This window comes from Marinomonas sp. FW-1 (genome assembly GCF_005222245.1).
GTDB lineage: Bacteria > Pseudomonadota > Gammaproteobacteria > Pseudomonadales > Marinomonadaceae > Marinomonas > Marinomonas alcarazii.
In genome coordinates this window covers 3280343-3395685 of record NZ_CP025987.1, presented here as the reverse complement: position 1 = coordinate 3395685, position 115343 = coordinate 3280343, and the positions used below count along the sequence as shown (strand labels likewise).

Sequence of the window (115343 nt, the reverse complement as noted above, 5' to 3'; positions counted from 1 at the left end):
AAAGCATCATTGATTGATTACCTAGACTTCTATTTATCTGCGCAAGATGTCGACCTTCCAAAACCAAACCCAGATATATATATTAAAGCAATTCAAAAATTAGGCCTTGAGCCCTCAGAATGCCTAATAGTCGAAGATAACGAAAATGGTATAAGAGCAGCAAGAGAAAGTGGTGCTCATGTAATGGAAGTTAGAGAGATAGAGGAAGTTAACTATCTCAACATAAAGAAACATATCGATATAGTTGAAGGGAAAGATAAATGATTAATGTAGTTGTGCCTTTAGCTGGGCCGAACTTGTTCTTTGATGATTCTCGATACCCTTATCCTAAGCCTTTGATTGAAATCGGAGGTGACACTATGATTGAGCTGTTTTTAAAGAATATAAGATCGATCGAACAGCCTCTTAATTTTATTTTCATAGTGAATGAGGAAGACTGTAAAAAATATCATCTTGATTTTGCCTTGAATATACTTACGGACAATGAATGTAAGCTAGTGAAGTTAAAGAAAGAAACGAAAGGGGCTGCCTGTAGCGTTCTTATGGGGATTGAATATATCAATAATGAAGATCCTCTAATAATTGCTAACGCAGATCAACTATTGGACGTAGACTTCAATGAAATATTACTTAAATTTTCTGAATGCGATGCGGGAGTAATTACTTTCGAGTCAATTCATCCTCGTTGGTCTTATGTGAAAATAGATAATAATAAGATTATCGAAACAGCTGAAAAAAGACCTTTAAGTAATCAAGCGATTGCTGGTTTCTATTACTTCTCTAAAGGTAAGAGTTTTATTGAGGGGGCAATGGATATGATTAGAAAAGATGCCTCAGTTGAGGGTAAATTCTATGTGGCACCTGTATTTAATGAGCTTGTGTTGAAGAATATGAACTTGCTTGCTTTCCGGATAGACAATAAGAGGTTTCACACTTTTTACACACCACAAAAAATTGAAGAATACGAAAGAGGTTTATCATGCTAAGAGAAATGACAGCTAATTACATTGACGCCTTTAATAGTAAGGATATAGATAGAATATCGTCGATGCTATGCGAAGAATTTGTTTTAGAAGACCCAGTAGTTAAGCGAGTTGAGGGGAAGATGAATGCACTCATGGCAATAGAAGATATTTTTACATCTTGCTCTAAATTAAGCTTTAATGCCAAAAATATTTATGTAATGGACTCTGCTACAACACTGATAGAGTTTAGTTTAAATCTTGATGAAGTTTGTCTCAAGGGAGTTGATATCATTGAATGGAATAATGGAAAAATCAAAGAACTAAGAGCTTACCTGGATGTGCCAAAATGAAGACATCGCATTTAGATAATATGATTAAAGGCTGGTTTATTGGTAGTTTTGAGCCAACTCTAATAAATACTGATCAAGTGGAAGTGGCTGTAAAGAAATATAAAAAAGGTGAGTATGAAGATCGACATTATCATAAAATAGCAACTGAAATAACTGTAGTGGTATCAGGACGTATATTGATGAATGGTGTGGAGTATGGTGCTGGCGACATCGTCGTAATTGAACCCTGTGAATCAACAGACTTTGAAGCATTAGAAGATACTGTTAATACTGTTGTTAAGTTTCCTGGTGCAACTCAGGATAAGTATTTAGGAGAGTATAATAATGATTAATATTTTGATACCGATGGCGGGGTTAGGTAGTCGCTTTGCAAAAGAAGGTTATGATAAGCCAAAGCCTTTTATAGATGTTAATGGAAAGCCCATGATTGTTAGAGTTTTAGAGAATCTAAGCTATCCTGATGCGAAATATATTTTGGTTGCTAGAAAAGAGCATTTAGAGAAAGAGATAGACTTAGTCAATGAAATTAAAGAAAATTTTAATGTCGAGTTTGTTGAAATTGAAAAGTTGACCGAGGGGACGGCTTGCACAGTACTCTTTGCAAGAAAACTAATTGATAATAAAACACCATTATTAATAGCAAACTCAGACCAAATAGTAGACATTAATATAGCAGATTTTATTGATGACTGTTTAGAGAGAAAACTTGATGGAAGTATTCTTACCTTCGTAGACCAAGACCGGAACCCCAAATGGTCGTTTGCAAAAACTAATGAGAATGGATTGGTCGTTGAGGTGAAAGAGAAAGAGGCTATATCTGATATTGCAACTGTTGGAATATATCTTTTTAGCTCTGGAAAAGATTTCGTAGCCGGAGCAATCGATATGATTATTAACAATGATCGAGTGAATAACGAATTTTACACTTGCCCTGTTTATAATTATCTTTTAAAAGATGGAAAATCTATAGGTATACATAACATAAGTGTTAAAAATATGCATGGAATTGGTACCCCTGAAGATTTAATTTTCTATTTAAATAATTTATAGGGTGAGGACGTTTATATGTTTAAATTATATTTAATCTTTCTGTTGAATTTTTACAAGGCTAGGAAAGAAAATTCGAGTTTTAACACTATAGGCAGTAAAAATATAATCTTATCTAGGACTGCGTGTCTAGGTAATGAGATATTTGAAAGGGGGTTCTCAAAAAAATATAAGAGAATAAATTTTCCAAAATCTAGGGTGGATCATATCTTAGATGGCTCTGGTTCTAAAAATAATATACTTAAACTAATTAAATATTTTAATAGATTAGATATATTGTCAAATTCAATATATATGCAAAATAACAAATTTCTTTCTAAGCGGAATAATATTAAATACATTATGATTGACAGCTTCAGTGAGCTAACTGATCAAAGGTTCTATATAGAATCAATTGATTCGACATTTTACTGCAATTATGGTGACCTTAAAAAAGAGTGTTTAGAGAATAATGAAATTAAATGCTTTGGTAATATTGACTTAGATGATTTGCATTATGGGTATCTTAATTTTTTAAATAAAGTCAAAGAGACTTATCCTGGGGTTAAGGTTATTTTTATACATTTCCCCACTGCGCTTGAAACAAGAAAAGAGTATATTGAAAGAGCTGAAAAAATTTTTCATATAATTGAAAGCTTAAAGAAAGATTTTCCATTTCTAATTAGTTTGTCTGTTTCTCCAGAAAAAGTGCTTTCTGCTAGTAAAGGTAGTGAAGAATATAAAAAGCTACCATATCATTATGATGAATCAGTTTATGAGGAATTTATTGCTTTATTAAGGAGCTCTGGGGTGATTGACTACAATGAGTAAATCAATTACTAAAGGTATATATTCTGATTTTTTTGTTTTTTTATTAAGCACTTTGATTGGTTTTGCAGCGCTTCCTCTGTACTTAAATTATCTCTCAATTAAAGAAATAGGCATATTTTTTTCTGTTCAAGCTATTGTTTCAGTTTTTTCACTTGCTGATATAGGGCTTTCAATGTTTTTAACAAAGAAGTTATCGAGTGATTCAAGTTTCTATTCAGAAAAAATTAATATTTTATTAAGTTCATCTCAAATATATCAATATGCTTTGGGCGCTGTTTTATTAATAATTGGTATCGTTTTATCTCCTCATGTGGCTTCTATTTTAGATGTTGGTGATGAGTTTTCCCGTAAAGTAGAGATTCTTTTTTTGTTTTCTTGGTGCTCTGTAGTATGTAGTGTTATATTCGGGCTAAATCATGCTATTATGAGAAGTCGGCAACACTTGATGTTTATGAATTACTGTATCTTCATTATTTTACTTTTTACAACAATTTTAAATGTTCTGATTCTTAATTTTAATTTTAGCTTTGAGTGGATGGGCTTGTCTTTATTGTTGTCTACTCTAATTGTAAATATTTTTATAACGACTAAAGTTTATTCAATTTATAAAAAGTTTATTTTTAAGACATCGGCTTTTGACTGGGAAATAGTTAGAGAAGGATGGAGTTATGTCAAAAAATTTCAAATATTAAGGATTGCTCAAGTATCTAAGACTTCAATGTTTACTGTCCTGTTAAGCAACTATTCTGGGCAGACAGTAGTTGCGCAATATAACTCAAGCAACAAGCTTCTTGGGTTGGTTCCAGGTTTTGTTTCTAAGTTAGTTATGAATTTTTTTCCTAGGTTTTCATCATACTTAGAATCGAATAATCTAGAGCAACTTAGAGAGCAATTTGAACCCGTATTTAAATATGGTGTCTTTTTGACAGTCTTTTCTAGTTTTTTTATATGGTTCGTAAATCCAAGCTTTATTATTTTATGGGTTGGTGAAAACTTGATGATAGATAGGCGTGTATTTATATTGATGGTTCTTATAATGGCTGTTTTGTTGGTGGGAAGTTTTACAGGGCTTATTATTCAAGCTTCGGGAAAGTTCAAGCTAATGCCACATATAGCGATCGCCGAAGTCGGCTTATTCTATGTTTTATCATATATTTGTTATCAATTTTTTGGTCTATTTGGTTTCTTTTTAGGATTCCTGGTTTCAATACTTTTGAGCGTAATTTACTCTCTTTTTCTTATTGGTGAAATATTAGAATTTAATGTATTTGTATGGATAAAGGATAGTTTTGATAAGTTAGTTTTAACGACACTATTCTTATTAGGTTTAGGGGAAGCTCTCGAGATATTAATTGATAGCAATTTCCTTTATATTTCGACTTTTTCTTTAGTTTCATTGCCATTTTTTATCTATATATCCAATCAGTATATCCCATTTAAAAAATTAATTAAAAGCAAGGGGGCTTGATGAAGTCTGGATGGAGTTTTTGCATTGTTACAGCAAAAGGTAATGAGCTGTTGTTATCTAAAGCTATTGATAAAATAAGAGAAGCACTTAAAGAAGAAGCGTATGAAATAGTCATAGTAGGCAATCCTGATTTAAATTTTGACGATGTTGAAAAAATAAAAGTTATTCCATTTAAAGAGGACTTTTTTCAACTTTCTTTTAGTAAAAACTCTATTGTGCGTGCAATCAAAACAAGATCGATAAAGCCATTCTTTTATCGTCATGGTGCGATCTGCCATAAAAAAAATTTAGCAGCAAAACATGCCAAGTACGATAAGTTATGTATGATGCATGACTATGTGGGATTAGAAACAGGCTGGTATGAGGGGTTTAGAGACTTCGGTGAAAACTGGGACGTTGCCATGAACATTATTCTTAACAAGGATGGATCTCGACATAGAGACTGGATGGCTTGGGATCACCCCACTATTACAGATAATAGTAATGGCGAAGGAGCATGTTTAATCCCTTATAATAAATATACAAAATATATGTATATATCGGGTACATACTTTTGTGTAAAGAGAGAGTTTTTTATAAATAATCCGCTGAATGAGAAACTATTCTGGGGGGATGCTGAAGACGTTGAGTGGTCTTTACGAGTAAGAGAAAAGACGAAGTTCAAAATGAATATAAACTCATCGGTTAAGTATTTGAAATTAAAAGATGTTAATGGTGCTCCTAATTGTGAAAGCTGGGTACGCAATAGAGTTAAAATGGAGAGCATATTAAAGTGAATAAAATTTCTTTAATCACTCAATTTGGGCTTGATAATACTCTATTCAATATAGAGGGAAATATTCATAACAGAGACAATTTTTTATATTTCTACTATAGGTTGAGAGAAAGGTTCCTTGAAGAAGGATATGATCTTTCTACGTGTGATCTTAACTCACCAGATGAATCAGATATGATACTTTATATGGGGTTAAATCAAGAAATAAGTACTCATAAACAAGAAGAAGTATTTCTATTGACTCTTGAAAGTCCGCATGTCGATTCGGCAATTTATCGAAGTGAAGAGCATGATAAATTCAAAAAAATATTTACCTGGAATGATCAATTAGTTGACGGAGCTAAATACATTAAGGTTAATTACTCTTATCTTTTTCCGGAGAATATTGCCAATTATCCTTTTGATAAAAGAAAGCTATGCTGCACAATAGCAGGTAACAAGTCTTCAAAACACCCTGAAGAACTATATTCTGAAAGAGTAAAAGCTATTAGATGGTTCGAAAAATATCATCCAGATGAGTTTGACCTGTATGGTACTCAATGGAATGAATATTTATTTGGACATTCTCTATTAGGCAGAGCTTTAAATAAAATAAAGTTTTTACAGATAAGTAAATTTCCATCTTATCGAGGGAAGGTTGATTCCAAAAAATCGGTTATGCAAAAATATAAGTTTTCAATTTGCTATGAAAACATAAAGAATCAACCTGGCTATATTACTGAAAAGATTTTTGATAGCTTCTTTGCTGGATGCGTGCCGATATATTGGGGCGCTAATAATATTAGTGATCATGTTCCTAAAACATGCTTTATTGATAAAAGAGATTTTAAAGACTTTGAAAGCTTATATCGTTATATATCTGAAATGAGCAAAGATACTTTTGATCGTTATTTAGATTCAATTGATAGTTTTTTAAAGTCAGAAAAGTCTGATCAGTTTCGAGCAGATTATTTTGCAAATACTATTGTTAATGAAATGATTGAAGGTGTAAGTAGGTGATTGTTTTAAAAATTTCTGGTGGTCTGGGCAATCAAATGTTCCAGTACGCTACTGCACGAGCTCTCGCCTCAGAATATGATTGTAAACTTTATATAGATTTGTCATTTTATGATAAGCAGGATCTAAGATCTTTCTCTTTAGATCAGTTTAATTGTGAATATGAACTAGCATCTGATGACATAATAAATTTACTTAAAGGGAGAGAAGGTTTATACCAAAAAATTAGAAGGCGGTTAGGGTTTCCTATTTCAAGGCCTAAGACTTATGTAACTGATTCTTTAATGGTTAATACAGCTACACACACAAAAGACACATTTCAGCCAATTAGTTTAAATAGAGATGTCGGTATATACTTAGATGGGTATTGGCAAAATGAGAAGTATTTCAATACTTATAGAAGTCGTATAGTTAATGAATTTCAATTAAAGTCTAATTTTACTGATGCTGAACTAAAATATATTGACGATATGAAAAGAACAGAGAGTGTTTCGTTGCATGTCCGTCGTGGAGATTATGTTGATAATAATATGTTTAAAAATTCTAGCTTATCAATAACTGGATTAGATTATTATTATAGGTCAATAGAGTTTTTCAAAAAGAAACTCATAGATCCTGTTTATTATATATTTTCAGACGACTTAGAGTGGTGTAAAAAAGAGTTCAGTTTCCTAGATAACAAGGTATTCATTGATACCGCTAGCAGGGACACACATGAATTACTTTTAATTTCACAATGTAAACATAACATTATAGCAAACAGTACGTTTAGTTGGTGGGGGGCATGGCTTAATCAGAATGAACTCAAAACTATTATTGCTCCTAAAATATGGTTTAAAACTAATTTGGAACTAAGTGTTGCTCCTGACAACTGGGTGAAAATATGACTATTTATTCCTTTACTGGAGATCTGATCCTTCAGGGTTTAGATAACTCTGATGTCACTTCTTTTTTTGATGATATACGCGAAGAAATTGATTCATCTTTACTGGTTGTTAATTTAGAATCTCCATTCGTAGATCAATCTTGTGATATCCCTCTTAAGAATAAGGTTACTCTCTCTCAACCGCTTTGTAATATTTCAATCCTAGAAAAACTTAATCCATATTTAGTAACACTGTCTAACAATCACATTAATGATTATGGTAATAATAGCGTTGAATTGACCAAAAAAACTTTACTTTCCTCTGGCTTTAATGCGTCTGGCGTGGGTAAAAAAAATGATTTGGATCATGTTTTCATTGATCGTGACAGTAAAGTTATTATTGTCAGTTACACTACTCGTGAGACGGATTTAACAGGTTCTTTCCTTCATGCTGAAGAGGAAGTATTAGGCCCTAAAGATATTTCATTTAGTGAAATATCTGAGTTAAGAAATAGTCACAAAGATTTTAAATTGATTGTGAATTTGCACTGGGGAGTAGAATATATCCCTTATCCTCTCCCTACACAAAGGTCTCTTGCTTATAGAATGATCGATGCTGGTGTAGATCTTATTATTGGACATCATTCCCATATCATACAACCTTATGAAGTTTATAAAGGGAAATATATTTTTTATTCTTTGGGGAACTTCCTCTTTCCTGATGTTGAATTTTATTTAAATGGAAAAAAGGAGTTTATGTTCCAATCTGATCAGCAATGTACAGGCTTGCTTTGTAAATTCGATATTGAAAAAAATGAGATTATTTCACTAAAGAAAGTAAAGAGAGAGCTTGATAATTCTATCTCCATTCTTGGGGATTATAATAGAAAGCTTACTTCTAAAAATGATCTTATCTATAGCTTTAAGTACGCCATTTTTAAATATAAACAAAAATATCATGAATTACGCCCTTTAATACCCAAAGTTAAGCGAAAATTAATTAAAGAGATAAGTAAAAATCTAAGCGATTACTGGTACTTCATGTTTAAGTTTATACGTCACCATAAGTATGTACCAAATTTCAAAAAGCCTCGTACATTTAGTGAGAAAATTAATCACATAAAGCTTTATAAAATTGATGAACTAAGAGAGAAGGTAGTAGATAGAATTTGGGTGAGGAATTATGTGAAAGAACTTGCCTCAGAATGCTCATTAATACCAATTTTATGGAAAGGAAAGAGCATAGATAGAAGTATTTGGGATTCGCTACCTAATGAGTTTGTAATCAAAGGTAATCATGGATCTGGTATGGTCAAAGTAGTTGATAAATCAACTGATTCCTTTCATGAAGTGCTGGATTTAACTAGAACTTGGATGAAAACTGACTATGCCTCTATTGGCCGGGAGTGGTTTTATAATAAAGTAGACAAGTTACTTATAGTTGAGGAGAAATTAGTCTTTGATGATAATATACCACCAGACTTCAAATTCTTTTGCTTCAATGGTCGTGTAGAGGTTGTGCAAGTCGACTCTGATAGATTCTCCTCTCATAAGCGCAATATGTATGATGCTAATTTTGAAAACATGGGCTTTGAGCTATGTTTTCCTGAAGGTGTAAATATTAAAAAACCTGCCTCTTATGATCAGGCTGTGAGAATAGCTTCTAATTTGTCAAAAGATTTTGATTTTATTCGTGTAGATCTTTATATAATTGAAGACAAAGTCTTTTTTGGAGAACTTACGAATATCCCTGGCAATGGTCTAGAGGCATTTAAACCACGTAAGTTCGACTATTTACTTGGCAAAAGGTTAAATTTAAATGAGTGATAGACCTTTAATTTCAGTGGTTATGTCTGTTTATAACAGCCAAAAGTATCTTGCTGATTCCATTGAGAGTATTTTAAAGCAAACGTATGAAAACTTTGAGTTTATCATCGTTGATGATGGCTCAAGTGATCAAAGTCTTTCTATTATTCAGTCTTATATGAAAAAAGACTCTCGTATTGTTTTAATTAGCCGTGAAAATAAAGGGCTTCCTTACTCATTAAATGAGGCTATATCCGTTTCAAAAGGACAGTACATAGCCAGAATGGATGCCGATGATATTTCTCTGCCTGAGCGGTTTCAAAAACAAATTATGGTTTTACAGGGTGATCGAGCTATTGGTGTGTGTGGCTCATCTGCTTTTTATTTTAAAGACGATGATCAAAATAACTCTAGACTTTTTGTACCTAAAAAGAAACATGATGAGTTAAAAATATCATTACTCTATTCTTCTTGCTTTGTTCATCCAACAGTAATGATTCGTAAATCAGAGCTTATTAAACTTGATTACATTTATAATGAAAGTTTTTTTAATTCACAAGACTATGAATTATGGGGTAGGTTAGTAGATAATACAGAGTTTTTCAATATTCAGGAGCCTTTATTATATTATAGAGTCAATGAGGATGGGATTTCATCCACTACTAATTCTGATAGCTTATCATTGCGTTTTCCTTTGTTGAAAAATATCTATAAGCCTCTTTTAGAGGAGTTGGGGATTTCTCCATCAGAGGATTTTTTGAAATTGCACTTTCAATTAGGTTTAAATTCAGAGCTAAGGAACACAAAATTAGATTCAGTTGCAGTTCTGGATTATATAGATGAAGTTTTGAATGCTAATAGTGCCTTTAAAAAATACAATCAATCTTACCTACGTTCTTTTCTATATGGGCGTTACATCATTTTTCTAATATACTCTTGGAAAAAAGGGCGTGAAATCAAAATAAGCCATTTTTTAAAGACTTGTTTTTTTAAAGGTGTTTTTTCAATATTACATCAGAGGGTTAGAAATTTTAAAGCTCTTTTGTTCTCTTTTTTTCAAAGATTACTAGCTAAACTAAAGGTAGTGATATGATTTATGCTCTCGTGCTTTCTGTTGTTAATCTTGCAGCATTTTTCAGTCTTGTTAAGGTAAATCGTTTTTTATTATTATTTTTAAGTTTACTTGTGATTTTAACACTTGTCTTGTTTTCGGGGGCAAGATATCAAACAGGGAACGATTGGGGGAACTATACTTTATTTTTTGAGCGCCTTAGAGTAAACAGTTATTCAGATTTATTTGATCAGAAATTTGAGTTTGGTTACACTTTAATAAATTATTTTGTCAAACTTGCTGGGTTAGATGTGGGATATGTTTTTCTTCTTTCATCATTTATCTCAGTTTTTATATTAGTTGCAGGGTTGCGTAGGTATAATATTGTTATAGTTTTTGCATTGCTTTTTTATATGAGATATTCGTTTCTTCAAACTAACTTTATGTTTGTTAGGCAAGGTATTTCACTTAGCATTTTCTTTTATGCAATCCAGTTTATAGTTGATAAAAAAGCATATAAATACTTTTTTCTTATTGCTGTTGCTTGTTTTTTTCATATTAGCTCATTGGTTTTGTTGCCTCTTTATTTTTTTGTAAATTATAGATTTAATCGTTTTCATTATCTGTTTTTTTTGTTTTTTTCACTAATTTTAATGAAACTTAAATTTTATGGGCTTCTAATTCAATTGCTTCCTTTTGAAGCTTTGCGTGGAGTTGCTATCGCATATATGGAGTCCGATGCTTGGGGTAGACCATCTGCTTTTGGGTTTTCTTCTATAGAACGTTTAGTTATTGTTTCTTTTGGCTATTATATTATCTTTTTTTCAAAATATAAAGATAGGGTTAATCAAGAGTTTGTTGTTTTTTTTAATATTTATTTTTTTGGTTTTTTAGTATATATTGTTTTCTTTGATGTCTATGTTTTTGCTGAAAGGTTTTCTATTTTTTTTAATGTTTGTGCTATCTATTTGCTGGCTTTTTACGTTAGGTTTTTTAGAGGTTTTTTTTCTAAGCTTATATTTTTTATATTGGGTTCTCTTTTAGTTTGGGGTTTTTATTTGAAAACAGTTTTTTCTGGTGGTTCTGACTCCGTTTTCTTGCCATATCAAAATTTTTTATTCTAGGTTTTTATGAGTTTAGTTTCTGTATTGATACCAACGTACAAACCTGGTAGTTATTTAATTAACTGCTTAAAATCGTTGGACAGACAAAGTTTAAAATATAGTGATTTTTGCGTATATATTTGTGTTAATGGCTCTGGTCTTGACAGTCGAGATTTTGTGTTGTCACTCCTGAAGCGTTCAAGTTTTAATTATAAACTTTTCTATACTGAACAAGCAGGTGTTTCTAATGCAAGGAACTTGTTGATAAAGAGCTCGACTGAGCCTTTTCTAGTTTTTTTGGATGATGATGACTACGTATCAGACGACTATTTGTTAAGCTTGCTTGAAGTTACTAACGATAAAGTTATGGGAGTTTCTGATATCAGAAATTTTGACAGTAATGGTGCTTTTTTAGGTAAAAATTACATTAGTAAATGTTTTGATGCGATATCAGAGATTGAGTTTTCAAAGTTCAAATCTAGAAAGTTTTATTCTTCTCCTGTAGCGAAAATGTTGAGTAGGAGTATGGTGGACGAAATTTTTTTTGATACAAAGGTTCTTAAAGGTGAGGATTCACTATTTATGGCTCTCTTGTCAAAAAATATTCTAGCTGTTCGAAAGGTTGAAATGGAATCTTATTACTTTGTATATGAGAGGGCTGGATCTGTAACTCGATCAAAATACAATTTAAGAAAAGACTTAAAAGAACTTCTATATCTTTTTTTAAATTATTTTAAATTGCTTCTCAGTCGCGACTACAATAAAGTTTTTATTATGACTAGGCTTGCTGCTACTATATTCAAAATTTTTAAGCTGATTAAGAGGTGGGTTTTGTGTCATTAGTGTCTATAATTACTCCATCTTATAACTCTGCCCATTTTATATCTGAAACTATAATTTCTGTGTTAAACCAAAGTTATACAGATTGGGAAATGATTGTAGTAGATGATTTTTCAAATGATACCTCAGTTTCGGTTATTCAATCCTTTATCAATAAAGACGGGCGAATAAAGCTAATTCAGCTTTCCGAGAATTCTGGTGCTGCTATTGCCCGTAATACTGCCATTAAAGTTGCAAGCGGAAGGTATATTGCTTTTTTAGACTCTGATGATCTATGGATGCCAGATAAGCTTGAAAAGCAGGTGTCGTTTATGAAAGCTAATGAATATCCATTTTGTTATGCTGCGTACGACAAGATTGATGAAAACGGACAATTTTTTGGACATGTTGGTGTGCCGGATAAGGTCTCCTATTCTGATCTATTGAAGACCTGTTCGATTGGTTGTCTAACAGCTATGTACGATACGGATTATTTTAGCAAGGTTTATATGCCCACGAGCACCAAGCGTGAAGACTTTGCGACTTGGTTGAAGCTGTTAAAAAAAACTGGCTATGCTTATGGTTTAAATGAATCTTTAGCACGGTATCGTGTGTATCAAAATCAGACTTCTGCAAAGAAAGTAAAAATGGCTAAAGAAAACTGGCGTTTGTATCGTGATATAGAAGGGTTTGGATTTATCAAGGCTAGTTATTATTTTAGTCATTATGCAGTCCGTGGCTTATTCAGGACTAGATATCCAAGATTGGCAAGAATATTAGGTTTACTAAGGTGATTTTTATCTTTAAATCATCTGGTGTAGCTTTTGTACATATATAATATAGAGAACTAAATGCTTAAGACCGTACTAGTTTACTTAAAGTGTTGAAAGGCAATATTTCAATATACAAATACTTTGTCAATGCAAGCTGAATTTTGTTTTGTGGCCACATAGTGTACACCAACAGCTTATTAGACAATCGTCAGAAAAAGGTTTGCTCGTTAGAACAGTTGGAGACAATCTAAAGCTTAGGGAGATAGTCAGAGGAAAAACATATGCTTGGGCTTTGAATTTTCGAATGTCTGCCATGTTACTTTGATGTTAATATCACCTTTACTGCATTGTCGCTTAATTTAATGGATTTAAAGTAGGTTCCTTGTGACAGAAAAAGACATTCCTCGTTACCAATCTTCGCATGCGTTGTGGACATACCGCCTTGTGGACCTATGTGTTCCATTTCTGATGCTGGTGTTTATACATCTTTTGCTTAGCAATCAACCATGGCGCGAACCCTATACATGGCTAGGCGGCATGGCGGGTTTACTGTTTATGTTGTTTACCCAGTTGTTAGGAGGGTACAGCCGTTTTGTTGACAGATCTATTGCAAAAAAAATTGAGATAGTTTTTAAAACCTGGGCTTTCAATGTTTTGCTGTTGATGTTTATTGCGTACCTGAACCTCGCCGTGCTTGGCCTTGCTCGTTCCGTAATACTAGTTTGGGTTATCTTAACGCCTGTTGCCATATTCTTTGTAAAAATTGCAATCAATCGTACTGTTGACAAAAACTCTACGACCGTCGTTGTATTGGGAAAGGGCTACGAATTTACTGACTTCGAGATAGCTAGGTTGGAGAGACAGAAAATTAATTTAATCATGTTGGATTCTATAGAACCAACCGAGTTGAAAGAGCAGGTAGCCGTTTTTTCTGCTGACTATCTGTTAATGAATTTATCCAAAACGGCAGGCAACAAACTTATCCAGGAGTTGACCAACCTTGATTTGAAAGGTGTCAGGCTAATCTCTTTAAATCGCTTCATGGAGACTTTTCTCCGTAAATGCTTCATTCCCTATGACTCCACTGATTTGGATTATTTAGAGCGAATTAGCTCTTATAATCGATTAAATTATTTTTTGAAGAGAGTATTTGACCTGATTGCGGCTCTGTCATTGGGTTTAATCACCTTTCCTGTGATGCTGTATGCAACAGTAAAAATTCGTCGTGAGTCGCCTGGTCCCATAATTTTTTCTCAGGAAAGGGTTGGTCGATCTGGACGAGAACATGTTATTTATAAATTTCGCTCCATGCATGTTGATGCTGAAAAGGAAGGGGCACAATTTGCTCAAGCGGATGACCCTCGGGCATATGATTTTGGTGCCTTCATGCGTAAAACCCGCATTGATGAATTGCCTCAGCTTTGGAACGTGATTAAAGGTGATTTGCATTTTGTTGGTCCAAGGCCTGAGCGTAAAGTGTTCACAGATCAGCTTGAAGAAGAAATACCTTATTACAATGAACGACACCTGGTTAGCCCTGGTATTACGGGCTGGGCACAAGTCTTGTATCCGTATGGGGCGAATACAGAAGATGCTCGTCAAAAGCTCATGTACGATTTGTACTACATAAAGCATTGGAGTATTTGGTTGGAAATTGAAACCCTTATTCGTACTGTTTTGGTTGTATTGGGTCGAAAGGGGTTGTAAGGTCATTTTTAACCCCACCCTAGCCCTCCCCTTGATAGAGGGAGGGAGCAGAGCTGTAATCGTGCCTCGGCTCATCTGACCTATGGGTGAGGTGGATGTTTGTGTTTCCAGAGTACGGCGGGTGTTGGGCAGTGTGCGATAGGAAAGTAGCCAATGTTGCTGCGGATACGCTGAGCAACGCTTGGGTGCCAGTTGGGTGATAGGACACGGTTGGGTTGGTCGTTTTCCAATACGCAGCAGTGTCGTGGTGCAAGGGTGAGTTCTCGCCATGTTTTTAAGCGACGATGTTGGTAGTGTATTTTGCCTAGGTGCTTTGGTTCTATGGTGAGTAATGTCTGCCAGTGCAGTGGCTGATTCTTTGCTAGGCGTGCTGTTTGGTAGCTGCGTTGTTTGGTCTGTTTCTCTATCCAGTCTATTAAGAGGCGCAGCACTATGTCTCCTATCCCATCTTTGCGGTAACCACCGCCAATATCCGAATGCACACCCGCTAGCCAAATTTCAATGGCTCTGTCGTCATGGTTAATTAATGTAGGGCGAAAGGCGAGGCGTTGTTCATCTAGTGCAACAAAATGTAAGGCTCGGTGAACTCCTTCTGGCAGTGTGTTTCCATGTTCGAATACCACTTCTGTGCTGGGGCGTTGTGCTTTATCTAGGTTAGGCATTCCGACGGAAGCCACGGTATCGATAACGGCTTCTATGATAATAGGGCGTTCGATTAGTGGTGTGATAAGTGCGGCAAAGCGTCTTGCGAGTGCTGCGCCTCGGCTAAAGCCGATTAAGACAATGTGGCGAATGGATGGCGTGTAATGTGTTTTGAAGTCGTTTATGGCGCGATTTAAAATATTGGCAACGTGACCGGATTCGATGGCAAAGGCTGCATTGAGTTTTTGCTCTAACCAACTGCCATAGGTTCCAATGCCTGCATAGTAAAAACTGCGATGAGGCGAATGAGTTGGCGCACTGTTTGTATGAGGTTGTAACTGGCCACCAAGTAACAAATGGGATTTTAGTACATTGGTGATGCTAGATACGCTGTGTGCTGGTGTGAAGGCGTCATTTGGGCTATTGTCCGTGCCATCGAAATGAAAAAATAACGTCGACATACTTGTCTCCTTGTTGTGTTGAATACCATCTTCCTGATGGTTGTCGTTAGAATAGCATGGTTTTATCATATTTTTGTCGGCCTAAAAGGCTAACCTATAGTTTTTGTTTTTCTGTGGTCCATTCTTATATTTCTTATCCCTTAGTTTTGTTAGACTAGCCGAATTATTTTGTCATATACGAAGGATCTGTTTTGAAAATTATTCCTGTTATTTTGTCTGGTGGTGTGGGCAGTCGTCTGTGGCCTTTATCGCGTGAGCATTTTCCAAAGCAATGCCTGCCGCTGACAGATAAGGCTTACAGTCTTCTTCAACAGACCATGCAACGTACTTTGGCGTTGGATGTGGCCGACCCGATTGTGGTTTGTAACGAAGATCATCGTTTCTTGATTGCTCAGCAGTTACAAGCTCTTGGCGTAGAAAAATCGAGTATTGTATTGGAGCCAAAAGGTCGTAATACGGCACCTGCTATAGCCTTGGCGGCGCTTGAGTCTATACGAAGCCAAGGCGATGACGCCGTAATGTTAGTATTGCCTGCTGACCATGTTATCCGTGATATTGTGGCTTTTGAAAATACGATAAAACAAGCGGTGGAATTGGCTAAAGAAGATGGTTTGGTGACCTTTGGTGTTCAACCGACACGCCCTGAAACTGGTTATGGCTACATCCGCTCTGGTGACAATTTTGCCGTTGCTGAGTTTGTGGAAAAACCTAATTTAGAAAAAGCTCAAGCTTACTTGGACTCAGGCGACTACCTCTGGAACAGCGGCATGTTTTTGTTCCGCGCGAAAGCCTTCCTGGATGAGTTGTCTGTTCACCGTGATGATATTTTCCAAGCCGTTAACCGTGCTTATCAACAGCGCTCAGAAGATATGGATTTTATCCGTATCGATGCTGAGTTGTTTGTTCAGTGTCCCGAAGAGTCTATCGACTTCGCTGTGATGGAGCCTACCAAGAAAGCGAAAGTGGTACCTTATGTGGGGGATTGGAGTGACATTGGGGCATGGGATGCTTTGTATGATTACTCTGATAAAGACGCGGATAATAATGTCCTGTTAGGGGATGTTATGTCTGAAGGTTCGTCTAATTGCTTTATCCGTTCGGAATCTCGTTTGATTGCGGCGGTGGGGGTTCAGAACCTTGTTATTGTTGAAACGGCCGATGCCATTCTCGTTATGGACAAGAACAATGCCCAAGACGTGAAGAAAATTGTGAAGCGCATTCAGACCGAAGGCCGTGAAGAACACATGTATCATACGACGGTACATCGTCCTTGGGGCACTTACCAAACAGTAGATCTTGGGGATCGTCATCAGGTGAAACGCATTATGGTTAAGCCAGGTGAGAAGCTGAGTGTACAGATGCATCATCATCGTGCTGAACATTGGGTGGTAGTATCTGGTACGGCAAAAGTACAAAACGGTGATCGTGAGATTTTGCTGACAGAAAATGAGTCAACTTACATTCCTGTGGGTGTTGTTCATGCTTTAGAAAACCCAGGTAAGATTCCTCTAGAATTGGTAGAGGTTCAATCTGGTAGTTACTTAGGTGAAGACGACATTGTGCGTTTTAGTGATAGGTATGGTCGTTAAAAAACGGGCGCTAGGTCGGAGTAGGTAATATGTCAGCACAGATGGTTCATGTTAAGCAATTGAGTGATGAATTAGGAGTGGCTTTTGGTACGAGTGGCGTGCGGGGCTTAGTGAGTGATTTAACGCCTGCGCTATGTTTTGCCTTTGTTCGCTCGTTTATGCAGACGGTTTGCGCATCAAGTAATCGTGTGGCGATTGGTGTCGATTTGCGCCCTAGTAGTCCTGACATTGCTAAGGCATGCATTTTAGCGGTTGAATCATCTGGTGCTGAGGTCATTTATTGTGGTGACTTACCAACGCCTGCACTGGCGTTTTATGCGATGCAAAACTCGATGCCTGCGGTGATGATTACAGGGAGTCATATTCCTTTTGATCGTAATGGCATTAAGTTCTATCGCCCTGATGGTGAAATTAGTAAGGCCGATGAAGCGGCTATCTTAGATGGCCGTGTTGAAATCCCAGATGCTATTGCAGATCAAGTGGCAGCGTTTACTCTTCCTGCAATGAATCCCTCCGCTATTGACGTATTCAAGCACAGATACGCGTCTTTATTTCCTAAAACCATGCTTCAAGGTAAACGCATTGGTGTGTATGAACACTCCAGTGTGGCGCGTGATGTCATTAAAGATCTGTTGTCTCATTTTGGGGCCGAAGTTATTTCGTTAGAGCGTACCGAGACATTTGTGCCGATTGATACGGAAGCGGTGTCTGAAGAGGATGTGCAAAAAGGTTTGGATTGGTTCAAAGAGTATAAACTGGATGCCATTATCTCCACGGATGGTGACGGAGATCGTCCGTTAATTGCCAATGAAAAAGGCGAGTGGTTGCGCGGTGATATTGTTGGCGTGTTATGTGCAGATTATCTAAAAGCGAGCCATGTTGCCGCGCCAGTGAATGTAAATACTGTGTTAGAGCTGCAGGGTGAAAAGCAAAATCCGCCACGAGTTGTTTTACGAACGCGAATTGGCTCGCCTTATGTAATTGCGGGTATGGAAGAGCTGCTGCAAGCAACGCCAGATGCCAGAGTGGTGGGTTACGAGGCAAATGGTGGCTTTTTAGTCGGGTCTGACTTTAGTGTGAATAATGACGTGCTGCACGCGTTGCCTACGCGTGACTCGGTTTTACCTGCTTTAATTGTATTGGCGATGTCGTTTGAACAAGATCGCCCAATTAGCCAATTGACGGCCGAGTTTCCTGAGCGCTATACAGCCAGTGATCGGATTAAAGATATTCCTACGGACGTAAGTCGACAGTTGATTGCTGATTTAAAAATCAACAAAGAAAAACAAGCTGAGTTGTTATCTGTCATTGCACAAGACGATGAAGTGCTAGAGGTTGTTTCCACTGATGAAACGGATGGGCTTCGCATGACGCTGAACAATGGTGATATTGTGCATCTAAGGCCATCTGGTAATGCGCCAGAACTTAGGTGTTATGCAGAATCTTGTGATACGGCATTGGCGAATAACTATATCAAAGGTATTCTTATGAAAATATCTCAAATAAGTTGTCATTAGATGAGGTCGTTTTTGTTGTTAACAGAGTATATATTTGCAGAATTTTTATTTTGCTAAGAAATAAGCTAGCTGAATTAGTTCGTTATAAAGGTATATAGCGATATGCTGCCAACGCTTCATGACTGTCGGCTAAAAAGTGCTTTGCATGACTATGCGTCATTTTTTAATTTTTTATTTACTGCTATTAGCGATGCGTGATGTGTGGTTGGTAGTTTCATCAGGTTATTTTCAACTGTCGTTGGCTTTTTTAGGTAAGCGTCTCGTGCCTCGACTCTTCTGACCTACGGGTGATTTAGTTGAATAGTTTGTTGGATTTTTAGGGGGAAGGATGCTTGTTTTGGTGACGGGCGGTGCGGGCTATATTGGTTCGCATACGTGTATTGAGTTGATTAAGGCGGGTTTTGAACCGGTTATTATTGATAATCTCTCGAATAGCAAAGAGGTCGTGTTAGATCGTATTGAGACGATTACAGGTAAACGCCCTGTGTTTATGGAAGGTGATATACGTGATTCCGCTTTTTTAAATAGTGTGTTCCAGAAATATACCTTTGCGGCGGTTATTCATTTTGCTGGCCTGAAAGCGGTTGGTGAATCTGTTCAAAAGCCTTTTTTGTATTATGAAAACAATGTCGCTGGAACCTTGAACCTTATCAAGGCGATGGAGATAGCAGGTCTACGTAATCTAATTTTTAGTTCGTCTGCGACTGTCTACGGTATGCCTGAATCTGTACCGATTCGTGAAAACTTCCCTACCTCAACACAAAACCCTTATGGTGCGAGCAAGTTGATGGTAGAGGGCATGTTGACCGATTTGGCGAAGTCTAATGACGAGTGGAATATTGCAACGCTGCGTTATTTTAATCCAATTGGTGCTCATGAGTCGGGTTTGATTGGCGAAGATCCAAAAGGCATCCCTAACAACTTATTGCCCTATATCAGTCAAGTGGCTGTAGGTAAATTGGCTTGTTTAAGTGTGTTTGGCGATGATTATGATACACCGGACGGAACAGGTGTCCGTGATTATATCCATGTGGTGGATTTGGCGCGTGGGCATGTGTGTGCCTTAGAAAAAGTGCTCGGTCAATCAGGTCATTTTGTGGTGAACCTAGGGACTGGTAATGGCTATTCTGTTCTTGAGATGGTCAAAGCTTTTGAGCAGGCTTCTGGCAAGCCGATTGAGTATCGGGTAGTCGAGCGACGTCCGGGTGATATTGCAACTTGTTATGCTGATCCTGAGTTCGCGAAAATGTTTTTGGGTTGGCAGTCAGAGTATGACTTAGCTCGTATGTGTGAGGACTCTTGGCGTTGGCAATCGAATAATCCGAATGGATTTGATTCGTAATGTTTTTTGTCGGTCGGTGTTTTTACCGACCGACAAATGTTTATTCTCCTTTATTTGTCCTTCTTTAATCCATTCTTATATTTCTTATTTCCTACTTTTGCTAGAATGTCGGGATTAGTTTGCTATTGGCGATGTTTTTTTGTGAAGATTGTTCCTGTAATTTTGTCGGGTGGTGTGGGTAGCCGTCTTTGGCCTTTATCGCGTGAGCATTTTCCAAAGCAATGTCTGCCTTTGACGGATAAAGAATACAGTCTTTTACAGCAGACTATGCTGCGCACGTTGGCCTTGGATGTGGCGGCCCCGATTGTGGTTTGTAACGAAGATCATCGTTTTTTGATTGCTCAGCAGCTGCATTCAATTGGTGTTAAAAAATCCACCATTCTGCTAGAGCCTAACGGACGTAATACGGTGTCAGCGATTGCCTTGTACACTTGCTCTGATAAAGACGCTTTCAATAATGTTTTGTTGGGATATGTTATGTAATTGCTTTATTCGATCTGAAAAACGTATTGTTCAATGCATCAAAGCTAGGTGAGAAGTTAAGTGTGCAAATGCATCATCGTGCCGAGCATTGGGTGGTGGTATCTGGTACGGCGAAAGTGCAAATGGGTGATCGTGAAATTTTGCTTACTGAAAATGAGTCAACTTATATTCCAGTGGGTGTTGTTCATGCTTTAGAAAACCCAGGTAAGGTTCTGCTTGAACTGATTGAAGTGCAATCGGGTAGCTATTTGGGTGAAGATGATATTGTGCGTTTTAGTGATTATTATGGACGTTAGCCTATATTTTATGATTATGCTCTCTTTGAGTTAAAGTTTATGTATGGATTTTGATAAGCCGATCATATTGCCTGATTGGTTTTTTAGGAAGTTTGCTTTTATGAAAGATAAATGAAAATGTTTGCTATAACCCCTGAGAATCGAAGCTTTTTGGTTAATGCCTTTTTTTTAGCGTTAATGCAGGCTGCTAACACTTTTCTGCCTCTCTTGACGCTTCCTTTTTTGATTCGAGTGTTGGGAGTAGAGCTATTCGGTCAGTTAGCTTTTGTTACCGCATTTATGTACTACTTTGTCGTACTTGCTGATTATGGATTTAATCTTACTGCTACTCGTGATATTTCCATTCACCGAGAAAATTTAGATAGAATAAACTGTATTTATAGTAATGTGATGGTTATTAAATCCGCGTTGCTTGTCGTTAGTTTCTTTTGTTCTTTAGCTTTGGTGCTGCTGATTCCCTCTTTTTTTGAGTATTGGCCTTTATATCTTGCTTCATTTTTTGTCGTAGTTTGCCAATCTTTTTTTCCTGTCTGGTTTTTTCAGGGCATGGAAGCCATGAAGTATGTCTCATATCTAAGTGTCTTCGCTAAGGTGGTTCTAACAGCTGGCATTTTTATCTTCATCTCTGGTCCAGAAGATTATCTTTGGGTACCTCTTTTGACCGCTTTGGGATTTTTCTTATCGGTATTGTTTGCGCTTTATTTAATTCATGTCAAATACAAGGTGTCATTCACGTGGCCATCCTTTGTGGAAGTTCGACAATGTTTGGCTGAAGGGTGGTTCGTTTTTTTATCTCAGATGAAAGTTACTCTATTCAGCTCGAGTAATATTGTTATATTAGGGGTTATATCAGGTCCAGTAGCGGTAGGCTATTATGTGGCAGCAGAAAAAATTATGCGTGCCCTAGCTCTTGCGCAAACCCCTATCACTAATGCCTTGTTTCCTTTGATAGCAAAGAAGATGGTGACGGATAAAGCTGGTGCAATCGCGAAATTAAAAAAAATTGCCTATCTAGGTGGAGCCTTATACCTCGCTATTTTAGGTGCAGTCTACTTATTATCCGATGAGCTTATTGATCTTTTGTATGGGGATAAGATGCAAGCCAGTGCATGGGTTTTAAAAGTGATGTTGATTATTCCTTTATTAATTTTTCTGAATAATATTTTTGGGACTCAGGTTCTTCTAAACACTGGACGGCAAAAAACTTTTTTCTATGTTCTGCTTGTTTCTGCAGTTTTAAGTTTAGTGTTATGTGTTAGTTTGACCTACTTCTTTTCTTATCAAGGTACGACGATAGCCTTATTGATTACTGAGATCTTTATTGTGTTAGCTTTTTTCTGTGTAGCTTATCGGGAACTTTTTTATGTTAGAGGGTAGTTTTTGTTTTGTTTGTGATGAAAAGGTCTTATATGGAAGTGAACATGCTTAGAATAAAAGAATACATTTCTCTAATGCCAATTTTAATTTTTGTTTTTTTGGTTTTTCTTGCCACTGTTTTATCCGCATATTTATCGTTGGATTCATTGGCTTACCAGGAAATATTCAAAAAATATAGTGCGACAGGTTGGTCGAAAATTTGGCTAGAAATTAGAGACTATGAATTTTTTTTCTTGGCTCTGGCAAAGGTTTTTAATGGTTGGCCAAGTATTATATGGTTTGCCGTAATTGCTTTATGCTCTGTATCTTTAAAGTTAAAGCTGATACATAAGGGCAGTCGAGATTTTTATTTGTCGGTATTGTTGTATGTAGCGTATTTTTTCGTGTTACAGGATGGAACTGGTATTCGTGTATCTCTAGCCATTGCTATTGCTTTCTTTGGGGCATTCTTTTTTAGTAAAGGTCGGAGTTTTCTTGCCCTATTTATGATTGCCTCTGCTGCATTTTTATTTCATTATTCTCTTGCCCTGTTTATTTTGATATTTGCTTTTCGTGATAAAAAAATAACGTATTGCCTTATACTGACCTGGCCTTGTTTGATCTTACTTTGGTGGTTAGGTTTTAGTGGTATTTCTGTCATTAAAATGTTGGTAGTGCATATAGATTCAGATTGGATTGGCTTTAATCAGCTGAGGTCATATGCCTTAGTATATAATGAAACATCTGCTCCTTATTCAGTCCAATTTGTTTTTTTATACATTGCATCCGTTATAGTTTTTTTTCGATTTAAAGATGACTTAACCTCTTTTGAGGTGATTTGTTTTAATTGTGTATTTGTATCTCTGGTTTTTTTGGCTGTATTCGCAGGTGCTGAAAGTCTACAAAATAGAGTTAGTGAAATCTTTAGATTTGGCTTAGTTTTTGTATTTCCTCTCTATTACCGGTTTTGCTTAGAAGTGACTAAAAAGCCTGTTATAGCTAATGTTTTAATCGGTATTGGCCTCGCTGGTTATTTTTATTATTATGTATTGCACGCAGGTCTTATCATGTGGCCTGACAGTTGGGATGTTTTTTTATGAGTCGGCTTTTTTGTGTTGTTGTTAGTTTTAATCCCAATATGGAGTATTTTAAAAAAGTATTACTTGGGATATTAGAGAACGAAGTGTCAGTTGTAGTTGTTGACAATGGTTCTGAGAATATTTCTGAAATTATTGAGTTTTTGCCCACCTCTGTGGATTTGCTTAGTTTAGGAGCGAATGTTGGTATTGCTAAAGCTCAGAATTTAGGAATTAAAAACGCCTTTGATGCCGGTGCTGATTATATATGGTTAAGTGATCAGGATACTTTATACCCACCTAATTTTGCGTTTGAAATGATGAAGGTTTTCTCTTCCGCCGAGGAGGACGGGCTTAATATTGGGGCAATTGGCCCAAGTTTTTTTGAGATAAACCGGAAACGTATAGAGGCTTTTGTAAGGTTTTCCCCGTGGGGGAAGCGATTTCAACCTGAAAAAGGGCTAAACAAGGTAGCTCATTTAATTGCATCGGGAATGATTTTTTCAAAAAAAGCGTTTCAGGCCATCGGTCCAAAACGTGAAGATTTATTTATTGATTGGGTTGATTTGGAGTGGTGCTGGCGAGCTAATGCTAAAGGCTATCAAGTTTATGGTACTGGTGATGTGATGATAGAGCATAATCTTGGTGATTTAATGGTAAAAGTCGCGAATAAACAAATTTCTATTCGCAGTCCTTTTAGGCACTATTTTATTATACGTAATGGCTTGTATTTATGTTTGTATGATAAACAGCTTCCCTTGGGTGCTCGACTGCATTACCTATTACTTACCTTTGCTACCAGTGTTGCTTATCCAATTTTAGCTCCTTCTATGAAGTGGCAACATTTAAAAGTTAATACTTTAGCATTGTGGCATGGTTTGATAGGCCGACTTGGCCCTAAACCTTAACTTATTTATAGAGATATTGTATGAAAATTTTAGTCACCGGTGGTGCCGGTTTTATTGGTAGTGCCGTCGTTCGTTATTTACTGAGCAGTACTCAGTATCTTGTTGTTAATCTGGATAAGCTGACGTATGCAGGAAATTTAGAATCCATTCCTGAGTCATTGCAGAATGATAGGTATGCTTTTGAACGAGTGGATATTTGTGACGCCATTGAGTTGGATAGAGTATTCCAAACTCATCAGCCAGATGTAGTAATGCATTTGGCGGCTGAAAGCCATGTAGACCGTTCTATTGATGGGCCTGGTGATTTCATTCAAACGAATGTGGTTGGTACTTATACCTTGCTGGAAGCGAGCCGTAAGTATTGGATGGGGTTAACGGACGATAAAAAAGCCGCGTTTCGCTTTCATCATATTTCGACTGACGAGGTATATGGGGATTTGCCGCATCCAGATGAGGTGGAGGGTGAGTTGCCTATGTTTACCGAAACCACGCCTTATGCGCCTAGTTCGCCTTATTCTGCAAGCAAGGCCAGCTCGGACCATTTAGTTCGTGCTTGGTTACGTACTTACGGTTTGCCTACCATTGTAACGAATTGCTCTAACAATTATGGGCCTTACCATTTCCCCGAAAAATTAATTCCTCATGTGATCTTGAATGCCTTGTCTGGTAAAGCCTTGCCTGTGTACGGTGATGGTTCGCAAATTCGTGATTGGCTGTATGTAGAAGACCATGCTCGCGCTTTGGTGAAAGTTGCGACAGAAGGAAAAGTAGGTGAAACCTATAACATTGGCGGCCACAATGAGAAACGTAATATCGATGTGGTGAAAACGATCTGTGCTTTATTGGAAGAGCTTGTTCCAACCAAACCAAATGGCGTTATTGCTTATCAAGATTTGATCACTTATGTAAAAGACCGCCCTGGCCATGATGTTCGTTATGCGATTGATGCTAGCAAAATTGCCAATGATCTAGGTTGGAAGCCTGAGGAAACCTTTGAGACAGGTATGCGTAAGACTGTACAATGGTACTTAGACAATCAAGATTGGTGGCAGCGCGTGTTAAGTGGTGACTATCAATTACATCGTATTGGTGAAAACGCGTAAGGGCAGGGTTATGACAAAACGTAAAGGGATTATTCTTGCCGGAGGCAGTGGTACTCGTTTGCATCCGTTAACTTTAGCAACATCGAAGCAGTTGATGCCCATCTATGATAAGCCGATGATTTATTATCCTTTGTCTGTCTTGATGTTGGCAGGGATCAACGAAGTGTTGATTATTACGACACCGGAAGATCAGACGAGCTTTCAGCATTTATTGGGCGACGGTAGTCAGTTCGGTGTTGAGCTGACCTATGCGGTACAGCCAACGCCTGATGGATTAGCGCAAGCATTTTTGATAGGTGAAGACTTTATTGGTGATGACAATGTCGCGCTGGTATTAGGTGACAATATTTTCTTTGGTCAGCATTTTTCTGAAAAGTTAAAGCAAGCCTCGTCTCTTGATAAAGGCGCAACGGTATTTGGTTATCACGTTTCTGATCCTGAGCGCTTTGGGGTTGTGGCCTTTGATGATGCAGGAAAGGCCATTAGTATCGAGGAAAAACCCACTAACCCTAAATCTTCTTATGCGGTGACGGGGCTGTATTTTTACGATAACGATGTGGTTGAAATAGCTAAACAAATTAAGCCTTCAGTACGTGGTGAGTTAGAGATTACTGATGTGAACCTTGCCTATCTTAACCGTGGTGATTTGCATGTTTCCTTACTTGGGCGTGGCTTTGCTTGGCTAGATACGGGGACTCATGATTCCCTGTTAGAAGCGGGACAGTTCGTACAGACTGTTGAGCATCGTCAAGGTCTGAAGGTCGCTTGTTTAGAAGAGATTGCTTATCGCCAGCAGTGGATTAGTTCAGATCAATTGCGAGCTTCTGGTGAATCATTGAAAAAAACAGGTTATGGCCAATATTTGCTTAAAGTCGCTGATGGTTATCAATAAAAGACCATTAAAAGAAGGTAATAGTGATGAATGTTATTAAAACCATTATTGACGGTGTGGTGATTATTGAACCTAAGGTGTTTGGTGATGAACGAGGCTTTTTTTTAGAGACGTTTCAGGCCGAGCGCTATAAAGAACTGGCTGGTATTGATTTGCCATTTGTTCAAGATAACCACTCCAGGTCAGGGAAAAACGTTTTACGCGGTTTGCATTTCCAAAAAACGAATCCGCAAGGCAAGTTAGTTCGTGTTGTGCGTGGCGAAGTCTTTGATGTGGCGGTTGATATCCGTAAAGATTCGCCTACTTATGGTTTGTGGGCTGGGGTTATTTTATCAGAAGAAAATAAACGTCAGTTTTGGGTGCCGCCAGGCTTAGCCCATGGCTTTGTTGTGTTATCGGATGTGGCTGATTTTGAGTATAAGTGCACAGATTACTATGACCCGACCGATGAAGGTTGTCTGATGTGGAATGATCCGACCGTTGGTATAGAATGGCCTGAAGGCATTGAACCGATTTTGTCGGCAAAAGATCAAAACGGCCTGACATTAGGTGAGTTGATTTAAATGCGTATTTTACTCACGGGTAAGAATGGCCAGCTTGGTCGTTGTTTTCAAGATGCCTTAAAGGGCACAAATCATGAATTGTTTGCTTATGGTTCTGCCGAGCTGAATATTGCGGATGCTGATCTTGTGGCGGCAGTTGTTGAGCAAGTGAAGCCTGATATCATTGTAAATGCTGCCGCTTATACGGCGGTGGACAAGGCGGAAACCGATTCCGAAAATGCCTACCTAGTGAATGCTACTGGCCCAGAACTTTTGGCGAAACAAGCGGGTATTTTAGGTATTCCTTTTATTCATGTTTCCACCGATTATGTTTTTGATGGTGAAGCCGTTGAACCGTATCTACCCACTGACCAAACTAACCCGAAAGGTGTTTATGGCGCCTCTAAGCTCGCTGGCGAACGCGCAGTGTCGGCGGCATGTGATAAACATATTATTTTACGCACGGCTTGGGTATTTAGCGAATACGGCAATAATTTTGTTAAGACCATGGTGCGTTTGGCAAAAGAGCGTGATGCGCTGAGTGTGGTGGCCGATCAATACGGCTGCCCAACGTATGCTGGCGATTTAGCTAAGGCGATATTGCACATTTGTGAACAGCATAAGCAGGGCAAGCTCATAGCTTGGGGGACATACCATTATTGTGGTGATACACCGACCAGCTGGCATGGTTTTGCTCGTGCTATTTTTGCGAAAGCAGAGTCGCTTGGTGTTATCGCTAAACGCCCACAGCTTAAAGCGATTAGCTCCGACCAATATCCTACCCCGGCTAAGCGACCTGAGTATTCGGTAATGTCGACGCAAGCGCTTGCTTCTTTTGGTATACAGGCATCTTCGTGGAGTACTAGCCTTGCTCTCGTTTTGAGTAAGTTAAAATGATGAACTTCACTGTTGTTATTCCTACCTATAATGGCGGTGAGTTGTGGAAAGAGTCAGCTAGGCGCTTAGCCGGTCAAGCTCTGATGCCATTCAGAGTTAAGGTAATTGATTCATCTTCTAAGGACGATACTCAAGCAACGGCTCAAGAGTTTAATTTTGAAATTGAGCAAATTGAGCAAAAAGATTTTGATCATGGTGGCACAAGGTCTTATGCATTGGCTGACATTGAAACTGAGCTTGTTGTATTTTTGACTCAGGATGCTCTTTTAGAAGACGAGAAAGCGCTTTCGAATTTAGTCTCAATTTTTGATAAGGATCCGGAGGTGGTTTGTGCCTATGGTCGTCAGTTGCCGCACTTAGATGCTAATCCTCTTGCGCAACACGCTAGGTATAACAGTTATAAATCCGATAGTTACGTAACCAGTTTAAAGGAAGATTTCCCTGCTGGGTTTAGGAAGGCTTTTTTGTCTAACTCTTTTGCTGCGTATCGTGTAGATTTCTTACGTTCGATTGGTGGTTTTCCAGAGCATCTAATCTTGGGTGAAGATGCCTATGTAGCGGCAAAAGCCTTGGTTGCTAATAAAAAAGTCGCTTATGTCTCTGGGGCAAAAGTACGACATTCTCATAACTACTCTGTTGTTCAAGAGTTCCAACGCTATTTTGATATTGGTGTTTTCCACTCTACACAGTCTTGGATGATTGATGAGTTAGGCTCGGTCGAGGGAGAGGGTGTGAAATTTGCTTTAGATCAGCTGAGATATGTCTGTAAAAGCAAAAAATACACTTGGCTTATTTCGTCTACTTTTGCATCAATGGCTAAGTTTATTGGTTATAAACTTGGAAAAAAACATTCTCAGTTTGGCGTAGGGTTATCTAGAAAGTTGTCAATGTATAAAAGCTATTGGAACAGAGTGTAGTAAGAGAACGAACGCCGCTTTATGCGGCGTTTTTATGTATGAAGCCTTTCCAGAATGTCAAAAAGATAATTCTAAGGTCAAACCAAATCGACCAATGTTCTATATAGTATAGATCGCATTCAATACGTTTTTTAAGGTCTGTGTCGCCACGCCAGCCATTAATTTGCGCCCAGCCTGTAATGCCAGCTTTCACCATATGCTTTTGCATGTAGCCGGGGATTTCATGCTTAAACTGATCGACAAAGACGGTTCTTTCTGGGCGTGGTCCAACGATAGACATGTCGCCTTTCAGAACATTTATAAACTGTGGCAGTTCGTCTAAACTGGTTTTGCGAATAAAGGCGCCAAACTTGGTGACAGACATGCTTGTTGCTCCACCCCATTTTACGCCGTCCTTTTCACTGTCTACGGACATAGAGCGAAATTTTAGCATGTTGAATGATCGACCATTCCAGCTTACACGCTCTTGTCGATAGAAAACAGGTCCTGAAGAAGACAGTTTTACGCCTATGGCTAGGGCAATCATGATTGGGCTAATGCAGAGTAAAATGATGCCGGATAAAAGCTTGTCTTCTAACGATTTCAAAAAGCGGTTTTTACCTTCTAGCATGTGCGACGTGGACAAATTGATGACGGGTAAACCAGCCACTTCTGTCATTGAGTGGTTTAGTAGCTGAAAACCAAAAATGTCTGGTACCATGCGTATAGTGACAGCGCTGGTCGCTAGCGTTGTTTGTACTTGCTCCATTTGTTCCGCTTCGCTCATGGGAAGAGCTATCCATACCTGATCTATATGTAAGTCACGGACTAGTTGGTCTATATCTTTTAACCCCCCAAGAATTGGAATACCTTCTACAGAAGTTTCATTGTTTGCTGAGGTTTGATCTGTAATAAAGCCTTTAACTACCAACCCCATAGATGGATTCTGAATCAGTTTATGGGCAACATTTTGGCCTAGTTCACCATTCCCTATAATGAGCACTCGGCGTATGTTATAGCCTTTTGCTCTTAGTGCGCCAAGAGTTTGTCTTAACACAAGCCGATAACCAATGATAAAAAATGTTGAAGATGCCAGCCAGGTAGCCACCCAGATCCGAGAATAAAGTTCGGATGTTTGTGTCGCGAAGGCGCTTAGTACAAGCAATAAAAAAGTGCCAAAAGTGGCGCTGACAACGCATTGTATTTCGCTGGTGAAAGAAGAGCCTCGCCATGCGCGGTAGCCTCCAAATATGGATAATAGCGTCGCGCCAATAATGACACCTAATAACAAAACATTCTTATAGGCGATGTTTAGATCTAGGTGTGAAAAGCGTAACCAGTAACTAAGTAAACCAGTAGCGAATAAGCATAAAATATCGAGAACTCTGTGGCTTATACCGACAGATGCACTGTGTTCTTTTAATGTTAGTCCTTTTTTCACTTCTTTCTCATCTCGTATATTAGGTATAATCAATGACTTATATCCGCTGTATGATAGCAGTAAACGGATAAAAATTAATTGAATAGTCGCTCGTTAATCTGAGCGTTGTGCATTTTAACGGTATGCTTGGTATATCTGCCAGTCATGAGACCTAATAAAGGATTTTTTTTTGTATGTTGAACACTGTTTTGAGTGCTTTAGCGTGGTTTTTCGCTGCTCTGACTTTCGCGTTATCGATTACTGTGCCTAACGGCTACAACATTGGTACGACTTTTATTTTTCTTTTGTCACTTATTTTTTTGCTAAAGCCTAAATGGTCTGTGTTGAACAAAGACGACAAGTTACTTTTTTTTGGATTTGCGTTCTATGCTGTCGCTATGTTTGGTTTTGTGTATCTAGACGGATGGCATACTCGGGAGCTTGATAGACCCTCTCGATTTATTTTAGTCCTTCCAGTGCTGTTGTTATTGCTGAAATCGGCAGGGCGAGAAAAATGGCTTTGGTTTGGAACCATTATTGGGGCTATTGGAGCATTTTCTTTGGCCGTTTATGAGCGAAAGGTGCTTGGTTATGGCCGCGCTCATGGTAGTGAACATCCTATAATGTTCGGTAATACAGGGATGTTGCTTGGATTGATGAGCTTTGTGTCTGCAACCTATTTTTACGCTAATAAACGTCGTATATGGATGATGTTGGCTGTTCTGGGTGGTTTGTGTGGTATTGGAGCTTCAGTCTTGTCTGCTTCTCGTGGTGGCTGGGTTGCTCTTCCTCTGATTGGTTTTTTCCTGCTGTGGCAAAGTCGTTTTTTATTAGGGAAAAAGCTTGTGTGGGGTGTTTGTATCACGTCTATGCTCTTAGTCACTGCGGCAGTAGTTGTTCCTCAGACGGGAATAAAAGATCGAATTGGTCAGGCGATTAACGATGTTGTTAGGTATGATAAGGGGGTTGATAAAGATTCCTCTGTTGGACTTAGGTTCGAAATGTGGAAAGCGGCCTTGATTATGTTTGAAGAGTCTCCTTTAGTCGGGGTTGGCGAATACGGTAGCGTCGCAGTAAAGGAACGTCTTATTGGTGAAGGGACAGTATCTGAAAAAGTATTAACTCATAGTCATGCACATAATGAATTTATTAATGCATTGGGTTTAACTGGTATTATTGGTTTTGCATTTCTCATAGCTGTGTATTTGATTCCTCTACGGCTCTTTCTTAAGAAAATGCGTCAGTACCCTGACAATTGGAATATTCGGTCCTTTGCTATGGCAGGGGCTTTGGTCCCTATGTGTTATATGGATTTTGGTCTATCGCAGGTGATGTTTAGTCACAATATTGGTGTGATGATGTACGTCTTTTCGATAGTGTATTTTTGGGCTGCGGTTCGTTGGGCTGAACGAAAAGAATTGTCGAAATGAAAGCGTATTTCAAAAAGGCATTAATTCACCAAGAAGGGTAATGTTCCATAAAAATGGCCATCAAGTGATGGCCATTGTTTTAAGTGTTTGGCTATTTTTTAAAAAAGCTTATTTCGCTTCTTTTGTTTCTTCCGCTTTTTCTATGTTGTGTAGTTCTACAACAAATTTAAGCGCGGCATTTGGTGGAATTGGGCCTGTGCCGCCAGGGCCGTAAGCAAGATCCGCTGGGATGTATAGCTCGTATTTAGAGCCAACAGGCATAAGCTGGAGACCTTCTGTCCAGCCAGGGATAACGCCATTCAATGGGAAAGTAATGGACTCGCCACGTTTGTATGAGCTATCGAATACGGTGCCGTCTGCTAGGCTACCTTCGTAATCCACTTCCACTGTGTCTGTTGCGCTTGGCTTATCGCCTTTACCTTCGGTGATAACTTTGTAAAGCAAACCCGATTCGGTTTTTTTCACGCCATCTTCTGCTTCTTTCTCTTTTAACCATGCAGCGGAAGCGGCTTTGGCTTCTTCAGCGGCTTTTTCTTGCTCAAGTTGCGCTTTTTCCATTTGCTCTTGCTGATAAGCTTGGATGGTTTGAGTAACTTCTTCCATGCTCATTTTGCCTTCTTTGCCAGCAAATGCATCTTGGAAACCCGCCATGAAAGTTTTCATGTCTAGTTCAGAGAAATCTTGTGACATGCGTGTGCCAAACATGGTGCCAATGCTGTAGCCAAGGCGCTGTTCTTTCGAATCTAGTTTAATTGCACTGTCGTCTGCGTACGCAAAAGAAACAGAGGACATAACCAGCGCCGCAATAAGTGTTTTTTTCATAAGAAAGTGTTCCATTATTTATTAATTTATCACCGGGTGATGTGAAGCGTAAGACGGAGTTCGATTCGCATACAGTATTTAATAAAGCATTTATGGGGCGTTAACAAAGCAGGAACAATGGTATACGCCTTGTGCTTTGCAAAATCAGATCCGCTGACCTTTTGTAACATAAGTGTTTAACATAAGGTAGGCTGTTTTATGCCAATTTATATGCTAGTACGTTAGTTACCAAAGTGACCCCTTCACCTGCACACTTTGCTTTAGTTCCAATAGATCTCTCTTTTATTTCGAGAACGGTTCCACAAAGCACAAGACGTGTTGAGAGATTAATCCGCTATTCTTTGGTCAGACAATCGCTTTTACAAAAGCATGACGGTGTTTGCGAAAGACGCTTTTTTTGTCTGGCTGTCTTTACGGTTTATTGACATTTTTCGTAGGGCAGATGAACGAGGTACGAGTGTGATCTGCCGTTGGGGTTGTTGGAATGTCACTTTTTTTCAGGTAAGCGCCTCGTTCCTCGTCTCATCCGAGCTACGAGGTGGTGGGTGATGGGATGTGGTTGGTGGTTTCGTGGACTTGGTTGGGGATGTCGGATCACGCCTCGTGCCTCGTCTCATCCGACCTACGGGTTGGTGTGTGTTGGGATGTGGTTGGTGGTTTCGTGGACTTGGTTGGGAATGTCGGATCACGCCTCGTTCCTCGTCTCATCCGACCTACGGGGTGGTGGGTGTTGTTCTAAACTCTCATGAACAATGGGATCAAAATGGGCACTAGAATGCTCATAATAAAACCGCTGGCGATGCAGACTGGGATGATTTGCGCACCGTGAAATTTGCCCAGCATGGGCAAGGTAAAGTCCATGGCCGTGGCGCCAGAATAGCCAACAGACATGTGGCTGTTGAGCCTCGCTAAGAATGGTATCAGCATGAGCGCCAAGATCTCGCGACCAAGGTCAAGCAAGAAAGCGGTGGTGCCAAGCACAGGATCGCCTAGGCCTGTGATAAGAATGCCTGACAAACTGTACCAGCCGAAGCCTGAGACGACGGCTAGGCCTTGGTTCCAGCTTAGTCCTAATACAACACTGCCAATCCAACCAGCCAGTAAGGTGGTGACGATGGTAACAAGCGCAATGATGACGCCTTGTGAATTCAAGAAGAGCTTACGTAGGCGATGGTTGCCTTGACGAAGTTGGCAGCCGATCAAAAACAGTAGAACATACAGCAAGCCTGTAACCAGCTCGTCTACACCCGTTAGCCAATCTTTGGCAAAAATCCCGACAATCAAACCACCGATCACCCAAGCGAGGGTTTTTGCTGCGTCCATTAGAGCATGGCTTTTGCTGTCTGAGGGGCCTTGCGCAAGGCTGTCAGCATGAGTGCCACCAAAGCGCAGACCGCTTAGATATAAGCCTCCTAGGCTTAATACGCTGATCAGCACAAAGAAAATCGTGGCTTGGTAACCCGCGATAAATAACTTCTGCGCTAAGTTATCCAGTGCGCCTAAGCTAAAGCCGATTAAGCCCAAAATAAGGTAAACCAGCTGTTCTAATCCTTTTGCCACTCGAGCCGGTGTGAATAGCTTGATGTCGACCCAGTAACCAAAGAGAAGGGCGATTAATAAGGGGCCGAGGGTAGTGAGGATGGTCATGTAAAATAGTCTTCCTAGACGTGTTTAATAAATGCTGGAGCGGCATTTTCTCGGTATTGAGTTGTAAATACAAGTTTGGATTGTGTGTTTCGGGTAAATGTCGGATCACGCCTCGTTCCTTGTTTCATCCGATTTACGGGGGGGGTGGGTGATGTTTGGGTTGAAATGTCACTTTTTTCAGGTAAGCGCCTCGTTCCTCGTCTCATCCGACCTACGGGTTGGTGTGTGTTGGGATGTGGTTGGTGGTTTCGTGGACTTGGTTGGGGATGTCGGATCACGCCTCGTTCCTCGTCTCATCCGACCTACGGGTTGGTGTGTGTTGGGATGTGGTTGGTGGTTTCGTGGACTTGGTTGGGGATGTCGGATCACGCCTCGTTCCTCGTCTCATCCGACCTACGGGGTGTGGTGTTGTTTTGGTTTGAAATGTCACTTTTTTCAGGTAAGCGCCTCGTGCCTCGTCTCATCCGACCTACGGGGTGTGGTGTTGTTTTGGTTTGAAATGTCACTTTTTTCAGGTAAGCGCCTCGTTCCTCGCCTCATCCGACCTACGGGGTGTGGTGTTGTGATGTTTGGGTTGGAATGTCACTTTTTCAGGTAAGCGCCTCGTTCCTCGCCTCATCCGATCTACGGGGTGGTGGGGAAGTGAAATAAACCTGACCAACGGTGCAATGTTGGGGGATCAGTGGTAAATTGCTCGGCTGTTTTTCTAGTGTTTTCTATGGATAGTCGGTGGTGCCTGTGGTTAAGCGTTTTCCAGTGTTAAAAGAAGTTCTGCATTTGTTGTTTCCTATGATTCTGACGATGACATTGGAGCTGTCGATCAGTGTGGTCGATACTATTATGCTTGGGCATTACAGTGCCTTGCATTTGGCGGCGGTTGGTTTGGCGTCGAGTTTATGGCTACCGGTTGGTTGTTTCTTGATTGGTGTGACTTTCGGTCTGACGCCGCTGGTAACACGTCACTTGCATGGTAGGCAGCCGAAGCTGGTTAACCTTTATATGTCGCAAGCGGTAGGTTTGTCTGTAGGGCTTGGTTTGTTGGCCAGTTTGGTGGCCATTTTCTTGTTGCCTTATTTCGCGCAGTTGATGGCGACAGAGGAGGAAACAAGACAAGTAACGGTTTCTTATTTGTATATTTTTGCCCCAGCGCTTCCTATGCTTGCGTTGATGACCGCCTACAAAAATCTCTTTGAAGCGGCAGGTCGTCCTGGCTTTCCTTTGTTCGTCGCCAGCTTTGGTTTAGTACTAAACATCTTGTTCAATTATGTGCTGATTTTTGGCAAGTTTGGTTTTCCAGAAATGGGCGCAAAAGGCGCGGCATTAGCGTCTGCTTTGTCTTTGTATTTAGCTGTGTCGATGTTTTTTGTTTACGACCGCTTTATCAATAAAACGCCTTTGTTTACCCGCTTAGTGTGGCGCTACACGCGCAAGTTTGGGATCTTATTGAATGTCGGTGCGCCAGCGGGGTTTGCTTTTGCCTTTGAAGTGGGCTTGTTTTCTTCGATGACGTGGCTGATTTCGTCCTTTGGTGATTTGGCATTGGGCGGTGGTCAGATTGTTATGTCTTATACGTCTTTCTTGTTTACGCCAATGATGGCCATGAGTGCCGTGACGGCGATTGTGGTCGCTAAAGCTATGTCGAAAGAGGGCGTTAGCGGTGTTAGAAAGCGTATTCGAGTGATTGTCTGGCTAGGGCTTTCTTATGTGAGTACCTGCTTTGTTATCACTCAGGTCTTTCATGAACAGATACCTTACATTTATAGCAGTAATGCTGAAGTGGTTGCCTTGGCAGCGAGCATCTTGCTGATCTCTTCTTGTTATCAGTTTCCTGATATGTTGCAAACCGTGTTCACTGGTGCCTTACGTGGTTTTCGTGAAACGCGTTCAACTATGATTGCCTTCGCCGTGTCTTTGTTTGGCTTGAGTATTCCATTTGGCTTTTGGCTGTCTCATTACAGCCCTTGGGCGGAAACCTTGTCTCTGCGCGGTTTTTATATTGGCTTGGGCGCGGGTTTAACCCTATTAGCGACGATCCTTATTGTGCGTTTTCGAATTGTGCTACGTCGCTATGAAGGCAAACGCATTGCCTCGCCTAGGGAAGTGGCGTAGCGAAAGCATTTTGTCCCTATTCGTTTCGTAGGGCAGATGAACGAGGTACGAGTGTGATCTGCCGTTGGGGGGATTGGAATGTCGGATCACGCCTCGTTCCTCGTTTCATCCGACCTACGGGTTGGGTGGGGGATGTTTGGATTGAAATGTCACTTTTTTTAGGTAAGCGCCTCGTTCCTCGCCTCATCCGACCTACGGGTTGGGTGGGTGATGTTTGGATTGAAATGTCACTTTTTTCAGGTAAGCGCCTCGTGCCTCGTCTCATCCGACCTATGGGTTGGGTGGGTGATGTTTGGATTGAAATGTCACTTTTTTCAGGTAAGCGCCTCGTGCCTCGTCTCATCCGACCTACGGGTTGGTGGGTGCGATGTCTTTGTTGGAATGTCGGATTACGCCTCGTGCCTCGTCTCATCCGACCTATGGGTTGGGTGGGTGATGTTTGGATTGAAATGTCACTTTTTTCAGGTAAGCGCCTCGTGCCTCGTCTTATCCGACCTACGGGTTGGTGGGTGCGATGTCTTTGTTGGAATGTCGGATCACGCCTCGTGCCTCGTCTCATCCGACCTACGGGGTGGTGGGGTGTTGAAATGCTCGGCATTGCTCTATTAATGCGTCTATGTCCATGTGCTGTTCTGCGCTGTCGGCGAGGCGGTTGATTTCGCTGTCACGGTATTGGTCGTAGTCGAAGGCGGCGGCTTGGTCGACGCCTGCCCAGTTAAGCAAGGCTTGTAGGGCTTCTGGGTGGTCAAATACGCCGTGCAGATAGGTTCCGATGATTTGGTTGTCGTCGGAAACATAGCCTTCTTTCTCGCCATTTTCTAATTCTGCAAAGTGTTTGTAGGCGGTTGCATTGGAAAACTGTGATACGCCAGAGTGAATTTCGTAGCCTGTGACTTTTGAATCTGCCACGAATATGAGCTTGCCGTGTCGTTGTTTAAGTTGTTTTTCTTCTTTCAGTTCCGTTTGCATGGGAATCCAACCAAAGCCAGGCGCGTTCGTGTTGGGCTCATGGTTTTCGAGTCCGAGTGGGTCAAGCAGTTGTTCGCCGAGCATTTGGTAGCCGCCACAAATCCCTATGACTTTTCCGCCGTATCTAAGGTGTTTATTCAGGTAATCTTCCCAGCCTTCTTGGCGTAAGAAGGCGAGGTCGCTTTGCACGCTTTTGCTGCCTGGTAAGATGACGAGATCCGCTGGTGGAATGGTTTCATTCGCGCCAACAAGGGTCACTTGGACATCGGGATGAAGGCGTAGCGCGTCCCAATCTGTGTGGTTGCTGGTGCGTGGCATGATAGGAATGACGATGTTTAATTTGGCGTTGCTGTCGTTTTTTATTGGGCTTTTGGCAACGGCGTCTTCGGATTCTAGGTGAAACCCTTTTAAGAAAGGCAGTACGCCTAAAACGGGTTTTCCAGTGCGTTCTTCTAACCAATCTAAACCCGATTGCAGCAAGCTGATGTCGCCACGAAAACGATTAATCACAAAGCCAATCACTCTGTCTTGTTCGCTTTGGCTGAGTAAATCCAGCGTCCCAACGAGGTGAGCAAACACGCCGCCTTTGTCGATATCGGCGATGATGATAACAGGGCAGTTTATGCTCTCTGCGAATCCCATGTTGGCGATATCGCGGGCACGTAGGTTGATCTCGGCGGGGCTGCCTGCGCCTTCAATTAATACAGCTTGGTATTGTTCGGCTAAGCGATGATAGGAATCCAGTGCGGCGGTTTTGGCGATGCTTTTGTATTCGTGGTAACCCACCGCGTTCATGTTGCCCACGGCTTTGCCTTGGATGATGACTTGCGCGCCTGTGTCTGTGTTGGGTTTGAGTAGAATGGGGTTCATATCTACATGAGGTTCAAGCCCTGCGGCATAGGCTTGCACAGCTTGGGCGCGGCCTATTTCGTTGCCATCTTTTGTGACGGCGCTGTTGAGTGCCATGTTTTGTGGTTTAAACGGCGCGACTTGAATGCCTCGGCGGGTGAACAAACGGCATAATGCCGTGACTAAGGTGCTTTTTCCGGCGTCCGAGGTGGTTCCTTGGATCATTAAACTAAAGGCTGGCATTCAGTATCATCACGCTTCAAATCAATAAGGTGATAGAATTCTACCTTACCTGTTCACCTTGTTAAGTGAAAATACGACCTATATTTATGATCCTTGCTAATTTAAACAGTAGTTTTGATGGTTTTCTTGGTGTGTTCTCTATGACCAGTTTCATTTTGGTGGCGGCTTTGGTGCTGGATCGCTTATTAGGCGAGCCAAAAACTTGGCATCCTTTGATTTGGTTTGGCCGCTGGGTAGACCTTTGTCGCACGCATATTCAGTTACCTTTAGAGGCTTCTCAATCACGTCAACGCTTGGTGGGGGTGTTGGCTTGGCTGGTGGCGGTTTTGCCTTGGATGCTGATTTTAGTGGCTCTGCTGTGGTTATTGCCGAATTGGCTGGATACCTTGTTGTCCGTGTTGGTGCTGTATTTTGCGATTGGTTGGCAGAGTTTGCGCGAGCATGCGTTGGCGATTTATCAGCCTTTGTCGACTGAGCCTCTTTCTAGCGAAAAGTTAGATGAAGCCCGTCTTGCCGTGAGTTATATCGTCAGCCGTGATACGCAGAATTTAGATGAATCCGCGGTGGCAAAAGCCGGGATCGAGTCGGTATTAGAAAATGGCAGTGATGCGATATTCGCACCGATATTCTGGTTTATTCTCTTCGGTGCGCCGGGCGTGCTCTTGTATCGTCTTGCCAACACGCTGGATGCCATGTGGGGCTATAAAACCGAGTCCTTGAGGTATTTTGGTTGGTGCGCAGCACGTTTGGATGATGTATTAAATTATGTTCCCGCTCGTCTGGTGGTTTATACCTATGGGGCTTGTGGTAAATGGCGTTCTGCTATTCGTAGTGCACGACGACCTTCGGCCCGTTGGAAAAGCCCCAATGCTGGCCCGGTAATGGCGGCTGGAGCGGGCGCTTTGGGGATTCAGTTAGGTGGCGAAGCACCGTATTTTGGTAAAGTCGAAACGCGACCCATTCTAGGCGAGGGTGACTTACCGACGCCTCAACATTTAAAAGAAGCCATTTGGCTGGTGGATAAAAGCGTATATTTATGGGGATTGGTAATATGTCTGTTGGTTTAGGTTTTTCTAAGTTAGAAAACCTTCCTAACTTGGAAAGCTTGCCGCCAAAGCACGGCGGTGATTTGGCTTATTGGCAGCGCAGGGTGGGGAATGAGGCGTTGAATTGGTTGGATTTATCCTCCGCCTGTAACCGTGAGCCTTGGCCTATTCCGGAAATAGCGCCTGAGCTATGGATGGATTTACCTGATCAAGCGAATTTATTAGAAGAGGCCGAGCGTTATTTTGGTCGTCGTCCCAATGCCATTGGTGCAGGCTCTCAACATATTATCGAAGCTTTGCCGCCCATGTTGATCGCCACAAACGCGTTAACCCCAAATTTAACCAAGCACACTGTTTTTGTGCCACGTATTGGTTATCAAGAACACGCTTTTGCTTGGAAGAAATGGGGCTTTGAGATTACGTATTACGATGCCTTGGAAGACTTGCTCGACCAAAAATGGGCGGTGGCGGTGGTCATTCAACCGAATAATCCCACAGGAGAAGTGGCCTCAGCGGAGGTTTTGTCTCTGCTGATTGCTCATGCTGAACAGCTAGGCGCGAATATTGTTGTGGACGAAGCTTTTGTGGATGCTTGTCCTGAACTGAGTCTATTGGATACTTTGAAAGGTGAATTGCTGAGCGAATCGCTTTTCGTTTTGCGCTCTGTCGGGAAATTTTTTGGCTTGGCTGGCGCTCGGGTTGGTTTTGCTTTTTGTGCGGATAAATGGCAAACCCCTTTGAAAAATTTGCTAGGGCCTTGGCCCGTTGCCACGCCAAGCTTACATCTGGTGGCGCTCGCTTTTGCTGATAAAGACTGGCAATCATCCGCTTTGCAGCGTTTAAAAGTACGCCAAGCGGCCTTTGAAGAAAGGGTGATGCCAAAATTCAACACCATTTTTGATTCCCAAGACAGGGCATCGAATCCTTTGTTTGTGACTTGGTTTCTTGAAAGCGAAGCACACGCCAAGCAAGTTTTTGACATGTTGCATCAAGTTGGTGTTCACACCCGTTTGGGGGAAGGTTGGATTCGTGTCGCCTTGCCCGCGCTTAATGAAATGGACGCTTTGAACAGCGCCTTGATTCGCTTATTAAAAACCGCAGGGGGCAGGGAGTTAGCATGAAGCATCTTGTATTGGGTGGCGTTCGTAGTGGCAAAAGTGCTTACGCTGAAGAGCAAGTCGCTTCGTTTAATAAAGCGGTCTGTTATGTAGCGACCTCCCAAATTTGGGACGAAGAGATGGCGGAGCGCGTGCGTTTGCATCAAGTCCGCCGCCCCAAAGAATGGCGGGTGATTGAAGAGCCGTTAGCATTAGCGGACTTGTTGACTGAGGTAAACTCGTCTGAACAAGCGGTGATCGTAGAATGTTTTAGTTTGTGGGTGACAAACCTTCTGTGTCTGGAAGACGAAGCCCGCTTAGAAAATGAGAAGCGAGCGCTTTTTCAAGCCGTTGCCGAGTTCAAAGGCGACTTGGTGCTGGTGTCTAGTGAAGTGGGATTGGGCGTGATGCCGATGAATGCCCTTGCTAGGCGTTTTGGTGATGAGCTAGGAAGTATTAATCAAAAATTGGCTAAATTGACCGATCGGGTAACTTTTGTTGCGGCAGGACTGCCTATGCAGCTAAAATCCTAATCTTCCATTTATACTCTGTGTTTTCTTGAGCTATTATTGCTCTTGGCAGCACTCTTATATTCAATAATTGCAATTGATAGCGAAAAGCGTAGGAGCTTTGATGACCCCTTATTCAAAAGATTTTCCAGTGTCTTGGGAAGAGCTACATAGAAATGCTCGTGCTTTGTCTTGGCGTTTGCTGGAGCAGGGTCCTTGGAAAGGGATTATTGCGATTACCCGTGGTGGTTTGGTGCCAGCGGCTATTCTGTGTCGTGAAATGGATATCCGCTTAATCGACACGATTTGTATCGTCAGCTACGGCGAAGATGAAAGTGGCAATGGAGCCATGAAGCAGGGCGACCTAAATGTGCTTAAAGGCGTTGAAGGTGATGGTGAAGGCTTTATCCTGATTGACGACTTGGTCGATACGGGGCGTACCGCTGCGAAAGTTCGTGAAATGCTACCAAAGGCGCATTTTGCCACTATTTACGCCAAGCCAGCTGGTAAGCCGTTAGTTGATACTTTTATCACAGAGGTTAGCCAAGACACTTGGATTCGCTTCCCTTGGGATATGGAATATACTTTTTCTACCCCGCTTGCTAATCGTCAACCAAAGTAAGCATTCACTTCTATTTCTGCGTATTAGTTTCTTCATAGAAAATGAGTCGTTTTTTGACACAAAAGTAACGAGAGTATTTGCAAATTTACACAAAACTCTCGCTACTTTTACACAGTATTCAGCTACTTTTATGATTAGATTCCATTCTCAATTTAGAGCCAAAGCAGACTAAGAAATTAGCTGTTTTTATGCATTTTAAATGCGCTTACTTTTATGAAAAATATAATAGGATTTTAATATGTGGAAAATGCTAATTCGAGTTGCTTTGGCGAGCGTTTTATCGCTATCGATGGCGGTTCCTGCGTTTGCACAAGGTACGGTAGCCCGTGCTCAATTTACCTCAGACGTAATTGACCGTGAGCCAATAGACGATATCGGCCCGAGTGTACAAGTAGAATATGGCGGCATTCAGCGAGTGTATTTCTTTAGTGACTTACGCGACATGGAAGGCAGTCATGTTATTCACCGTTGGAAATTAGACGGGGAAGAGCAAGCTGATGTTGATTTTGACATTGGTGGTGACCGTTGGAGAGTTTGGTCTAGCAAGCGCCTTATGCCTGGTTTCGATGGCAAATGGAGTGTTGAAGTGGTTCAGGATGATGTTGTGATCGACACTTATTCATTTGACTATGTAGATGAAAATTAAAAAATCAGGCATTCTCTGTCGTAACTTGTAATCTATGATTAAGGATTTTTTATGCCTCATCTACGTGTCCGAGGATTGGCTTTCGACGAACTGGAATCCATTGCTGATATCCTAATAGAAAACTTGGCGGAAGTGACCGATACGCCGAACTCACACTTCACTCTAGAGTACCAAGCAACGACCTATCTGGCCGTTGGCGGTGCTTCTCCGGCTTACCCGTTTTTTGATGTCTTGTGGTTCGACCGAGGTGACGAAGTAAAGCGCAAAGTGGCCTTAATCATCGAAGAATTGGTTCGACCTCTGGTGGACAGTGGGCAAGACATAACGGTTTTGTTCCATGATCTGCAAGGCAAGGACTACTATGAGAATGGCGAGCATTTTTGATCGATCTTTTCTCGACTACTGCGCTTGCTAACACTTTGTTAAAAATAGACTCGGAATGCTCATTTATAATTATAACTCGGCTTTGGCTCCCTGCGTCGCTCTAACACCTACATCCATGTAGGTGTCCGCTTCCTCGTCTATTTTTGCCTCGTTTTAGCTTCGCTCGTCACCTCGAGTAAAGATCTATCTCATGCCATAAAAAATAGGTTTGTAGGCCTGATGAGGGAGGTACGACCGTGATCAGGCGTGTGACCCTCAATTAATTCTGCCTTCAACCGTTATGTATACCGTTAAAAGTCAGATCACACCTTCGTTCCTCGGTTCATCTGACCTACAAAATCGACGGAATCATGTATATACATAAATTAGTGTTAATCCAATGAAACACTGATACCTCGCCCCTTGGGGCGGGAAGGTTTATCCCTACCGCTGAAATTCGTAGACACTTCCTAAGTTCATTATCTGAGTCAGTTCGTCTAATGCATTTCGGCTTTCGATTAGCAGTTGAGGATCAGCCAGGTCTTTTTCATGGAGCTGGTCGCGGTAGTGTTTGTCGACCCAGTGGTTTAAGCGTGCAAACAAGCTGTCGTTCATGAGGGTTGATGGGTTTATAGCTTGTTGCTCGGCTTGGGTTAGGGCGACGCGAAGTCGGAGGCAAGCTGGGCCGCCGCCGTTGCTCATGCTTTGTTTTAGGTCGAAGACTTTAATTTCATTGATTGGTGAGGGACCCGCAATTAGGCTGTTTAAATACGCCCAAACGGCTGGGTTGTTCTCGCATTCACCTGGTACAACCAACACCATGTCATCGTCGCTACGGCTTAGTAGTTGGCTGTTAAACAAGTAAGACTGGATGCAGTCTTGTACCGATACGGCATCGCTTGGGACTTCTATAAGGTGGAATTGAGATGTTCTTTCTCCCCAGGCGGTGAGCAAGTCTTGTTTCATTTTGGCTGTGTCTAAAAAGGCTTCTTGGTGATAGAAGTGCGCGTTGCGATTACCTACGGCGATGACGTCGTTGTGGAATACGCCAGCGTCTATCACATCTGGGTTTTGTTGCGCGTAAACCACTTGATTGGCTTTTAAACCATGACGGCGAGCCACGGCTTGGGAGGCTTCTAAGGTATGGCGAGCCGGGAATTTAGCCGGTTTAGGGGCGTTGCTGTTGAAGGCTTCCATTCCGTAAACAAAGAATTCGATGCCTTGTTCGCCATAACCATGACAAAAACGCGTATGGTTCGCTGCACCTTCGTCACCAAAGTGGTCTACGCTGGGCAAAGCGGGGTGGTGGGCGAAGTGTTTATCGTCTTTGAAGGTCGCTTGCAAAATCGCGCCTGTGGTTTCGTGTTCAATGGAGCGATGGAATTTGTTGACCAAGTTGGCTGGGGTGAAATGCACGCGTTTGTCGCTGGTGTCTCCACTTGGTGAGACGGTTGCGGCGTTGGCGGTCCACATACAAGAGGCAGAACTAACCGCTGCCAGTAGCTTTGGAGCTTGTTTGGCAGCTTGCTCTAATATACTGGCGTCCGTCCCTGAAAAGCCTAAACGACGCAGCGTCGGAATATGTGGTCGTTCGTGTGGGGCGAGTACGCCTTGTACAAAACCCATGTCTGCCAAGGCTTTCATTTTGACCAAACCTTGTTTGGCTGCTGCTTTTGGATTGGACGGGCGTGCAGAGTTATTCAATGAAGCGACGTTACCAAAAGATAGGCCGCTGTAGTTGTGGGTTGGGCCCACTAAGCCGTCAAAATTGGCTTCTGTCGCTGTGTTCATAATTGCCTCTTGTTATACCTGAATGTGCGTTGTCTATTGGGTTTTAAATAAAGCTTTACAGCGTAATACCGTGCCCCAGTTTTTCTGGCATGGTTAAGCTATCGGCTTCGATGCTGGCAACGGGGTAAGCGCAATAATCCGCTGCATAATAGGCGCTGGCTCTGTGGTTACCGCTTGCTCCTGTCCCTCCGAATGGTGCGTTACTGGATGCGCCTGTGGTCTGGCGGTTCCAGTTGATAATGCCAGCACGGCTGTGTTGTAAGAACCATTCATATTCTGCAGCGTCGTCTGACAAAATACCTGCCGATAAACCAAACTTCGTATTGTTGGCGATCTTCATTGCCTGATCCAAAGAGTCATATCGAATCACGGTAAGCAGTGGGCCGAAGTACTCTTGGTCGGGAAGTTTATCTAGCATGTTGGTCGCATCAATAATGCCTGGTGTCACAAAGCCGGTTTGGCTGTCGCCACGGGTCATTTCTAAGAGAGGATCAGCACCTAGCTTAATCAGTTTTTGGTAGGCTTGTAGTAAACCGTCGGCGGCTTGTGCTGACACCACTGGCCCCATGAAAGGTTGTTCGATGGCATCGAAACGGTCGATTTTTAGCGCTTTGGTGGCTGTTACTAGGGATTGCAGAATCGCATCGCCCAGCTCGCCTTTGGGCAACAATAAACGACGGGCGCAGGTACAGCGTTGTCCTGCTGAGATAAACGCCGATTGAATGATTTCGTGCACCGCTGCGCGTTGGTCTGCGACTTTGTCTGACACCAATAATGGGTTGTTGCCGCCCATTTCTAACGCTAGGATTTTCCCAGGGTGACCGGCAAAGTCGTTATGCAAAATATGACCGACTTGTGGGCTTCCGGTGAAGAACAATCCGTCTATGCCTTGGTGATTTGCTAGAGCAACGCCTGTTTCACGTTCCCCTTGAATCAAGTTAAGTACGCCTGCTGGCAAGCCGGCTTTTTCCCATAATTGAATGATCAAATCAGACGTGGCAGGTGCTTGTTCACTTGGTTTGAAAACCACTGTATTACCCGCAATCAGTGCAGGAACAATATGACCGTTTGGCAAATGCCCAGGGAAGTTATAGGGACCAAATACGGCGACCACGCCATGTGGACGATGGCGCAGTCGCGCTGTTGCGCCTGGCATAGGGGTGGTTTTTTCGCCGGTTCTTTCATGATAAGCCTGTTGGGAAATGGCGACTTTGCCCACCATGGCCGCGGCTTCGGTACGCGTTTCCCAGATTGGCTTGCCTGTTTCACGGCTGATAACGGTCGCTATGTCTTCACTGTGTTCTTTAACTAGGGCTGCGAAGGCTTCAATAATACTTATACGCTCTTCTAGAGGACGGTTTGCCCAAGTAGGAAAGGCAGCACGAGCGGCTTCGATCGCTAAGTCGACTTGGCCTTGTGTGGCTGTGTTGGCTTGCCAAACTAAACTGGCGTCCGCAGGGTCGATAGAGCGCAGAGGTTGGCCTTCGCCTGCTAACCATTGACCATTGATGTAGTGTGCTTGTTTCATGGTGACTCCTGTTTATTCGTGCGTGTTTATCTTGAGTAGGGGGATAATTCCACGATTCGAACGGGCTCTTTGTTGGTAATACAAAGATTATCGGCTTCTTCCTGTGTTAGGGTCATGGCGCTACCTGGTGGAATGCTGCGCTGGACGAGGATGCAGCGGAAGTCTGCGACTTTGGCATTGGAGACTAGGTAGTAATTGCCTTCACTTTTGTTTTCAGTAACTCCTTCGCCCTTGCTTTCAGAGATGCCTTTTGGTTGGCCTATGTTGGCAAGGCAAAGACGGCTTTCGCGCACGGCCCGAATGTCTTGAACGCGAGCTTCTAAGCTTGGCCCACCATCAAAAATGTCGACATAGTTTTCATAACGGAAGCCTTCTTGCTCTAATAGGCGACGAGCCGGCACAGTGTTTTTGTGAACTTGGCCTAAAACTTCACGGGCTTCCGGTGGAAGTAAGTTTACGTACACTGGGTTGTTTGGCATCAGTTCAGCAATAAACTGTTTATTGCCTTGTGCGGTCAGTTCATCGGCTTCTTTGAAGTCGATGGAGAAAAAATGGCGGCCAAGACTTTCCCAAAGTGGTGAAACGCCATCTTCGTTGCTTATTCCTCGCATTTCGGCAAAGACTTTTTCGGTGAAGCGTTCAGGAAATTGCGCCATAAACATGAAGCGGGCTTTTGACAGCAGCTGGCCGTTTTTTGAGTGGCGGTAATCTTCTTCTAGGAACAGCGTGCAAATTTCGCTGCAGCCGGTGAAGTCGTTGTTTAGCACCAGTGTGGGAATGACATTGTGTACTTTCAGTTCACGGGACGCATGAGTGATGCTGCCTAGGTGATAGCTGTAAAAGGGTTCGTCTAATCCGACTGTGGCTAAGATGCCGCAGGTGCCGACGATATCGCCTGTGCTGGTGTCTTCTAACACCATTAAGTAATCTTCATTATGAGGTTCTGTGACGTCTTCTTTGTTAAAAGAGCGCACCGCTCCGTCGATTTTTTTTTGTAAAATAGCTTCGTCTGATACCAAAGAGGTAAAACCAATTCCGGTTTTTTCCGCAAGTCGATATAGTGACTTTAGGTCATTTTGACAAATAGGGCGTATGACCATCATGATGGCTTTCCTCTGCTAATGTTATTTACAGTGCGACCCATTGGATGCGGTGTCCTGATGAGATACCTAATCGTTCTTGTGTCGCTTTTTCTAAGGCGAGTCCTGCAACTTGCGGTTCTGCTGGTGCGGCAGTGACTCTAAAGTGTTCTAAATGTCCGGCAGAAATAAGGTGCATTGGGCCTTTAGCAGCATCGGTTAAACTCAGTGCTTTGTCCATTTTCTGCTGGGTAATTGTGTGTAGGCTTTCTGTTCTTGCTTCGATGCTTGGGCCTGCGTCAAAAATATCGACATAGCCACGGAATTCGAACCCTTCATTGAGCAGAATTTCGGCGCTCTGGTCTGAGTTTTCATGGATTACGCCGATAGCCTCTTGCGCAGCTTCAGGCAAGGTTGGAACATATATCGGATAACGTGGCATTAGCTCTGCGATAAAGTTTTTGTTGCTGACACCTGAAAGATAGTCGGCTTTTTTGAAGTCCATGGTAAAGAAGTGTTTCCCTAGCGCATCCCAAAATGCGGAATAGCCTTTTTTATCACTCTCGCCACGTAATTCTGCAAACAGTCGCTTAGTAAAGCGTTCAGGATAACGAGCAATAAAAAGTAGGCGAGCTCTGGACAGCAATGACATAGCGACATTGTTTTGATGGGCTTTATCGACGACCAGCGCTATTAGTCGGCTGGTGCCACTGTAGTCATGACAGAGAAAGAGAGCGGGTATGCGGTTGTGGATTTGCAGCTGTGGGGAGGCATGCACGACTTCGTCTATTCGATAACTGTAAAAAGGGGTATCGACACCCACCATTGCATCTATTCCGCAACAGCCAACAATCTGGTCCTTGCTGGTATCTACTAATACAAACAAGTAGGATTCATCGCCCGGTTGGACTACGTCAGTTTGTAATGAGCGACGAGAAGAGGCGATTTTGTCGTTTAAGCGCTCTCTGTTGGCGGGAAAATTGGTAATGCCTATACCTGCCTGTTGGGCAAGACGTTCCAGTGCGGGGAGATCTGCAAAATCGGCTGGGCGTACTAGATACATAGCGCATTCCTGAAAAATGAGTAATCAACGATAGTATGAGAAGTATTATCACCAAGTTATGTTTGTTGCGTAAGATAGAAACTTTCTAATTGGCGACACGTTTTTGTGGTTATTGGCTTTTTATGGTCGATTTTTAAAAAGTATGAAGAGGTTTTGTATGAAAAAGGGCGTGTATCAACATTATAAAGGCGCACTTTATTGGGTTGAGAGAGTGGCGAAACACAGTGAAACAGAAGAGGAGTTAGTAATTTATCAAGCTTTATATGGCGACTTTGGCTGGTGGGCAAGACCACTTGATATGTTTCAAGAAACTGTGGAAATAAACGGTGAACGTATCCCACGCTTTGATTGGCTTAGAGCCGAGCGCGACGCGGGATAATATTTCAACCAGCTATTATTGTTTGGCAGGTTAAATCAATTGGCTAATCGGGCAGGTGCATCCACGGCGATTCACGCATAAAGTCGATAATCTGTTCTCTTAGCCAGCGATGAGCAAGGTCATTATTGAATCTTTCATGCCAGAAAATATGAATAGGGTGTCGGCCTTTGAAATCATCAAGCTCTAATACTTCTTTTGGAATCGGTAATAACTTCACTGGATAGAAGTGGGCTTTTTCACACATGACTTGCAAAAATAAGTCGCCAATAGAGCGCGAGGTGACCAGCGCCATACCGCGTTTTACCGCCTGCATAGCCACCATCAAACTGTCTGTTTCTAAGTCTGGTTGGATGACGTGGCCTCTTTGTTTGAGCTTTTGTTCTGTTTTCGAAAATGAACTGTTTCGATTGCTACGCAAATGATGGGTGACCACCTTGTGAGACAGTAAGTCCGTGACGGATATTTCATCTTGATGAAACAGTGGGTGAGCTTCACTCAACACGATACAAGCTTCCATGTAACCAATTAACTTGCTACGAATATTGCTTGGTGTATCGCTAATTCGCATGATGCCAAGGTCAACATTGCCTGTAATAAGTTCATCTAGCTGTGAGTCACCCCATGAGGCAATGGATAATCTGAGCTTTGGGGCTTGGTACTGTATTGAAGCTAATAAAGGTTCAATGAAGTTTTCTAAATCCCCTTCGTCTGCCCGCAGCTTGAAGCGTCTATCTAAGTTTATCAAATCCAATGAGTTTGGGCTCATTAGCTCAGAAAGAGAGCTTAAAATAGGCTGTATTAGGTCATGAAGCTCTGATGCGCGCGCGGTTGGGCTTAACCCATACGCTTGGCGGGTGAAAAGAGAATCTTTAAAGAGCTCTCTTAGTCTTTGCAGGCTTTTGCTCAGTGCAGGTTGCGTGACTCCTAGTCTTTCAGCGGCACGAGAAACACTGCCTTCTTCCATAATGGTGACGAAGGCGACGAGTAGCTTAATGTCTAATTTTAAGATGTCGTCTAGATGCATGTTTTTCTCAACACAATAAATAGAGGCGTTTACACGATGACTGCCATCACCAATATTTGGTGTAAAGGTCTCTAATAGTTTAAAAACAGGAGCCTTATCAAAACTTGATAAGGCTCCATTCTTTGGATACAAGGTGTCGTTAGTATTCGGTCGTATTATTCAAAGTCTTCGTGATGACGATATTTGACTCGGAATAACACAGCGTAAAAGACAGGTACAGCGATCAGTGTTAGCAAGGTCGCAAAACCTAGACCGAACGAAATTACCACGGCCATGCCTTCAAAGAACCCGTCATACAGTAGTGGCACCATGCCCAGAATGGTCGTGATCGCTGCCATACAGACAGGTCGAACACGACTTACAGCAGACATAAAGATCGCTTGGTATTTTTCTGTACCTTGTTCTAGTTCGTAGTTTATTTGATCGGCTAAAACGATACCATTTTTTATCGTCATACCCGATAAACTTAAGAACCCAAGCAATGCCATGAAGCTGAACGCGGTATTCATCACGATCAATCCAGTAGAAACACCGATCAACGCTAAAGGTACGCAGAACCAAATCGTTAACGGCACTCGAATCGAGTTGAATAACAAAACGGTAATGATGAACATAAATAAGTAGCCCATTGGAAGCGCTTTAAATATGTTGCTTTGAGCATCTGTACTGCTTTCGTATTCGCCACCCCATTCCATTGCATAACCTGGAGGCATAGGAATCGCTTCGATCGCTGCACGGGTGCGTCCAAAAATGGTCATTGCGTTTTCATCACCCAAAATCTTAGGGTCAGCCATAACAGTGATAGTACGTTTACGGTCACGACGTTCAATGATCGGATCTTCCCACACGGTTTCAAAGCCAGAGACCAGTGTAGAAAGGGTCACGTAAGACCCTGACGCAGGGCTGTAAATTTGCAAATCACGAATTTGATCAATAGAAACGCGCTCGTTTTTTGGTGCAGTGCGTACGATTGGTAGCAAATCTGTGCCTTCACGGTACAAACCGATTTGAGATCCCGTGAAGTTGGTTAATAGCACGTCGTCCAATTCTTTTTTGCTGATCCCTAAGCGTCGAGCTTGGGCATCATTAAAGATAGGGCGAAGCACTTTAACTGGTTGGCGCCAGTTATCCTTAATGTTCTCCAAACCACCATCAGCACGATAAATTTCTTTGATTTGAGCACTGATTTGGCGAAGTTTTTCGGGATCCGGACCACTTACTCGGGTTTCCAGTTTAGCGCCACTAGCAGGCCCTAATTGTAGTCGTTGCAACTTCACATCCAGTCCTGGGTATTCTTCCTGCATTTTGTAATACAGGTCTTGCAGTAGGTCTGGAATAACGTCTGCATTTTTGGTGCGGATAATAAATTGAGCGTAACTGGAATTAGTTTGCTCCGCATTGTATGTCAGCATGAAACGCAAAGCGCCTTGCCCTGTGGTTGAGGTGACAAACTCAATACGATCATCTTTTAACAAGTCTTTTTCGATTTGTGTGACCGTATTATAAGTGCTGTCTATGTGCGTACCTTCAGGCATCTGAATGTCCATATAGAACATAGGCGTTGTGGACGGTGGGAAAAACTCATGTTTAACATACGTCCCAAATGCCCAGCCTGAAGTAATAAGGCAACCAACCAAAGTGATGATTGTTAGCCAGCGATAATGCATGGCTTTATCTAGCATAAATTTGTAGCCAGTGAAGATGAAGCCTTTGTATGGGTCCGCTAGTTCTGCGGCAGAGCCATCTTCGCTGTTGTTTTTTGCAACCGTTTCTTTGAAGAATAAATCACAAAAGAAAGGTGTTAGGGTAATGGCGGTGATCCAGCTTAGTAGCAAAGAAATCAACAGTACATAAAACAATGAGCCTACGAATTCACCAGCAGAGTCTGGCGATAATCCAATCGGGGCGAACGCTGTAACGGCAATAACGGTTGCGCCGAGTAATGGCCATTTAGTTTGTTTTACTACTGCACTGGCGGCTTGCAGTTTGCTCATGCCGCGTTGCATACCAATAAGTACGCCTTCCGTCACGACAATGGCGTTATCGACGAGCATCCCCAGCGCTATGATTAACCCACCAAGGGAAATACGCTGTAGGTTGATCTCGAAATAATCCATCACGATAAAGGTGCCAAGAATGGTCAGCAGTAGAATGAGACCAATCAAAATGCCTGAGCGAATGCCCATGAACACCAATAGCACTAGAATAACGATAGCAACAGCGGCAACAAGGTTCAGTAAGAAATCGGATACGGAACGTTCAACTTCTTTTGACTGGAAGTAGATAGGTTCCATGTTTAGACCAACAGGCTGTTGGTATTCTAATTCTTCGATTCTTTTTTCTAGGTCAGCACCAACTTTTACTACGTTGACATGGGATGAGAAGGACACGCCAAGTAAAAGTGATTTCTGACCATTAAAATCCACAATATGCGTTTGCGGCTCAACATACTCTCGTTTGACCGTGGCGATATCGCGTAGACGAATTAGATTGCCGTCAGTTGGCGTACCAACAATGAGGTTTTCAAGTTCTGAGATGTCTTGAAACTCACCAGTAGGGCTAATACGAATATACTCACTGCCGACTTTTACACGGCCAGCGTTAGACACACTGTTTTGGTTTGAAAGTAAGCTTTCTAGCTGGCTTGGCGCGATGCCCATATTGGCCATTTTAGAACGAGAAATTTCAATAGTGACTTGCTCGTTCTGTTCAGCAGCAACGGTTACTTTCGCTACGCCATCGACCAATACTAATTCACGTTTGATGTAATCAACGTAATTTTTAAGGTCTTTGTACGGATAGCCTTCACCATTGATCGCCAGCATAACGCCGTATACATCACCAAAGTCGTCTAGCACCATAGGGGACGCGACACCGCTTGGGAATTGGCCTTGAATATCACGAATCTTTTTACGTACTTCGTCCCAAATTTGCTTAAGCTCTTTGGCGCGATACGTGTCTTTGATCGTCAATTGAACTTTTGAGTAGCCCGCTTTTGACGTTGAGGTGATTTTATCAACGTATGGCAGGTTTTGTAGTTCCGCTTCAATCGGGTAGGTGACTTCCTCTTCCACTTGTTCTGGAGAAGCACCCGGGTATTGCGTGATAATCAGCGTATCTTTGATTGTGAATTCTGGGTCTTCTAACTGACCAAGACTGTTAAATGCGATGATACCACCGATCAATAGGATCAGTGTGATCATCCAGCTTGTTACTTTGCGTTGAATAAAATAAGCCGCAATATCCATTATAGGCCTCGCTCACGTGTCCAAGGGCGAACTTGCATGTCTTCAGTAAGGCTGCTTACTCCAGCGGCAACCACTTGGTCACCGGCATTTAAGCCTGAAGTAATTTCAATGTTGTTGCCTTGTAATGAACCTACTGTGACCACACGTGGGCTGACTTTCTGAGTCTCTTTGTTGTACACCCAAACTGTGCTGTTAGACTCGCCTGTCTTGGTATTTTCATGGCGAATGACGGCTTCAACAGGAATAACAACGTATTTGTTCTGTCCTACTAGGCGACTCAAATCAATGTCTACGTTTGCTGTCATGCCAGGCAATAGGGTGTGCTTTGAATCTTTATTACGAATCAGACTAAGTGATACATCATAAGCCATGGTGGTTTGGTCTGGGGTCGTATTATGTTCTTTGTAAGTGCCTGACAGCTTTTCATCTGGTGCGACATCAACAACGACATTTGGTTGGTAATCTGATTGCGTTGATTTAATGCTGACGACCAAGCTTTCTGGAACCTGAAATTCTACGTCCAAGTCGTCTATGTTTTGAATGTGCATAATAGGCGCGGCAGCACTAATGTACTGGAAGTTTTCTGTCGCTACAGAGGCAATAACACCTTTAAACGGTGCGTAAACTTTGGTGTATTGCAGTTTGTTTTTCGCCGATTGAAGTGCGTTGTTGGCTTGATCCAAGGTCGCTTTTGTCGAATCGTATTGAGATTGAGTCGTTGCGCCTTGACGTAATAGATTTTGAATACGTTTGAATTGCGCTTCGGCAAGGCTTTGATTTGCTTGCGCAAGTTCGACTTCCAGTTTGAAATCTGTTGGGTCAAGTACAGCAAGAAGCTCGCCTTTTTCAACACGTTGTCCGGCAACAACATTTAGCTGCATTAACTGACCACCGACACGGAAGGCAATGTCTGCTTCTTCACTGGCTTTTAATTCTGCAGGAAAGCGACGAATATTGATGGCATTGCTTTCGGCAATAGAGATCAATTTGACTGGACGAATAATGTCTTTTTCGACAACCACTTCATCTTCGCTTGATGAGCAGCCCGCAAGCAGAAGTGAAGCTGCTAGCGTCATACCAATAATCGTATTTAAACGTTTTTGGGAATTCATTCATTGCTCCGTAAATATATTGGAAATAGTTAGATGAAAGTATTTTATATCTCTTGTCTCGGGATATGAACATTTAAATATATATTAGAGATATTACTGATAAAGAATATCTTGCTGTAATCGCCTGCATTCGCCTATTGCGTTTTTTCGAGTTCCGCTAAAAAAGTTTCTAAAATTAGGTTTGCACGTGCCCCTTTGCGCGTTATGGCCGAGAATTGTGTTATGTAGTGACACTCTTTTGGCAAGATGGCGCGCATGCGACCGTCTCTAATCCAATGCTCTGCAACGTGGTCAGGTAAAAAACCTATGTAACGCCCAGTTAGAATAAGAAAGGCAATGCCTTCACGGTCGGTCGCTGTCGCACTGGCGGTGAGAGGCTGATGTTGTGCTTTGATATCTGGAGTTTGTGCATAAGCTGGCAAGACGGCATCATATTCTTTTAATGTGCTTTTCGAAATTGAGCTGTCATCCATATTGTACAAGGGGTGCGTGTCGCTGCAGTAAAGCTTAGATTCCTCTTCATACAAATGATGGTAATCCAAGCCACTGAGGATTTTTAAATCTGGCACTATCCCCACGTGTAAGCGGCCATCTAATACGCCACGCTCTACATCTGTAGGTGGAATCATCCGAATATTAATGGCGACTTGTGGGCCTTTGTCTTTTAGCCCTGCTAATGCTTGTGTAATGCGTGTGTGGGGCAGGGTGACTAGGTTGTCTGTAATGCCAATATTAAGCTCGCCTTTTAGGTGTTGATGAAGCGCATTAATATTGGTCCTAAAGTCTTCAATAGACGATAACAGCTGCAAGGTGTAATCGTAAACTTGGCTGCCTTCATTGGTCAGAGAAAAACCGGATCTTCCCCGTTGGCATAAGCGAAAGCCCAAGCGTGTTTCTAAATCTGATATTGCGATGCTGATGGCCGCTCGGCTGATATTAAGCTCGACTTCTGCAGCAGAAAAACCGCCACATTCCACCACTGTACGGTAGATGCGTAATATGCGAAGGTCGGCATCGCTGACCTGACTTTGAAATTTATTCATCCCTTTACCTTCTGTAAGTCGTTATGAAGCTTGGTTCGTAATGCGTCAGCAACTTTGTTAACTAATAACTTAAGTAAGCGTTAATAGATTGGAGTTTTTGTAATCTATTCCCCTTGGCATAGTAGTGTCAACAGACAATATTTTGAATTTGTGGAGCCTACATGGACATCATTGGACACTTAATCGACGGTAAACATTCACAACAAGCTGAACGTACTCAAGACGTGTTTAATCCGGCGACAGGTAAGGTCGCCAAAAAGGTCGCCATTGCTTCTCGCGAAACAGTGGAAGAAGCCATTGCAGCGGCGCAAGCGGCCTACCCAGAATGGCGAAACACTCCGCCATTAAAGCGTGCTCGAGTCATGTTCAATTACAAAATGTTGTTGGAAAAGCATGCGGATAAGATTTGTGAATTAATTGGTGCCGAGCACGGAAAAATTTGCCATGACGCTGCAGGGGAATTGCAACGTGGTATCGAAAATGTGGAATACGCGTGTGGTGCACCAGAATTGCTAAAAGGTGAATACAGCAAAAATGTCGGCCCAAATATTGATTCTTGGAGCGAATTTCAACCATTAGGTGTGGTGGCAGGCATTACGCCATTTAACTTTCCAGCCATGGTGCCTTTATGGATGTTTCCTATGGCCATTGTGTGTGGCAATACCTTTGTTTTGAAACCTTCAGAACGTGATCCAAGTACCGCGTTATTTATTGCGGACTTGCTACATGAAGCGGGCTTACCAGCCGGCGTATTTAACGTTGTTAATGGCGATAAAGTGGCGGTAGATACTCTGTTAGAAGACAAGCGAGTGAAAGCCGTAAGCTTTGTAGGTTCAACGCCCATTGCGGAATACATTTACAGTAAAGCCAGTGCCAATGGTAAACGTTGCCAAGCTCTAGGCGGTGCGAAAAACCACGCTATTGTTATGCCTGATGCGGATATGGATAACGTGGTTAGCCAGTTACTTGGCGCGGCATTTGGTTCCTCTGGTGAGCGTTGTATGGCCTTGTCTGTCGCTGTGGCCGTTGGTAAAGCGGCAGGTGATGCTTTGGTCAGCAAAATGGCTGACGCTATGAAGCCGCTCAAAGTAGGTGAGTGTTCTGATAAAAACAATGACTTTGGCCCTGTTATAACTAAGGAGCATAAAGACAAAGTCGTTGGCTTTATTGACAGTGCAGAATCCCAAGGAGCGACTGTCGTGGTGGATGGTCGTCATCAACAAGTCGCGGGTTATGAAGATGGCTTCTTTGTTGGGGCGACATTGATTGATGGCGTGACTAAAGAGATGGACAGCTATCAGCAAGAGATTTTTGGTCCAGTGCTTCAAGTGGTGCGTGTCGATACCATGGAAGAAGCCATGACTTTGATTAACGACCATGAATACGGCAATGGTACTTGTATTTTTACTCGCGATGGAGAAGCGGCGCGTTATTTCTCTGATCATATAGAGGTTGGCATGGTCGGTATCAATGTGCCTTTGCCCGTTCCTGTGGCCTACCACAGTTTTGGTGGTTGGAAGCGCTCTTTATTTGGGGATTTGCATGCTTATGGTCCAGATGCTGTGCGCTTTTACACGAAACGCAAAACAATCACTCAGCGCTGGCCTTCGGCGGGCGTTCGTGAAGGAAAGAGTTTTTCTTTTCCTTCTTAAAATGAAGGGATAAGTGTTTTTGATGTGTCCCAAGCGTTTCTATTTGGTGGTTGTCCTCTTTTAGAAATGTTTTTTAATGGCCGCTTACAACTTGGTAGCGGCCATTTTTTTTCGCTTGATAAAGCGAGTCGTCAACACGTTTTATCGCTTGTTCGAGTGATTCATTGGTTTTAACCTGAATGAGGCCGAAACTGCAGCTAATGATCTGCTGCCATTCCTCCAGTGAAACATGATTGGGTAGGTCTTTGCAGATCGCCTCAATGCGTTGCTGTATCTCAGGCAGTTCGACATCGGGAAGAATGAACAGAAACTCTTCACCACCCCAACGACTTGATATATCTGCTTTGCGCATGGATTGCGATAAATAGCCTGATATTTTCACCAGCACTTCGTCGCCTTTATTGTGACCGAGCTCATCGTTGACCTGCTTGAAATTATCGACATCTACTAAGCTGATACAAAATGGTGTGCCATTGCTGCTTTGTTGTTGCATATAAAAGGTCAGTGCTTCAATCGCAAAACGCCGGTTAAAGAGCTTGGTTAGCTCATCTTTTTCAGCGAGTTTTACCATCAATTCATATTGGCTCATGTACGTTGCACGTGTCAGAGCGGCAGCCACAATAAAGGGAATGCTTGCACAAGTGACATTCATTATAAATAGCATGGAAGAGTGGCTAGTGACCGTATCTTGCTGGGATGGGTAATATAATACGAGTAGTGCAAAGGTGGTCATATGGAACAAGGCAATGGCGCTAGACCATGTAATTTTGAGACAAGGGGTTGTCATTATTAGCAATGTCATAGGCCATAAATAATACTGAAAGCCAGCCTCTGCACCGAGTATGCTGGTGGCGAAAAACGCATGAACGGATATTTCGGCGCTCATGATTAAAATAGAAATATTATGTTGCTTTAATCGGTTTAGCCTTACTGTTAGCAGCCATGCCGCTAAAGACAAGACATTGAGCCAAGCAAGTGTGGTTTGGTCGAGATAAAGAAATAAGAAAATGAAAGCAAAGTGAGCAATGGAACCCGCTGCTGACGCGATATTTAAAATCCGAGAGGTTTGCTCCAGACTGTTGGATACATGGTTTGAAGTAAAAGGGTGCTGGTGCTTTAATTGACTATTGTTCGTCACGACGGTTGCAATCCTTTACAAGTTTAGTTGACTATAGATAGGTGTTTTTCCTTATACTTTTAGAAACATAAAAAGCGTTTCTACTGGACTACTAACTTTTTCTACATTACTGGGCCGCATATGGAAAAAAAGAAATGCAATCTTGTTGTGTTATCAAGATTCTCATATCTATTTATAGCTGTATTTTTAACTGCTTGTGCAGAAACGGCGATAAATAAAAAAATAGATAACACCATAGTTGACGATTTGACCATGGAAGTAAAAGAAAATACGGTTTTTTTATCAGGTGTCTTAGGTAGCGACCTGGTTCAGCAGTTGAGTGAGATGGTGCGTAATAACCCTAATGTCACGGATATGGTGTTAGTCGATGTCCCAGGCTCTGTTGATCAACAGGCGACTATGGAAGGCGCACGTCTGATTCGTCGACTTGGATTGAATACTCATATTGCTTCGACAGGTTATGTGCTTTCTGGTGGTGTGGATCTGTTTTTAGGTGGCGTAAAACGAAGCATTGGGGCGGGAGCAGGCGTTGGCGTTCACGCTTGGTCGGATGGTACAAAAGTAAAAGCGGCCAATTTAAATGAAGCAGATCCGATTCATGCGACCTATGTGAATTTTTATTTGGAGATGGGAGTGCCAGAGCGTTTCTATTGGTTCTCATTGGATGCGGCACCAGCTGACAGGGTGTACTTTTTGTCACCCGAAGAAGTGTATGATTTTGATTTGGCGACAGAGTAGCGTCGCCGTCGCCTTATATTGACGTTCGCGGGAGGGCATTATGGAGCAAATAGAACTGTTCGCCATAGAAAGCCCTTGTCGAGGCGTGTGCGAAAATAGCAAAAAGGGGTTCTGCAAAGGCTGTTTACGCAGTCGAGAAGAGCGATTTCATTGGTTTTCCCTTTCCAATGAAGAACGTCATCGCGTATTGGATTTATGTCAGCAACGCCGAGCGCGTTTAATAAAGGCACGCCAAGAACGATTAGAAGCGGATTCTGCCAAGGCGCTTCCCTATGGGATGGAGGATGAGTCCGAGCCAGTGGCAGATCTTTTTGATTTTTAATCTCTTAGGGTAAGTTCCCCGCAGCTTATTACTGCAATATAGCTTTGTCATTCCCGCGAAGGCGGGAACCCAATGGTTATTGTCTAAATAAGGCTATTTTTGATGACCATAAGGGCTTGATTCCCGCCTTCGCGGGAATGACGGGTGTGGAGAATCAAGCGCACGCGATGGCTAAGCTTGATTCCCGCCTTCGCGGGAATGACGGAATGCACTATCAATTTTCGAATATCGCGTCTAATGCTTCTGACAAACGCTCTACGCCAATCACTTTCATGCCTTCGATAGGCTTTTTTGGGCAGTTAGCTTTTGGCACCACGGCTCTAGTGAACCCATGTTTCGCGGCTTCACTAATGCGTTCTTGGCCAGATGGCACAGGTCGAATTTCCCCTGACAAACCCACTTCACCCAGTACGACCAAATCATGGGGCAATATTTTATCGCGGAAGCTAGAAACAACGGCTGCGATAGCGGCGAGATCGGCACTGGTTTCCAGTACTTTGACACCACCAACCACGTTCAGATACACATCTTGATCGGATGTGAGTAATCCACCGTGTTTGTGTAAGACCGCCAATAACATAGCAAGACGATTATGATCAAAACCTACTGTGACGCGTCTTGGGTTGCCCAAAGCCGAATCATCCACCAAAGCTTGAAGTTCGACCAGCAAGGGGCGAGTGCCTTCCCAAACCACCATAACAAGGCTGCCAGCGGCAGGGTGGTTACTGCGGTTCAAGAAAATAGAGCTTGGGTTTTTCACTTCTTTTAGGCCATTTTCTAACATGGCAAAAACGCCTAGCTCATTGATCGCGCCAAAGCGGTTTTTCATGCCGCGAAGGGTACGAAAGCGTGAGTCTTCTGAGCCTTCGAGCAACACAGAGCAATCCACCATGTGTTCCAGTACTTTGGGGCCTGCCAAAGAGCCGTCTTTGGTTACGTGACCGACAAGCAAAACAGCCGTTTGAGTTTGTTTGGCGAAGCGCGTCAAAACAGCAGCACTTTCTCGTACTTGTGACACGCTGCCTGGGGCGGATTCTACGCCATCTAGATGCATCACTTGGATCGAGTCGATCACCATGACTCTGGGTTTCACTTGCTGAGCGATGGTTAAAATCGCTTCCACATTGGTTTCCGACAGCATTTTGAGGTTTTGTGTCGGTAACCCAAGACGTTGTGCTCGCATGGCAACTTGCTGAAGGGATTCTTCACCTGTCACGTATAAGGCACTTTGTTGCTGTGCTAGCCAACACATGGTTTGCAGTAATAAGGTACTTTTACCGGCTCCTGGGTGGCCACCAATGAGCACGACACCACCTGGAACCAAGCCACCGCCTAATACTCGGTCGAATTCGTTTGCGCCAGAGCTAAAGCGTGGCACATCGCCTAAGTCAACGTCAGATAAGTTCTGAATGCCTGTCACAGCGCCGGCGTAGCCTTGATAGCGCGGATCTTGGCTAGCGGAAACGCGAGCGGAAGTTTTTCCAGAGGTAAGACGTATTTCAGATAGGGAGTTCCATGCGCTGCAGGCTTGGCATTGTCCTTGCCATTTTGCGTAGTCGGCTCCGCATTCATTGCATACAAAAGCGGTTTTTGCTTTGGCCATGATAGTCTCTTGTGTTCTTTTAATAATGAATTAAAGGCTTGCGATAACGTCCATGTTATCGCTGGGTTGTGCTTTTTAGTGCTGTTTTTTCCAGTTTACGGAATAAAGATCCGTGCGGCGGTCTTTTAAGTTGTTTACTGAGCCTTCGCTGCGAGTCAATTTCAGCTTATCTAAGTCCAAATCAGAGAACATAATCATTTCTGTGTTTGGTGTGGTTTCCGCCATAACGGCATCGTGAGGATAAGAGAAGTCAGAAGGCGAAAATACCGAGCTTTGTGCGTATTGAATATCTAAGTTTTCCACCTGCGGAAGGTTGCCACAGCTACCACAGATAACGACGTAACATTCGTTTTCTATCGCGCGGGCTTGGGCACAACGACGCACACGCAAGTAACCGTTTTTGGTGTCGGTCCAGAATGGCACAAACAAAATATCCATGTCTTGCTCCGCCAGTAGACGGCCCAATTCAGGGAATTCTACGTCATAACAAATGAGTATGCCCACGCGACCAGCATCAGTATTAAAGACGCGTAGGTCGTTACCACCTTGGATAACCCAGTCACGACGCTCGTGCGGTGTAATGTGGATTTTCTTTTGCTCTTCTACGGTACCGTCACGGCGGCATAAGTAGCTGACGTTATAAACAATTTCATCTTCAATGACAGGCATGGAGCCTGTGATGACATTGATGTTGTAACTGACCGCAAACTGCGACATTTCATTGATAAAGCGTTCTGTGAAGCTAGCCAAAAAACGAATAGCTTCGGTCTGATTGCTTTGGTCTGGGCTAAGCCCAATCAATGGTGCATTGAAGAATTCTGGGAAGAGAACAAAGTCACTCTTGTAGTCTGAAACGGCATCGATGAAGTATTCAACCTGCTTCAACAGCTCGTCAACGCTTTCTACTTCACGCATTTGCCATTGAATCGCACCGATACGCACTTGGGTTTTGCGTGAGCGAATCACGTTGGTGTCTGGTTCAAAGAAGATGTTTTTCCATTCCAATAGCGTTGCATAGCCTTGAGATTTTTCATCTTCTGGCATGTAGCGTTTTAACAAACGAGTGACTTGGAAATCGTTTGATAGCTGGAAGGTTAAAATAGGGTCGTAAATTTTACGTTCGCGTACCGCTTCTAAGTATTCAGCCGCGCTCATTTCGTGAGCGTGTTCGTGATAGTTAGGGATACGACCACCCGCTAAAATGGCACGTAAGTTATGCTGGCGGCAAAGGTCTTTTCTGGCTTCGTACAAGCGACGACCAAGGCGGTAGCCTCGATATTCAGGCGCAATTAACGCATCCAAACCATACATGGCGTCGCCACGAGAATCGTTTAGCACGTTCTCTTTTTGGTCGATAAGGTCGTCATACGTATGTGGGTTACTAAAACGCTGATAGCTCACTTGAACCGATAGTGCTAAGCCGACAATTTTTCCGTGGTCTTCTAAACAGATCTGACCTTCAGGAAAATCTTTGATGAGTTTGTGAATCGTATGCTTTGGCCAAGAGCCACCAATATCGTGATAGACCTTATCCATCAATACTTTGATTTCGTCATAATCATCTTTGGTGATATTACGAATGGTTAAATGTAAGTCGTCGTGCTGCATGTTGGCCTCTATCAATCGATCTTATGTATTGCTCATGATAACGCGTATTTGTGTAAGGAGGTAAGGGATCAGTGCCTTATAAAAGGGGATATCGTTTGTTCAATAAGGATATAAAAAGAAAACCCCCGCCAAGGCGAGGGTTTTGATATTTCAAACAATTTGGTTTTTAGCAGAGTGATTAGTTCTTGCTGAATTCTGGGTACGCTTCCATACCACATTCAGAAAGGTCAACACCTTCGTACTCTTCTTCTTCGCTAACGCGAACACCCATGATGGCTTTGATGATTAACCAAACAACCAAGCTAGTGAAGAATACCCAAACGAAGATAGTAAGTGCACCCGCGATTTGTCCGCCGAATGTTGTGCCATCGTTCGTTAGTGGCACTGCTAGCAAGCCCCAAAGACCCACAACACCGTGAACAGAGATAGCGCCCACTGGATCATCAATTTTAAGCTTGTCTAGGGTCAGGATAGACACAACCACAATCAAACCACCAACTAGACCGATTAGAGTCGCACCTAGAGCAGATGGTGTATCAGGACCTGCCGTGATTGCTACCAAGCCAGCCAATGCGCCGTTTAGAAGCATAGTTAGATCGGCTTTACCGAATAGGATTCGAGCTAGGATAAGCGCACCAATTGCACCACCAGCAGCTGCCGCGTTGGTATTTAGGAATACCATAGCAACAGAGTTAGCGTTTGCGATGTCGCCAAGTTTCAATACAGAACCACCGTTGAAACCGAACCAACCCATCCAAAGGATGAATGTGCCTAATGTTGCAAGAGGTAGGTTAGCACCAGGAATGGCACGTACTTCGCCGTTAGGACCGTATTTGCCTTTACGAGCACCAAGTACCAATACACCAGCTAATGCGGCTGCCGCACCTGCCATGTGAACGATACCAGAACCTGCAAAGTCAGTGAAACCGATGTCGCCAAGGCTAAACATACCGAATACAGAACCGCCGCCCCAAGTCCAGTTACCTTCCATTGGGTAGATGAAACCTGTCATAACAACAGCGAATACTAGGAAAGCCCAAAGCTTCATACGTTCAGCAACGGCACCAGATACGATAGACATGGCTGTTGCAACGAACACAACTTGGAAGAAGAAGTCAGACGCGCCTGCGTAAATAGAACCGCCTTCAAAACCGCCGTCACGGCCAGCGAAGTCAGTCAAGGTAGAAGCAACATCTACGTCTTGGATACCTGTTAGGAACCACTCGCCACCGTACATGATGGAGTAACCACAAACTAGGTACATGACACAAGAAATGGCAAACAAAGCCACGTTCTTAGTTAGAATTTCTGTGGTGTTTTTAGCACGTACTAGACCTGCTTCCAACATGGCAAATCCTGCTGCCATCCACATAACCAGTGCGCCGCACACCAAGAAATAAAAGGTGTCCATCGCATATTGTAAGTGAAAAATTTGATCTTGCATGTTTCGCCCCCCTAAAGGCTAGGATAATTCGAGCAGTATTTAGACTGCTTCTACACCAGTCTCGCCGGTACGAATACGAACCGCTTGTTCAAGGTTAACGATAAAGATCTTACCGTCGCCGATTTTGCCAGTGTTTGCTGCGCTTGTAATGGCTTCCACTACTTGGTCAGTCATGTCGTCTGCAATGGCAAGTTCGATTTTTACTTTCGGTAGAAAATCGACTACATACTCAGCGCCGCGGTATAGTTCTGTGTGGCCTTTTTGACGTCCGAAACCTTTCACTTCTGTTACGGTAATACCTTGTACACCGATCTCAGAAAGTGCTTCTCGAACATCATCGAGTTTAAATGGCTTGATGATGGCAGTTATAAGCTTCATACCCACTGTCTCCTTAAAAAGTCAGTTTTATTGTCGTATCGCAGGTAATTAGCTTTATTCAATATGCGTGCCATATATGGGCGTTCCTACGTATCAAAGGCTTTGTAAGGATTTTGTCGTTTTTTTGAAATTAAAAAGAGTCCTAAATTGCTTGGTATAGTGCGGCATATTGGTGTGCCCTATAAATATCCTGCATTAATATGGTGCAAATGATGTTTGAAATGGGCGAGTGAGCGTAGCGAAGGGCTTTATCTGCTTGCTTCTGATCAAGAAATAACCCTTTGCTTGGCATGGTTGTGTGTGCGTCATTTAGAGGATTTGTAGGGCTTCAATATTGCCTTGTTCGATTTTCTGCACAAAAAAGAAGCAATCTCTAAAAACATTTGTTCCTATAAATGGGCATCAACATGAAAGATGCGCTCTGAGAGCTTGTTGGTATCTATGCCTGACTTCTATACTATTAGGCAAAGAGACGATAAATAATCACAGCAACGATGAAAAACGAGAGTGAGATGATTGATCAATTTATAAAGCAATTGGGTACGGGATTAGGCCAAGCGGCTGAAACCTTGGGTAAGTTGCCAAAAGAAGAAATTCAGGCGCAATTGCATGAAGTGGCACGCAATACATTAAGCAAGATGGATTTGGTTACGCGCGAAGAGTTCGAGGTGCAAGCCGCGATGCTGGCAAAATATCGTGAAAAGCTCGCTGTGTTAGAAGCACGTTTAAATGAGCTAGAAAAGAACGACTAAGTTTTTCGCAGGGCTGGGACTGATTTATTTCCAGCCTTGCAACCAATCTTCAGAAGAGGTCAGTGATTGCCAAGGTAATTGGTATTGGTTTTTGTTGATCACGGCCTCAAGAATGCATTCGATAACGACGTTTTCTTCGTCTCGAATGAGTGTAGTAACGATAAAGTGTTTTTCTTTTTGCTGCGGGGACGTTGACGTCCACTTAGATAGAAGTAATTTATTTGGATTAATTCGGTTCACAACCACTTTTTCCTTTTAGTGTATTAAGTAGATAGATATACGAAGCATGTGAATAGCTGGATTGCTTTTCCCGTCGCAAAGCGTCAGAAATAAATAAGTTGATCAAGGAGTGATCATGAGTTTAGCCACGATTTATAGTCGCGCCCGTGTTGGCGTGTCTTCCCCGTTAGTGACTGTTGAAACCCATATTTCAAATGGTCTGCCTTCCCTTAATATTGTTGGCCTTCCCGAAGCGGCCGTTCGAGAAGCGAAAGACAGAGTGCGCAGCGCGATTATCAACAGCCATTTTGAGTTTCCTACCCGACGCGTCACCATTAACCTAGCGCCAGCGGATTTGCCTAAAGAAGGTGGTCGTTATGATTTGGCGATTGCGATTAGTGTCTTGGTTGCCTCGGGGCAGTTGGGTGAGTTGAATTTAAGGGACACTGAATTCATTGGCGAATTGGCATTATCGGGAGACATTCGTGGCATTCCTGGATTATTGCCGTCTGCCATTGCTTGTCATCACGCTAATCGTCAGCTTATTCTCCCTGAAGAAAATCAGCAGGAAGCTGCGCTGGTGGAAGGCAATGCTGTATTTGCTAAACATTTAACGCAAGTGACGGCGCATTTATTGAAGCAAACAGCGTTGCCTGCTTGTGTTTCCAAGCCTGCTGAACCATTGCCGTTAGACCATAAAGACATGCGAGATGTAAAAGGCCAGTATCAAGCCCGCCGAGCCTTAGAAGTCGCCGCGGCTGGTGGTCACAATTTGCTGTTTGTTGGTCCTGCTGGAACGGGAAAAACCATGCTGGCGTCGCGACTGCCGAGCATTATGCCAGCAATGACAGAAGCTGAGGCGCTTGCTGTGGCATCAGTGCAATCGGTGGCGGGGCGTAAAATGGGCTTGGATTGGCATTGGTCAGAAAGGCCGTTTCGGTCTCCTCACCATTCTTGTTCTGCGGCGGCACTGGTTGGCGGTGGTTCAATTCCTAAGCCGGGTGAGGCGTCTTTAGCGCACTGTGGTGTGCTTTTTCTTGATGAGTTACCAGAGTTTGACCGCAAAGTATTGGAAGTATTACGGGAGCCATTAGAAAACGGTGAAGTTCATATTTCGCGTGCTCGTGGGCAAGTTACCTTTCCGGCTCGCTTTCAATTAGTGGCTGCGATGAATGCCAGTAACGAGGCTTACAGTGGAGGGCAAGGTTATTATCAATCCAGTGCTAGCCAGAAATATCTTAAAAAACTCTCCGCGCCATTTTTAGATCGCATCGATTTGCATGTAGAAGTGCCACCTTTACCGTCTAATGTGTTAGTGAATGCTGATGAAGAAGGGGAGTGCAGCGCTAGCGTCCGCGAACGAGTAGAGCGTGCCGTCGCAAGGCAAAGAGGACGCCAAGGCGTACAAAATTCGCAGTTAAGTGGCCGTCAGCTAGAGAATATTTGTGCTTTGAGCCAAGAGGACAAAGAGTTTATGCAGCAGGCACTAGAAAAATTAAAACTCTCTGCACGGGCTTATCATCGAGTATTAAAAGTCGCGCTAACCTTGGCGGATTTAAATGACTCTCCTGTTACCAGAGCGCATTTAATGGAATCGTTAAGTTATCGCAAGATGGAGAAAACCTTATCCATGGCGGTGTCTTCATAATCTACGCTGTTATTCCATCTGGAAAATACGGATAGAACAATGCGTTAGACATTACTAGATAAGGGTTAAAAAGCATAAAAGCTGTTTTAACCTATGCCATTTAGTTACAATTCTCAGCCCATTTTTATCGTCCCTTCGAGGGACGATATTTGTAATGGGACCAATAATAATTAATTGTGGGTCTGTTCGCTTTTGCTGATTTTATGGCAGCAAAACTGAGTGGACTATGTGGAGTTTTGTCTATGGTTATCCAGCTGTTCCCTGTTTGGGCTTTATTGCTATCTGCAATCGCCTTCTTTCAACCTGATTTATTCGTGGGGTTGAAAGCTCAAATCGTTCCATTGTTGACCATTATTATGCTCGCAATGGGATTGACCCTAAGTCCTACTGACTTCAAACAAGTATTGAAGAACGGTAAAGCCGTAGGCGTGGGTGTGTTATTACAATTCTTAGTTATGCCGATTGCCGCTTTTGGTGTGGCTTTTGCCTTTGGCTTTGATTCTGAGCTGACTGTGGGCATGTTGCTGGTGGGCAGTGTGGCTGGCGGTACGTCCTCGAATGTTATGTGTTATTTGGCTAAAGGCGACACGGCCTTGTCTATTTCCATGACCGCGATCTCGACCTTGTTGGGCGTAATATTAACGCCATTCTTGGTGTCTTTGATGATTGGACAAAGTGTTGATGTACCTGTTGCTGGTATGTTGATGAGCTTGTTTAAAATTGTTCTGCTTCCTGTTGCGGCGGGTGTGTTGATTAATACTTTCTTCTCAAAATTTGTTCGTAAGGCAGAACCAATTTTCCCTTATATCTCGATGTTTGCCATCGTGCTTATTATCGCCATTGTAGTGGCATTGAGCGCCTCTAAGATTGTTCAAGTTGGTCTTATGGTTGCGGCGGCAGTGATTATTCATAATGCGATTGGTTTGACCTTGGGTTACTGGGTGACTTACTTACTTGGTTTTGATGCGCGCGTTTGCCGCACCATTGCTTTTGAAGTGGGTTTGCAAAACTCTGGCCTAGCAGCGGCATTGGCAGTGAAATTCTTTACGCCTATGGCAGCACTACCAGGCACTATTTTCAGTGTTTGGCACAACATTTCAGGGTCTTTGTTGGCGAGCTACTGGAGCCGCCGCCCCGTTGCTGAAAGCAACGCTCAAGATACTGATAAATAAGATATTTGCTTAGCGTTAAAAAAGGGATGCCAGTTTGGCGTCCCTTTTTTATGTTTGTTGCATGGTTATCACAGTGCGAGAAAGTGGATTGTCGGGTACACTTACGGCTGATTTTTAATAGCCTTACGAGCCTGAGTTTTCCATGAGTGAGTCCTTACCTTCCATCGCCCAGCGTCTTCGCAGTTTGAACGAAAGACAGTTAGATGCTGTGAAACAAATAGACGGTCCTTTGTTGGTGCTGGCGGGGGCTGGATCGGGAAAAACCAGCGTAATTACCACAAAAATTGCTTATCTGATTCAAACCTGTGGTTTTAAGGCAAGCAGCATTATTGCGGTGACTTTTACCAATAAAGCGGCGCGTGAAATGAAAGAACGCGTTGTCGGCATGTTGTCTAAACAAGAAAGTCGCGGCTTGAGCATCTCGACATTCCATAATTTAGGCTTACGAATCCTTCGAAAAGAATATCGCCGTGCGGGTTTAAAAGAAGGCTTTACCTTATTTGATTCTCAAGACTCACTCAGCCTTGTAAAAGAAATTTTGGATAAAGAGTTCAATGGGCAAATGGATGCGGCGGCCTATTGTCAGAATACGATTTCCAATTGGAAAAACGATTTAACCACACCGCAAGAAGCCATGACCAATGCAGACACAGAAGAGTTTCTGTTGGCTGCGCAAGTGTATGGCCAATATCAACGCTATTTACGCGCTTATAACGCGGTAGATTTTGATGATTTAATACTGTTACCGGTGAGTTTATTAATGGCTGATCAGGAGTTGTGTGATCGATGGCAGAAAAAGGTTCGTTATTTACTGGTGGACGAGTGCCAAGACACCAATGCTAGCCAGTATGAATTGATTCGCCTGCTGGCGGGTTTTCGTCGCTGTTTTACGTTGGTGGGCGATGATGACCAATCCATCTACGCTTGGCGTGGTGCGCGCCCAGAAAATCTAGAGCGTTTGTCTGTCGATTACCCAAATTTGAAATTGGTTAAGTTGGAGCAAAACTATCGCTCGACAAAAACAATTCTAAAAGCAGCTAACACGCTTATTGCCAACAACCCGCACATCTATGACAAAGCCTTGTGGAGTGACCACGAAGAGGGCGACCCGATTCGCGTTATGGTGACTCGTAACGAAGACGCGGAATCCGAGCGCGTGGCGGCAGAAATTCAATCGCGTCATTTGCGCCATGAGATTCCATATCGAGATTTTGCTATCTTGTATCGTGGTAACCACCAAGCGCGCCTGCTGGAAATTAAGCTGCAAGCCTATCGTATTCCCTACAAAATGAACGGTGGCACCTCGTTCTTCTCGCGGGCAGAAATCAAAGATTTGATGAGCTATTTGCGTCTTTTGGTGAACCCATCGGACGACAACGCCTTCTTGCGTATCGTTAACTTGCCACGTCGAGAAATTGGCCCTGCGACGCTGGAAAAAGTCGGTAACTTGGCAACTGAGCGTGGCGTAAGTCTGTTTGAAGCATCCGGCTATAAAGAGCTTGAAGAGACGGTTTCTGGGCGATCATTAAAAAGCTTACAGGATTTTGAACGTTGGATGTCCAACTTGCGCCAGCGTTTAGAAGGCGCTTCGCCCGTGCCTGTTATTGAGCAAATGATCCATGACATGGATTATTACGGCTGGATTCAGGAGCAAACATCGTCTTCAAAGGCGGGCGATCGACGCATTGAAAACGTGCGCTTCTTGCTGGATTCCATTCAACGCATGATGGAATCCGCATGGGAGGAAGACGAAACCGCCGGTTTGGATCAGGCGATTAGTAAGCTGTTATTGATCGACATGCTCGAACGCCAAGAGGAAGAAGAGGACGAAGACAAAGTTCAGTTATTAACGCTTCATGCTTCCAAAGGGTTGGAATATCCACATGTGTTCTTGATCGGTTGTGAAGAGGAACTGTTACCTCATAGAAACAGCATAGAGAACGACGACATCGAAGAAGAGCGTCGACTGGCTTATGTGGGAATTACTCGAGCGAAAAAGACCTTGTGTATTACCTTGGCCGCGAAACGCCGCCAATATGGCGAAGAAATCGACTGTTTACCGAGTCGATTCTTGGATGAATTGCCAGAAGAAGATCTTGTTTGGGAAGGGCGCAGCGACGAAGGTGAAAGCAGCAAAAAAGAACGCGGCCAAGCTTCGTTATCGGCACTAAAAGCCATGCTTAATGGCTAAATAGCTATTTGCTTGAGCTTTTGTCGATCATGTATTGAATCGCATCACGCAGCTCGTCTTCACTGCAATCGAAACATAATCCCTTTGGCGGCATGGCTTTATAGCCACTTGTCGCATCTTTTAATAACGTGTCTATGCCTTTTTCAATGCGTGGCTGCCAATCTTCAGCATGCCCCATTTTTGGCGCGCCTGCGACACCATTCATGTGGCACGCAATGCAAAAGCGGTTATAAAGTGTCTCACCAGAACGCGCGGCATTAGCAAAGGAAGACAGTCCTAGCGCGAAGCTTATGACAGCCAGAGCAACTAGCGGCTTGGTCAATGTTGTGGGAGAAAAATTCACAATGAATCCTTAGCGATGAAGAGTCAAAAACGGTACAGTAATTAAAACACAAGGGCATGCTTTCGTTCGCGTATTTTTAACACATTATTAGCGCGTACAGTGACTGTGAAAGCGTTTCAAAAAGTTAATAAGGCAAGGAAAAAACCATGACGACCGAACTCGTTCTCGTTGCAAATCTTATCGCTCACCCTGGCAAAGGTGCTGAACTGCAAGCCGCGCTTGAAACACTTATAGAGCCAACCAGAGCGGAAGTAGGTTGTCTGCAATACGACCTTCACCAGAACAATAAAAATTCCGACGCCTTCGTTTTCTTCGAGCGCTGGGCTGATTATGATGTGTGGCAAGACCACATGAAGACCGATCACATTAACGCCTTTTTGGAAGTAACCAAAGAGGTGATTGCGGACTTTAATGTTACCGAGCTGCATAAAATAGGCTAAAGGTTTGATTCTAGCTGGTTGTTTACTCTATAAGCGGCTAGCTAGAAAACCTCTGTGGCTGCAAAGTAATAAAAAACGCCTAATATCGGTTCTTTATCGCTTTAAGCACTGGAAACCTGATGAATTTCCTTTAGAATACGCACTCCAATTTGTTCTGGCCGCTTTGTTTCATGCAAAGCTCTTTTACGCCACGTAACAAGTCATGCGCCCGTAGCTCAGCTGGATAGAGCGTCGCCCTCCGGAGGCGAAGGCCGGAGGTTCGAATCCTCTCGGGCGTACCATTCTTATCCTCCTATCTTATTGAATTACAATCACATTTTAATTTTTCACTTCGTCAATCTCATTTGTTTGACTACAATATGTCTACGTGATTTGTATATTTACCTATTAGGTCTAAAATGCAATATAAGATTTATGATGTAATGGATGCGAAATGTTAAGACCGCGAGTTTTTTTAGACACAGAAGTTTTTGATTCAAATCATTACAACTTCAATAGTAGGGATCTAAAGCAGCTAAAAGCTCTTGCTGAAAATCTTTCTGTAGAGTTGTTACTTACTGATGTTGTTGTTTATGAAGTTCACAAGCATTTACGCAGGCGAGCAAGTGAATTAGCTAATGATGCGCAAAAGCTCTGCAAGAAGTTTAACAATGTTGATCCTGAGGGCGTAGGTGCTGAGCTTCAAAAAGAAAGCTACTCTGCTGAACATGTTTATAACCTCCTTGAAAAAAATTTTGAAGACTTTTTAGATTCATGTCATGCAGAGGTTATTAGTGTTGAGGATGTAAGTTCTAGAGAGGTTTTTTCCTTATATTTTCAAGAACAGTCACCTTTCAGTATTATGGGGAAAAAGAAGAATGAGTTCCCCGATGCTTTCACTCTTTTAGCATTGCGCGATTTTAGTCGAGAACGAAATGTTGAGATATCTGTAGTAAGTAATGATGGCGATCCGGTTGGTTTTTGTGCCCAAGAAGAAAATTTAATTCATTATAGTAGCTTAAGAGAATTCTACGAAAAGTCTTTAGAATCTATTGGTTATACAATGGAGTTCTATAATGATTTGGTTCTAAAGCGCTGGAATGACCTTGAAGCATATATTATTGATAACATCCCGAACCATTGTTCATTTCAAGCTTCACATAGTATCTATGATATTTTACAAGCTGAATGTATAGATCTGTCTTATGGAGATCACTCATTGATTTCGATTGATGAACCATATATAGATGTTTCTATTGATGTGACGGCTAAGTTTAGTGTTGAATACTCAGAAATAGACCGCATTTTTGAGGCTGAGACTGCAGTAGATTTAAATCTTAGCTTATCTTTTTGTGTTAAAGATAATTCATGTATAGACTTTTTAGACCCTATTGAATTTGGAAACTTAGGTATCATTACTTTCGACCTTCGCTAATACTATCATTGTATAGAGGGTTGAATATTAATGCTTCTTGCAAGTGTTCGGGAGCCAGATGAGCATACCTCATTGTCATTATGATAGTTGAATGACCAAGAATTTTTTGAAGCGTTAGAATGCTTCCACCATTCATCATGAAGTGACTAGCAAAGCTGTGTCTCAATACGTGTGATGATTGTCCTTGAGGTAATTTTATACTCGTTGTTTTCAGATATTTTCTGAAAGATTTGATGCAATCAAAGAATCTACCATGAGTTCTCATATGCTCTTCAAGTTCTTTGAATAAACTTTCATTGATTGGAATAGAGTGATTTTTACCACTTTTTGTATCAGTGAAATCTACTTGACCATTCCTAATGTTCTTAGCTGTAAGCCCTTCCGCTTCCCCCATCTTGCCCCAGTTGATAGACACACCCTTGTTATAAGAGAAACATGTTCATTACCGGTTTTATCTATGGTTGATAGCAGCTCTTTGATTTGTTCTGACGTAAGCCAACTTAATTCCTTTTCGCTGATTTTAATTTGACGTACTGGACTTCATAAAACACCTCATTTTTAACTGGATTGGGTAGTAGTAAAATCAGGGGGGTCCTAACTGGTGATGTTGCTGATCTTTATTGCTCTTGAAAAAGTCTTGCCAAAAAAAAGCCAGTATGGATATCCATACTGGCTCAAAAAAGGGATGGTTTTCGATTTATTGCATCAGTGCTGTTTACCAGCTGTGGTTTAAGGTGAGAGTGATATCTCGGCCTGGGTTGTAGAAGTCTGCGGAGCCAGAGCCTGCGACGTATTCTTTGCCAAGTAAGTTGCTGATGTTCATAGAAAGTTGAGTGTCTTGGGTAATGTCATAACCAAAAGAAGCATCTACTATTACTGCGGATTCACTTTTCGAATCGTTGGTATTGGTGAAGTAGTAGGAGCCGATGTAACGAGCTCCTAGTCCAACAGACATGTCTTGGCGTGGAAGTGTGTAATGTCCCCATATAGAAGCTGAATGCTTTGGTGTGTATGAGATCGTTTTGCCTTCGTAGGTATCATCTTTGGTAATTTTTGGCTCCATATATGAGTAACCACCGGAGATGCTTAAATTATCGGTTAACTCCGCACGAGCTTCCAAATCCACACCTTTTACTTGGTTTTTGCCAATCGTTTCACGGACGATGCCACTACTTTGGAAAGAGGAGGTTTCTACATTGCTCTTTTCAAGCTCGTAGACGGCAATAGAGAACAGGGCATTCATATTGCTTGGTGAGTATTTAACACCGATTTCAGTCTGGTCGCCACGGACGATTTTTGTGCTTGTAGATGGTGGTGATACGGATTCAACTTGGCTTAGGTAAGCAGAGACTTCATCGTTAAATTTGTATGTGAATGCAGAGCGGAAGGTGTCTTCTGAGAAGTCATTTGATGACTTTGTATTGGTCAAATAGTTAAATTCGTCCACATCAATATTGTCGTGTCGCGCGCCGACAGTAAGGATGTATTTATCGTCTAAAGCAAAGTTTTGTTGCACTAAAAATGCTTTTGTTTGGTAATCGGTTTTTTTGTTGCCATAAACTGGCGTGTTTGCAGGTGCACCAGAATAAACAGGATTATTAATATCAATACTTGAAGCGCTTCCATAATAGGTAGTGGAATCATTCGATGAATCCTGATATTCAACACCAAATACGGTGCTGCTATCCAGTCGGTCAAAACTGATGTCGTATTGGCCTAACAGATTACCATTGAACTGTTCTAGCTTGGAGTTTTGGGCATAATAGTCTCGACCCATAGTGGTTCCCGAGGTGTCACTAGAGTATTTACTTAGATATAAATACCCGAAGCTATCCTCGGCATCGCTGTAGCGTAAATTTGAAATGACTTTAAAACCATTATCAAGCTTGTGGGTAATATTGGCGCTGATGTTGGTTCGTTCTACATCGTGGGTATTATAATCCGGCTCGCCATAAAATAGGCTGCTGTCATAGTCTTTGCCAGCAGGGTAGCCGCCGCTGTTTGGTGATGAGTCGGTTTTTAGGTAATCAAGGATTAGGTTGGCTCTGGTGTTGTCATTAGGTTCCCAAGAAAGGCCACCCATGATGAATTGCGAATCGTCCTTTGAGTAATCGTATTCTCGATCACTGTCTTTTATTTTACCGGTTAGTCGATAGGCCAGTGTTTTGTCTTCATCAAGCGTGTCGCCAACATCTATTCCTACCTCTTTATGGTCGTTAGAGCCATAGGTGACGAAGGCATTATTAAAGCGATAGAACTTTGGTTGTTTACTCACAAAGTTAATGGAGCCGCCTGGGTCAGCAGGACCAAATAAAGTGGAGTTCGCGCCACGGATTACTTCAACACGTTCGAAAGCATAGGCGTCTTCTCGAATGCCCCTCATTGAGCCAAGCGTTAACCCATCGCGATAGGTTGTGGCGCTAAAACCACGAATTTGGAAATAATCGTTTCGGTCATCGGTGCTGTAATAACCTGTTACTGTCGCTGGTGTGTATTCAAGTACTTCTTCTGTGGTGCTGGCACCACGTTGCTTGATTTCTTTTTCAGTGATGACAGAGACAGACGCAGGTGTGTCTTGGATGCTGGTAGCGACTTTGCCACCGACCCATAGCTCTTTTGCCACAACCGATTCGGCATCATTGTCTTCAATAACCTGATCATTGACGATGATAGGGGAAAGACGAAAGGTGCCTGCATCACTGTCCGTTTCAGCGTACCCTGCAATTGGTGTGAGTACGGAGCAGCAGAAAAGTGTCGCGGCAGCGCAGTGGCTTTGTTTTAACTTTATGGGAAGGGTGCTTGTCTTACTCATCTTTGGTTCCTTTATCATGCTATTTATGAAAATAGTATTGCTAATGATTATTGATAATTTATTCTCGTGAATGCCTAGTTCAACTCGTGTTGATTAACTGTGTTTTATGCGCTTGTGACGACCAATAGGTAAAACCATTGGGCTGCCGGAAATAGGGTCTGTGATGACTTGGCTCTGTAGGCCAAACACAGCGTGAATCATGTTTTCTGTTACCACCTCGTTTGGTGCGCCATTGGCAAAGACTTGACCTTGTTGTATGGCGATAAGCTGGTCTGAATAACGCGCCGCAAGATTAAGGTCGTGCAATACCAATACGATGGTGGTGCCACGGGTTTGGTTTAGGTCGACCAGCAGATCCAATACTTCAATTTGGTGAGCGACGTCCAAGAAGGTGGTTGGTTCGTCTAATAGCAATATGTCGGTTTCTTGTGCCAATGCCATGGCGATCCAGACGCGCTGGCGTTGACCGCCAGACAATTCGTCTATTTCTCGATCCAAAAGCTCTGTGGTTTTGGTGGTTTCTAGCGCTTTGGCAATGGCTTCATCGTCTTCTTTGCGCCATCTTGATAGGAACCCATGGTGGGGATGTCGACCTCGGCTGACTAGGTCGCTGACCGTTATCCCTTCTGGCGCAATCGGTGATTGAGGAAGCAGACCAAGCGTTTGCGCTAGTTGTCGTGTTGGCGTGTTGTGTATCGATTTGCCATCAAGTAAGACATGGCCACTTGAAGGCGATAATAAGCGTGACATAGTACGCAATAAGGTGGATTTTCCGCACGCATTAGCGCCAATGATAGACGTAATTTGACCAGGTTTAATGCCTATATTGATATCGTTAAGGATGGTTTTTTCACCATAACCAGCAGCAAGATGATCGACAACGAGTTGATGTTTTAGTGTCATAGTGAGCCACCTTTACGGTTAACACGGATAATAAGATAAATAAGATAGGGCGCGCCTAGAGCGCCAGTAATTACGCCGACAGGATAGCGGCTCGGCAGTAAGAATTGCCCGATGTAATCACCGCCCATGACGAGACAAGCCCCAACCAAACCAGAAGGGATCAGTAAGGAACCATTGTTCTTGACTAGACGTGCTGCAATTGGGCCTGACAAGAAAGCAACAAAGGCAATAGGTCCTGTGATTGCGACTCCCACCGCAATAAGTCCAACAGCCGAAACAATAACGGTAAGGCGCGTCATGCCGACTCGAACACCCAATGCCTGCGCGGTATCGTCACCCATACGTAACGCTTCTAAGTCGCGGGTGCGGCTTAATAGAAAACCACCGAATACCAATAAAGAGATAATCAAGGGCAAGGCTTGATGTATTTGTGCAGAGTTCACACTGCCGCTGAGCCAGCGCATGGCTTCTTGCCGATCCCATGCTTGAGCTTGGGATAACAAATACACAATAAAGCTTTCGATCATGGCAGAAACGCCAATACCAATCAGAATAAGTCGAGCACCTGACGCGCCATTTCGATAGGACAATCCATAGACCGCTAAGGCTACTAATAAGCCTACTGCGATTGAGAAGAAGGCCACACTGGCACCATCCATGTGCAGCACAATAATGGCAAACACTGCGGCGGCGGTCGCACCAGAACTTACTCCGATAATATCGGGGCTGGCTAAAGGGTTTCTTAGCATGACTTGGAATGCTACGCCTGCCATACCAAAGCTCATACCGACAAGAAGAGAAATAATGGCTCTGGGAAGGCGCAACTGACCCACCACAAAAGAGGCACCAGGAACGTTTTCACCCAGTAAAACCTTTATAACGTCTTGTGGTGGCGTGAAGGATTGTCCCAAGGTTAAAGTGATTGAAAACACAGCCACAGCCAATAAGCAAAGTAAGCTAGCCACGCATTTCCAGCGCTTGGACCGGTTTTTTCGTCCGCTGGTAACGCGTGCGAGCGTTGAGTTTGTGTTAATCATAATTCTTTCACCCTTTGTCTGCGGACAATCCAGATGAAGAAGGGGGCACCAACGAAGGCGGTGACAACGCCAACAGAAAGTTCACTGGGTCTTGCTATAACACGCCCTAGTACATCTGCGCTTAACAATAAGCAAGCACCGATAAGCGCTGAAAAAATGAGTAACCAGCGGTTATCTACGCCGACAAGCAGTCGACATAAATGAGGAACCACGAGCCCGACAAAACCAATGGGACCACAAATAGCCGTTGTTGCTCCGCATAGAAGTACCGCAGACAACCAAGCTAAAAGACGAATCCAAGTGACATTTTCTCCCAGCCCTGCTGCGATATCGTCTCCGAGCGCAAGCGTATTTAACTTCCTAGCAATAAATACGCTGAGTAAAAAACCAACAATTAAGAAGGGCAGAACGAGTTGGATGCTATCAAACGTGGCGCCACCGACGCCGCCTATTTGCCAAGAGTTGGCACTGCCAGCAATGTCATTTCGTGGCAAGACGACGGCCACAATAAAAGACGACAGCGCAGCCGAGGTTGCGGCACCCGCCAAGGCAAACTTAAGCGGGGTGGATTTGCCGTAACCTAACGAACTAATAAAATAGACAAAAATGGCCGTTATACCTGCACCAAGTATGGCGAGCCAAACATAGGTTTGCAGTTGGTTAATACCAAACCACGCCAAGCCAATAACCACAAAGAAAGCGGCACCTACATTAACGCCAAGAATTCCCGGATCTGCTAATGGGTTACGGGTCACACTTTGCATAATGGCACCAGATAACCCCAAGGCGCAGCCAGCAATGATGGCAAGTACTGTGCGTGGTATGCGCATCGTCACAGAGGCTTCCCCCATGGTGTTCATCTGGCCTTGTAGTGCTCCTATTATCTCTTGCCAAGAAACATCCCTCGTCCCTACAGCGATAGAGGAAAAGCACAACAGCAGTAAGACCGCCGTGACAAACAACAGAGCTATGGGCTTTTGTTTTAGAAAGCCTTTATGTTTGGCGTTGCTTTGGCTCATTTGGCTTTACGTGCCGCTTTAGCGAGCGCTTCAAGGTAATCATCTAATACCCAAGTAATAGACAAGGGCGTCGGATTAGCGGCGGTCGCTATTTTGCTATTTCCCAGCATGACGATCGAACCATTTTTAATGGCTCGCATCTTCGACATAAGAGGGTTCGATTCTAAAGGTGCCTGTAACTCTTTATTGCCATAGGTAACGAAAATATCCACGTCGTTAAACATGTCTATTTGTTCAATGCTGCTTTCGCCAGAGAAGAGCCCGTCTTTACTGATGTCTTTGATGCTTTGCGGAGAGTGCATGCCTAGGTCATCAAAAAATTTCACGCGGGTATCATTGGCAGTGTAAAAACGAATAACACTTAAATCGGTTGGATCAAGATGGGTGATAAACATGGCCGATTTGCCTTTTAGCTCAGGGTATTGATCAACGCGCTTGGCGATGTCTTTTTCAATGCTGGCAATCAGTTTTTCCCCTTCTTCTGCCATTCCCAGACCAGCACTGTTAATGCGAATCATGCTGCGCCAGTTGGTAGACCAGGGCTTGTCTGGGAAAGCGACGACAGGAGCGATCATACTTAGCGTGTCGTAATCGGATTGGCTTAAGCCGGAGTACGCCGCCAGAATAACGTCGGGCTGTGTGGCGGCAACCGCTTCGAAATCTATGCCATCTCCTTCATCAAATAATACGGGTGTCTTGGCGTTCAGTTCTTTAAGTCGCGCAGCAACCCAAGGTAACAAACCATCGCCATCGTCGTCTCCAAATGTGGCGGCAGCAAAACCAACAGGAACGATGCCTAACGCAAGGGGCACTTCATGGTTTGCCCATGCCACAGTCGCAACGCGTTTGGGTTTATGAGTAATAGTCGTCGTGCCGAAAGCGTGTTGAATCGTAATTGGGAAGCGTGAGTTGTCTGTAGCCCATGCATTGCTCAAAAATGCAGAAATAATGGTAATAACGATAATCATCTTCATATTATATTTGTGCCATGCCAATCAAATTTAGTGCGAAATAAAGGAGCGAGGGTGTTAGGTGTTACAACGTAATGAGTGAGTTTTTATGGGAATGAATCTCATAATCAATTGTAAAACGAGTCGGATAATAGAGCTAATCTTCAGAATATAATTGTATAAATCGGTCGTTTTCATCTTGAGCCAGTTGCTTTGGCGTTAGGCTAGAGTACTTTTTGATCAATTTTATATAGTGAGATTGGTCGTTAAAACCTTCTTTGGGAAAGAGTTCACCAACCTTGAGTGAGTCGAAGCTGTGGCGAAACCTCAAAATGTCACAGTAACTTTTTAGTGGTAACCCAAGCCACTTATTAAAATAGCGGTTGATTTGGCGACTGCTCCAGTTAGCCGCTTGGGATATCTCGGTCACGGTTATAGAACCGTGATTTTGATAAATCAGGTCTGACATGACTTTTTTACGAGGGTCTATTGGCGTTGTTCGTTGTGATGCAAAGTACAAACTGAGCTTGTTAGCAAAGGTTTCAAGGCTTGCTAGGTCGTTGAGTTCTATTCCCGCGAAGCCAATGTCGAGCGTAATGCGATCGTTCAGAATGTGCGCCACAGACGTATTTAACAAATACTCTGCGGCCAATATTTTTAAGCGAACACCAAGTAAGACAGAGTGCTTTGGCATGGCGCCCACTTTGGCGTCTGTTTCTAGCCCAACCAAGGAAATATGCAGCGGATACTCGGCGTTGTGGAAAAAGTACAAATCAATGCCGCCATCCGGGAAAGTGGAAAGCTCTTCATCTTCATCGCTTGGATTTTCGATCATCCAAAAGCTTTCAACGAATGGGGATAAATCGTCACTTGGTTCTAATGACGTTAGTTGAATGGTCTCTTTCATTACCTAATCGCAAAAGTGGGAGGTGAGTGTCGCGCGTTCGTTCCTTCGATGGCTGCTTTAAATGTAAGTAGATAGTATAACGATTAAAAAAAGATCTTCTAGCTTCAATTGAGATAGGTTCGTATTAACATCTAGTTGTCATTACGATGCACTGTGGATAAAAGAGGTGATACATGGTCAAACAACAAAGCAAATTGAACGGTTATTACCTTGCTGTGTTCGTGGCGATTGTATTCTCTTGGTGGGGCTTTTTAGATACTAAGGCGGCTGATTATATTTCCTCATCTTTGGTGCAGGCGTTCGGTGCGTTTGGTTTAGCCAAGCTGTTTAATGCGACGGTATCGGTGCTGCAAAGCATTCAAATCAGTGTGTTTGTCAGCTCGGTGACCATTGGTGAGTTATTAGACCCATTTAACGACATGGTGGAAGACTTCTCTAGCGTGATGAAAGTGGCCGTGTCATCGCTTATTTTCCAGAGCATTTTGTTAAAAATCATTGCTACTGTGTATTTCAAAGTCTTTGTTACCTTGTCGGGTTTGTTGTTTGGTTATTTGTATTGGACAAAGAGCCGTTTTACCGAAGTGGCTTATAAAGTCTTTGTGACGGCGGTTGGTGCGAAGTTTTTATTGGTGCTGGTGGTGTTGTTATCGGCCTTGGTGGATGTGTCTTTTTTGAATGAAGAAAAGACGCAAGCGATCGATAAAATCCAAGTGCATTCTAATGAGATGAACGAAGTGACCACGAGGCTAGGCGTTGCTGCGGATCTTAAGCAGTCTCTCGATAAAGATAAGCAGCTATTACAAATTCAGTTAGACGAAGCGCAACAAGCCTTATCGAAACATGACGAGCGTTTGGTGGATTTAACCGCTCAGAACGAGTCTTTGAATCGCTTAATATCGGCGCGTAAAGAGACATTATCTACCTTGGATATTCTGTTTAATAACGACGACACTCTGGCTGGGTTACGAACACAACAAAGCCTTTTAATGGCTGAGCGTCAACGAGCAGAGCAAGACATCAAGATATCGCAAAACAAGATTGAGACACTGCGACAATCCATCAACGACTTGGGCAATATTACTTTAGAAGACCAAGGCTTTTTCTCATCGCTCAAACCAAACCCATTTGGCTTAAGCAATTTCAAAGACAAGATCAGCGAGTATGTAGAAACCCTCAATGGCTTGGTAAACGACTTCCTGACTTTGTTGGCGTTGTTTGCCTTTAATACTGTATTGATCCCAGTGTTATTTCTCTATTTGGGCGCAAAAGGCTTCAAATTAGTGTGGCAAATGAAGCCGTCGGACTTAATAGCGCGAGCCAAAAAAGGTGTGAAAGACAACCTATAATAGCTCGGCTATTTTTATTTATGTCTTAACCAGCCTTTCGCAGCGTCTGTGATGGCAATAATGGAAGGATTAGAGAGGCGTTGCTCCGTAGCAATGGCGAAGAACTGCTCGCGTATTTCTTCCGTGCTACCGATGATCTCCACCTGAAACTGCTTCGCCACCTCCATCGCAATGGCCGATGGGACGATAAACACGCCAGCGCCTGCTTGACCAAAGGTTTTCATCAAGGCTCTATCGTCAAATTCCCCCATGATTTTCGGATGAATATGGTGCTTTTCTAGCCATTGTAAGAGTTGAATTTGTATTAACGATTGATCGCTCGGAATCAAAAAAGGTGTGCCTATTAGGCTCTTTGGAAAATCCGCTTTACCTTGTTCTATTAGGTTTGGTACTGCCATAAAAGACGTACCACATTCGCCCAAAAAGTGATTAAAACCACGCACACTCAAATGCGATGGAATCGGACCATCAGCAATAATAAGATCCAATTTATGCAAGGCTAATTCGCCCAATAAATTCTCTAAGCTGTTTTCTTTGCAGACAAGTCGTACCGGATTTTCTAACGTCATGGCTGGCGCTAATAATCGATAAGCGATGGATTTTGGTATCGAATCCGCAATGCCGACGCGCAGTAATTGCGTTCTATCGGTGGATGCGATGCGCACCGATTGTTCCAGCTCGCTGCCTAAGGAAAAAATCTCATCGGCGTAACTTAATACCATGTGACCAGTATCTGTTAATTCTAGGTTGCGTCCGACTTTGTTAAATAAGGCTTTCCCCAGCTGTTCTTCTAGTAAGCTGATTTGTCCACTGATGGTTTGTGGCGTTATGTGCAAATGTTCACTGGCTTTTGTAATGCTGCCTTGCTTCGCCACCATCCAAAAATAATGCAAATGCTTGAAATTGATCATATTTCACCAATACTTCGAGAAAAACTGATTATTTACATAAATAATTCGATTATATCTTATGGGGTTTTGTGAGTAACTTGAAGTTTCCAACATAACTTACTCATTCATGAGTGAAGGAGAACAAGATGAGAATCAAAGTACAAGCGCGTCGTCTAGCTCTTACCAAAAGCCTAAAAGCGTATGTGAAACGTCGTCTTAATTTTGCCTTGAATTCCCGTTATGACAATATTCAAAAAGTGACGGTCACGCTTACCGACGTGAACGGTCCTAAAGGTGGTGAAGATAAACACTGCCAAGTTCTGGTTAAACTCAATGGCCAGAAAGAAGTGGTAATTAGTGAACAACAAGCGGATCTATATTGTGCCATAGACAGTGCCGCTAGCCGTACAAGTCGCACCGTGACACGACGTATCGAGCGATTACAGCACAAAGCCACGCGCCTAAAAGCCGCTTTCCATAAGATGAGACCGCAGAAGAAAATGCCGCGTGACATCTATGAAGAATACGAAGACGAATACGGCTATTACCAACATGCCTGAGTAACAAACTCGATTCCCTGAACCGATAGGTGTAACAAACGCCCAAGGCGAACCCATAAACGGGTTCGCCTTTTTTTGGGCTCTAAATACGCTATATTATTAATCAGTCATCTTTTTTTTGTTTCATTGCGTATAGTCTGTATTGTAAGAATTAGCGACGTTCGTTCCCGATAAGACAATAAGGAGATTATATGATCACGGTTCATCATTTAGAAAATTCTCGCTCTCAGCGCATTTTATGGTTGCTGGAGGAGTTAGGGCTTGATTATGAGATAGTCGAGTATAAGCGTGATCCGGAGACGGCTTCTGGCCCAGAGTCTTTGAAGAAGGTCCATCCATTGGGTAAGTCGCCCGTTATTACGGATGGCGATTTAACGGTGGCGGAGTCGGGAGCGATTATCGAGTATTTGTTGGATCAGTATGATGTGGAAAAGCGTTTGAGACCAACGGATGGCAAGGCGTTGCTGGATTATCGTTATTGGCTGCATTTTGCTGAAGGTTCTTTAATGCCGTTATTAGTGATGAAATTGGTCATGATGAAGATTCCTGAAAGTCCAATGCCTTTTTTTGTGAAGCCGATTGCCAAGGCGATTTCTGGCAAAGTTCAAGAGAAATTCATCCTGCCACGTATTACCCCGCAAATGCAGTTTATTGAAAAAACTCTGGGTGAGAGTACTTGGTTTGTTGGTGAAGAACTAACGGCTGCGGATATACAAATGAGCTTTCCTTTGCAGGCTTCAAGTACTCGAATGAGCATGACTGAATTTCCAAATATTGCGCGTTTTATTAAACAAATAGAGGCTCTGCCGGCTTATCAAAAAGCCCTAGCAAAAGGTGGCGCTTTCACCACTTTATAAGATTGACGTGTTTGTTTCTTTCATAAAAAAGAGTAAGCCAGGCGCTTGCTCTTTTTTATTGTCCTAATTATTTTGTTTCGTTGATATTGATTCTCATTTGTAGTATTTTCTCGCCTCTTAAGAATATTCTTATTTAAATGAGGTCATACGCTGTCATGAATCCTGAGCGTCAAACATCCCAGCAGGTTGGTGAGCTTTATGCTGAGCATAACTCATGGCTAACGGGGTGGATTCGTAATCGCTTAGGTTGCCATGAGTTGGCGGCGGATATTGCGCAAGACACTTTTGTTCGATTGCTCAAGAAGCCAAAGTACTTCTCGAGCATGGGCGAAGCGCGCGCTTTTCTAAGTACCATTGCGAAAGGCTTATATATTGATCATTGGCGTCGTAAGCAGGTTGAGCAGGCTTGGTTGGAGTCTTTGGCACATTGCGAAGAAGAATTCGTGCCTTCTGCCGAGCATACGAGTGCGATGATTGAATTGCTGTGTGAGCTAGACGCTATGATTGCTAAATTGCCTAAAAAAGTAGCGAATACACTTATTCTATCCCAATTGCATGGCTTAACTTATCGCGAGATAGCAGAGCGTTTGTCTGTTTCAGAAAGAATGGTTAAGCGTTATATGGCACAGGCCATGTTGCAGTGTTTGTTATTTAAATCTGATCGGTCTCTTTAACGTCTATGTCATCTTCTGCTCGGTCCAATTATGCCCATTTAGAAGCCGCTTCAGAGTGGTTTGCAGTGCTGTCTGATAAACCTGTTGCAGAGGAAGATTTGCGCGCATGGCAGGCTTGGTTGAATGAAGATGAAGGGCACCGCAAGGCTTGGCAGCAAGTTGAATCTGTTGGCGCAATGTTTTCTTCTTTTCAATCTACCCAGCAGTCCGCTAGTTATGTGTTAGAGCATAGCCATGCCATGAGTCGTCGTCAGTTGATGAAGGGCGTACTGGGGATAACAGGCGTTGCGGCATTAGGCTGGACTGGCTGGCAACATACGCCGATACCAAGTATGGCATCAGCGTGGATGGCCGATTTCCATACTCGGGTTGGGCAAGTTTCTCGCCATGATTTGGAAGATGGTACTCAGGTTTGGTTAAACACCAATAGCGCTATTAATCGATCTATTGATGGGCAATACCGCAGTGTGTCGCTCGTGACAGGAGAGATGATGATACAAACTCTGCCTGCGGAAGAGGGATACGGTTTTTCTGCAGCATGTCGAGATGGTGTTGTTAATGTTGGCAAGGATCAAGCGCGCTTTTGTGTACGTCAGCTATCAGATACTGAAACGGTTCTCGCTGTGTATGAGGGGATCGTGTCGCTTACGCCATTAGAGTCGGATGTGGCACAAACCTTTCAGGCTGGGCAAGAAGTGACTTTTACTGCGTACTCTATGAGTAAGGCTAAGCCTGCTTCTTTGTTATATGACACTTGGCGGAATGGGTTGTTGATTGTTGAAGACATGTCTTTAGCCGATTTTATCGCTGAGATAGACCGTTACCATTATGGCTATATCAACCTTGATTCCAGTATTGCCGATTTACAAGTTGTGGGCACCTTTCCTAATCACGACCTAGATATTGTTTTATCTATGTTGTCTAAGTCGTTTCCTATTCGGGTTCAGCGTCCGCTGCCTTGGTGGGTGAGTATTTCAGCGGCTTAGCCTTAACGGAAATTATTTTTAAAAAAAGCATTTTTTATGTCCCCTTTTCTTACCTATGTTCGGTAATAGTAATAAGAAGTATTATTATTACGGAGTTTTCATGACCCTTTTTGGTTTACCTCAGCGACGAAAAAACAGCCGCTGCGTCTTGTCATTGTTTTTTGTTAATACGTTACTTGCTGGCGGTGTTAGTATGGCGCTTACACCTACAGTGTATGCTGAGTCGATTTCGGCAGAAACCTACAGTTTTAATATTTCAGCTGGACCTCTAGCTAAAGCGATTAACGACTTTGCGGCAATATCTGGTGTCTATTTGGGTGGCAATGGGCAGCTGTTGCAAGGTAAAAATACGCAAGGGGTCGAAGGTAATTACTCTGCTAGACAAGCATTGGATTTGTTATTGGCCGGTACGGGGCTTTCTTATGAAATTGGAGAAGGGCGAAGTATTGTATTAATTGATTCAAATTATATTTCTGAAGGCAGTGACGGAATAACGCTCGCGCCATTGTTGGTGCAAGGTCAGCAGAACAGAGCAGAAGTGGGTGTGCAGACGATTGGCTTGGATGAAATTGAAGCCATGCCGACGGAAGGTGGAAATCTAACGGATTTACTTAGAACCAACACAGCCGTTAACTTTAGTCGTTCAAGTAGCAGTTCTACGAATAGCGGCAGTATGCGCCCTGATGAGGTTTCTATTCATGGGCAAGCATTTTATCAAAACGCCTTTATGATTGATGGTGTTGATACGTCTAATGATTTCGACCCTGGTTCTAGTAGCGCAGGAGACACTTATTCTCGCCCTTTTATTTATTCAAATTTATCTACGTTATCGGGTAGTTCCCCACAAAGCTATTACATGGATGTCGATGCCTTAGAGCAGGTCAAGGTATATAGCAGTAATATTCCTGTGGAATACGGTGGTTTTATGGGTGGGGTTATAGATGCCCGACTTAAACGTTATGATGGCGAGGATTCTGTTTCGATAAAATATGGATTATCGAAAGATGCATGGGAAAAATTTCATTTTGATGAGAAAGAAGCAGAAGAATTCTATGGAGCTGACAGTATAGATGGGGCTTATACACCGGAATATAAAAAACAAAACTATTCGATAACAGCTTTAAAAAGCTTATCAGATAAAGTCGGCTCTACTTTGACCATTTCTCGAAAAACTTCTGAGTTTAGACAGCAATATGAAAATCGTGCTGATGAGGTTAAATCAATTTATTATAATGACACCATAGATAATATGATGGCGCGAATTGATGCAAAATTGAATGATAGAGTTGATTTAGGTTTTTCACTTCGCTATTCAAATCGTTTTCATGATGGCTTAACGTCAACGGATTATGCCGATACCTTTGTTAAATCTCATACGGCTTATGGTGTTGGGAATAACTTCGACTATCGTTTTGATAATAGTACTCTAAGTATTGATACAGCGTTTGACCGATCTTTTGATGAAGTGGACTCCCAGTCTAATATCCACACTTTTCATCCTACGGCTAACTTCTATAATGGTCTGCCTTATTCAGGCGGTTTTGGTGATATTTTACAGCAGCAAGATACCTTTAGCGTGAATACAAAATGGGTTCATGACACCGTTACTCTTGATGAAACGAAGCATACTTTAACGATTGGTGCTGATTTTGCCTTTAAAAATGCACTCTATGAAACTGGTGGTACTGAATTCTTCCAATATGCTTGTTTGTCTGGTGGAATTTCCTCTGGGTGTAATGATGCTAACAGTGATGGAGTTCATGATGAAAGGGATGAATATTTAAACACTTACGGTAAATTGACGGCTAATAAGTTATCAAAAAAGTATCAAAGTAAAGCCGTTTATATTCAAGATAAAGTAGAAATTAATGATTGGACATTAACAGCAGGTCTACGAGCGGATAATGAAACCTTGCTTGATAACCTTAACCTCTCTCCGCGAGCCAATTTACAATGGGATGTTTTTGGCGACAGCAGTACAAGATTAACTACGGGCGCTAGCCGTTACTATGGGCGTAGTTTTTTGAAATACGCTATTAATGATGAGATGCGATCTTGGTATACACAAACAAGGTATAATTCTGATGGAAGTATTAAAAATAACTACCCAAGGCCGAATGATAAAAAGTACTCGAATTTTTCTGATTATGATCTAAAAACCCCTTATTCTGATGAAATTATGTTTCGAGTTGACCAAAAAATGGGGCCTGTGGATGCTTCTTTGACCTTGGTTAATCGTGAGAGCCGAGATGGCGTACAGCGTATGAAAAATTCAGATGATAAATTGTATTATTACACCAATGAAGGACGTAGTAGTAACAATAGCATTGAACTTGCGTTCCAACAGCGTACCCCTTTTGAGATTTTTAATACTTTTACCAAAGCAAGCTTTTCTATAGGTTGGCAAGAAAGTAAATCGAATGTTCAAAGTGATAATGCCTATGATGAAACAGTAAAGGAAGACGAAAAGGTTTATTACAACGGCAAGGTCATTAACTACAATGACCTCCCTTCTTGGGATTACAATATCCCATTTACAGTTAAGTTAAGTACTACAACCAATATCCCTACTTGGCATTTAACATGGAGTAATTTCGTCAATGTTAAAAGTGGTGGTGTGGTGGCTAAGTCTGATTCCTCTAGCAGTTACACCGATGCTGATGGCAAAGAGCTGACCGTCTACAAAGACAAAGACTTTGATGACTTAGTTACGTTAGACACCAAACTGCGCTTTTCTCCGCCTTTATGGAAAGAGAGTGAAGGCTATATTGAACTGAAGGTGAATAATCTCTTTGATCAGGTGATGATGACCACTACCTCAACTTCGGCGACAGCGACACAGACTTTCACATCTGGTCGAAAAATTACCATGGAAGTTGGCATGCGTTTTTAAGCCGATGATCTTCCTATTTCCTTTCTTTCTTATAAACAAATGCTCTATCGAGCATTTGTTTATGGCTGTTTTTAAATAACTTCTTTGTGAGCCGTTTTATGCTTTTTTTACAGAAACTTCTGAGTATTGCTGGAGGGATTTGTTTGCTTGCTCTTACTGCCCAAGTGCATGCAGACGACAACGCTTTACCTTGGGATAAGCGAGTAGTTCACGGTGAATTGGAAAACGGTTTTCGCTATTACCTGTTTGATTCACGCCAAGAAAAAGACGCACCTAAAGGTCTGACGCTCGCCAACTTGGTGGTGCTTTCTGGTGCTATCGATGAGGAAGAAAACCAGTTGGGTGTGGCGCACATGGTGGAGCATATGGTCTTTCACGAAAGTGATGGATTGCCAAATGGTGTGCGAAAAGCGTTGACCGATATGGGGTTAAAGCAAGGCCGTGATTTTAATGCCATGACCAGAAGCGAAAATACCCGCTATATGGTGAACTTGAAAAACACCACAGCAGAGCAGTTGAATACTGTGTTAGGGATTTATCAGCAAATCGCCTTCCACGCCAAGATCAAAGGGTCGTCCTTGGATAAAGAGCGTTTAATTATTCAAGAGGAGTGGCGTGGTAAGTTGAGTCATCGTTCTCGAGTGAATGATGAGAAAAAAGCTTTGTTACGGGTTGGTTCTTTGTATCCCGAGCGCCCCGTGATTGGCACACAAGAAACCATCAGGAATACACCCGCGGATCAGCTTCGTTCTTTTTATCACGATTGGTATGCCCCTAATAATATGGCGCTGGTAATTTATGCGCCTGTCGATAGCGTAGAGCTAGAGAAACAAATTAAACGTACATTTGGCGAAGAACCGAAACGAATCTTGCCTAAACGCCATCCTAAAGACCCCGTTTTAGATGCTGATCTAAAGATAGGTCAACTGACTGATCCTGGCAGTAAAATGAACCGAGTGGCGTTTTTGTACCGTTTCAAAAATGAGCAGTCCAACACGGATGAGAGTCGTCGTGATGGTTTGATTGATTACATGACACGAAATTTGTTAACCGATCAAATTCGCAGACAAAGAGAGATATTGCCAGACCATGTACGTGTGTTATCCAGTACTAAAGGCTCCGTGTCGCCAAAAGTGGATATCCTGGGTTTTTCGGTAAATGTTGATGAAGGTTACCATGCGCTAGGTTTGAAAACGTTAATCCAAGAGCTAGAACGTATCAAGACGCATGGCTTTTATCAGCAAGACTTTGATCAGATTCATGAGAAAGTGCAAAGGGTCGCCGAACGTAATAAAGACGCGGCGAAAAGTCGCGGTTCTATTTGGTCGATTAAAATGGTGGATGCAGTGACTTCTAATAAAGTGCTGTACGATCCTAAAGAAAGTAATGATCGTCTGTTGCAGCTGGTAAAAACCATTTCATTGGACGATGTGAATGCACGTTTGAGACACTGGCTATCTTCACCAGATCGCATTCTCTATACACAAGCAGTAGGCGGAAAAAATATTGATATAGGCACAGCGGAATCTGTTGAGGCTCTTTTTGCTAAGGCCAGATCTCACCAGCTTGGAGCGTTAGAGAAAGAAAAAACCGTGGCAATAAAAGTTCTGCCTAAGACGGCAAGCAGCGGTTCTGTATCACTTACATCAAGAAACACCGAATTGGGCGTGTCGAATTGGTCTTTATCCAATGGTGATCAGCTTACCTTGTTAGATCCAAGTGTTTTGGCTGATCGTTATCAAATCCCAACGTTAGACAGTGATACAAAAAGTTATTTTACCGCCGTTTCAGCTGCAGGTTACAACGTAAAGCAAGGCTCAACATGGGCGGAGCAAATTGCGGTGCAAATGGCGAATGCCACGGGGATTTACGGTTGGACAGATGAAGAGTTTCAGCAGTGGCGTAAAGACAATAATGTGTTCTTGTCCTCTAAACAAAAAGCACAAAGTCTGGCTTATCGAGGGTCTATTGAGAATCATGGCTTAGATAAGTTGTTGGGTGCCTACAGGGTAAATCAAGTCACGCCGAATATTGATACAGATGTGTATGACAGCATCATGGCAAGTTTGAAGCGAAACGCGAGTGTAGACGTTGTTCGTCCTATTGAAACGTTTTCTCGACGCTTGGCTCAAGCTCGCTTTGGGAAAGACCAAGCGGCTCTAGCTTTGTCTGATTTAACGCCTTTGTCGTTAGAGAAGTTAGATCAAATACGTCATAAGCAAGTCGCTTTGCCAGTGCACTACTTTATGGTTTCTCGTTTGCCTGAAAAGGAAGTGACAAACTTAGTGGCGGCGTATTTAGCGAATATTCCGCGTGACACGTCCTCGTATGATCAATCGAGTTATGACACGGCGCCTGTTGTACAGCAAGCAGGTCAGGCAATAGTCGATGTCTCCTTGAACCCAGAACCGAAAGCTGAATATCGTCTGTATGCGTATCAATCAGTGCCTTGGTCGCCTATTGCCGCGCTGCAACTTACTTACTTAGGCGAGCGGTTAGAAGCGCAGCTAAAGCAGCGTCTACGTAGTGAGGTTCAAGGTGTTTACAGTGTCAGAGTGGGTTTGGAACTGAATAAAGACACTGATCGCGCTGAGCTAAAAATTCAATATTCGAGCTCGCCAGCAAGATTAGATGATTTGGCCGAGATGACCAAAAGCGTGCTATCTGAATTACCAAGCATAGTGACAGAAGAATGGGCAAAAGAAATACAGGCTGCTTTCGCAGAGGTTGAACAAAATCGTTTAGAAAAAGCGTTTGACGCTACTATGGTACATCGTCTTGAATTGAGCGAAATACTGTATGGTGATGCTCGCTATTTGGGTGAAATGGATAAGCTGACGTCGGGCTTAACGTTAAACAAACTAAAAGCCTTCGCCGATACGCTTAATTTTAACGATAGGGTGACAGGTTTTTATCGTCCCTTAGATTAATCGTTCCATCGTGAGTCTAAAAACACGTTAAATGCCCAGCAATGACATTGCTGGGCATTTTTTATGTTCAAACAAAGTAGAGCAGCTCGACTTATTAGATTGTCATGAATACTATGAAAGTCATTGTTCTGTGATTTGTCTTTTAGTAAGGAAAGCTTTCATGTCGCGTCCTGTGAAGTTACTCAGTGTTTCTATTGGTCTTATCTGCCTCTTGCTGGCGCTGAACTTTGGTTTGCGTTCATCGATGGGCTTTTTTATGTCGCCCATTTCCCAAGAGTTTGGCTACGGACGAGAAGTGTTTGCCTTTGCGTTGGCTTTGCAAAATTTATGTTGGGGGTTGTTTCAGCCTATTGCTGGAGCGTTTGCAGATCGCTACGGTACTTTAAAAACCTTGTTCATTGGGGCTGGTTTGTATGCGTTGGGCTTGTATGTCACTGCCGGTGCTGATGGCGTATTAGGACTTAATATGGGCGCAGGCGTACTAATGGGCATGGGCATCGCAGCGACAGGCTTTGGTGTTGTATTGCCTGCGATGGCTCGAATGGTGTCGCCCGAAAAACGTTCTTTTGCTTTGGGGTTAGGTAGTGCGGCTGGGTCTGCTGGTCAGTTGTTGGTCGTACCTATCGCTCAGGACTTTATTGCTTCTTATGGTTGGAGCAATGCATTGATGTTGTTGGCCGTATGTGCGCTGATGATGGTGCTATTGTCGAGTCCATTTCGTCTAGAAAAAGAAAGCGGAGCGGCGAATTCGTCAGCAGTTGAGGCCTCTCAAACCATGAAAGAAGCTTTGCGGGAAGCCAGTGCTTACTCTCATTACTGGCTTTTGGTGGTTGGTTTTTTTGTTTGCGGTTTTCAATTGGCCTTTATCACGGTTCACATGCCAGCGTTTTTATCTGACCAAGGTTTTTCCCCTGATATTGCGGTCGCCAGTTTGGCGTTAATAGGCCTGTTTAATATTTTTGGTTGCTTGTTGTCTGGCAGTTGGGCAGGTAAGTATTCGAAGAAAAAACTACTTACCATTATTTATGCGCTTAGGGCCTTGGCGATCGCTCTATTTATGACATTGCCGATGACAGACATATCGGTCTATGTGTTTTCTATAGTCACTGGTTTGCTTTGGCTAGCGACTGTGCCACCGACATCGGGATTAGTTGCGCAAATGTTTGGCCTACGTTACATGGGCTTGTTGTACGGCATAGTGTTTTTAGGTCATCAACTGGGCTCGTTTAGCGGTGTTTGGTTGGGCGGTTATTTGTACGATAAGACCGGTTCCTATGATGTTGTCTGGTGGGCGGCGTGTATTATTGCTTTGGTGACGGCGCTGATTCATATCTTAATCGACGAGCGTCCAGTGGTACGTCTTCGTGCCACTGTGGCTTGAGGTCTTTTATTCAGCGGCTTGCCACTGCAGTTGGAAAAATCGCTGAATGTTGTCTCCTTCCCATTGAAACAAATACAGCCAGCCGTTATCGATCAGTTGGCTGACGATGTCGTGTTTGGCTGCGATTTGAGCAATAGCGGCTTTTGGTGCAGCAATGTAAACCGCAAGTCTGACAGGTGTGTGCATCCATTTCTCACCATCGCTTAGGGATTGCATAGAAAGCCCTATTCGCAAGTCCCCGCCGTTGCCTTCAAACACGCCAATGTTGCCACCAACGGCATTGTGCAAGACTTTATTACCGCAGCCGAATTTGAAGTTATCGGTCACTGATAAGTTGTATTGCATGTTGATCCAATGAGTGACCAGCATAGGCGCGGTCAGAATGCGCTCTAGAATACTGAAGTCGGGGTCATTATGTTGATCATAATCGTGAAGAAAACTGCGGCCTTGTAAGTCAAGGTGACGTGTTTGTTGGCGTGGCGCGATGATAAAAGAGTGATTGTTGGCAAGCCCCCATTCTGGGTTCACTTGTGACCAATCATTCGCGCGTTTGGTAAAAGCCTTCGAGCGTTGTTGGTCAGATGTATTGAGTAAGGATGAATCTAATTTTGCAGCACGCTCTTGTTGCGCCAAAAATTGGGCTTGTTCAAACCAATTTGCCAATGTGCTGTTGATGTCTTTCGAGCCATTGGTATCAAAGCAGGTCAATTGATCTGTGGTGGTATTGTGCAGCGCGGCGACAAATTGGGTATCGGTAGGAATATTGACGCCCATATTATTTAGTAGAGTACGAACCTTGCTGTCATTTAATAGCGATGCCAAGACTCTAACGTTCACTTCGCCACTTTGTCCGCCACAAGCGCCACACTCCAATCCTGCCGCATGAAGGTTGTTGCTGGTGTGACTGCCATGACCAACCAACATGACGATTGGCGCGTAAGTTGTCAGGTTGAGGTTGTCTAAAATGGCTTTTGCTAAATCCGCCTTGTCTTGATCGGTTAAAGCGACACCTTGCTGAGTTAATTGCCAGCCAGTGCTTGGCGCTAGGCGATTGGCTGGGTGTTCTTGTCTTTTAGAAAATAAGGTTTGCTTGAACATTTTAAAGGCGTACCACCATCCCATGGACTCGACCATGGAAAACGACGCTGGTGCAGCGTGTCCCCAACGATGCCAACGGGCTTCTTTTTGCTGGTGGTTAACATGATGTTTATCGCTTGTTAATTCGGTGGCAGTAATAGAGGCCGCTAATAAACCGGGAAGCTGTGGTCGTGCATAGTGACTGTCTTTCGCTTTGTATTCGATAGGTAAGCCAAAAAAACCGGCAAAGCCGAGAGTTTGGATCTTATTCGATTGTTTTTCCAGAGCACGTCTAAATACTTCTGAACGAACATCGATACAAAAAATCGCTTGTAACTCTGGTGTTGTTGGTTCGATGGATGGCGGTTTAGCAGACGTCAGGGTCTGCTCTAAGGCGCTTTGTTCGCTGTATTCCAACGCCAGGGCCCAGACCTTGGATGCCAAAAGCGCATCGTGATGTGCTTGAATTAGCGTTGGAATGGCGCTTTTTTGAGCGGACCATTTTGCTTCTATTGCGTCGTGTAAGGCTAATGATGTGTGTTTTAGGTAACGCCAAATAACCAGTTCCCAAGCCATTTTAATGGCCAGAAGCGACTCTACATGGTTTTCTTTCGCTAAGTTTTCGTTGTTATCTCCCTTGGACCAATTCAAGTAGGCTAAGTAGCTACTCCAGCCATTAATGTCCAGCAACAATGCCTGAGCATAGAAGTGCAGTGCTTGATCATCCAGCGAGAGTTCTTCGAGCGCTAACGCAAATAGCTCGTCTTTGCTGCTAGGTAAATCATGGAAGAAATGAGTGAGTTTGGCTTCTCCCATGATAATGCTGAGACCCTTGTCTTCATTGGTGACTTCTAGCCAGTGACTGTAAAGGTCTAGCTCGTTGTCGATGTTTTGTTGCCTCAGTGTTGGGCTCTGTTGCTGATAATGAGCCGCGCAAAATTGGCTGACCTGATGGGTAATTTCGTCATGCCATGACATTTTGTTAGCGGGCCTTTGTTGGTCAGCAAGATCGGCAATGTTGCGCCATGGCGTTGGGGCGACGCTAGGTTGAGTGAGGTGCTCAAGCAATGCGTGCGGCGTCATGTCGATTTCATAATGGTGCGCCGCTCTGCTGAGGCTATCTTGTGATATTCGACCTTCTTCAAACCAAGTGCGATAAGAGGCAATAGGCAAATGGGTTTTGATGCCAGCCAAGGCGGATAGCTCATCTGAGACCTGATCAAAAGGTTTGTTGACCAATGACCACAGTGGATTGACCGCGATGAGCTTATCCAGTGGCCAATGCGGTGCAATAGTGCTGGTCGCATCAAGCAATAGGTCTTTTTGCTGCATGCTTAAAGTGTTTGGCGTCTTGATTGTCATGCGCTTCTCCTAAGGTTTTGGCGACGGTTGATTGGCATTTACGGCATGATGCTGTTCTTTTGCTCTAGCGGGTAACGTGACTGGCCAAAATTTAAGAACAAGGCGAGTGAGCCATTCATCCAAATAAAGTCCAGCAAATAGGGCAATAGATAAGTGACGAATGGCAGGCCAGCGCACTTGATAATGTAACAGCGCGCTCAAGATAAACAGCAGACTAAATAAAACCATGGCCCAGATGTCGGCTGGGGAAAAAGCCTCAACAGTGTGCATTGAATAGTTTGGTAACACGAAGTGCATGGCGTACTTTAACGTGGCATAAACCACACACAATAATGTCCCCATTATGAAGGTATAAACTACTGACCGCGAATGTTCGCAAGTGCGCCACTGTACGATAAGGACAGTGAGTGCGAGAGCGAATAACCACCATGCACTAAATGCTCCTTCAAAGCCAAACAGCGTTCGGATAATAACCACGCAGGTGGTGCTTAACCCAAGAGCGATTAGCCAAGTTTGTGCGTTAGGCACGACGGCTTTGTTCGAATCCGAGAATTGAGTATTGTTTTTTGCCGCACTGGAAAGACGCAATCTAATGGCGTCATTGACCGCGTTGCCGGAGTTGAGAAAAGAATAGGCTTTGTAAAACGAATGGGCGAGCAAATGCAGCAGGACTAATTCGTACAAACCTAGGGCAAATTCCAACAGCATCAAACCCATTTGCGCACACGTCGACCAAGCAAGGCGAACTTTAACACTGATTCGAGTGGTCATGATCAGGGCGCTGGCGAGGGTCGATAAGCCGGCAATAATTAACAACAGCCAAACCGCTACGGAACTTTGCGCAACCACTGGCGTAAACAAAAGCAGTAGATAACCACCTAAGTTGATCACGCCAGCATGCAACAAGGCGCTAACGGTCGTTGGCGATTCGACCACTTGTATTAACCAACCATGGAAAGGCAATTGAGCGCATTTGATTAATGCCGCCAAGGCAATCAAACAAGCCGCCACTTGCTCTTGCCATTGCAAGGCGAATCCTGCGTTAGATTGGGCCACAGCGGTGTTGATAATGGTGTTGATGTATAAACTGTCATATTGCTGGTAAAGCAAGGCAAAAGCGGAAAATAAAGACAACTCAGCGACTCGCGCCAGCATAAATTTTTTGTGCGCTGCAAGAATGGCTCGTGGACGATCCGCATAGAAGGTTAATAAATTATTGAGTGACAAACTAATGCCTAACCAACCGAACCAAAAAATCACCAAGTGGTTAGTGGTGACTGTGATGGCAACAGACGCCAAGGTAAACATCAACCAACGGTAGTAACGATTTAGATTAGCCTGTCCTGCCATGTAGTTGCGCGAGAAACTGATTAATACCCAGCCCATGACGGTGACTAGGCCGAGCATGATTTGGTTTAGGGCGGTATGACGAATTAAGGTAGAAGATTGCCAAGCATCGGTAAAAAAATAGCTTATTGGAAAGGTAGAAAGAAAAATAATCAGCAAAACAAAACTTAATCGAGACGCTTTGTGCGCCACACATTGCGTTTTTTCTCGCCCGAGATACCAGCCTCCCAGAAACAGAGCAAAGGGGATAACGATCGGTAAAAAACTTAACGCGACTAAGGACATACACACCTACAATCTTTGGTTTGAAGAAGTTGGGGCGATTATGAAGCCTTTATTTTGTTAATAAAAATACATATATTGTTATTTAACGTTCACTTTTTATTATGTATCTATAGGATGATAGACAATGAGTCGATTGAATTATCATCATCTGTATTATTTTTGGCGGGTAGCCAAGAGCACGAGTCTGACTGAAGCCGCAGAATCATTGCATATCTCTCAATCGGCTTTGTCGGCGCAGATCAAGCAGCTTGAACAGAGTTTGGATGTGGCATTATTTGTTCGCCAAGGGCGTAAGCTGGTGTTGACTGACGTGGGACGTCGAGTGCTGGCCTATGCGCAAGATATTTTTAATACCGGTGAAGAGTTAGAAAAATTTATCCAGAAAGACAGTGCTACGCAGCTTCAGCATATTACCATCGGTGTGCAGAGTAATTTGTCGAGGAATTTCATCGAGAGTTTTATTGCCCCTTTGTTAAAAAGCGAGAATGTGGATTTTTCGCTTTCATCAAGAGGCATGGCGGATTTGCTAAATGGCCTTGTCAATCACGAATTAGATTTGGCGTTGACCAACCGCGCTATTTTAAGCGAAGGGCATGATGCCTCATGGCAAAATCAACTGGTGGCCAGGCAAGCTGTTGCCATTGTCGGACCGTATGGCGAAAAGCCTGATACGCCTTTTCCAATAGGTTATGAAGGTAAAAAATGGGTCGTACCGGGTCGAAATACCGACATTCGTTCCTCTTTCGAATCCTTTTGTGCCACTCATCAGTATCAGCCAGATATCAAGGCAGAAGTGGACGACATGGCGATGTTGCGATTGTTAGCAAGGGACAGTGGTTATCTGTCTGTCTTACCGCCTGTGGTGGTAAAAGATGAGATTCAATCGAAAGTGCTACAAGATTATGAAAGCATTCCCCAAGCGTTTGAGAATTTTTACGCCATTACGATGCCACGCAAGTTCACTTCGTTGCTGGTGTTGGAGTTGATAAAAACCGCGATACATCAGTATGCTGTTGATCATTCAATTTAAATGCAGGGCCAAGATTTAAAAGGAAGTGAAATATGACACCTTCGCAAGTCTATCAGACGCGTCTAGAGCAAGAACGAGTGACGTTTGATAACAGCCAGCAGCCTGCGTTACAAGAGTTGGAGCGAGTGTATCAGCTATTAGTCTCGCCACCATCAGACCGTGATGAGCTAGAGCCAATTAAAGGTGTTTACCTTTGGGGTGATGTGGGTCGTGGCAAGACATTCTTGATGGATTTGTTTTATCACTGTTTGCCAGATGGAATGGCGTTAAGGTTGCATTTTCACCACTTTATGGCGCGCTTGCATCGAGAGTTAAACCTTGCTTTTGGCCAGAAAAATCCCCTAAAAGGCATTGCTAGGCGTTTATCTGCAGAGTGTAGAGTGTTGTGCTTTGATGAGTTTTTTGTCTCTGATATCGGTGACGCCATGTTGCTGGGTGGTCTGGTTGAGGCGCTGTTTGAAGAAGGCGTTGTGTTGGTGGCAACGTCGAATATTGCGGTGGAAGACTTGTTTCAGAACCAGCTGCAAAAAGAACGCTTCGCTCCAGCAATAGCCTTGCTACAAGGGCATTTGAATAGCATTCATCTTGGCGGTGAAGAAGATCATCGATTACGTCATACCGGCGGTTCACCGATTTATTTTGTTAAACATGAGCAAGACATGTCGGTTTTGTTTAAGCAGCTGGCAAAGGGAAATATCAACCAGCAGTCGCTGCAAGTTTGTCGTCGATCGATACCGGTTGTTGAAGCCGCAGACAATATTGCTTGGTTCGATTTTTATGCTTTGTGCGATGGACCAAGATCGTCGTTGGATTACATTGAGCTGGCGCAAACTTATCCGCTGATAATGCTGACAGGCATTCCTGAACTTAGCAGCGAACCCTATGAACACATCAAAGCGCGTGGCACCGAAGATGGCGCGATTGGCTCAGGGAAAACCGGTGATCGTGCTGTGTCGTTAGGCATTAATGACGATGCAGTGCGTCGCTTTATTAGCTTGGTAGACGAGTGTTATGACCATCAAGTGGTTCTATTATTGAATGCCGACGTGCCTTTAGACAGCCTGTATCTAAATGGGTCATTGTTGTTTGAGTTTCGTCGTACCTACAGTCGTTTAATTGAAATGAAGTCTCATTATTATCAAACATTGCGAACCCGCAAAGAGGATTGATTTTGTTGACCAAAAAGGCAGGCTAAATAATTGATTTCATTCTGACTATTTTTATTAAGTTTTTCGTAAAAGCTTGATAAAACCAGAATGCGCGACCACTATATTTAATAATAAAGAATTTAAAAGACATTAATAAAATGACAATAAGGAGGGCGATCATGCAGTACGAAGATCGCGTTGATGCGTTAGTCGCACCGAAAGGTTCGTTAGAAATGTTGTCTCAAGATGAGATTTCTCGTCTGTCAGAAGAATCCGGTCCCCTACATGACCTATTCCATCGTTGTGCCTTAGCGATATTGAATTGCGGCAGTGATTCAGATGATCCGCAAGCGGTTATGGAAGAGTTTAAAGATTTTGAAATCCGTATCGTTCAACAAGAGCGAGGCGTAAAACTGCAGCTGAAAAATGCACCGGGCAGTGCATTCGTTGACGGTAAGATGATCAGCAGTGTGCGTGAGATGTTATTCAGCGTATTGCGCGACATTATTTTTACCCAGCATGAGATTCTGGCCCGTGGTCTTGAAGACGCCAGCTCAGATAAATTAACCAATGTGGTGTTTGAATTACTACGTAATGCCAATGTGTTCCGCCGCATTCAAAATCCAGACATGATTGTTTGCTGGGGTGGTCACTCTATTGCTCGTCACGAGTATGATTACACCAAACGTGTGGGCCATGAGTTAGGTTTGCGTGAGCTGAATATTTGCACCGGTTGTGGACCTGGGGCAATGAAAGGGCCGATGAAAGGCGCTGCCATCGCTCACGCCAAGCAACGTATTAAAAATGGTATTTACCTAGGTTTAACGGAGCCTGGCATTATTGCAGCAGAATCTCCAAACCCGATTGTGAATCAGCTGGTGATCATGCCAGATATCGAGAAGCGTCTTGAAGCCTTTGTCCGTGCCGGACACGGTATAGTGGTTTTCCCTGGTGGTGCCGGAACCGCAGAGGAAATTCTGTATATCTTGGGGATCTTATTACACCCGAAAAATGCAGGCGTGCCTTTTCCACTGGTATTTACAGGACCAAAAGAAAGTGCCGATTATTTTGAGCAAATACACGCTTTCATCGGTGAGGTATTAGGTTCGGAAGCGCAGAATAAATACCGTATTATTATTGAAGACGAAGTGGAAGTGGCCCGTGCTATGAAACAAGGCATGGAAGAAGTTCGCCAGTATCGTAAAGCCCATCAAGATGCGTTTTACTACAATTGGAAACTGCATATTCCAGAAGAGTTCCAATATCCGTTTGAGCCAACCCATGAAAAAGTGCGTGAGCTAAATCTACACTTCAATCAAGAAACGCATTTGCTTGCCGCGGATTTACGTCGTGCTTTTTCATCTATCGTTGCCGGTAATGTGAAAGCGCAAGGTGTGGCGTACATCAAAGAGTTTGGGCCGTTCGAGATTCATGGCGATAAAGCGTTATTGGCGAAACTGGATGCCTTATTACAAGCGTTCGTTCGTCAGCAGCGGATGAAGTTGCCGGGCAGTGCTTATGTTCCTTGTTATAAAGTCATCACAGATTAACTGGATGGCTACTGCGCTCGTGACGCCATCCCTAGCAGGTGATGACTGCGCTCGCCAATACCTTGTTAATACAGTGATACTAAAAAAGGGCTTCTCGTGAAGCCCTTTTCTGTTTTTGGTTGTTGTCTTTTTGTTTCGGGTTTAAGAAGAGCCTAGCCAAATACTGACCAGCCGATGCTTTCGGAGAGCGCTTCCAGTGCCGCCATGCCAGCGAGTGAATTGCCTGACTTATTGAGTTCTGGTGACCAAACACAGACGGAAAAGCGATTTGGCACAATGGCGATAATGCCACCACCAACACCACTTTTGCCTGGCAGCCCAACGCGGTAAGCAAAGTTGCCAGCTTCGTCGTATAAGCCGCTGGTGGCGAGCAATCCATTAACTTGGGTTGTCTCTCGTGCGCTTAGCACTTGCTCACCACTGAGCTGTGAGTAGCCTTTGTTGGCAAGGAAACTAAAGGCTTTGGCAAGATCCACACAATTCATGCGCATGGCGCAGTTATCAAAGTAGCTGTGTAAAACGCTTTCTACGTCGTTTTCAAAGTTACCAAAGGCTTTCATTAAATACGCCATGGACGCATTGCGTGCACGGAATTCGTATTCTGAATCGGCAACCACTTTGTCTGAGCTTAGGTGGGAGTTATCCGCTAAGCGTCGAATGAATTCACGCATGGCGTAGTGCGGAGAAGCAAAGCGAGACTGATTCATATCACTGATGACTAAGGCGCCAGCATTGATAAAGGGGTTTCTAGGTACACCTGACTCGTATTCGAGCTGCACAAGTGAATTAAACGGGTTTCCAGAAGGTTCACGTCCAACTCGCTTCCACATGTCTTCGCCATAGTGTTTGATGGCAAGGGTCAAGCTAAAGACTTTAGAGATACTTTGAATAGAAAAGTCTGTATAGGCTTGGCCTGCGTGATAGAGCTGACCGTCGTTACTGTAGATGGCAATACCAAATTGGTTGGGATCGACATTCGCCAGCGCGGGAATGTAATCTGCGACTTTGCCTAAACCGATTAATGGTTTTACTTTTTGTTCTATTGAATTTAGTAGATCTTCCACGAGGTTCTCAGTGTTATTCTTTTATGGCAAGTGAATGAGTCGGTACTTAGCTGGGTGGCTAGTATAGGTATTTACTGGAAGATTTCTAGCTGAGAAGGAATAAATTTGGTGCTTTTGTCGATACTTTCAGACACACCGTTTATGAATCTGGTGTGTCTGAAAGTAGAAGGTCTTTAGTTGCTTTTCGTTTTTTGTATATGTTCTACATGTAGATTAATTAACTGCCCTGAAATCGTCGCGCTGTTGGGAATATTCGGTAAGTCATCAATTGAGTACCAGTTGGCTTCTTCTATTTCACCTGGCGCAGGGGCGATGTCACCACTTTCATAATCCGCAAAAAAACCGGCCATTAACTGATGTGGGAAAGACCAAGGCTGGCTGCTTACATAGCGAATGTTGGTGACTTCTAAACCGACTTCTTCTCTAATTTCTCTTGCCACAGCTTGTTCTAAGGTTTCCCCTGCTTCGACAAACCCCGCGATGTTACTGAACCTGTCTTTAGGTGCTTGTGGGCCACGAGCAAGTAGAATTTGATCGTCTTTGCGGATCGATATAATGACGCAAGGGGAAATGCGAGGATAATGACGCAAGTTGCACGTCTGGCATATTTTTGTGTGCTCAGCTGGGTGTCTTTCTTTCATTGGCGAGCCACATCGACCACAAAATTGATGATCACGATCCCATGTTGATAGCTGGTGTGCGCGGCTTAATAAAATGTAATGGTGTTGGTCTTGTAAGAAGAGTAGCTCTCTTAGACCCATTTCAGAGAAGCCTTTGGGGATAGATTCAAAGCGACACACGAAGATATCCTGACCATGCCATTTGCCACAGTAGATGGCGCTCATTTTTGAGTTAGGTTGGAAGTGTGTAAAAGGCGTAAGAAATTGATTTTCTGACTCTACTAATACTTGGTTGCGATGTAGCAAAATATAGAGCGCATCTTGATGGGGAAGAGGGTGTGTTTGAGTACCTATTTCTAACATGTGATTGCTCGGTTTGCGTCTAAAAGAATTACGCTAACGCGATCATCTTCTAGACGCAATAACCTAGGTAGATTTAATTCCAGTCGAGAATCACTTTTCCTGATTTGCCAGACCCCATGGTGTCAAAGCCTTGCTGAAAGTCATCAATATCAAAGCGATGGGTGATGATTGGGCTGATGTCTAAGCCAGATTGAAGCATGGCAACCATCTTATACCAAGTCTCATACATTTCTCGTCCATAAATGCCTTTGATGATAAGACCTTTAAAAATGACCTGATTCCAGTCGATTAAAGTGTCTTTTCCTGGAATGCCTAACATGGCAATTTTCCCGCCATGGTTCATGTATTCCAGCATGGAGCGAAACGCCGTGTCATTGCCAGACATCTCTAAGCCCACATCGAAGCCTTCGTGCATGTCTATTTCACTCATGACGTCTTTTAATGATTCACGACTGACGTTAACGGTACGAGTTGCCCCCATTTTTTTCGCCAGATCCAGACGGAAGTCGTTCACATCGGTAATCACCACATTGCGCGCACCGACGTGCTTAGCAATAGCCGCGGCCATGGCGCCAATGGGGCCAGCGCCTGTGATTAGAACGTCTTCACCGATTAGGTCGAAAGACAGGGCAGTATGAGTGGCGTTGCCAAACGGGTCGAATATCGCCGCCATGTCATCGCTGATGTTATCTGGAATTTTGAATGCGTTACTGGCTGGAATGACCAAGTATTCGGCAAAAGCGCCAGTGCGATTGACGCCAACGCCAAGGGTTTTTCGGCATAGATGGCGACGACCTGCACGACAGTTGCGGCAATGTCCACATGTAATATGGCCTTCTCCAGAAACGCGGTCACCGATCTTGAACCCAGAAACTTCTGGCCCTATTTCGGTGATCACACCAACAAACTCATGACCAACTGTCATGGGCACTGGAATGGTGTTCTGTGCCCAATCGTCCCATTGATAGATGTGCATGTCTGTTCCACAGATTGCTGTTTTGCTTATTTTGATCACGACATCGTTATGTCCGCATTCGGGATGCGGTACGTCTGTCATCCAAATGCCTTTTTCTGCGTGGAGTTTCGCAAGCGTTTTCATTATTTACTTCCTTTAATAATGCCCATCTCGCGCCCGACCTTAGCAAAGGCGGCTATGGCGCGATCAAGTTGTTCCGTTGTGAGTGATGCTGACATTTGTGTGCGAATTCTGGCTTTGCCCATAGGTACGACGGGATAAGCAAATCCTGTCACAAATATTCCTTCTCTATATAGCGCATTTGCCATCTCTTGTGCGAGCTTCGCATCGCCTAAAATAACAGGAATGATTGGATGATCACCAGGGACTAGGTTAAAGCCTAAAGCGCTCATTTGGGTGCGGAAGTATTGGCTATTGGCTTTTAATTGCTTACGAGCGGAATCTCCTTGCTTAAGGGATTCGATAATGTTTAAGCTGGTGGCGGTAATCACAGGCGCCAGTGAGTTCGAAAACAAATAAGGGCGAGAGCGTTGGCGTAACCAGTCGACAATGCTTTTAGAGGCGCTGGTGTAGCCACCAGAAGCGCCACCTAGGGCTTTACCTAATGTGCCAGTGATAATGTCGACACGACCTAGTACATCGCAATACTCATGGCTACCACGACCATTTTCGCCCAAAAAGCCTACCGCATGGGAGTCGTCAACCATAACTAATGCATCGTACTTGTCTGCAAGGTCGCAGATCGATTTAAGGTCGGCAATGATACCGTCCATAGAAAACACGCCATCCGTGACAATTAATTTGGTTTTAGCACCATCTATATCCGCTTGTTGAAGTTTCGCTTCCAGTTCTTTCATGTCGTTATTGGCGTAGCGATAGCGTTTTGCTTTACATAAACGAATGCCATCAATAATGCTGGCGTGATTGAGCGCATCACTGATGACGGCATCTTCTTCATTCAGCAATGTTTCAAATAAGCCGCCGTTTGCGTCAAAGCAAGAGGAATACAAAATGGTGTCTTCCATTTGCAAAAAGTCGCTTAGGCTTTTTTCTAATTGGGTGTGTATGTTTTGTGTACCGCAAATAAAGCGAACAGAAGCCATGCCGTACCCGTATTCATCCAGTGCTTGATGGGCGGCTTGAGTGACATGCTTATCGTTTGCCAAGCCAAGGTAATTGTTCGCGCAAAGATTGATTAGAGGCGTTTTATCGGCGGTAGTAATTTGGCTGGCTTGTGGCGTGATAAGCGGACGCTCTATTTTATAAAGGCCTTCGTGCTTAAGTGTTTGAAGTTGGTTTTCCAGATTTTTGTAAAAAGTGGATTTGCTCATGTTCTTTCCTCTTGTGGAGATTAGCATTCCCTTTTGTGATGGATCCTTTATGTCTATTGAGTGTAGGAGGGTGCCTTCAATATGAGTAGATGCAGTGACATCATAAAGCAGGCATAACAGTTTCGGTTTTTGAATGGCTGGTCATGTTTGCCGTTCGTCCGTAGAATGTGGGCAAATATTAAGCAAAGAGGAAACCACATGTTGTCAAAGGTTCATTACAGCATCTTACTTGGTGCGTTGAGCGCAAGCATGGCCGCTCAAGCTCAGGATTATTTACCGGTTCTGCAATATCATCATGTAAGTGCCAGTTCACCTAAATCGACTTCTGTTACACCAGAACAATTTACTGAACATATGGATTACCTAAAAAATGCAGGCTTTCAAGTAGTCGATCTACGTTCTGCGTTAGACGATTTAAAAGCCAATAAGCCATTGCCCGAGAAAGCCGTCGCTATTTCGTTTGATGACGCTTATCGCAATATTTACCAAGCTGGCTTCCCAATCTTAAAGGAAAGGAATTTTCCTTTTACTGTGTTTATCAACTCAGAACCAGTAGAGCGTAAGAGCCGTAGCTTTTTAACATGGGAGCAGATGAAAGAGATGGAGCAGTTTGGCGGTGTGTTCGCTAACCATACGATTAGCCATCCTTATATGTTGCGCAAAGAGAAAGGCGAAACGGATGAGGCCTGGATGTCACGTATGGAAAAGGAAGTGGATACGGTAGAAAGTTTGCTTGTGAAGCATCTTGGAAGCTCACCGAAGATGTTGGCTTACCCATATGGCGAATCAAATGGAAGGATTCGAAGCATGATGGCAGAAAAGGGCATTATGGCATTCGGTCAGCAGTCTGGTGTGGTAAGTGCCGATTCGGACTTTGAAAACCTGCCGCGTTTTCCAGCCTCAGGTGCTTATGCCAAGTTATCAACATTAAAAACAAAGCTGAACGCGAAACCTATGCCTCTTTTGTCTGAAAATGCGGGTGGCGATTACGCTGGTGAAGAGCCTGTTTCGATTAACCTGACTTTTAAAGAGGGCAAGTATCGTTTAAAAGACTTGGCGTGCTATGTGTCCGGTCAAGGAAAGGCGACTCTTGAGTGGATTTCTGAAAGAGAAGTGAAGGCAACTGCTAGCAAGCCTTTTGGCGTAGGACGTGGCCGTATTAACTGCACTATGCCTGATAATTCGGGCAAGCATTATTACTGGTATTCCAATGTATGGATCCGTTCTTCTGCTGATCAGGGCTATGTGAGTGAAAAAAGTTAAACTTTTTTAAAAAAGAGGTTGCACTGAAATTTCAAATCAGTATTATACACCTCGCTCGCAACGGAGGGGTGGCAGAGCGGTTTAATGCACCAGTCTTGAAAACTGGCGTAGGTTAATAGCCTACCGAGAGTTCGAATCTCTCCTCCTCCGCCATCTTCTAAAGATGGTAGTTGTAAGCAAGATAAAATATTAGTTCCTCGATAGCTCAGTTGGTAGAGCAAATGACTGTTAATCATTGGGTCACTGGTTCGAGTCCAGTTCGAGGAGCCATTCGGAGTATAGCGCAGTCTGGTAGCGCGCCTGCTTTGGGAGCAGGATGTCGGGGGTTCGAATCCCTCTACTCCGACCATTTATTTTATCATCATCATTAGTAATGGTGGGCGTAGCTCAGTTGGTAGAGCTCCGGATTGTGATTCCGGCGGTCGTGGGTTCAAGCCCCATCGTCCACCCCATTACTAGATAGTTGGGTCGTTAGCTCAGTTGGTAGAGCAGTTGACTTTTAATCAATTGGTCACTGGTTCGAATCCAGTACGACCCACCAACTATCTCTATGCAGAATTCTAGTCTGATTAATTCCTCGATAGCTCAGTTGGTAGAGCAAATGACTGTTAATCATTGGGTCACTGGTTCGAGTCCAGTTCGAGGAGCCAATCGGAGTATAGCGCAGTCTGGTAGCGCGCCTGCTTTGGGAGCAGGATGTCGGGAGTTCGAATCTCTCTACTCCGACCATTAATAAATCAGCATAAAAATTATGAGCGGGTCGTTAGCTCAGTTGGTAGAGCAGTTGACTTTTAATCAATTGGTCACTGGTTCGAATCCAGTACGACCCACCATTCTTCTCATAATTATCTTTTCTATGTCCTAAAATCCTCATCTACGTATTGTTTTCTTCATAGAAAGCTTCAAAATCGTCTATCGTCTATCGTCTATCGTCTATCGTCTATCGTCTATCGTCTATCGTCTATCGTCTATCGTCTATCGTCTATCGTCTATCGTCTATCGTCTATCGTCTATCGTCTATCGTCTATCGTCTATCGTCTATCGTCTATCGTCTATCGTCTATCGTCTATCGTCTATCGTCTATCGTCTATCGTCTATCGTCTATCGTCTATCGTCTATCGTCTATCGTCTATCGTCTATCGTCTATCGTCTATCGTCTATCGTCTATCGTCTATCGTCTATCGTCTATCGTCTATCGTCTATCTATTGTAGGTGCTTGTGATCGCTGTGGTAAGGTGGTTGTTGGGGTTGGGTGGTCTTTTCGGGCTTCTTAGGTCTGCAGGATGCAAAGCGTGCTTACTGGTTTCTTAGCTATATGCTGCTGATTGTTTTGTGAAGGGGGTGATTAACTCGAATAGGCTCTTATGTGTGGCTGCGATGATTGCATGTAATGTCGTTTTTGGGTGATGTCAGGAAGAGGTTGGTGTTGTTTAGGGTTGGTTGTGTGTGATGTAGATGGCGTTATTGTGGTGCAATAAAGTAGGTTGGATTGATGGTTTTTTGTGTTGGTTAAATAAGAGGTTTTTTTTGGTTGTGATGAGTAAGGGATATTTTCTTGATAGGTGTATTTTGGCTGTGAACGTTTGTTGTTGTGAGTGAGATTTGAGAATTTGATTCTGTATTGCAGAGGATAAGATGTTGAATCTTAAGAAGATACTGCTAATGGTGGAGGGAGGTGGATTCGAACCACCGAAACTTTCGTGGCAGATTTACAATCTGCTCCCTTTGGCCACTCGGGAACCCCTCCACAGCAGCGCGACGTATAATATACATCGCGCTTTACTATGTAAACAGTTTTTTAAGATTTATTTAGCAATTTCTCTAATTTTGCTTTCATGCGCTCTTCAGGAGACAGGTTATCGTAAATGTCTTCCTGTTTAGGGGCGCTTTTAGCAGGCTTAGGTTTTGAATTTGCTTTGTTTTTAGCTTGTGTCTTTGGTTTGCTGCTACGAGCTGGTTGAGACGATTTCTCTCTGGCTGGTCGGCCCGTTGTCGCCGTTTTAGCTTTTGCTGGAATCATGGACTCAGGAAGGGCTGGCTCGTTGTTTACAGCAACACCTTCTAGGTCTATCCGTGGTTGGCCTGACAGTAAGCATTTTTTGTATCTGTCTGAGCGCGTATAAGCGGCTAGGGCGCGTTTTTGCTTACTGGCATTGAAGTCATCGTCCAGAACCATGTCTTTGTCTATGCCGACTTTCAGGGGCTTAGGTTGATTCCAGTCAAACGCTTTCGGATAACGGTCTTCGAGCATTTTGATTAGGCGGCGATTGTTTTTCTGGTTTTTTTGACGCTTTTTTTGTTCTGGCGTCAATGTCGCTGCTTCTGTCGTGCTGTCACTTGCTTCTTGTACGCTAGTGTCGTTATCGACTAGTTTGTCGTCTTCTTGCAAGCCGTTAAGCTCTGTTTGTTGTGTGGTCATGTAATCAATCTGTTCTGTTGTCGTGGTTGTGGTGCTGTTATCAGCATGCTCGTGCATTAAGTCAAAATCGAGTTGATATTCTACTCTATCTTGCTCTTTTACTTGCTCGGGGGCTGGCGCTGTACTTAAAAGGTCGAGAGAGTCTTCAATATAAAGCTGCAGTTGATCTTCTGTTGAGCGGTCGGCCATGTGTTGTAGCAAATCCATTGAGGCACTGTATTCAATGGAGGTGGATGTTTGTTCTTGTAGTTTTTGTATTTCCTCGTTCGCTGATTTTAGCTGCTCTGTTAGCCAGTTGATTTTAGCTTCGAGTTTTGCAATAAGTTGTTCCATAGAAACACAAGGCTCAATTTTTTATTGGGGTCAGCGGAATTTGTGGTGCATTACTTATGCCAAGCATTTCTTTTCGCTGATCCTCATTTGGTAGTGTAATGGGGATATTCTTTCCACTTTGCCACCAAACGTAAGTCGTTGTGATTAAAGCGCTAGTGATGAAAAAAGGTAATAGTTTCATCTTGCTTAGAAAGTGAGTCCTGCACCAACCATGACATGCTTGTCATAGGTGTCACTGCTACTGTTTAGTATTTTCACAAAAATATCTAAACGAGATACATCGGAAATCCCTATGCGAAAGCCTGCTTCAGGGTAGTAAACGGTCTCATCGAAGAATGAGACGCCTCCACCGATGAATGACCACATAGGGATCCCTGGTAAGATTTGCAATGCAGGTGTTGAGCTATAATAGCGCGCGCCTAAAGAGACAGAGTTCTCGAATGTTTCTCCGATAACAAAGGATAACCCACCATAAAAAGACACGTTTTCTGGCAGGGTGTACTCCATTGATGCACTTAGAATGGAGGTGACATTTGTTTCACCTTCATCCGTTGTCGGTCGCGCAGCTGTCGATGAGAAATTTACTAAACTCGCAATTTGACCTTCAGCGGATGCGTGTGCACTAACTAAAACTAAAGTTGCAAGTAAAAGTGATTTCATTGTTTTTCATCCATCTGATTTAAGCGGTTCAACATCTGAGAAAGAGACGATTCCCAGTTAGATTGTTGTTCTTTTGTTTGATTTAGAGTGCTTTGGATTTCGCTTTTTTCTTCACTCAGTTCGTAGTTTTGCATCTCTAATTCTGATATGCGTTTACGTAGTGAGCCAATTTCTTCTACAGCTTCGTTGATGCGTTGCTCTAGGTGGTGTAGTAATTCGTTATTCATTGTACTGTCCTAAAAAAATAAAGCGGCCTTCGTGTATAGGCATTGTTTTGTAAAGTTACCAAGCAATCACGACATCTTGTTGTTGCACGTTCAAAATGTGAGAGTCAACAACCAGTTCTCCAACCGAAAAGTTAGGTTGAACCTGTTTAATTGTAACACTGATATTAGCATTATTCAGCTGAGTTTGAGATGACTGCAGCTGATTGAACACTTCATAACGGCGATACACATTGAATTTATCACCTTGTTTGATTCCTGACAAAGATCCTGCTGATATATGGATCCTGTTGCCCTCAGTTCGGAAAATATTAGCAATAAAAGGTTGGCAACGTAACTGGTTGCTTGTGTCTAATGCACTTTCTTTTAAGGCTTGTTGTACCACTTTTCCGTAATGAATAGACCAAAACTTGGCGCTGCCAAAGCCTACTTTAGCATGGTCAGAAATGTCCCAGTTACCTATTTCGTCATAACGTTGCTCAAATAGTAGGGCACCGCTGAATCCGTCATAGATATAGATATCGACCACAAAGTTTCTTTCTTTATCAATTTCTTCATCAAGAAGGTCTTTTGAATTTTTGTCGTCTGGAAATCTTAGATAAACCTCTCCAATGTCTCTAATGACACCGCTGACAATGTACTGAACTCCTAACTGCTCGCTAATTCTTGTTACGTTAGTCAGAGAGCCGTCATAGTTAGTGGAAGAGGGAGCATTGATTAAATCTGGGTAGATGGCAATGTTGGTAGCGGTTAACGCCCTTAAGTAGCCTTGTTTATTTATTTCATCGGCGAGGTCTTTAGGAAGTTCTCTGGATATATTGCTTAGCCCGCCCAATCTTGCTTGTAGTGGGTCTTGCAGCTCAAATCCGGTTATGCCAACGGTTTTTTTATAATAACTAGTAGGGCCAGTGCTGCATTGAGAGTCTGGGGTGACGTCGACACGAGCAATAATGCGAAGGAAGTCACCATTTTGTTCTTCAGATAAAATTCTCGCTTTCTGAACATAGCCAGAACTGCGAATCTCTAAGTTGGACTCAAGCTCTCCATTGTTTAACGCATCTTTGATATTGACTCTAGATCCAGACTCTAAAACTGCTTGCTTAATGGCTTGTTGGGTTGCTCTGTAACGGGCGTCAGCAATATCGTTGTTGTATATAACGGCTTCGCCAACCGCGTCTACGCTTTTAGCGAGGGTTATGTTTGGCAATAAAAATGCCAAAGCGACGAATGTTATGCGTTTTAAAATCAACATTAGTTATTCAATGCTATAAAAATTTGCAGTAGGTGCCGAGTTTTGCACGTCGACAGAACGGTATCCAGGCTGAACCCTGCAATTTGGATTTGCTTGGATGTTTCCAGAGTTAACACATTCACGGAAGTTTTCCTGCAATGCCATTTCCACTATGGTTTCGAAAGTGCCGTCTTCATGCTCTCGCTGAGAAATTACCTTTGCGCCTACTAAGTAAGCATCCACGTAAGTTCTAAGCTCATCGTTTTGCATTACCATGTTGCTTAGTGAGCTTGAACCATCAATTTTTAAGCCGTAAACACGTTCAGAAAGGTTTCGATAAGCATCTAGCATGGAGCTACGTAGTGACATGATGCGAGCTTGGGATTTAGTGAGGCGTTTATTGGTCATCATGGCAGCATAACCTGTAGCTGTTACTATGATGGGCTCTTTTTTAATGACAGAAACAGAGTTGTTTGTGTTAACTGCCCTGTTTTGTGTGTAGCCAGTGCTAGGTCCGGTATTAAAATTGTTTCCGTTACAAGGAGCAACCGTGGTACATGGCGTTCCATTGGGGTCTTGCTGATAAAGGTTTTGACACCCTGCAAGCATGAGTGCACCTATGGCTATAAAGAAAATACGAAGTGATACTGTCATGGTGGTGCCCTTTGTATGGAAGTCTTTTTCTCAATATTCTGCGTTTTCAAGTAGTACTTGTTGTACCGTTACTTTACCTAATCGGTCATTTGTTGCAGGTCTTAAGGATTTACTGTGTATTGAAAATACTTTTTGTTTTCAATATGGCGAATCTAATGCACAAAATGTAAACCATTTTACGCTCTAGCGTCCATGTTTGAGCGCTTAAAAAAGCACTTTTTCTTTGTTTTTGATAGTAAATATCCTCATATCGTTAATTTTATAACGTTTTCAGGCGAGTTTTGTGTCGAGGGACGTTTTTCGTATTGTTCATTTTCTCTTTTGTGCTTGATGAAAGTGGAGGTTGCTTAGTAGTATACTGTTTTTTTATACAGTGCTTTAATTATGTCGCTAAATAGAAAAATTATACACATTGATGCGGATTGTTTTTATGCGGCCGTTGAGATGCGAGATGATCCTAGTTTGCGCGATAAGCCTATTGCTATTGGTGGGCCTGAAAATAGTCGTAGCGTACTTGCTACTGCAAATTATGCAGCTCGCGTTTATGGGGTGCGTTCGGCTATGCCGACTTCGGTCGCGAAGCGTCTTTGTCCTGCGTTACTTGTTTTGCCTGGTGATATGAAGAAATACCGAACGGCTTCTGAGCAGATGCACGCTATTTTTCGAGAATTTACCGATATTATTGAGCCACTGTCGTTAGATGAAGCCTATCTTGATGTGACTAATTCGGTTGACTTCCAAGGCAGTGCAACGCGAATTGCTCATGAAATAAAGGTTCGAATTTTCCGTGAGGTAGGAATTACCGTTTCTGCTGGTGTTGCGACAAATAAGTTTATTGCTAAGGTAGCGAGCGATTGGAATAAGCCTGATGGGCTGACCGTCGTGACGCCAGAGACGCAACTTGAATTTGTTTCTGATATACCCGTGAAAGCCATTTCGGGGATTGGTCGAGTTGCGCAAGAACGATTTAAGTGCGCAGATTTACAGAAGTTGGATTTTGCTTTGTTGCAGAAGAGCTTTGGTAGTATGGCTTATCGTTTGTCTCAACTTGCTTTGGGGATCGATGATCGCCCTGTGGTGATTTCTAGAGAAAGAAAAAGTGTCTCTGTAGAGCATACATTTGCGAAAGATTTGTTGGAGCTCAAGGAGTGTCGTGCGGTTTTGCCTATGCTGTTGGCTGATTTGAAAAAACGCATGAAAGGTCGAGACTATGAATCTCAGCTGAGTAAATATTACCTAAAAATTAAGTTCGATGATTTTAAGCAAACAACGATTGAGCGCCCAATCAAGGGGAAATTATCAGAAGACGCTTTTTCTGAATTGTTACAACTGGCCTTTTCTAGATCGCCACGTTCAGTGCGCCTAATTGGTGTGGGTTATCGTTTGACGCCCCCGCAGCCGTACCAATTGAATTTACCTTTTACTTCCTAATGTAAAAAACAATCAAGAATCGAGTCGTTTACTATACTTAAATGATGACCCTTACGGAGGTGCTCGTTATGTTTAAGCAACAGAGTGATTTTGATTTCGTAAATATAAGTATGCCTGACACATTATCTCACCGATTGCGGTTCGAAGTTGAACAGACGTTAAGTTGTTTGTATGCAGATGCTGCCTTGGTAGATCAAATGGATCGGTTGTATTTGCCTTTCTCTTATTGGTTGAGTCAAAAAGCACATGCAGGGCAAGGCCCCTTGATTGTCGGAGTGGGTGGTGCGCAAGGTTGTGGAAAAACGACTTTTTGTAGTGTTATCAGCCGCATTCTTAATAAAGGTTTTGACCTAAACTGTGTGGTGATCAGTTTAGATGATTTATACAGTACACAGCACGACAGAATGAAGTTTGCTAGCCAAACCTCGCCCATGTTTGCTGTGCGTGGTGTGCCTGGCACCCATGATGTCCGCTTTGCTTTAAGCTTATTTGACCGATTGCATAATCTGAAAGAGGGTGAGGTGATGAAGTTCCCTTGCTTCGATAAGTCGATCGATGACAGAAAATCAGTACATTTGTGGAAAGAGGTTCAGGGCCCTGTCGATGTGGTGTTGTTTGAAGGCTGGTGTGTTGGTGCGCCCCCTATGACTGATGTGATGAGTTCACCCATGAATGCGCTTGAAAAAGAGAAGGATGCGCAAGGGATTTGGCGAAATAAGGTGAATCAATTTTTAGAAGAGGACTATAAAACGTTATTTTCTAAGATTGACCTAATGGCTTGGATGCAGGCGCCTAGCTATGACGTTGTATATCATTGGCGTAATAAACAGGAGCGAATGCTGGAGAGTCATCTCCATGATATTCATGGGATTTTGCTTGATACTATTGATCTAAAAGTAATGTCTTCAACGGAACTGAAGGAATTCATGCAGTATTATGAAAGATTGACCCGACATATGTTAGCGGTCATGCCTAATAGGGCAGATGTTTTGTTCACGCTAAGTGACAAGCAAGAAGTTATGAGTATGCGTTTTCCGGTAGAGCACTAACTTCTTGTGAGCGCTGGAATGAATAACGGTACCATGCAAAAAAGTCAGAGTGAGTGAAATACCTCAATATGATAGGCTATGGCAAATTGCGATAGCCTATTTTTTTTGGAGTATTTAAAAGATGACCAATGTATTGCCTTCTGTAGTGGTAGAAACTCATGAGCAGCCAGATGCTGCGATTATTTGGTTGCATGGCCTTGGGTCTGATGGTCATGACTTTGAGTCTTTGGTGCCAGCGCTGTCATTGCTTCCGACATTAAAGGTTCGCTTTGTTTTTCCGCACGCGCCGCGACGCCCCGTTACTATTAATGGTGGCATGGAAATGCGTGCATGGTACGACATCTACGAGATGACGCTAGAGCGTAAAGTTGATATGGCTAATATCGATGAGTCCTGCGCTCAAGTTGAGCAGTTGATACAGGCGCAAATTGATCAAGGTATTTCCCCAGATCGCATTATATTGGCAGGCTTTTCTCAAGGTGGTGTGATTGCATACCAGACAGCGTTACACACGAAACATGCCGTCGCTGGGGTGCTCGTGTTGTCAACCTATTTGGTCAATGGTGATAAAGTCGTTGAAGCTGACTCTTGTGTTAATGGACAGGCCCCAATTCTTATTCATCATGGTTTGCAAGACCCTGTCGTTGCCCCTGAATTGTCTGTTAAGGCGAGGGATCTCTTGGTATCTAAGGGGTATTCTGTTGAATATAAAACCTATGAAATGCCTCACTCGGTTTGCCCTGAGCAAGTACAAGACATTTCACATTGGTTGAATGTTCAGTTAGCTGACTAAGTCTGCAATACTTATTTTTTTAAAGGGGAGGGAGCGTGCAAAATAACGTGTTTGAATGGTTGGACTTTGCCAAGCAGCTGGCTGTGAAGGCGGGCGAAATGATTGTGGCAGCGCGAGCAGATTCAACCTTTGTACGTGATTATAAAATGGATCATGAATTAGTGACGACGACAGACATTGCAGTCGATCAATACATTTGTTCCAACATTCATACACGTTACCCTTCGCATTGTATTTTGTCTGAAGAGTCTTCGCCGACGTTGGACCTTGCTAGTGTCGGTGAAAGTACTCCTGTGTGGGTTATTGACCCTATTGATGGAACGGTGAATTTTGCTCATGGGCATCATCATGTTGCTGTTTCCATTGGTTTGTATGTTGGAAATGAGCGTATTTTAGGTGTTGTTCATGCCCCTTTTTTAGAGGAGTGTTATTGGGCAATTAAAGGGGAGGGGGCTTACTGTAATGGGAAACCTCTGTTGGTATCCGGTGCTAAAGAACCACGAAATGCTTTGGTAGCGACGGGCTTTCCTTATCAAAAAGATGCCTTGTTGCCGATTCTTGAACGAGTTTCACGTATTTTGCACCACTGTCAGGATGTACGTCGTAACGGCTCTGCCGCGTTGGATTTATGCTGGGTCGCATCAGGCCGTTTAGATGCTTATTTTGAGAGTGTCAAACCCTGGGATATGGCGGCAGGTACTTTGATTGCAGAAGAAGCGGGTGCTCTGGTTGGGCGTTACCTTCAATCTTCTGATCGTTGGCCGGATGTGGTCAATGGTGAAGGTCTTTTGGTTTCTACACCGGGTTTGTTTGAAGCTATGTTAGCGCTTACTAATCTCGAAAAGTAAGATTGTGTTATTTAGATAGGGTGTTTTATGTCTTTTACTGCGTTTTTAGTCGTTTTAATTGGTTGTGTTGGTGTGATTGCTGTTTCTCTTTGGTTTATCGGTCGCCAATTGAAGATGAATAAATTGCGAGAGGAAAAGATTCGCGCAGGAGAAGATCGTTTCTTAGAAGAGCGACAAAAAAGAATTGATAGTATTCGGGTTCTGTTGAAAGCGGTTGGTACAGAAGAGCTTAATTGGATTGAGGCCAGTATTCGAATCAAGCATTTGTTAGATCAACTTAGCGAAGATTTATCGACTCATGAAGATATTTCGGCATTTTATATTATTACAGAAAAGACAATGCACATACCGACTCACGAGCAGTGGCGAGATTTGCCTAAGCCTGCGAAAATGAAGTTTCGTCTTGAGATGGACAGTTATGAGGTGGAGTATGCTGAACACCTGCAAAGAGCGAAAGATTCATTATTAGCCTACGATTTTAAGTAATGCTCATTCAGTTGTTGG

The 115343-nt window shown here is 43.0% G+C and carries 105 protein-coding genes and 10 tRNA genes (2 of these 115 running past the window's edge); 75 read left to right on the top strand and 40 right to left on the bottom strand.

The window, feature by feature from the left end; genetic code table 11:
• The 16 genes from C1X04_RS15805 to C1X04_RS15730 form a co-directional block, all read left to right on the top strand.
• Nucleotides 1–264 carry the final stretch of an HAD family phosphatase gene (locus C1X04_RS15805; protein WP_137170459.1) on the top strand. 372 nt of this gene lie to the left of the window's left edge, so only the last 264 of its 636 coding nucleotides appear in the window; its start codon lies off the left edge, out of view; the stop codon is at nt 262–264.
• Nucleotides 261–986, top strand: a complete 726-nt coding sequence (locus tag C1X04_RS15800; protein WP_137170458.1) for a glycosyltransferase family 2 protein — start codon at nt 261–263, stop codon at nt 984–986. Before C1X04_RS15805 ends, C1X04_RS15800 begins: the two co-directional genes overlap by 4 nt.
• Nucleotides 980–1315, top strand: coding sequence for a nuclear transport factor 2 family protein (locus C1X04_RS15795; RefSeq protein WP_137170457.1), 336 nt, complete (start codon nt 980–982; stop codon nt 1313–1315). Before C1X04_RS15800 ends, C1X04_RS15795 begins: the two co-directional genes overlap by 7 nt.
• Nucleotides 1312–1647, top strand: a complete 336-nt coding sequence (locus tag C1X04_RS15790; protein WP_137170456.1) for a hypothetical protein — start codon at nt 1312–1314, stop codon at nt 1645–1647. The genes C1X04_RS15795 and C1X04_RS15790 overlap by 4 nt, the downstream gene beginning before the upstream one ends.
• Nucleotides 1640–2365: a glycosyltransferase family 2 protein gene (locus tag C1X04_RS15785; RefSeq protein ID WP_217494975.1), complete on the top strand. Its 726-nt coding sequence runs from the start codon at nt 1640–1642 to the stop codon at nt 2363–2365. The genes C1X04_RS15790 and C1X04_RS15785 overlap by 8 nt, the downstream gene beginning before the upstream one ends.
• 15 nt (nt 2366–2380) lie before the next feature.
• Complete coding sequence (locus C1X04_RS15780) at nt 2381–3172, top strand: hypothetical protein (protein ID WP_137170455.1); 792 nt, start codon at nt 2381–2383, stop codon at nt 3170–3172.
• On the top strand, nt 3165–4640 hold the full coding sequence (locus C1X04_RS15775) for a hypothetical protein (RefSeq protein ID WP_137170454.1): 1476 nt from the start codon (nt 3165–3167) through the stop codon (nt 4638–4640). The genes C1X04_RS15780 and C1X04_RS15775 overlap by 8 nt, the downstream gene beginning before the upstream one ends.
• A complete protein-coding gene (locus tag C1X04_RS15770; RefSeq protein WP_137170453.1) occupies nt 4640–5416 on the top strand; it encodes a hypothetical protein in 777 nt (258 codons plus the stop codon). The genes C1X04_RS15775 and C1X04_RS15770 overlap by 1 nt, the downstream gene beginning before the upstream one ends.
• Entirely contained in the window at nt 5413–6414 is a 1002-nt protein-coding gene (locus C1X04_RS15765; protein ID WP_137170452.1) for a glycosyltransferase family 10, read from the top strand. The genes C1X04_RS15770 and C1X04_RS15765 overlap by 4 nt, the downstream gene beginning before the upstream one ends.
• On the top strand, nt 6411–7298 hold the full coding sequence (locus tag C1X04_RS15760) for an alpha-1,2-fucosyltransferase (protein ID WP_137170451.1): 888 nt from the start codon (nt 6411–6413) through the stop codon (nt 7296–7298). Before C1X04_RS15765 ends, C1X04_RS15760 begins: the two co-directional genes overlap by 4 nt.
• On the top strand, nt 7295–9103 hold the full coding sequence (locus C1X04_RS15755; RefSeq protein WP_137170450.1) for an ATP-grasp fold amidoligase family protein: 1809 nt from the start codon (nt 7295–7297) through the stop codon (nt 9101–9103). The genes C1X04_RS15760 and C1X04_RS15755 overlap by 4 nt, the downstream gene beginning before the upstream one ends.
• Nucleotides 9096–10175 carry a glycosyltransferase family 2 protein gene (locus C1X04_RS15750; protein WP_137170449.1) on the top strand — a complete coding sequence of 360 codons (1080 nt, stop codon included), beginning with the start codon at nt 9096–9098 and terminating at the stop codon, nt 10173–10175. The genes C1X04_RS15755 and C1X04_RS15750 overlap by 8 nt, the downstream gene beginning before the upstream one ends.
• Nucleotides 10172–11257, top strand: coding sequence for an EpsG family protein (locus C1X04_RS15745; RefSeq protein ID WP_137170448.1), 1086 nt, complete (start codon nt 10172–10174; stop codon nt 11255–11257). The genes C1X04_RS15750 and C1X04_RS15745 overlap by 4 nt, the downstream gene beginning before the upstream one ends.
• A 6-nt stretch (nt 11258–11263) precedes the next feature.
• Nucleotides 11264–12079, top strand: coding sequence for a glycosyltransferase family 2 protein (locus C1X04_RS15740; protein WP_137170447.1), 816 nt, complete (start codon nt 11264–11266; stop codon nt 12077–12079).
• Nucleotides 12070–12849, top strand: a complete 780-nt coding sequence (locus C1X04_RS15735; RefSeq protein ID WP_137170446.1) for a glycosyltransferase — start codon at nt 12070–12072, stop codon at nt 12847–12849. The genes C1X04_RS15740 and C1X04_RS15735 overlap by 10 nt, the downstream gene beginning before the upstream one ends.
• Before the next feature lie 363 nt (nt 12850–13212).
• Nucleotides 13213–14535 (top strand): sugar transferase, encoded by a 1323-nt coding sequence (locus C1X04_RS15730; protein WP_137170445.1) that lies wholly within the window; start codon nt 13213–13215, stop codon nt 14533–14535.
• An 80-nt stretch (nt 14536–14615) separates the two neighbouring features.
• Here the strand turns inward: C1X04_RS15730 and C1X04_RS15725 are convergent, their stop codons facing one another.
• Nucleotides 14616–15638, bottom strand: coding sequence for a DUF2235 domain-containing protein (locus tag C1X04_RS15725; protein ID WP_175404962.1), 1023 nt, complete (start codon nt 15636–15638; stop codon nt 14616–14618).
• Nucleotides 15639–15829: 191 nt separating this feature from the next.
• Between C1X04_RS15725 and C1X04_RS15720 the strand changes: the two genes are divergently transcribed.
• From C1X04_RS15720 to C1X04_RS15665, 13 genes are all read left to right on the top strand, one after another.
• Entirely contained in the window at nt 15830–17227 is a 1398-nt protein-coding gene (locus C1X04_RS15720; RefSeq protein WP_137170443.1) for a mannose-1-phosphate guanylyltransferase/mannose-6-phosphate isomerase, read from the top strand.
• Nucleotides 17228–17256: 29 nt separating this feature from the next.
• Nucleotides 17257–18744: a phosphomannomutase gene (locus tag C1X04_RS15715; RefSeq protein ID WP_254682282.1), complete on the top strand. Its 1488-nt coding sequence runs from the start codon at nt 17257–17259 to the stop codon at nt 18742–18744.
• A gap of 328 nt (nt 18745–19072) precedes the next feature.
• Nucleotides 19073–20086: a UDP-glucose 4-epimerase GalE gene (galE, locus tag C1X04_RS15710; protein WP_137170442.1), complete on the top strand. Its 1014-nt coding sequence runs from the start codon at nt 19073–19075 to the stop codon at nt 20084–20086.
• A 141-nt stretch (nt 20087–20227) separates the two neighbouring features.
• Nucleotides 20228–20569, top strand: a complete 342-nt coding sequence (locus tag C1X04_RS18810; RefSeq protein WP_302628790.1) for a sugar phosphate nucleotidyltransferase — start codon at nt 20228–20230, stop codon at nt 20567–20569.
• Between the two features lie 68 nt (nt 20570–20637).
• Complete coding sequence (locus C1X04_RS18805; protein ID WP_302629529.1) at nt 20638–20865, top strand: cupin domain-containing protein; 228 nt, start codon at nt 20638–20640, stop codon at nt 20863–20865.
• A 111-nt stretch (nt 20866–20976) separates the two neighbouring features.
• On the top strand, nt 20977–22242 hold the full coding sequence (locus C1X04_RS15700) for a flippase (RefSeq protein WP_137170441.1): 1266 nt from the start codon (nt 20977–20979) through the stop codon (nt 22240–22242).
• 44 nt (nt 22243–22286) lie between these two features.
• A complete protein-coding gene (locus C1X04_RS15695; RefSeq protein ID WP_175404961.1) occupies nt 22287–23321 on the top strand; it encodes an EpsG family protein in 1035 nt (344 codons plus the stop codon).
• Nucleotides 23318–24205 carry a glycosyltransferase family 2 protein gene (locus C1X04_RS15690; RefSeq protein WP_137170439.1) on the top strand — a complete coding sequence of 296 codons (888 nt, stop codon included), beginning with the start codon at nt 23318–23320 and terminating at the stop codon, nt 24203–24205. The genes C1X04_RS15695 and C1X04_RS15690 overlap by 4 nt, the downstream gene beginning before the upstream one ends.
• A gap of 20 nt (nt 24206–24225) precedes the next feature.
• Nucleotides 24226–25308 (top strand): dTDP-glucose 4,6-dehydratase, encoded by a 1083-nt coding sequence (gene rfbB / locus C1X04_RS15685; RefSeq protein ID WP_137170438.1) that lies wholly within the window; start codon nt 24226–24228, stop codon nt 25306–25308.
• Between the two features lie 10 nt (nt 25309–25318).
• A complete protein-coding gene (gene rfbA / locus C1X04_RS15680) occupies nt 25319–26200 on the top strand; it encodes a glucose-1-phosphate thymidylyltransferase RfbA (protein WP_137170437.1) in 882 nt (293 codons plus the stop codon).
• Nucleotides 26201–26226: 26 nt separating this feature from the next.
• Nucleotides 26227–26763, top strand: coding sequence for a dTDP-4-dehydrorhamnose 3,5-epimerase (gene rfbC, locus C1X04_RS15675; protein WP_137170436.1), 537 nt, complete (start codon nt 26227–26229; stop codon nt 26761–26763).
• Nucleotides 26764–27639, top strand: coding sequence for a dTDP-4-dehydrorhamnose reductase (gene rfbD, locus C1X04_RS15670; protein ID WP_137170435.1), 876 nt, complete (start codon nt 26764–26766; stop codon nt 27637–27639).
• Complete coding sequence (locus C1X04_RS15665) at nt 27636–28556, top strand: glycosyltransferase family 2 protein (RefSeq protein WP_137170434.1); 921 nt, start codon at nt 27636–27638, stop codon at nt 28554–28556. Before rfbD ends, C1X04_RS15665 begins: the two co-directional genes overlap by 4 nt.
• A 19-nt stretch (nt 28557–28575) precedes the next feature.
• Here C1X04_RS15665 and C1X04_RS15660 read toward each other — a convergent pair whose 3' ends face one another.
• On the bottom strand, nt 28576–29976 hold the full coding sequence (locus tag C1X04_RS15660; RefSeq protein ID WP_137170433.1) for an undecaprenyl-phosphate glucose phosphotransferase: 1401 nt from the start codon (nt 29974–29976) through the stop codon (nt 28576–28578).
• Between the two features lie 173 nt (nt 29977–30149).
• Here C1X04_RS15660 and C1X04_RS15655 point away from each other — a divergent pair, with 173 nt between their 5' ends.
• The gene (locus C1X04_RS15655; RefSeq protein ID WP_137170432.1) at nt 30150–31385 is read left to right on the top strand and encodes an O-antigen ligase; all 1236 of its coding nucleotides are present in this window, start codon (nt 30150–30152) and stop codon (nt 31383–31385) included.
• A gap of 108 nt (nt 31386–31493) precedes the next feature.
• Here the strand turns inward: C1X04_RS15655 and C1X04_RS15650 are convergent, their stop codons facing one another.
• Both C1X04_RS15650 and C1X04_RS15645 read right to left on the bottom strand, forming a co-directional pair.
• Nucleotides 31494–32207, bottom strand: a complete 714-nt coding sequence (locus tag C1X04_RS15650) for an FKBP-type peptidyl-prolyl cis-trans isomerase (RefSeq protein WP_175404960.1) — start codon at nt 32205–32207, stop codon at nt 31494–31496.
• 735 nt (nt 32208–32942) lie between these two features.
• The gene (locus tag C1X04_RS15645) at nt 32943–33854 is read right to left on the bottom strand and encodes a lysine exporter LysO family protein (protein ID WP_110576584.1); all 912 of its coding nucleotides are present in this window, start codon (nt 33852–33854) and stop codon (nt 32943–32945) included.
• A 165-nt stretch (nt 33855–34019) separates the two neighbouring features.
• Here C1X04_RS15645 and C1X04_RS15640 point away from each other — a divergent pair, with 165 nt between their 5' ends.
• Nucleotides 34020–34352, top strand: a complete 333-nt coding sequence (locus C1X04_RS15640; protein WP_137170431.1) for a hypothetical protein — start codon at nt 34020–34022, stop codon at nt 34350–34352.
• Between the two features lie 258 nt (nt 34353–34610).
• The gene (locus C1X04_RS15635) at nt 34611–35963 is read left to right on the top strand and encodes an MATE family efflux transporter (RefSeq protein ID WP_254682281.1); all 1353 of its coding nucleotides are present in this window, start codon (nt 34611–34613) and stop codon (nt 35961–35963) included.
• Nucleotides 35964–36527: 564 nt separating this feature from the next.
• On the opposite strand, the gene C1X04_RS15630 is transcribed toward C1X04_RS15635, so the two are convergent.
• Nucleotides 36528–38024, bottom strand: a complete 1497-nt coding sequence (locus C1X04_RS15630; RefSeq protein ID WP_137170429.1) for a cobyric acid synthase — start codon at nt 38022–38024, stop codon at nt 36528–36530.
• 140 nt (nt 38025–38164) lie between these two features.
• Between C1X04_RS15630 and cbiB the strand changes: the two genes are divergently transcribed.
• From cbiB to C1X04_RS15600, 6 genes are all read left to right on the top strand, one after another.
• Nucleotides 38165–39091, top strand: a complete 927-nt coding sequence (gene cbiB / locus C1X04_RS15625) for an adenosylcobinamide-phosphate synthase CbiB (protein WP_254682280.1) — start codon at nt 38165–38167, stop codon at nt 39089–39091.
• Complete coding sequence (locus tag C1X04_RS15620; RefSeq protein WP_254682279.1) at nt 39061–40191, top strand: aminotransferase class I/II-fold pyridoxal phosphate-dependent enzyme; 1131 nt, start codon at nt 39061–39063, stop codon at nt 40189–40191. Before cbiB ends, C1X04_RS15620 begins: the two co-directional genes overlap by 31 nt.
• Nucleotides 40188–40700, top strand: a complete 513-nt coding sequence (cobU, locus tag C1X04_RS15615; RefSeq protein ID WP_137170426.1) for a bifunctional adenosylcobinamide kinase/adenosylcobinamide-phosphate guanylyltransferase — start codon at nt 40188–40190, stop codon at nt 40698–40700. Before C1X04_RS15620 ends, cobU begins: the two co-directional genes overlap by 4 nt.
• A gap of 100 nt (nt 40701–40800) precedes the next feature.
• On the top strand, nt 40801–41298 hold the full coding sequence (gene gpt / locus C1X04_RS15610) for a xanthine phosphoribosyltransferase (protein ID WP_137170425.1): 498 nt from the start codon (nt 40801–40803) through the stop codon (nt 41296–41298).
• 238 nt (nt 41299–41536) lie between these two features.
• Nucleotides 41537–41944: a DUF2914 domain-containing protein gene (locus C1X04_RS15605; protein ID WP_137170424.1), complete on the top strand. Its 408-nt coding sequence runs from the start codon at nt 41537–41539 to the stop codon at nt 41942–41944.
• A 51-nt stretch (nt 41945–41995) separates the two neighbouring features.
• Nucleotides 41996–42328, top strand: a complete 333-nt coding sequence (locus C1X04_RS15600) for a DUF1904 family protein (protein ID WP_110577465.1) — start codon at nt 41996–41998, stop codon at nt 42326–42328.
• Between the two features lie 423 nt (nt 42329–42751).
• Here the strand turns inward: C1X04_RS15600 and astB are convergent, their stop codons facing one another.
• The 4 genes from astB to C1X04_RS15580 are packed head-to-tail and all read right to left on the bottom strand — an operon-like array spanning nt 42752 to nt 47768.
• A complete protein-coding gene (astB, locus tag C1X04_RS15595) occupies nt 42752–44098 on the bottom strand; it encodes an N-succinylarginine dihydrolase (protein WP_137170423.1) in 1347 nt (448 codons plus the stop codon).
• A gap of 55 nt (nt 44099–44153) precedes the next feature.
• Nucleotides 44154–45626 (bottom strand): succinylglutamate-semialdehyde dehydrogenase, encoded by a 1473-nt coding sequence (gene astD / locus C1X04_RS15590; protein ID WP_137170422.1) that lies wholly within the window; start codon nt 45624–45626, stop codon nt 44154–44156.
• A 26-nt stretch (nt 45627–45652) separates the two neighbouring features.
• The gene (gene astA / locus C1X04_RS15585) at nt 45653–46729 is read right to left on the bottom strand and encodes an arginine N-succinyltransferase (protein WP_137170421.1); all 1077 of its coding nucleotides are present in this window, start codon (nt 46727–46729) and stop codon (nt 45653–45655) included.
• A 25-nt stretch (nt 46730–46754) separates the two neighbouring features.
• Complete coding sequence (locus C1X04_RS15580) at nt 46755–47768, bottom strand: arginine N-succinyltransferase (RefSeq protein ID WP_137170420.1); 1014 nt, start codon at nt 47766–47768, stop codon at nt 46755–46757.
• Nucleotides 47769–47925: 157 nt separating this feature from the next.
• Here C1X04_RS15580 and C1X04_RS15575 point away from each other — a divergent pair, with 157 nt between their 5' ends.
• Nucleotides 47926–48147 carry a DUF1653 domain-containing protein gene (locus C1X04_RS15575; protein ID WP_110576887.1) on the top strand — a complete coding sequence of 74 codons (222 nt, stop codon included), beginning with the start codon at nt 47926–47928 and terminating at the stop codon, nt 48145–48147.
• Between the two features lie 43 nt (nt 48148–48190).
• Here the strand turns inward: C1X04_RS15575 and C1X04_RS15570 are convergent, their stop codons facing one another.
• The 4 genes from C1X04_RS15570 to C1X04_RS15555 form a co-directional block, all read right to left on the bottom strand.
• Nucleotides 48191–49171: a LysR family transcriptional regulator gene (locus C1X04_RS15570; protein ID WP_137170419.1), complete on the bottom strand. Its 981-nt coding sequence runs from the start codon at nt 49169–49171 to the stop codon at nt 48191–48193.
• A gap of 155 nt (nt 49172–49326) precedes the next feature.
• A complete protein-coding gene (locus C1X04_RS15565; RefSeq protein WP_110576888.1) occupies nt 49327–52419 on the bottom strand; it encodes an efflux RND transporter permease subunit in 3093 nt (1030 codons plus the stop codon).
• A complete protein-coding gene (locus C1X04_RS15560) occupies nt 52419–53531 on the bottom strand; it encodes an efflux RND transporter periplasmic adaptor subunit (RefSeq protein ID WP_137170418.1) in 1113 nt (370 codons plus the stop codon). Before C1X04_RS15560 ends, C1X04_RS15565 begins: the two co-directional genes overlap by 1 nt.
• A 134-nt stretch (nt 53532–53665) precedes the next feature.
• Nucleotides 53666–54574 carry a LysR family transcriptional regulator gene (locus C1X04_RS15555; RefSeq protein ID WP_110576890.1) on the bottom strand — a complete coding sequence of 303 codons (909 nt, stop codon included), beginning with the start codon at nt 54572–54574 and terminating at the stop codon, nt 53666–53668.
• Between the two features lie 161 nt (nt 54575–54735).
• On the opposite strand from C1X04_RS15555, the gene C1X04_RS15550 reads away from it, so the two are divergent.
• On the top strand, nt 54736–56226 hold the full coding sequence (locus C1X04_RS15550; RefSeq protein WP_137170417.1) for a CoA-acylating methylmalonate-semialdehyde dehydrogenase: 1491 nt from the start codon (nt 54736–54738) through the stop codon (nt 56224–56226).
• A gap of 73 nt (nt 56227–56299) precedes the next feature.
• On the opposite strand, the gene C1X04_RS15545 is transcribed toward C1X04_RS15550, so the two are convergent.
• Nucleotides 56300–57364, bottom strand: a complete 1065-nt coding sequence (locus C1X04_RS15545) for a diguanylate cyclase (protein WP_137170416.1) — start codon at nt 57362–57364, stop codon at nt 56300–56302.
• 252 nt (nt 57365–57616) lie between these two features.
• Here C1X04_RS15545 and C1X04_RS15540 point away from each other — a divergent pair, with 252 nt between their 5' ends.
• Entirely contained in the window at nt 57617–58102 is a 486-nt protein-coding gene (locus tag C1X04_RS15540) for an alpha/beta hydrolase (protein ID WP_245927071.1), read from the top strand.
• A gap of 40 nt (nt 58103–58142) precedes the next feature.
• On the top strand, nt 58143–58424 hold the full coding sequence (locus tag C1X04_RS15535; RefSeq protein WP_137170415.1) for a DUF1289 domain-containing protein: 282 nt from the start codon (nt 58143–58145) through the stop codon (nt 58422–58424).
• A gap of 214 nt (nt 58425–58638) precedes the next feature.
• On the opposite strand, the gene radA is transcribed toward C1X04_RS15535, so the two are convergent.
• The 4 genes from radA to glnK all read right to left on the bottom strand — a co-directional run bounded on the left by radA (nt 58639) and on the right by glnK (nt 63457).
• Nucleotides 58639–60027, bottom strand: a complete 1389-nt coding sequence (radA, locus tag C1X04_RS15530) for a DNA repair protein RadA (protein WP_110576894.1) — start codon at nt 60025–60027, stop codon at nt 58639–58641.
• Between the two features lie 75 nt (nt 60028–60102).
• Nucleotides 60103–61635, bottom strand: a complete 1533-nt coding sequence (locus tag C1X04_RS15525; protein ID WP_110576895.1) for a carbon-nitrogen hydrolase family protein — start codon at nt 61633–61635, stop codon at nt 60103–60105.
• Nucleotides 61636–61813: 178 nt separating this feature from the next.
• Nucleotides 61814–63079, bottom strand: coding sequence for an ammonium transporter (locus C1X04_RS15520; protein WP_137170414.1), 1266 nt, complete (start codon nt 63077–63079; stop codon nt 61814–61816).
• 39 nt (nt 63080–63118) lie between these two features.
• Entirely contained in the window at nt 63119–63457 is a 339-nt protein-coding gene (gene glnK / locus C1X04_RS15515; RefSeq protein ID WP_110576897.1) for a P-II family nitrogen regulator, read from the bottom strand.
• Nucleotides 63458–63969: 512 nt separating this feature from the next.
• Here glnK and C1X04_RS15510 point away from each other — a divergent pair.
• A complete protein-coding gene (locus C1X04_RS15510) occupies nt 63970–64209 on the top strand; it encodes an accessory factor UbiK family protein (RefSeq protein WP_110577012.1) in 240 nt (79 codons plus the stop codon).
• Nucleotides 64210–64233: 24 nt separating this feature from the next.
• Here the strand turns inward: C1X04_RS15510 and C1X04_RS15505 are convergent, their stop codons facing one another.
• The gene (locus tag C1X04_RS15505) at nt 64234–64449 is read right to left on the bottom strand and encodes a TIGR02450 family Trp-rich protein (protein WP_110576898.1); all 216 of its coding nucleotides are present in this window, start codon (nt 64447–64449) and stop codon (nt 64234–64236) included.
• A 115-nt stretch (nt 64450–64564) separates the two neighbouring features.
• Here C1X04_RS15505 and C1X04_RS15500 point away from each other — a divergent pair, with 115 nt between their 5' ends.
• The 3 genes from C1X04_RS15500 to rep all read left to right on the top strand — a co-directional run bounded on the left by C1X04_RS15500 (nt 64565) and on the right by rep (nt 69439).
• On the top strand, nt 64565–66076 hold the full coding sequence (locus tag C1X04_RS15500; RefSeq protein ID WP_137170413.1) for a YifB family Mg chelatase-like AAA ATPase: 1512 nt from the start codon (nt 64565–64567) through the stop codon (nt 66074–66076).
• Nucleotides 66077–66318: 242 nt separating this feature from the next.
• Nucleotides 66319–67248 (top strand): bile acid:sodium symporter family protein, encoded by a 930-nt coding sequence (locus C1X04_RS15495; protein WP_110576900.1) that lies wholly within the window; start codon nt 66319–66321, stop codon nt 67246–67248.
• A gap of 142 nt (nt 67249–67390) precedes the next feature.
• Nucleotides 67391–69439 (top strand): DNA helicase Rep, encoded by a 2049-nt coding sequence (rep, locus tag C1X04_RS15490; RefSeq protein WP_137170412.1) that lies wholly within the window; start codon nt 67391–67393, stop codon nt 69437–69439.
• 4 nt (nt 69440–69443) lie between these two features.
• Here the strand turns inward: rep and C1X04_RS15485 are convergent, their stop codons facing one another.
• Nucleotides 69444–69782: a cytochrome c5 family protein gene (locus C1X04_RS15485; RefSeq protein ID WP_137170411.1), complete on the bottom strand. Its 339-nt coding sequence runs from the start codon at nt 69780–69782 to the stop codon at nt 69444–69446.
• Between the two features lie 146 nt (nt 69783–69928).
• Between C1X04_RS15485 and C1X04_RS15480 the strand changes: the two genes are divergently transcribed.
• From C1X04_RS15480 to C1X04_RS15470, 3 genes are all read left to right on the top strand, one after another.
• The gene (locus C1X04_RS15480) at nt 69929–70222 is read left to right on the top strand and encodes a putative quinol monooxygenase (protein WP_137170410.1); all 294 of its coding nucleotides are present in this window, start codon (nt 69929–69931) and stop codon (nt 70220–70222) included.
• A 204-nt stretch (nt 70223–70426) separates the two neighbouring features.
• Nucleotides 70427–70503: transfer RNA gene (locus C1X04_RS15475), tRNA-Arg, on the top strand.
• A gap of 152 nt (nt 70504–70655) precedes the next feature.
• Nucleotides 70656–71636: a PIN domain-containing protein gene (locus C1X04_RS15470; protein WP_137170409.1), complete on the top strand. Its 981-nt coding sequence runs from the start codon at nt 70656–70658 to the stop codon at nt 71634–71636.
• Here the strand turns inward: C1X04_RS15470 and C1X04_RS15465 are convergent.
• From C1X04_RS15465 to C1X04_RS15435, 7 genes are all read right to left on the bottom strand, one after another.
• A complete protein-coding gene (locus C1X04_RS15465) occupies nt 71617–72030 on the bottom strand; it encodes a tyrosine-type recombinase/integrase (protein WP_137170408.1) in 414 nt (137 codons plus the stop codon). The two genes, C1X04_RS15470 and C1X04_RS15465, sit on opposite strands and share 20 nt — an antisense overlap.
• 321 nt (nt 72031–72351) lie before the next feature.
• Nucleotides 72352–74448, bottom strand: coding sequence for a TonB-dependent siderophore receptor (locus tag C1X04_RS15460; protein WP_137170407.1), 2097 nt, complete (start codon nt 74446–74448; stop codon nt 72352–72354).
• Nucleotides 74449–74541: 93 nt separating this feature from the next.
• A complete protein-coding gene (locus C1X04_RS15455; RefSeq protein WP_137170406.1) occupies nt 74542–75351 on the bottom strand; it encodes an ABC transporter ATP-binding protein in 810 nt (269 codons plus the stop codon).
• The gene (locus C1X04_RS15450; protein WP_137170405.1) at nt 75348–76388 is read right to left on the bottom strand and encodes an iron chelate uptake ABC transporter family permease subunit; all 1041 of its coding nucleotides are present in this window, start codon (nt 76386–76388) and stop codon (nt 75348–75350) included. The genes C1X04_RS15455 and C1X04_RS15450 overlap by 4 nt, the downstream gene beginning before the upstream one ends.
• Nucleotides 76385–77407 (bottom strand): iron ABC transporter permease, encoded by a 1023-nt coding sequence (locus C1X04_RS15445; protein WP_110576917.1) that lies wholly within the window; start codon nt 77405–77407, stop codon nt 76385–76387. The genes C1X04_RS15450 and C1X04_RS15445 overlap by 4 nt, the downstream gene beginning before the upstream one ends.
• Nucleotides 77404–78381: an iron-siderophore ABC transporter substrate-binding protein gene (locus C1X04_RS15440; RefSeq protein WP_110576918.1), complete on the bottom strand. Its 978-nt coding sequence runs from the start codon at nt 78379–78381 to the stop codon at nt 77404–77406. Before C1X04_RS15440 ends, C1X04_RS15445 begins: the two co-directional genes overlap by 4 nt.
• A 133-nt stretch (nt 78382–78514) precedes the next feature.
• Nucleotides 78515–79264, bottom strand: coding sequence for an AraC family transcriptional regulator (locus C1X04_RS15435; RefSeq protein WP_110576919.1), 750 nt, complete (start codon nt 79262–79264; stop codon nt 78515–78517).
• A 173-nt stretch (nt 79265–79437) separates the two neighbouring features.
• Here C1X04_RS15435 and C1X04_RS15430 point away from each other — a divergent pair, with 173 nt between their 5' ends.
• On the top strand, nt 79438–80610 hold the full coding sequence (locus C1X04_RS15430; protein WP_137170404.1) for a hypothetical protein: 1173 nt from the start codon (nt 79438–79440) through the stop codon (nt 80608–80610).
• A 14-nt stretch (nt 80611–80624) separates the two neighbouring features.
• Here C1X04_RS15430 and nhaR read toward each other — a convergent pair whose 3' ends face one another.
• The gene (gene nhaR / locus C1X04_RS15425; protein ID WP_137170403.1) at nt 80625–81521 is read right to left on the bottom strand and encodes a transcriptional activator NhaR; all 897 of its coding nucleotides are present in this window, start codon (nt 81519–81521) and stop codon (nt 80625–80627) included.
• A gap of 125 nt (nt 81522–81646) precedes the next feature.
• Here nhaR and C1X04_RS15420 point away from each other — a divergent pair, with 125 nt between their 5' ends.
• The 7 genes from C1X04_RS15420 to C1X04_RS15390 all read left to right on the top strand — a co-directional run bounded on the left by C1X04_RS15420 (nt 81647) and on the right by C1X04_RS15390 (nt 91781).
• Nucleotides 81647–82060, top strand: a complete 414-nt coding sequence (locus tag C1X04_RS15420) for an HPF/RaiA family ribosome-associated protein (RefSeq protein ID WP_110576928.1) — start codon at nt 81647–81649, stop codon at nt 82058–82060.
• Nucleotides 82061–82251: 191 nt separating this feature from the next.
• Nucleotides 82252–82917, top strand: a complete 666-nt coding sequence (locus C1X04_RS15415) for a glutathione S-transferase family protein (protein ID WP_110576929.1) — start codon at nt 82252–82254, stop codon at nt 82915–82917.
• Between the two features lie 137 nt (nt 82918–83054).
• Nucleotides 83055–83591 (top strand): sigma-70 family RNA polymerase sigma factor, encoded by a 537-nt coding sequence (locus C1X04_RS15410; protein WP_254682278.1) that lies wholly within the window; start codon nt 83055–83057, stop codon nt 83589–83591.
• 5 nt (nt 83592–83596) lie between these two features.
• A complete protein-coding gene (locus tag C1X04_RS15405) occupies nt 83597–84577 on the top strand; it encodes a DUF4880 domain-containing protein (protein ID WP_137170402.1) in 981 nt (326 codons plus the stop codon).
• A gap of 100 nt (nt 84578–84677) precedes the next feature.
• Nucleotides 84678–87470 (top strand): TonB-dependent receptor, encoded by a 2793-nt coding sequence (locus C1X04_RS15400; RefSeq protein WP_175404959.1) that lies wholly within the window; start codon nt 84678–84680, stop codon nt 87468–87470.
• Between the two features lie 98 nt (nt 87471–87568).
• A complete protein-coding gene (locus C1X04_RS15395; RefSeq protein ID WP_137170400.1) occupies nt 87569–90400 on the top strand; it encodes a M16 family metallopeptidase in 2832 nt (943 codons plus the stop codon).
• 160 nt (nt 90401–90560) lie between these two features.
• Nucleotides 90561–91781, top strand: coding sequence for an MFS transporter (locus C1X04_RS15390; protein WP_137170399.1), 1221 nt, complete (start codon nt 90561–90563; stop codon nt 91779–91781).
• Nucleotides 91782–91787: 6 nt separating this feature from the next.
• On the opposite strand, the gene C1X04_RS15385 is transcribed toward C1X04_RS15390, so the two are convergent.
• Nucleotides 91788–94220 carry a YbcC family protein gene (locus C1X04_RS15385; RefSeq protein WP_137170398.1) on the bottom strand — a complete coding sequence of 811 codons (2433 nt, stop codon included), beginning with the start codon at nt 94218–94220 and terminating at the stop codon, nt 91788–91790.
• 9 nt (nt 94221–94229) lie between these two features.
• Nucleotides 94230–95852 (bottom strand): NADH-quinone oxidoreductase subunit L, encoded by a 1623-nt coding sequence (locus C1X04_RS15380; protein WP_137170397.1) that lies wholly within the window; start codon nt 95850–95852, stop codon nt 94230–94232.
• 124 nt (nt 95853–95976) lie between these two features.
• Between C1X04_RS15380 and C1X04_RS15375 the strand changes: the two genes are divergently transcribed.
• From C1X04_RS15375 to ppnN, 3 genes are all read left to right on the top strand, one after another.
• Nucleotides 95977–96882, top strand: coding sequence for a LysR family transcriptional regulator (locus tag C1X04_RS15375; RefSeq protein ID WP_137170396.1), 906 nt, complete (start codon nt 95977–95979; stop codon nt 96880–96882).
• 32 nt (nt 96883–96914) lie between these two features.
• Entirely contained in the window at nt 96915–98051 is a 1137-nt protein-coding gene (gene zapE, locus C1X04_RS15370) for a cell division protein ZapE (protein ID WP_137170395.1), read from the top strand.
• 158 nt (nt 98052–98209) lie between these two features.
• A complete protein-coding gene (ppnN, locus tag C1X04_RS15365) occupies nt 98210–99580 on the top strand; it encodes a nucleotide 5'-monophosphate nucleosidase PpnN (protein WP_110576939.1) in 1371 nt (456 codons plus the stop codon).
• Nucleotides 99581–99732: 152 nt separating this feature from the next.
• On the opposite strand, the gene glsB is transcribed toward ppnN, so the two are convergent.
• The 4 genes from glsB to C1X04_RS15345 all read right to left on the bottom strand — a co-directional run bounded on the left by glsB (nt 99733) and on the right by C1X04_RS15345 (nt 103934).
• Nucleotides 99733–100644 carry a glutaminase B gene (gene glsB, locus C1X04_RS15360; protein WP_110576940.1) on the bottom strand — a complete coding sequence of 304 codons (912 nt, stop codon included), beginning with the start codon at nt 100642–100644 and terminating at the stop codon, nt 99733–99735.
• Nucleotides 100645–100817: 173 nt separating this feature from the next.
• The gene (nudC, locus tag C1X04_RS15355) at nt 100818–101627 is read right to left on the bottom strand and encodes an NAD(+) diphosphatase (RefSeq protein WP_137170394.1); all 810 of its coding nucleotides are present in this window, start codon (nt 101625–101627) and stop codon (nt 100818–100820) included.
• A gap of 73 nt (nt 101628–101700) precedes the next feature.
• The gene (gene tdh, locus C1X04_RS15350; protein WP_137170393.1) at nt 101701–102726 is read right to left on the bottom strand and encodes an L-threonine 3-dehydrogenase; all 1026 of its coding nucleotides are present in this window, start codon (nt 102724–102726) and stop codon (nt 101701–101703) included.
• Nucleotides 102726–103934, bottom strand: coding sequence for a glycine C-acetyltransferase (locus C1X04_RS15345; RefSeq protein ID WP_137170392.1), 1209 nt, complete (start codon nt 103932–103934; stop codon nt 102726–102728). The genes tdh and C1X04_RS15345 overlap by 1 nt, the downstream gene beginning before the upstream one ends.
• Before the next feature lie 198 nt (nt 103935–104132).
• Between C1X04_RS15345 and C1X04_RS15340 the strand changes: the two genes are divergently transcribed.
• The 9 genes from C1X04_RS15340 to C1X04_RS15300 all read left to right on the top strand — a co-directional run bounded on the left by C1X04_RS15340 (nt 104133) and on the right by C1X04_RS15300 (nt 106030).
• Nucleotides 104133–105197 carry a polysaccharide deacetylase family protein gene (locus C1X04_RS15340; protein WP_137170391.1) on the top strand — a complete coding sequence of 355 codons (1065 nt, stop codon included), beginning with the start codon at nt 104133–104135 and terminating at the stop codon, nt 105195–105197.
• Nucleotides 105198–105259: 62 nt separating this feature from the next.
• A tRNA-Ser gene (locus C1X04_RS15335) sits at nt 105260–105350 on the top strand.
• Nucleotides 105351–105391: 41 nt separating this feature from the next.
• Nucleotides 105392–105467: transfer RNA gene (locus C1X04_RS15330), tRNA-Asn, on the top strand.
• Between the two features lie 2 nt (nt 105468–105469).
• Nucleotides 105470–105546: transfer RNA gene (locus C1X04_RS15325), tRNA-Pro, on the top strand.
• Nucleotides 105547–105573: 27 nt separating this feature from the next.
• Nucleotides 105574–105649, top strand: a tRNA-His gene (locus C1X04_RS15320).
• Between the two features lie 13 nt (nt 105650–105662).
• Nucleotides 105663–105738: transfer RNA gene (locus tag C1X04_RS15315), tRNA-Lys, on the top strand.
• A 33-nt stretch (nt 105739–105771) separates the two neighbouring features.
• Nucleotides 105772–105847: transfer RNA gene (locus C1X04_RS15310), tRNA-Asn, on the top strand.
• A gap of 2 nt (nt 105848–105849) precedes the next feature.
• Nucleotides 105850–105926: transfer RNA gene (locus C1X04_RS15305), tRNA-Pro, on the top strand.
• 28 nt (nt 105927–105954) lie between these two features.
• Nucleotides 105955–106030 (top strand) — tRNA-Lys (locus C1X04_RS15300).
• Between the two features lie 830 nt (nt 106031–106860).
• Here the strand turns inward: C1X04_RS15300 and C1X04_RS15290 are convergent.
• From C1X04_RS15290 to C1X04_RS15265, 6 genes are all read right to left on the bottom strand, one after another.
• Nucleotides 106861–106944 (bottom strand) — tRNA-Tyr (locus tag C1X04_RS15290).
• A 51-nt stretch (nt 106945–106995) separates the two neighbouring features.
• The gene (locus C1X04_RS15285; RefSeq protein ID WP_137170390.1) at nt 106996–107949 is read right to left on the bottom strand and encodes a ProQ/FINO family protein; all 954 of its coding nucleotides are present in this window, start codon (nt 107947–107949) and stop codon (nt 106996–106998) included.
• Nucleotides 107950–108135: 186 nt separating this feature from the next.
• Complete coding sequence (locus C1X04_RS15280) at nt 108136–108609, bottom strand: hypothetical protein (protein ID WP_110576946.1); 474 nt, start codon at nt 108607–108609, stop codon at nt 108136–108138.
• A complete protein-coding gene (locus tag C1X04_RS15275) occupies nt 108606–108836 on the bottom strand; it encodes a cell division protein ZapB (RefSeq protein WP_110576947.1) in 231 nt (76 codons plus the stop codon). The genes C1X04_RS15280 and C1X04_RS15275 overlap by 4 nt, the downstream gene beginning before the upstream one ends.
• A 55-nt stretch (nt 108837–108891) precedes the next feature.
• On the bottom strand, nt 108892–110085 hold the full coding sequence (locus C1X04_RS15270) for a flagellar assembly protein FlgT (RefSeq protein ID WP_137170389.1): 1194 nt from the start codon (nt 110083–110085) through the stop codon (nt 108892–108894).
• A 3-nt stretch (nt 110086–110088) separates the two neighbouring features.
• Nucleotides 110089–110718 carry an LPP20 family lipoprotein gene (locus tag C1X04_RS15265; RefSeq protein ID WP_110576949.1) on the bottom strand — a complete coding sequence of 210 codons (630 nt, stop codon included), beginning with the start codon at nt 110716–110718 and terminating at the stop codon, nt 110089–110091.
• A gap of 384 nt (nt 110719–111102) precedes the next feature.
• Here C1X04_RS15265 and dinB point away from each other — a divergent pair, with 384 nt between their 5' ends.
• The 6 genes from dinB to C1X04_RS15235 all read left to right on the top strand — a co-directional run.
• Nucleotides 111103–112149: a DNA polymerase IV gene (gene dinB, locus C1X04_RS15260; protein ID WP_137170388.1), complete on the top strand. Its 1047-nt coding sequence runs from the start codon at nt 111103–111105 to the stop codon at nt 112147–112149.
• Between the two features lie 68 nt (nt 112150–112217).
• Complete coding sequence (locus tag C1X04_RS15255) at nt 112218–113198, top strand: hypothetical protein (protein ID WP_137170387.1); 981 nt, start codon at nt 112218–112220, stop codon at nt 113196–113198.
• 121 nt (nt 113199–113319) lie between these two features.
• Nucleotides 113320–113991: an alpha/beta hydrolase gene (locus tag C1X04_RS15250; protein WP_137170386.1), complete on the top strand. Its 672-nt coding sequence runs from the start codon at nt 113320–113322 to the stop codon at nt 113989–113991.
• A 35-nt stretch (nt 113992–114026) separates the two neighbouring features.
• Nucleotides 114027–114839, top strand: coding sequence for an inositol monophosphatase family protein (locus C1X04_RS15245; protein WP_137170385.1), 813 nt, complete (start codon nt 114027–114029; stop codon nt 114837–114839).
• Between the two features lie 27 nt (nt 114840–114866).
• Nucleotides 114867–115325, top strand: a complete 459-nt coding sequence (locus C1X04_RS15240) for a DUF2489 domain-containing protein (protein WP_137170384.1) — start codon at nt 114867–114869, stop codon at nt 115323–115325.
• On the top strand, nt 115325–115343 hold the beginning of the coding sequence (locus tag C1X04_RS15235; RefSeq protein ID WP_137170383.1) for a hypothetical protein. It continues 353 nt past the right edge of the window; only the first 19 of its 372 coding nucleotides appear in the window; it begins with the start codon at nt 115325–115327; its stop codon lies off the right edge, out of view. Before C1X04_RS15240 ends, C1X04_RS15235 begins: the two co-directional genes overlap by 1 nt.

Coding starts and splice junctions, on each gene's coding strand:
- C1X04_RS15800 (WP_137170458.1), top strand. CDS start 261: ATGATTAATGTAGTTGTGCCTTTAGCTGGGCCGAACTTGTTCTTTGAT.
- C1X04_RS15795 (WP_137170457.1), top strand. CDS start 980: ATGCTAAGAGAAATGACAGCTAATTACATTGACGCCTTTAATAGTAAG.
- C1X04_RS15790 (WP_137170456.1), top strand. CDS start 1,312: ATGAAGACATCGCATTTAGATAATATGATTAAAGGCTGGTTTATTGGT.
- C1X04_RS15785 (WP_217494975.1), top strand. CDS start 1,640: ATGATTAATATTTTGATACCGATGGCGGGGTTAGGTAGTCGCTTTGCA.
- C1X04_RS15780 (WP_137170455.1), top strand. CDS start 2,381: ATGTTTAAATTATATTTAATCTTTCTGTTGAATTTTTACAAGGCTAGG.
- C1X04_RS15775 (WP_137170454.1), top strand. CDS start 3,165: ATGAGTAAATCAATTACTAAAGGTATATATTCTGATTTTTTTGTTTTT.
- C1X04_RS15770 (WP_137170453.1), top strand. CDS start 4,640: ATGAAGTCTGGATGGAGTTTTTGCATTGTTACAGCAAAAGGTAATGAG.
- C1X04_RS15755 (WP_137170450.1), top strand. CDS start 7,295: ATGACTATTTATTCCTTTACTGGAGATCTGATCCTTCAGGGTTTAGAT.
- C1X04_RS15750 (WP_137170449.1), top strand. CDS start 9,096: ATGAGTGATAGACCTTTAATTTCAGTGGTTATGTCTGTTTATAACAGC.
- C1X04_RS15745 (WP_137170448.1), top strand. CDS start 10,172: ATGATTTATGCTCTCGTGCTTTCTGTTGTTAATCTTGCAGCATTTTTC.
- C1X04_RS15740 (WP_137170447.1), top strand. CDS start 11,264: ATGAGTTTAGTTTCTGTATTGATACCAACGTACAAACCTGGTAGTTAT.
- C1X04_RS15725 (WP_175404962.1), bottom strand. CDS start 15,638: ATGTCGACGTTATTTTTTCATTTCGATGGCACGGACAATAGCCCAAAT.
- C1X04_RS15715 (WP_254682282.1), top strand. CDS start 17,257: ATGTCAGCACAGATGGTTCATGTTAAGCAATTGAGTGATGAATTAGGA.
- galE (WP_137170442.1), top strand. CDS start 19,073: ATGCTTGTTTTGGTGACGGGCGGTGCGGGCTATATTGGTTCGCATACG.
- C1X04_RS18805 (WP_302629529.1), top strand. CDS start 20,638: ATGCATCATCGTGCCGAGCATTGGGTGGTGGTATCTGGTACGGCGAAA.
- C1X04_RS15700 (WP_137170441.1), top strand. CDS start 20,977: ATGAAAATGTTTGCTATAACCCCTGAGAATCGAAGCTTTTTGGTTAAT.
- C1X04_RS15695 (WP_175404961.1), top strand. CDS start 22,287: ATGCTTAGAATAAAAGAATACATTTCTCTAATGCCAATTTTAATTTTT.
- C1X04_RS15690 (WP_137170439.1), top strand. CDS start 23,318: ATGAGTCGGCTTTTTTGTGTTGTTGTTAGTTTTAATCCCAATATGGAG.
- rfbB (WP_137170438.1), top strand. CDS start 24,226: ATGAAAATTTTAGTCACCGGTGGTGCCGGTTTTATTGGTAGTGCCGTC.
- rfbA (WP_137170437.1), top strand. CDS start 25,319: ATGACAAAACGTAAAGGGATTATTCTTGCCGGAGGCAGTGGTACTCGT.
- rfbC (WP_137170436.1), top strand. CDS start 26,227: ATGAATGTTATTAAAACCATTATTGACGGTGTGGTGATTATTGAACCT.
- rfbD (WP_137170435.1), top strand. CDS start 26,764: ATGCGTATTTTACTCACGGGTAAGAATGGCCAGCTTGGTCGTTGTTTT.
- C1X04_RS15665 (WP_137170434.1), top strand. CDS start 27,636: ATGATGAACTTCACTGTTGTTATTCCTACCTATAATGGCGGTGAGTTG.
- C1X04_RS15655 (WP_137170432.1), top strand. CDS start 30,150: ATGTTGAACACTGTTTTGAGTGCTTTAGCGTGGTTTTTCGCTGCTCTG.
- C1X04_RS15650 (WP_175404960.1), bottom strand. CDS start 32,207: ATGAAAAAAACACTTATTGCGGCGCTGGTTATGTCCTCTGTTTCTTTT.
- C1X04_RS15645 (WP_110576584.1), bottom strand. CDS start 33,854: ATGACCATCCTCACTACCCTCGGCCCCTTATTAATCGCCCTTCTCTTT.
- C1X04_RS15640 (WP_137170431.1), top strand. CDS start 34,020: ATGTCACTTTTTTCAGGTAAGCGCCTCGTTCCTCGTCTCATCCGACCT.
- C1X04_RS15630 (WP_137170429.1), bottom strand. CDS start 38,024: ATGCCAGCCTTTAGTTTAATGATCCAAGGAACCACCTCGGACGCCGGA.
- cbiB (WP_254682280.1), top strand. CDS start 38,165: ATGACCAGTTTCATTTTGGTGGCGGCTTTGGTGCTGGATCGCTTATTA.
- C1X04_RS15620 (WP_254682279.1), top strand. CDS start 39,061: ATGGGGATTGGTAATATGTCTGTTGGTTTAGGTTTTTCTAAGTTAGAA.
- cobU (WP_137170426.1), top strand. CDS start 40,188: ATGAAGCATCTTGTATTGGGTGGCGTTCGTAGTGGCAAAAGTGCTTAC.
- gpt (WP_137170425.1), top strand. CDS start 40,801: ATGACCCCTTATTCAAAAGATTTTCCAGTGTCTTGGGAAGAGCTACAT.
- C1X04_RS15605 (WP_137170424.1), top strand. CDS start 41,537: ATGTGGAAAATGCTAATTCGAGTTGCTTTGGCGAGCGTTTTATCGCTA.
- C1X04_RS15600 (WP_110577465.1), top strand. CDS start 41,996: ATGCCTCATCTACGTGTCCGAGGATTGGCTTTCGACGAACTGGAATCC.
- astB (WP_137170423.1), bottom strand. CDS start 44,098: ATGAACACAGCGACAGAAGCCAATTTTGACGGCTTAGTGGGCCCAACC.
- astD (WP_137170422.1), bottom strand. CDS start 45,626: ATGAAACAAGCACACTACATCAATGGTCAATGGTTAGCAGGCGAAGGC.
- astA (WP_137170421.1), bottom strand. CDS start 46,729: ATGATGGTCATACGCCCTATTTGTCAAAATGACCTAAAGTCACTATAT.
- C1X04_RS15580 (WP_137170420.1), bottom strand. CDS start 47,768: ATGTATCTAGTACGCCCAGCCGATTTTGCAGATCTCCCCGCACTGGAA.
- C1X04_RS15575 (WP_110576887.1), top strand. CDS start 47,926: ATGAAAAAGGGCGTGTATCAACATTATAAAGGCGCACTTTATTGGGTT.
- C1X04_RS15570 (WP_137170419.1), bottom strand. CDS start 49,171: ATGCATCTAGACGACATCTTAAAATTAGACATTAAGCTACTCGTCGCC.
- C1X04_RS15565 (WP_110576888.1), bottom strand. CDS start 52,419: ATGGATATTGCGGCTTATTTTATTCAACGCAAAGTAACAAGCTGGATG.
- C1X04_RS15560 (WP_137170418.1), bottom strand. CDS start 53,531: ATGAATTCCCAAAAACGTTTAAATACGATTATTGGTATGACGCTAGCA.
- C1X04_RS15555 (WP_110576890.1), bottom strand. CDS start 54,574: ATGAATAAATTTCAAAGTCAGGTCAGCGATGCCGACCTTCGCATATTA.
- C1X04_RS15550 (WP_137170417.1), top strand. CDS start 54,736: ATGGACATCATTGGACACTTAATCGACGGTAAACATTCACAACAAGCT.
- C1X04_RS15540 (WP_245927071.1), top strand. CDS start 57,617: ATGGAAGTAAAAGAAAATACGGTTTTTTTATCAGGTGTCTTAGGTAGC.
- C1X04_RS15535 (WP_137170415.1), top strand. CDS start 58,143: ATGGAGCAAATAGAACTGTTCGCCATAGAAAGCCCTTGTCGAGGCGTG.
- radA (WP_110576894.1), bottom strand. CDS start 60,027: ATGGCCAAAGCAAAAACCGCTTTTGTATGCAATGAATGCGGAGCCGAC.
- C1X04_RS15525 (WP_110576895.1), bottom strand. CDS start 61,635: ATGCAGCACGACGACTTACATTTAACCATTCGTAATATCACCAAAGAT.
- C1X04_RS15520 (WP_137170414.1), bottom strand. CDS start 63,079: ATGCAAGATCAAATTTTTCACTTACAATATGCGATGGACACCTTTTAT.
- glnK (WP_110576897.1), bottom strand. CDS start 63,457: ATGAAGCTTATAACTGCCATCATCAAGCCATTTAAACTCGATGATGTT.
- C1X04_RS15510 (WP_110577012.1), top strand. CDS start 63,970: ATGATTGATCAATTTATAAAGCAATTGGGTACGGGATTAGGCCAAGCG.
- C1X04_RS15500 (WP_137170413.1), top strand. CDS start 64,565: ATGAGTTTAGCCACGATTTATAGTCGCGCCCGTGTTGGCGTGTCTTCC.
- C1X04_RS15495 (WP_110576900.1), top strand. CDS start 66,319: ATGGTTATCCAGCTGTTCCCTGTTTGGGCTTTATTGCTATCTGCAATC.
- rep (WP_137170412.1), top strand. CDS start 67,391: ATGAGTGAGTCCTTACCTTCCATCGCCCAGCGTCTTCGCAGTTTGAAC.
- C1X04_RS15480 (WP_137170410.1), top strand. CDS start 69,929: ATGACGACCGAACTCGTTCTCGTTGCAAATCTTATCGCTCACCCTGGC.
- C1X04_RS15470 (WP_137170409.1), top strand. CDS start 70,656: ATGTTAAGACCGCGAGTTTTTTTAGACACAGAAGTTTTTGATTCAAAT.
- C1X04_RS15465 (WP_137170408.1), bottom strand. CDS start 72,030: ATGGGGGAAGCGGAAGGGCTTACAGCTAAGAACATTAGGAATGGTCAA.
- C1X04_RS15460 (WP_137170407.1), bottom strand. CDS start 74,448: ATGAGTAAGACAAGCACCCTTCCCATAAAGTTAAAACAAAGCCACTGC.
- C1X04_RS15455 (WP_137170406.1), bottom strand. CDS start 75,351: ATGACACTAAAACATCAACTCGTTGTCGATCATCTTGCTGCTGGTTAT.
- C1X04_RS15450 (WP_137170405.1), bottom strand. CDS start 76,388: ATGATTAACACAAACTCAACGCTCGCACGCGTTACCAGCGGACGAAAA.
- C1X04_RS15445 (WP_110576917.1), bottom strand. CDS start 77,407: ATGAGCCAAAGCAACGCCAAACATAAAGGCTTTCTAAAACAAAAGCCC.
- C1X04_RS15440 (WP_110576918.1), bottom strand. CDS start 78,381: ATGAAGATGATTATCGTTATTACCATTATTTCTGCATTTTTGAGCAAT.
- C1X04_RS15435 (WP_110576919.1), bottom strand. CDS start 79,264: ATGAAAGAGACCATTCAACTAACGTCATTAGAACCAAGTGACGATTTA.
- C1X04_RS15430 (WP_137170404.1), top strand. CDS start 79,438: ATGGTCAAACAACAAAGCAAATTGAACGGTTATTACCTTGCTGTGTTC.
- nhaR (WP_137170403.1), bottom strand. CDS start 81,521: ATGATCAATTTCAAGCATTTGCATTATTTTTGGATGGTGGCGAAGCAA.
- C1X04_RS15420 (WP_110576928.1), top strand. CDS start 81,647: ATGAGAATCAAAGTACAAGCGCGTCGTCTAGCTCTTACCAAAAGCCTA.
- C1X04_RS15415 (WP_110576929.1), top strand. CDS start 82,252: ATGATCACGGTTCATCATTTAGAAAATTCTCGCTCTCAGCGCATTTTA.
- C1X04_RS15410 (WP_254682278.1), top strand. CDS start 83,055: ATGAGGTCATACGCTGTCATGAATCCTGAGCGTCAAACATCCCAGCAG.
- C1X04_RS15405 (WP_137170402.1), top strand. CDS start 83,597: ATGTCATCTTCTGCTCGGTCCAATTATGCCCATTTAGAAGCCGCTTCA.
- C1X04_RS15400 (WP_175404959.1), top strand. CDS start 84,678: ATGACCCTTTTTGGTTTACCTCAGCGACGAAAAAACAGCCGCTGCGTC.
- C1X04_RS15395 (WP_137170400.1), top strand. CDS start 87,569: ATGCTTTTTTTACAGAAACTTCTGAGTATTGCTGGAGGGATTTGTTTG.
- C1X04_RS15390 (WP_137170399.1), top strand. CDS start 90,561: ATGTCGCGTCCTGTGAAGTTACTCAGTGTTTCTATTGGTCTTATCTGC.
- C1X04_RS15385 (WP_137170398.1), bottom strand. CDS start 94,220: ATGACAATCAAGACGCCAAACACTTTAAGCATGCAGCAAAAAGACCTA.
- C1X04_RS15380 (WP_137170397.1), bottom strand. CDS start 95,852: ATGTCCTTAGTCGCGTTAAGTTTTTTACCGATCGTTATCCCCTTTGCT.
- C1X04_RS15375 (WP_137170396.1), top strand. CDS start 95,977: ATGAGTCGATTGAATTATCATCATCTGTATTATTTTTGGCGGGTAGCC.
- zapE (WP_137170395.1), top strand. CDS start 96,915: ATGACACCTTCGCAAGTCTATCAGACGCGTCTAGAGCAAGAACGAGTG.
- ppnN (WP_110576939.1), top strand. CDS start 98,210: ATGCAGTACGAAGATCGCGTTGATGCGTTAGTCGCACCGAAAGGTTCG.
- nudC (WP_137170394.1), bottom strand. CDS start 101,627: ATGTTAGAAATAGGTACTCAAACACACCCTCTTCCCCATCAAGATGCG.
- tdh (WP_137170393.1), bottom strand. CDS start 102,726: ATGAAAACGCTTGCGAAACTCCACGCAGAAAAAGGCATTTGGATGACA.
- C1X04_RS15345 (WP_137170392.1), bottom strand. CDS start 103,934: ATGAGCAAATCCACTTTTTACAAAAATCTGGAAAACCAACTTCAAACA.
- C1X04_RS15340 (WP_137170391.1), top strand. CDS start 104,133: ATGTTGTCAAAGGTTCATTACAGCATCTTACTTGGTGCGTTGAGCGCA.
- C1X04_RS15285 (WP_137170390.1), bottom strand. CDS start 107,949: ATGGAACAACTTATTGCAAAACTCGAAGCTAAAATCAACTGGCTAACA.
- C1X04_RS15280 (WP_110576946.1), bottom strand. CDS start 108,609: ATGAAATCACTTTTACTTGCAACTTTAGTTTTAGTTAGTGCACACGCA.
- C1X04_RS15275 (WP_110576947.1), bottom strand. CDS start 108,836: ATGAATAACGAATTACTACACCACCTAGAGCAACGCATCAACGAAGCT.
- C1X04_RS15270 (WP_137170389.1), bottom strand. CDS start 110,085: ATGTTGATTTTAAAACGCATAACATTCGTCGCTTTGGCATTTTTATTG.
- C1X04_RS15265 (WP_110576949.1), bottom strand. CDS start 110,718: ATGACAGTATCACTTCGTATTTTCTTTATAGCCATAGGTGCACTCATG.
- dinB (WP_137170388.1), top strand. CDS start 111,103: ATGTCGCTAAATAGAAAAATTATACACATTGATGCGGATTGTTTTTAT.
- C1X04_RS15255 (WP_137170387.1), top strand. CDS start 112,218: ATGTTTAAGCAACAGAGTGATTTTGATTTCGTAAATATAAGTATGCCT.
- C1X04_RS15250 (WP_137170386.1), top strand. CDS start 113,320: ATGACCAATGTATTGCCTTCTGTAGTGGTAGAAACTCATGAGCAGCCA.
- C1X04_RS15240 (WP_137170384.1), top strand. CDS start 114,867: ATGTCTTTTACTGCGTTTTTAGTCGTTTTAATTGGTTGTGTTGGTGTG.